Annotated in this window: 78 protein-coding genes, 4 tRNA genes and 1 other RNA gene; 57 read left to right on the top strand and 26 right to left on the bottom strand. The window is 69.9% G+C overall.

All coding sequences use genetic code 11. The annotated features are described in order from the left end of the window. Window positions 1–814: 814 nt before the first annotated feature. A partial coding sequence (locus BFN01_RS16020; RefSeq protein WP_371261019.1) for a PucR family transcriptional regulator ligand-binding domain-containing protein occupies window positions 815–1,256 on the bottom strand: 442 nt, incomplete at its 3' end. Window positions 1,257–1,417: 161 nt separating this feature from the next. Here BFN01_RS16020 and gabT point away from each other — a divergent pair. The 8 genes from gabT to poxB all read left to right on the top strand — a co-directional run bounded on the left by gabT (window position 1,418) and on the right by poxB (window position 11,911). Continuing rightward, the gene (gene gabT, locus BFN01_RS09745) at window positions 1,418–2,776 is read left to right on the top strand and encodes a 4-aminobutyrate--2-oxoglutarate transaminase (RefSeq protein ID WP_071643850.1); all 1,359 of its coding nucleotides are present in this window, start codon (window positions 1,418–1,420) and stop codon (window positions 2,774–2,776) included. A gap of 87 nt (window positions 2,777–2,863) precedes the next feature. Beyond that, window positions 2,864–4,243 carry an NAD(P)/FAD-dependent oxidoreductase gene (locus BFN01_RS09740; RefSeq protein WP_071643848.1) on the top strand — a complete coding sequence of 460 codons (1,380 nt, stop codon included), beginning with the start codon at window positions 2,864–2,866 and terminating at the stop codon, window positions 4,241–4,243. Beyond that, window positions 4,240–5,133, top strand: a complete 894-nt coding sequence (locus BFN01_RS09735) for a universal stress protein (RefSeq protein WP_071643846.1) — start codon at window positions 4,240–4,242, stop codon at window positions 5,131–5,133. The genes BFN01_RS09740 and BFN01_RS09735 overlap by 4 nt, the downstream gene beginning before the upstream one ends. Next, window positions 5,133–6,698, top strand: a complete 1,566-nt coding sequence (locus BFN01_RS09730; RefSeq protein ID WP_071643844.1) for an APC family permease — start codon at window positions 5,133–5,135, stop codon at window positions 6,696–6,698. The genes BFN01_RS09735 and BFN01_RS09730 overlap by 1 nt, the downstream gene beginning before the upstream one ends. A 28-nt stretch (window positions 6,699–6,726) precedes the next feature. Then, window positions 6,727–8,196 carry an NAD-dependent succinate-semialdehyde dehydrogenase gene (locus BFN01_RS09725; protein WP_071643874.1) on the top strand — a complete coding sequence of 490 codons (1,470 nt, stop codon included), beginning with the start codon at window positions 6,727–6,729 and terminating at the stop codon, window positions 8,194–8,196. Window positions 8,197–8,264: 68 nt separating this feature from the next. Further along, complete coding sequence (locus BFN01_RS09720; RefSeq protein WP_071643842.1) at window positions 8,265–9,626, top strand: NAD-dependent succinate-semialdehyde dehydrogenase; 1,362 nt, start codon at window positions 8,265–8,267, stop codon at window positions 9,624–9,626. 99 nt (window positions 9,627–9,725) lie between these two features. Continuing rightward, the gene (locus BFN01_RS09715) at window positions 9,726–10,160 is read left to right on the top strand and encodes a pyridoxamine 5'-phosphate oxidase family protein (protein ID WP_071643840.1); all 435 of its coding nucleotides are present in this window, start codon (window positions 9,726–9,728) and stop codon (window positions 10,158–10,160) included. 26 nt (window positions 10,161–10,186) lie between these two features. Continuing rightward, a complete protein-coding gene (poxB, locus tag BFN01_RS09710) occupies window positions 10,187–11,911 on the top strand; it encodes a ubiquinone-dependent pyruvate dehydrogenase (protein WP_071643838.1) in 1,725 nt (574 codons plus the stop codon). 201 nt (window positions 11,912–12,112) lie between these two features. On the opposite strand, the gene BFN01_RS09705 is transcribed toward poxB, so the two are convergent. Both BFN01_RS09705 and BFN01_RS09700 read right to left on the bottom strand, forming a co-directional pair. Next, on the bottom strand, window positions 12,113–14,923 hold the full coding sequence (locus BFN01_RS09705) for a hypothetical protein (protein WP_071643836.1): 2,811 nt from the start codon (window positions 14,921–14,923) through the stop codon (window positions 12,113–12,115). Next, window positions 14,923–16,767: an HSP90 family protein gene (locus BFN01_RS09700; protein WP_071643834.1), complete on the bottom strand. Its 1,845-nt coding sequence runs from the start codon at window positions 16,765–16,767 to the stop codon at window positions 14,923–14,925. Before BFN01_RS09700 ends, BFN01_RS09705 begins: the two co-directional genes overlap by 1 nt. Window positions 16,768–16,965: 198 nt before the next feature. Here BFN01_RS09700 and BFN01_RS09695 point away from each other — a divergent pair. The 8 genes from BFN01_RS09695 to BFN01_RS09660 all read left to right on the top strand — a co-directional run bounded on the left by BFN01_RS09695 (window position 16,966) and on the right by BFN01_RS09660 (window position 22,114). Further along, window positions 16,966–17,038, top strand: a tRNA-Trp gene (locus BFN01_RS09695). 36 nt (window positions 17,039–17,074) lie between these two features. After that, window positions 17,075–17,344, top strand: coding sequence for a preprotein translocase subunit SecE (secE, locus tag BFN01_RS09690; RefSeq protein ID WP_071643832.1), 270 nt, complete (start codon window positions 17,075–17,077; stop codon window positions 17,342–17,344). A 57-nt stretch (window positions 17,345–17,401) separates the two neighbouring features. After that, entirely contained in the window at window positions 17,402–18,400 is a 999-nt protein-coding gene (gene nusG, locus BFN01_RS09685) for a transcription termination/antitermination protein NusG (RefSeq protein ID WP_071643825.1), read from the top strand. Between the two features lie 164 nt (window positions 18,401–18,564). Further along, entirely contained in the window at window positions 18,565–18,996 is a 432-nt protein-coding gene (rplK, locus tag BFN01_RS09680; protein WP_071643823.1) for a 50S ribosomal protein L11, read from the top strand. A gap of 11 nt (window positions 18,997–19,007) precedes the next feature. After that, the gene (gene rplA / locus BFN01_RS09675; RefSeq protein WP_071643821.1) at window positions 19,008–19,697 is read left to right on the top strand and encodes a 50S ribosomal protein L1; all 690 of its coding nucleotides are present in this window, start codon (window positions 19,008–19,010) and stop codon (window positions 19,695–19,697) included. A 158-nt stretch (window positions 19,698–19,855) separates the two neighbouring features. Continuing rightward, entirely contained in the window at window positions 19,856–20,671 is an 816-nt protein-coding gene (locus tag BFN01_RS09670; protein WP_071643819.1) for an amino acid ABC transporter substrate-binding protein, read from the top strand. 11 nt (window positions 20,672–20,682) lie between these two features. Then, window positions 20,683–21,345 (top strand): amino acid ABC transporter permease, encoded by a 663-nt coding sequence (locus tag BFN01_RS09665; protein WP_071643817.1) that lies wholly within the window; start codon window positions 20,683–20,685, stop codon window positions 21,343–21,345. Further along, complete coding sequence (locus BFN01_RS09660) at window positions 21,332–22,114, top strand: amino acid ABC transporter ATP-binding protein (protein ID WP_071643815.1); 783 nt, start codon at window positions 21,332–21,334, stop codon at window positions 22,112–22,114. The genes BFN01_RS09665 and BFN01_RS09660 overlap by 14 nt, the downstream gene beginning before the upstream one ends. 19 nt (window positions 22,115–22,133) lie before the next feature. Here the strand turns inward: BFN01_RS09660 and BFN01_RS09655 are convergent, their stop codons facing one another. After that, on the bottom strand, window positions 22,134–22,796 hold the full coding sequence (locus BFN01_RS09655) for a LysE/ArgO family amino acid transporter (protein WP_071643813.1): 663 nt from the start codon (window positions 22,794–22,796) through the stop codon (window positions 22,134–22,136). Between the two features lie 70 nt (window positions 22,797–22,866). Between BFN01_RS09655 and BFN01_RS09650 the strand changes: the two genes are divergently transcribed. Beyond that, window positions 22,867–23,751, top strand: coding sequence for a LysR family transcriptional regulator ArgP (locus tag BFN01_RS09650; protein WP_071643811.1), 885 nt, complete (start codon window positions 22,867–22,869; stop codon window positions 23,749–23,751). Between the two features lie 13 nt (window positions 23,752–23,764). Here BFN01_RS09650 and BFN01_RS09645 read toward each other — a convergent pair whose 3' ends face one another. The 5 genes from BFN01_RS09645 to BFN01_RS09625 all read right to left on the bottom strand — a co-directional run bounded on the left by BFN01_RS09645 (window position 23,765) and on the right by BFN01_RS09625 (window position 27,171). Next, complete coding sequence (locus BFN01_RS09645; RefSeq protein ID WP_071643809.1) at window positions 23,765–24,415, bottom strand: hypothetical protein; 651 nt, start codon at window positions 24,413–24,415, stop codon at window positions 23,765–23,767. Continuing rightward, a complete protein-coding gene (locus BFN01_RS09640; RefSeq protein WP_071643807.1) occupies window positions 24,412–25,029 on the bottom strand; it encodes a hypothetical protein in 618 nt (205 codons plus the stop codon). The genes BFN01_RS09645 and BFN01_RS09640 overlap by 4 nt, the downstream gene beginning before the upstream one ends. Then, window positions 25,026–26,087 carry a hypothetical protein gene (locus BFN01_RS09635; protein ID WP_071643806.1) on the bottom strand — a complete coding sequence of 354 codons (1,062 nt, stop codon included), beginning with the start codon at window positions 26,085–26,087 and terminating at the stop codon, window positions 25,026–25,028. The genes BFN01_RS09640 and BFN01_RS09635 overlap by 4 nt, the downstream gene beginning before the upstream one ends. Further along, on the bottom strand, window positions 26,087–26,377 hold the full coding sequence (locus BFN01_RS09630) for a hypothetical protein (RefSeq protein ID WP_071643804.1): 291 nt from the start codon (window positions 26,375–26,377) through the stop codon (window positions 26,087–26,089). The genes BFN01_RS09635 and BFN01_RS09630 overlap by 1 nt, the downstream gene beginning before the upstream one ends. 116 nt (window positions 26,378–26,493) lie before the next feature. Further along, entirely contained in the window at window positions 26,494–27,171 is a 678-nt protein-coding gene (locus tag BFN01_RS09625; protein WP_071643801.1) for a YqaJ viral recombinase family protein, read from the bottom strand. Between the two features lie 288 nt (window positions 27,172–27,459). Between BFN01_RS09625 and rplJ the strand changes: the two genes are divergently transcribed. Together rplJ and rplL are read left to right on the top strand one after the other, a co-directional pair. Beyond that, complete coding sequence (gene rplJ / locus BFN01_RS09620) at window positions 27,460–27,948, top strand: 50S ribosomal protein L10 (protein WP_071643799.1); 489 nt, start codon at window positions 27,460–27,462, stop codon at window positions 27,946–27,948. A 52-nt stretch (window positions 27,949–28,000) separates the two neighbouring features. Then, window positions 28,001–28,384: a 50S ribosomal protein L7/L12 gene (rplL, locus tag BFN01_RS09615; RefSeq protein ID WP_071643797.1), complete on the top strand. Its 384-nt coding sequence runs from the start codon at window positions 28,001–28,003 to the stop codon at window positions 28,382–28,384. Window positions 28,385–28,466: 82 nt separating this feature from the next. Here rplL and BFN01_RS09610 read toward each other — a convergent pair whose 3' ends face one another. Then, window positions 28,467–29,474 (bottom strand): LacI family DNA-binding transcriptional regulator, encoded by a 1,008-nt coding sequence (locus tag BFN01_RS09610; RefSeq protein WP_071643795.1) that lies wholly within the window; start codon window positions 29,472–29,474, stop codon window positions 28,467–28,469. Between the two features lie 246 nt (window positions 29,475–29,720). Here BFN01_RS09610 and BFN01_RS09605 point away from each other — a divergent pair, with 246 nt between their 5' ends. The 3 genes from BFN01_RS09605 (at window position 29,721) to BFN01_RS09595 (ending at window position 33,454) form a co-directional block, all read left to right on the top strand. Then, a complete protein-coding gene (locus BFN01_RS09605) occupies window positions 29,721–31,055 on the top strand; it encodes an ABC transporter substrate-binding protein (RefSeq protein WP_071643793.1) in 1,335 nt (444 codons plus the stop codon). A gap of 90 nt (window positions 31,056–31,145) precedes the next feature. Continuing rightward, window positions 31,146–32,486, top strand: a complete 1,341-nt coding sequence (locus BFN01_RS09600) for a carbohydrate ABC transporter permease (RefSeq protein WP_083428757.1) — start codon at window positions 31,146–31,148, stop codon at window positions 32,484–32,486. After that, a complete protein-coding gene (locus BFN01_RS09595) occupies window positions 32,486–33,454 on the top strand; it encodes a carbohydrate ABC transporter permease (protein WP_071643791.1) in 969 nt (322 codons plus the stop codon). The genes BFN01_RS09600 and BFN01_RS09595 overlap by 1 nt, the downstream gene beginning before the upstream one ends. Before the next feature lie 12 nt (window positions 33,455–33,466). Here the strand turns inward: BFN01_RS09595 and BFN01_RS09590 are convergent, their stop codons facing one another. Continuing rightward, window positions 33,467–33,799: a cupin domain-containing protein gene (locus BFN01_RS09590; protein WP_071643789.1), complete on the bottom strand. Its 333-nt coding sequence runs from the start codon at window positions 33,797–33,799 to the stop codon at window positions 33,467–33,469. Window positions 33,800–33,837: 38 nt separating this feature from the next. Here BFN01_RS09590 and BFN01_RS09585 point away from each other — a divergent pair, with 38 nt between their 5' ends. From BFN01_RS09585 to BFN01_RS09570, 4 genes are all read left to right on the top strand, one after another. Beyond that, window positions 33,838–34,500, top strand: a complete 663-nt coding sequence (locus BFN01_RS09585; protein ID WP_071643787.1) for a phosphatase PAP2 family protein — start codon at window positions 33,838–33,840, stop codon at window positions 34,498–34,500. Further along, the gene (locus BFN01_RS09580; RefSeq protein WP_071643785.1) at window positions 34,475–35,077 is read left to right on the top strand and encodes a GNAT family N-acetyltransferase; all 603 of its coding nucleotides are present in this window, start codon (window positions 34,475–34,477) and stop codon (window positions 35,075–35,077) included. The genes BFN01_RS09585 and BFN01_RS09580 overlap by 26 nt, the downstream gene beginning before the upstream one ends. Window positions 35,078–35,137: 60 nt before the next feature. Next, a tRNA-Ser gene (locus BFN01_RS09575) sits at window positions 35,138–35,222 on the top strand. A gap of 61 nt (window positions 35,223–35,283) precedes the next feature. Then, window positions 35,284–36,186, top strand: coding sequence for a rhodanese-related sulfurtransferase (locus BFN01_RS09570; protein ID WP_071643783.1), 903 nt, complete (start codon window positions 35,284–35,286; stop codon window positions 36,184–36,186). A gap of 6 nt (window positions 36,187–36,192) precedes the next feature. Here the strand turns inward: BFN01_RS09570 and BFN01_RS09565 are convergent, their stop codons facing one another. The 3 genes from BFN01_RS09565 to BFN01_RS09555 are packed head-to-tail and all read right to left on the bottom strand — an operon-like array spanning window position 36,193 to window position 40,538. Then, entirely contained in the window at window positions 36,193–38,379 is a 2,187-nt protein-coding gene (locus BFN01_RS09565; protein WP_071643781.1) for a DUF3488 and transglutaminase-like domain-containing protein, read from the bottom strand. Then, complete coding sequence (locus BFN01_RS09560; protein ID WP_071643779.1) at window positions 38,372–39,556, bottom strand: DUF58 domain-containing protein; 1,185 nt, start codon at window positions 39,554–39,556, stop codon at window positions 38,372–38,374. The genes BFN01_RS09565 and BFN01_RS09560 overlap by 8 nt, the downstream gene beginning before the upstream one ends. Window positions 39,557–39,563: 7 nt before the next feature. Further along, complete coding sequence (locus BFN01_RS09555) at window positions 39,564–40,538, bottom strand: MoxR family ATPase (protein ID WP_071643777.1); 975 nt, start codon at window positions 40,536–40,538, stop codon at window positions 39,564–39,566. A gap of 131 nt (window positions 40,539–40,669) precedes the next feature. Here BFN01_RS09555 and ffs point away from each other — a divergent pair. The 16 genes from ffs to BFN01_RS09475 all read left to right on the top strand — a co-directional run bounded on the left by ffs (window position 40,670) and on the right by BFN01_RS09475 (window position 59,877). Next, window positions 40,670–40,765, top strand: an RNA gene (gene ffs, locus BFN01_RS09550) — signal recognition particle sRNA small type. 72 nt (window positions 40,766–40,837) lie between these two features. Next, window positions 40,838–41,455: a rhomboid family intramembrane serine protease gene (locus tag BFN01_RS09545; protein WP_256221103.1), complete on the top strand. Its 618-nt coding sequence runs from the start codon at window positions 40,838–40,840 to the stop codon at window positions 41,453–41,455. 74 nt (window positions 41,456–41,529) lie between these two features. Next, on the top strand, window positions 41,530–42,078 hold the full coding sequence (locus BFN01_RS09540; RefSeq protein ID WP_071643871.1) for a hypothetical protein: 549 nt from the start codon (window positions 41,530–41,532) through the stop codon (window positions 42,076–42,078). A 56-nt stretch (window positions 42,079–42,134) separates the two neighbouring features. Beyond that, on the top strand, window positions 42,135–44,240 hold the full coding sequence (gene pta / locus BFN01_RS09535; RefSeq protein WP_071643775.1) for a phosphate acetyltransferase: 2,106 nt from the start codon (window positions 42,135–42,137) through the stop codon (window positions 44,238–44,240). Then, window positions 44,237–45,460, top strand: a complete 1,224-nt coding sequence (locus BFN01_RS09530) for an acetate/propionate family kinase (protein WP_071643773.1) — start codon at window positions 44,237–44,239, stop codon at window positions 45,458–45,460. Before pta ends, BFN01_RS09530 begins: the two co-directional genes overlap by 4 nt. 65 nt (window positions 45,461–45,525) lie before the next feature. Next, entirely contained in the window at window positions 45,526–46,266 is a 741-nt protein-coding gene (locus BFN01_RS09525) for an HAD family phosphatase (protein WP_071643771.1), read from the top strand. 27 nt (window positions 46,267–46,293) lie between these two features. Further along, window positions 46,294–48,786 (top strand): glycoside hydrolase family 65 protein, encoded by a 2,493-nt coding sequence (locus BFN01_RS09520; protein WP_071643769.1) that lies wholly within the window; start codon window positions 46,294–46,296, stop codon window positions 48,784–48,786. A 53-nt stretch (window positions 48,787–48,839) separates the two neighbouring features. Beyond that, window positions 48,840–51,467 (top strand): DNA polymerase III subunit gamma and tau, encoded by a 2,628-nt coding sequence (locus tag BFN01_RS09515; protein WP_071643767.1) that lies wholly within the window; start codon window positions 48,840–48,842, stop codon window positions 51,465–51,467. Beyond that, window positions 51,467–52,060, top strand: coding sequence for a recombination mediator RecR (gene recR, locus BFN01_RS09510; RefSeq protein WP_071643765.1), 594 nt, complete (start codon window positions 51,467–51,469; stop codon window positions 52,058–52,060). Before BFN01_RS09515 ends, recR begins: the two co-directional genes overlap by 1 nt. Further along, the gene (locus BFN01_RS09505; RefSeq protein WP_071643762.1) at window positions 52,057–53,049 is read left to right on the top strand and encodes a DMT family transporter; all 993 of its coding nucleotides are present in this window, start codon (window positions 52,057–52,059) and stop codon (window positions 53,047–53,049) included. The genes recR and BFN01_RS09505 overlap by 4 nt, the downstream gene beginning before the upstream one ends. A 103-nt stretch (window positions 53,050–53,152) precedes the next feature. Next, the gene (locus BFN01_RS09500; protein WP_071643866.1) at window positions 53,153–54,439 is read left to right on the top strand and encodes an aspartate kinase; all 1,287 of its coding nucleotides are present in this window, start codon (window positions 53,153–53,155) and stop codon (window positions 54,437–54,439) included. Between the two features lie 135 nt (window positions 54,440–54,574). Beyond that, the gene (locus tag BFN01_RS09495; protein ID WP_071643760.1) at window positions 54,575–55,648 is read left to right on the top strand and encodes an aspartate-semialdehyde dehydrogenase; all 1,074 of its coding nucleotides are present in this window, start codon (window positions 54,575–54,577) and stop codon (window positions 55,646–55,648) included. 73 nt (window positions 55,649–55,721) lie between these two features. Continuing rightward, on the top strand, window positions 55,722–57,194 hold the full coding sequence (locus BFN01_RS09490; RefSeq protein ID WP_071643758.1) for a malate:quinone oxidoreductase: 1,473 nt from the start codon (window positions 55,722–55,724) through the stop codon (window positions 57,192–57,194). 10 nt (window positions 57,195–57,204) lie between these two features. Then, complete coding sequence (locus BFN01_RS09485; protein WP_071643756.1) at window positions 57,205–57,825, top strand: thymidine kinase; 621 nt, start codon at window positions 57,205–57,207, stop codon at window positions 57,823–57,825. Between the two features lie 58 nt (window positions 57,826–57,883). After that, entirely contained in the window at window positions 57,884–58,594 is a 711-nt protein-coding gene (locus tag BFN01_RS09480) for a FadR/GntR family transcriptional regulator (protein WP_071643754.1), read from the top strand. A 26-nt stretch (window positions 58,595–58,620) separates the two neighbouring features. Then, the gene (locus tag BFN01_RS09475) at window positions 58,621–59,877 is read left to right on the top strand and encodes an alpha-hydroxy acid oxidase (protein ID WP_071643752.1); all 1,257 of its coding nucleotides are present in this window, start codon (window positions 58,621–58,623) and stop codon (window positions 59,875–59,877) included. Window positions 59,878–59,886: 9 nt separating this feature from the next. Here BFN01_RS09475 and BFN01_RS09470 read toward each other — a convergent pair whose 3' ends face one another. The 4 genes from BFN01_RS09470 to BFN01_RS09455 form a co-directional block, all read right to left on the bottom strand. Further along, window positions 59,887–60,660 (bottom strand): HAD-IIB family hydrolase, encoded by a 774-nt coding sequence (locus BFN01_RS09470; protein WP_071643864.1) that lies wholly within the window; start codon window positions 60,658–60,660, stop codon window positions 59,887–59,889. Between the two features lie 123 nt (window positions 60,661–60,783). Beyond that, a tRNA-Pro gene (locus tag BFN01_RS09465) sits at window positions 60,784–60,857 on the bottom strand. 68 nt (window positions 60,858–60,925) lie between these two features. Continuing rightward, window positions 60,926–61,861: a metallophosphoesterase gene (locus BFN01_RS09460; protein ID WP_071643750.1), complete on the bottom strand. Its 936-nt coding sequence runs from the start codon at window positions 61,859–61,861 to the stop codon at window positions 60,926–60,928. Continuing rightward, window positions 61,858–64,455: a transglycosylase domain-containing protein gene (locus tag BFN01_RS09455; protein WP_071643748.1), complete on the bottom strand. Its 2,598-nt coding sequence runs from the start codon at window positions 64,453–64,455 to the stop codon at window positions 61,858–61,860. The genes BFN01_RS09460 and BFN01_RS09455 overlap by 4 nt, the downstream gene beginning before the upstream one ends. Window positions 64,456–64,539: 84 nt before the next feature. Between BFN01_RS09455 and BFN01_RS09450 the strand changes: the two genes are divergently transcribed. Further along, on the top strand, window positions 64,540–64,764 hold the full coding sequence (locus BFN01_RS09450) for a hypothetical protein (RefSeq protein WP_071643745.1): 225 nt from the start codon (window positions 64,540–64,542) through the stop codon (window positions 64,762–64,764). Next, window positions 64,761–65,219 (top strand): RidA family protein, encoded by a 459-nt coding sequence (locus BFN01_RS09445; protein ID WP_071643743.1) that lies wholly within the window; start codon window positions 64,761–64,763, stop codon window positions 65,217–65,219. Before BFN01_RS09450 ends, BFN01_RS09445 begins: the two co-directional genes overlap by 4 nt. A gap of 74 nt (window positions 65,220–65,293) precedes the next feature. Here BFN01_RS09445 and acs read toward each other — a convergent pair whose 3' ends face one another. Then, complete coding sequence (gene acs / locus BFN01_RS09440) at window positions 65,294–67,264, bottom strand: acetate--CoA ligase (protein WP_071643741.1); 1,971 nt, start codon at window positions 67,262–67,264, stop codon at window positions 65,294–65,296. 379 nt (window positions 67,265–67,643) lie between these two features. Between acs and BFN01_RS09435 the strand changes: the two genes are divergently transcribed. The 10 genes from BFN01_RS09435 (at window position 67,644) to BFN01_RS09390 (ending at window position 77,029) form a co-directional block, all read left to right on the top strand. Further along, window positions 67,644–68,639, top strand: coding sequence for a TadA family conjugal transfer-associated ATPase (locus BFN01_RS09435; protein WP_083428753.1), 996 nt, complete (start codon window positions 67,644–67,646; stop codon window positions 68,637–68,639). Beyond that, window positions 68,633–69,532: a type II secretion system F family protein gene (locus BFN01_RS09430; RefSeq protein ID WP_083428752.1), complete on the top strand. Its 900-nt coding sequence runs from the start codon at window positions 68,633–68,635 to the stop codon at window positions 69,530–69,532. The genes BFN01_RS09435 and BFN01_RS09430 overlap by 7 nt, the downstream gene beginning before the upstream one ends. Window positions 69,533–69,577: 45 nt before the next feature. Further along, window positions 69,578–69,790, top strand: coding sequence for a DUF4244 domain-containing protein (locus BFN01_RS09425; RefSeq protein WP_071643739.1), 213 nt, complete (start codon window positions 69,578–69,580; stop codon window positions 69,788–69,790). Then, window positions 69,790–70,143, top strand: coding sequence for a TadE family type IV pilus minor pilin (locus tag BFN01_RS09420; protein WP_071643737.1), 354 nt, complete (start codon window positions 69,790–69,792; stop codon window positions 70,141–70,143). Before BFN01_RS09425 ends, BFN01_RS09420 begins: the two co-directional genes overlap by 1 nt. A gap of 43 nt (window positions 70,144–70,186) precedes the next feature. Continuing rightward, window positions 70,187–70,513: an Rv3654c family TadE-like protein gene (locus tag BFN01_RS09415; RefSeq protein ID WP_071643736.1), complete on the top strand. Its 327-nt coding sequence runs from the start codon at window positions 70,187–70,189 to the stop codon at window positions 70,511–70,513. A 109-nt stretch (window positions 70,514–70,622) separates the two neighbouring features. Next, complete coding sequence (topA, locus tag BFN01_RS09410) at window positions 70,623–73,484, top strand: type I DNA topoisomerase (RefSeq protein ID WP_071643734.1); 2,862 nt, start codon at window positions 70,623–70,625, stop codon at window positions 73,482–73,484. After that, a complete protein-coding gene (tmk, locus tag BFN01_RS09405; RefSeq protein WP_071643732.1) occupies window positions 73,481–74,110 on the top strand; it encodes a dTMP kinase in 630 nt (209 codons plus the stop codon). Before topA ends, tmk begins: the two co-directional genes overlap by 4 nt. Window positions 74,111–74,158: 48 nt before the next feature. Then, window positions 74,159–75,316, top strand: coding sequence for a DNA polymerase III subunit delta' (locus tag BFN01_RS09400; RefSeq protein ID WP_071643730.1), 1,158 nt, complete (start codon window positions 74,159–74,161; stop codon window positions 75,314–75,316). Then, window positions 75,313–76,875, top strand: a complete 1,563-nt coding sequence (locus BFN01_RS09395; protein WP_083428751.1) for an alpha/beta hydrolase — start codon at window positions 75,313–75,315, stop codon at window positions 76,873–76,875. The genes BFN01_RS09400 and BFN01_RS09395 overlap by 4 nt, the downstream gene beginning before the upstream one ends. Before the next feature lie 82 nt (window positions 76,876–76,957). Then, window positions 76,958–77,029: transfer RNA gene (locus BFN01_RS09390), tRNA-Thr, on the top strand. Window positions 77,030–77,090: 61 nt separating this feature from the next. On the opposite strand, the gene BFN01_RS15490 is transcribed toward BFN01_RS09390, so the two are convergent. Further along, a complete protein-coding gene (locus tag BFN01_RS15490; RefSeq protein ID WP_177243842.1) occupies window positions 77,091–77,228 on the bottom strand; it encodes a putative transporter small subunit in 138 nt (45 codons plus the stop codon). Further along, window positions 77,228–78,895, bottom strand: coding sequence for a sodium:solute symporter family protein (locus BFN01_RS09385; protein ID WP_071643856.1), 1,668 nt, complete (start codon window positions 78,893–78,895; stop codon window positions 77,228–77,230). The genes BFN01_RS15490 and BFN01_RS09385 overlap by 1 nt, the downstream gene beginning before the upstream one ends. A 501-nt stretch (window positions 78,896–79,396) precedes the next feature. Between BFN01_RS09385 and BFN01_RS09380 the strand changes: the two genes are divergently transcribed. Both BFN01_RS09380 and BFN01_RS09375 read left to right on the top strand, forming a co-directional pair. Continuing rightward, on the top strand, window positions 79,397–79,975 hold the full coding sequence (locus BFN01_RS09380; protein ID WP_071643728.1) for an isochorismatase family protein: 579 nt from the start codon (window positions 79,397–79,399) through the stop codon (window positions 79,973–79,975). Continuing rightward, complete coding sequence (locus BFN01_RS09375) at window positions 79,972–80,526, top strand: DUF1697 domain-containing protein (protein ID WP_071643726.1); 555 nt, start codon at window positions 79,972–79,974, stop codon at window positions 80,524–80,526. The genes BFN01_RS09380 and BFN01_RS09375 overlap by 4 nt, the downstream gene beginning before the upstream one ends. A 48-nt stretch (window positions 80,527–80,574) precedes the next feature. Here BFN01_RS09375 and BFN01_RS09370 read toward each other — a convergent pair whose 3' ends face one another. Genes BFN01_RS09370 through BFN01_RS09355 form a run of 4 tightly spaced genes read right to left on the bottom strand, consistent with a single transcriptional unit; the run spans window position 80,575 to window position 84,082 of the window. Continuing rightward, a complete protein-coding gene (locus BFN01_RS09370; RefSeq protein ID WP_071643723.1) occupies window positions 80,575–81,396 on the bottom strand; it encodes a hypothetical protein in 822 nt (273 codons plus the stop codon). A gap of 56 nt (window positions 81,397–81,452) precedes the next feature. Further along, complete coding sequence (locus BFN01_RS09365; protein ID WP_071643720.1) at window positions 81,453–82,799, bottom strand: cell wall metabolism sensor histidine kinase WalK; 1,347 nt, start codon at window positions 82,797–82,799, stop codon at window positions 81,453–81,455. After that, the gene (locus BFN01_RS09360) at window positions 82,796–83,479 is read right to left on the bottom strand and encodes a response regulator transcription factor (RefSeq protein WP_071643718.1); all 684 of its coding nucleotides are present in this window, start codon (window positions 83,477–83,479) and stop codon (window positions 82,796–82,798) included. Before BFN01_RS09360 ends, BFN01_RS09365 begins: the two co-directional genes overlap by 4 nt. Window positions 83,480–83,533: 54 nt before the next feature. Further along, complete coding sequence (locus tag BFN01_RS09355) at window positions 83,534–84,082, bottom strand: type 1 glutamine amidotransferase domain-containing protein (RefSeq protein ID WP_071643854.1); 549 nt, start codon at window positions 84,080–84,082, stop codon at window positions 83,534–83,536. Window positions 84,083–84,200: 118 nt separating this feature from the next. Here BFN01_RS09355 and BFN01_RS09350 point away from each other — a divergent pair, with 118 nt between their 5' ends. Further along, window positions 84,201–84,860, top strand: coding sequence for a YigZ family protein (locus tag BFN01_RS09350; protein ID WP_071643716.1), 660 nt, complete (start codon window positions 84,201–84,203; stop codon window positions 84,858–84,860). Between the two features lie 15 nt (window positions 84,861–84,875). Here BFN01_RS09350 and BFN01_RS09345 read toward each other — a convergent pair. Continuing rightward, the coding region (locus BFN01_RS09345) for a serine hydrolase domain-containing protein (RefSeq protein WP_143187208.1) at window positions 84,876–85,337 on the bottom strand (462 nt) is incomplete at its 5' end.

The following is an 85,337-nucleotide window of genomic DNA, read 5'->3' as shown; positions in this document are numbered from 1 at the left end:
AGATGTGTATAAGAGACAGCGTCGTGCGCGCGCAGCGGCGCGAGCCTCGTGCGCGCCAGGGTCCGCGTCTCGGCCGAGACGAGCGCGTCGAGCACTCCGCCGGATTCGACGTCGTGATACTCGATCACGCCGTCCCCGCCGGAACGCTGCAGAGCGGTCGTCGCCTGCGCATGCGCATGCGAGAATGCGCTGTACTCGGCCGGCTCGGAGACGCCGATCCGGATGCCGAATCGCCCCGCCACCTGGTCGAGCAGCGCTCTGGAGGATGCCCCCAGGCAGATCGTCAGCCCGTCGGCGTCCTCCGCCACGAACGACACCGTGCCGCCGACCGCGCGCTGCCGCTCGAACCAGCCGACGATCGCCTCGACCGGCGCGTCGGCGGCGGTCGCGACGACCATCGGCGCCGGGGGCAGGGCTCCGAGCGTGCGCCGGGCGAGGGTCGGATCATCCGCCCGCAGCGAGGCGAGCAGCTGAGTGTGCATGCGGCGGCGCCCGCGGGCGAGCTGCTCGCTCTGCTCGAGCGCCAGGCCCGCCATGGCGATCACGGTCGTGATCACGGCGCGCGCCTCGGCGTCGATGGGGCGCAGATCGACCGCGATGACGCCCTTCAGCTGCGAGCTGCGACCGAGGGTGTACAGCGTCACGGTGCGCTCGCCCTCCTCGAGCGAGCGCGTCGCGGTCGTCCCTCGGCCGAGCAGCTCGGCGACGGCATCCGCCACCGCATCCGCGCCGCCGGCGAGAGAGGCCGGATGCTCCTGAGCGATCGTCCCGCTCGAGTCGAACAGCCCCACCCAGCAGCCCAGCCGCCGAGCNNGCTCGGCGAGGGTCGCCTCCAGGCCGCGCGGCCGCAGCGCCGCGACGGCGAGAGCGCGCTGCACCTCGAGCGCCCAGGTGCGCCGAGCGTACGCGTGCGACGCCATCGCCTCCGCGTGCGCTCGGGCGACGGCGAGGAACGGGATGTCGTACGGCACGTCGAACAGCGCGAGCCCCGACGCCGCACACGCGGCGACGAGCTCGTCGGGCGGTCCCACCCGGTGCACACCTGAGCCGAAACCCAGCGCTCGCACACCGCGGTGCACGAGACGGGCGACGTAGTCGCCGACCCCGCGCTCGTCGTGGTCGGCGAACTGGCTGCCGGTGGTCATCAGCACGAGATCATCGGCCAGGAACGGCGTCGGGTCGACCAGATCCGAGCTGTGCACGCCGCGCACGGGGCGGTCGAGTGCCCCGTCGGCGAGGGAGCGCTCGGCGGACACCAGGCTCAGGCGCAGATCCCCGTTTCCCAGCAGCGTGCGCAGCGTCGGCGGGGTGGCGATCTCCACGGGATCTCCTCATGTTGTACAACGCGGCGAATGGATGATCAGAAGTGTACGCTGCGGCGAATGCGTCCCGTCGGGCCGAGTCGTAGCCTCGCCTCATGACCCTCATCGACGAGACCTCCACGATTCCCGCAGGCGGACCCACCCTCGAGCAGGTCCGTCGTGTCGTCACCGACCTGCCCGGCCCGCGCTCCGCCGCGATCCTCGCCCGCAAGGCCGAAGCCGTCGCCGCCGGAGTCGCGCACTCGATGCCCGTCTCGGTCGTCGCCGCCGGCGGCGGTGTCGTCGTCGACGCCGACGGCAACTCGCTCATCGATCTCGGATCCGGCATCGCCGTGACGAGCGTGGGCAACGCCCACCCGAAGGTGGCAGCCGCCGTCGCCGCCCAGGCCGCGCAGTTCACGCACACCTGCTTCATGGTCTCGCCGTACGAGTCGTACGTCGACGTCGCCGAGGCGCTCAACCGCCTCACCCCGGGCGACTTCGCGAAGAAGACGGCGCTGTTCAACTCGGGTGCCGAGGCCGTCGAGAACGCGATCAAGATCGCCCGCAAGCACACCGGACGCCAGGCCGTCGTCGCCTTCGACCACGGCTACCACGGCCGCACCAACCTCACCATGGCGCTGACCGCGAAGTCGATGCCCTACAAGTCCGGATTCGGACCGTTCGCCCCCGAGGTCTACCGCGTTCCGGGCTCGTACCCGTACCGCGACGGGCTGACCGGCGCCGAGGCGGCCGCGCGCGCCATCACCCTCATCGAGAAGCAGATCGGTGCCGACAACCTCGCCGCCGTGATCATCGAGCCGATCCAGGGCGAGGGCGGCTTCATCGTCCCGGCAGACGGATTCCTCGACGCGGTCGTGGCCTGGTGCCGCGCCAACGGGGTCGTCTTCATCGCCGACGAGGTGCAGACCGGCTTCGCTCGCACCGGTACGATGTTCGCCAGCGAGATCTTCGGCATCGAGCCGGACCTGATCACCACGGCCAAGGGCATCGCCGCCGGCCTGCCCCTCGCCGGCGTCACCGGCCGTGCCGAGATCATGGACGCCGCCCACGCCGGTGGCCTGGGCGGCACCTACGGCGGCAACCCGATCGCCTGCGCGGCCGCGCTCGCCGCGATCGACGCCTTCGAGAACGACGGGCTCATCGAACGGGCTCAGCAGATCGGTGCGGTGCTCACCGACCGCCTCGGCGCGATCCGCGAGAACGACCCGCGCCTGGGTGACATCCGCGGCCACGGCGCGATGATCGCCGTCGAATTCGTCGACCCCGAGACCGGCGCTCCGGATGCGGCCCTCACCGCCGCCGTGGCGAAGGCGTGCGTGGCCGAGGGCGTCATCATCCTCACCTGCGGCACCTTCGGCAACGTCATCCGCTTCCTGCCGCCGCTGTCGATCGGCGACGACCTGCTGAACGAGGGCATCGACGTCCTCGCCACCGCGCTCCAGGGCGCCTGAGACGGTCGGCCGCGACCCTGGTCGGGGGATCAGGGGTCGCGGCCGACACACCCCGGCTCGTACATTCCGCATCAAAGGAGATCACCCATGGCAGAGCACGAGATCACGCGCGACGTCGTCATCGTCGGCGCGGGAGCCGCCGGCACCACAGCGGCGAACGAGCTGCGCAGGGCCGGCCTGTCGGTGGCCGTGCTCGAGGCGCGCGACCGCGTCGGCGGCCGGCTCTGGACCGACGAGATCGAGGGCGCGATGCTCGAACTCGGCGGTCAGTGGGTCTCGCCCGATCAGGACGCCCTGAAGGAGACGATCGCCGAGCTGGGCCTCGAGACCTTCGACCGCTACCGCGAGGGCGACAGCGTCTACGTCGGTCCCGATGGTGCGGTGCACCGCTTCACGGGAGAGATGTTCCCCGTATCGGCCGAGACAGAGGCCGTCATCGCCGAGATCACCGAGCGCCTCGACGCGATGGTGGCCGAGATCGACCCCGACCGTCCGTGGGAGCACCCGAACGCCGCCGAGTGGGACTCGATCACCTGGGATGCCTGGCTGCGCCGGCAGACCGACGATGACGAGGCCGTCCGAAACCTCGCCTTCGCCACGGGCTCCGCCATGCTCACCAAGCCGACGCACGCGTTCTCGCTGCTGCAGTCGCTGCTGATGGCGGCATCCGCCGGGTCGTACTCGAACCTCGTCGACGCGGACTTCATCCTCGACAAGCGCGTGGTCGGCGGCCTGCAGCAGGTTCCGCAGCTGCTCGCCGAGCGCCTCGGCGACGACGTCTTCCTGAACCAGCCGGTGCGCACGCTCGAGTGGTCCGACCAGGGAGTGGTCGCGCACGCTGACGGCATGACCGTTCGCGCGACGCACGCGATCCTCGCGCACGCTCCCGTGCTGTACGACCGCATCTCGTTCGTGCCGCCGCTGCCGCGCCGCCAGCACCAGCTGCACCAGCACCTGTCGATGGGCTTCGTGATCAAGGTGCACGCCGTGTACGACCGCCCGTTCTGGCGGGAACAGGGCCTCAGCGGCACCGCGTTCAGCCCCTACGAGCTCTCGCACGAGGCGTACGACAACACCAACCACGGTGACGAGCGCGGCACGCTGGTCGGCTTCGTCAGCGACCAGAACGCCGACGACCTGTTCACGCTGAGCGCCGAGGAGCGCAAGGAGCGCATCCTCGAGTCGCTGTCGCACTACTACGGTCCCGAGGCGAAGAACCCGGTCGTGTACTACGAGAGCGACTGGGGCAGCGAGGAGTGGACCCGCGGAGCCTACGCCGCGAGCTTCGACATGGGCGGCCTGCACCGCTACGGCGCCGACCTGCGCACCGCCGTCGGCCCGATCCACTTCGCGTGCAGCGACATGGCCGGCGCCGGGTACCAGCACGTCGACGGTGCGATCCGGATGGGGCGCCTCGCCGCCTCGCAGATCCTCGAGAAGGCCGGCGCCGAGGTCGCCGAGGCATGACCGGGTCGATCGTCGTCGGATACACGGCGACGGACGAGGGCGCCGACGCCCTCGCCCTCGGGGCCAGGCTCGCGCGCAGCATCGACGCGCATCTCGATCTCGTCATCGTGCTTCCGCCCGAGGGCACCCGCAGCTCGGCCGTGGTGCCCCCGGAGCGCGCTTTCGAGGAGCACGTGCGCGCGCAGGCCGAGGCCTGGCTGCGGACAGCCGTCGCTCAGGTGCCCGCCGACGTCCGCTGCCTCGGACACGTGCGCTTCAACGAATCCTTCGCCGAGGGCATCATCGCCGCCGGCGAGGAGTTCGACGCGCGGCTCCTCGTCGTCGGGGCGGCCAACGGCACCACCCTCGGCCGCCACCGCCTCGGCTCCGTCGCCTCCGAACTCGTGCACTCCTCGCCCATCCCCGTGGCCCTGGCACCCGCCGGCTCCCGCGACAACGCGGACGCCGAGATGCCGATCCCGCGGGTGACGGCGGCCGTCGGCACCCGTGCCGGCGCCGACGCGCTGGTCGAGGAGGCGGCCCGCCTCGCGGCAGCCGCCCACGGCACCCTGCGTCTCGTCTCGCTCGTGCCGTTCGACGTGCCGGCCGGCCTCGACACCGGCGCGATCACCCTCGCGCAGAACGCGCACGGAGAGGACGTCCTGCAGCAGGTGCGGGCAGCCCTCCCCGAGGGCATCGAGGCCGAGGTCGAGCGTGCGGCAGGAGACAGCGTCGAAGACGCCGTGGCGCACCTGCGCTGGCATCCGGGAGAGGTCGTCATGGTCGGCTCCAGCCGACTCGCCCAGCCCCGCCGGCTCTTCCTGGGATCGACTGCGGCGAAGATGCTGCACGAGCTTCCCGTACCCATGATCGTCGTCCCGCGCACCCGCGCTGAAGCAGGAGAACGTTGATGTCCAGCACCGATCGGGCGATGGCGCCCGACTCCGGAGTCACGACCGGTATCTCCCGCAAGGGTCTCAGCGTCGGCACCGTCGGCGTCCTGGGCGCCCTCGTGATGGGCATCTCGTGCATCGCCCCTGCGTACACGTACACCGCCGGGATCGGCGGAGCGGTGGGCGCCGTCGGGTTCCAGGTTCCGGCCATCCTGCTGCTCGGCTTCATCCCGATGCTGCTCGTGGCCTTCGGCTACCGCGAGCTCAACAAGGCCATGCCCGACTCGGGCACCAGCTTCACCTGGGCCACCCGCGCCTTCGGCCCGTACGTGGGGTGGATGGCGGGGTGGGGCCTGATCGTCGCGACGATCCTCGTGCTGTCCAACCTCGCCGGCATCGCCGTCGACTTCCTCTTCCTGCTGATCTCGCAGATCTCCGGCAACGAGGAGATCGCGTCGATCACGCGCAACCCGTTCGTCAACGTCGCCGTGTGCCTGATCTTCGTGGCCCTCGCGACCTGGGTGTCGTACCGCGACGTGTCGACGTCGCAGAAGCTGCAGTACGGCCTGGTCGCCTTCCAGGTCGCGATCCTCGTGCTCTTCTCCGTGATGGCGATCGTCGAGACCGTGCAGGGCGGCGCGTTCGAGGCGAACCTGCCCGAGTTCGCGTGGTTCAACCCGTTCGAGATCCAGGGCGGACTCTCGATGATCGTGATGGGGCTGTCGGCATCCGTCTTCATGTTCTGGGGGTGGGACGTCACCCTCACGATGAATGAGGAGGCGAAGGACCCCGAGCGCACGCCGGGCCGCGCCGCGATGCTCACGGTGGTCTCGATCATCGCCATCTACCTCCTGCTCACCATCAGCAGCCTGATGTACTCCGGCATCGGCGATGAGGGCCTCGGTCTGACCAACGAGGACATCGGCGGCAACGTGTTCTTCGCGCTGTCCGGTCCGGTGATGGGCGGTCTCGCCTTCCTGCTCTCGCTCGCGGTGCTCACCTCGTCTGCCTCGTCGCTGCAGTCGACGTTCATCTCGCCGGCCCGCACCCTGCTCGCCATGGGGCACTACGGCGCGATGCCCCGGAAGTTCGCCCGAGTCAACCCGCGCTTCTTCACCCCTGGCTACGCGACGATCGTGTCCGCGGTCGTCGCGGGCGGGTTCTACGCCGTGATGCGCTTCCTCAGCGAGGACGCGCTGTGGGACACGATCCTCGCGCTGGGCATGATGATCTGCTTCTACTACGGCATCACGGCGCTCTCGTGCGTGTGGTACTTCCGCCGCCAGTGGTTCGACTCGGGCAAGGACTTCTTCTTCAAGTTCGCCAGCCCGCTCGTCGGCGGCATCATCCTGCTCGTGCTGTTCGTGATCACCGCGGTCGACAGCCTCGCGCCCGACTACGGATCGATCGCCATCGGCGTCGACGCCAACGGCGAGGGCGGCATCGGCATCGTGTTCTTCATCGGCGTCGGCCTGCTCGTCTTCGGTGCGGTGCTGATGTTCGTGCAGCGGATCTTCGCCCCCGCCTTCTTCCGCGGCGAGACGCTGAGCGTGGACGCCCCGCCCAGCGCCCGCCGCCGCTGACCATCCTTCCCACAGAATCGAGATGACCATGACACTCGCATCGAACGAGCAGGAACTCCTCTCCCGCGTCCCCGGCGGCCTCTTCATCGGCGGGCAGTGGACGGATGCCGAGGAGGGGCGCACCTTCGACGTGCGCGACCCCGCGACGAACGAGGTGATCGCCTCGATCGCCGACGCGACACCCGCCGACGGCATCCGGGCCCTCGACGCGGCCGTCGCCGCGCAGGACGCCTGGGCGGCCACCGCCCCGCGCACCCGCAGCGACATCCTGCGCCGCGCCTTCGACCTCGTGCAGCAGCACAAGGAGGACCTCGCGCTGTTGATGACCCTCGAGATGGGCAAGCCGCTCGCCGAGGCCCGCGGCGAGGTCGTCTACGGCGGCGAGTTCCTGCGCTGGTTCAGCGAGGAGGCCGTGCGGATCAGCGGCCGCTACGGCAGCAACCCCGAGGGCACCGGTCAGATGATCGTGTCGCAGCGCCCGGTCGGCCCGTCGTTCTTCGTCACCCCGTGGAACTTCCCGTTCGCGATGGCGACCCGGAAGATCGCACCGGCGCTCGCCGCCGGCTGCACCGTCGTGATCAAGCCCCCGGCCCTGACCCCGCTGACCACCATCTTCTTCACGAAGCTGCTGGAGGAGGCGGGCCTGCCCGCCGGCGTCGTCAACGTGGTGCAGACCTCGCGCTCCGGCGCGCTGTCGGGCCCGATCATCGCCGACCCGCGGCTGCGTAAGCTCTCGTTCACGGGGTCGACCGAGGTGGGTCGCAAGCTCATCGCACAGGCGGCCGACGGCATCTTGCGCGTGTCGATGGAGCTGGGCGGCAACGCCCCGTTCGTCGTCTTCGAGGACGCGGATCTCGACAAGGCGGTCGACGGCGCGATGGCCGCGAAGTTCCGCAACATCGGACAGGCCTGCACCGCAGCCAACCGCTTCATCGTGCACCAGGACGTCGCCGAGGAGTTCGGCCGTCGGGTGTCCGAGCGCGTGCAGGCGATGAAGATCGGCCGCGGCACCGAAGACGGCGTGGCCATCGGCCCGCTGATCGACGAGGACGCCGTCGCCAAGGCGGAGGAGCTCGTGGGCGACGCCGTCGACCGCGGCGCCCGCGTGCTCGCCGGCGGCAAGGCCGTCGAGGGCGCCGGCACGTTCTACGAGCCCACCGTGCTCACCGATGTGGTCGCCGGCAGCGCGATCCTCCGCGAGGAGATCTTCGGGCCCGTGCTCGCCATCGCGACCTTCGCCGACGAGGCGGAGGCCGTGCGGCTGGCGAACGACACCGAGTACGGACTCGTCTCGTACGTGTTCACCGAGGACCTCGCCCGGGGCCACCGGATGATCGACGCGCTGGAGACGGGCATGATGGGTCTGAACGTGGGCGTCGTCTCGAATGCCGCGGCTCCCTTCGGCGGTGTGAAGCAGTCCGGCATCGGCCGTGAGGGCGGCGCCGAGGGCATCCACGAGTACCTGTCCACCAAGTACACCCTGATTCCGAACAGCTGACCCGCGAGGTGGGCCCGCGACCTGGTCGCGGGCCCACCTCAGCATCCGCCCCTACGAGAGGAACCGACATGACCGACTACGCCGTCGTCAATCCGGCCACCGGCGAGACCGTCGCCAGCTACGACACCGCCACCGACGAGCAGATCGAGCGGGCCGTCGCGTCGGCCGCGTCGGCCGCGAAGGTGTGGGGCGCGACCGCTCCGGCCGACCGGGCCGGAGTGATCCGCCGCATCGCCGAGCTGCACCGCGAGCGCAAGGACGAGCTGGGCGCGATCATCGTGCGCGAGATGGGCAAGCCGATCGCCGCGGCGGTCGGCGAGGTCGAGTTCGCCGCCGACATCATCGAGTACTACGCCGACAACATCGAGGTGATCACGGCCGACCAGCCGCTGCAGATCGTCGGCGAGGGCAGCGCGCTCGTGCGCCGCGCTCCGCTGGGTGCGCTGCTGGGCATCATGCCGTGGAACTTCCCGGCGTACCAGGTCGCCCGCTTCGCCGCTCCCAACCTCGCGATCGGCAACACGATCATCCTCAAGCACGCCCCGCAGTGCCCCGAGTCGGCTGCGGCGATCGAGGCCATCTACCGCGATGCCGGTCTGCCCGAGGGGGCGTACGTCAACGTCTACGCCACCAACGAGCAGGCGGCGACGATCATCGCCGACCCGCGCGTGCAGGGCGTCTCGGTCACCGGCTCCGAGCGCGCCGGCGCCGCCGTCGCCGAGGTCGCCGGGCGCAACCTGAAGAAGGTCGCGCTCGAGCTGGGCGGGTCCGACCCGTTCATCGTGCTCTCCACCGACGACCTCGACTCGGTCGTGCAGCTCGCCGTCGACGCGCGCCTCGACAACAACGGGCAGTCGTGCAACGGCGCGAAGCGCTTCGTGATCGTCGACGAGCTGTACGAGGAGTTCACCTCGAAGTTCGTCGCCTCGCTGGCTGCCGTCTCGGCAGAGGACCCGACGCAGGAGGACACCGTGCTCGGCCCGCTGTCGTCGCTCGCTGCCGCCGAGCGCCTGCAGGAGCAGGTCGACACGGCTGTCGCTCAGGGCGCGAGGGTGCTCACCGGAGGCACCCGCGAGGGCGCGTTCTTCGCACCCACCGTGCTGGCCGACGTGACGCCGGAGATGGACGTGTACCGCGAGGAGCTCTTCGGCCCGGCCGCGGTCGTCTACCGCGTCGCCGATGAGGACGCCGCGGTCGAGCTGGCCAACGACACCGCCTTCGGCCTCGGCTCGTACGTCTTCACGACCGACGCCGAGCAGGCTGAGCGCGTCGCGAATCGCATCGAGGCGGGCATGGTCTACGTCAACATCGCCCTCGCCGACAGCCCCGAGCTGCCCTTCGGCGGGGTGAAGCGCAGCGGCACCTCGCGCGAGCTGGGTCTGCTGGCCGCCGACGAGTTCGTCAACAAGAAGCTCATCCGCACCGCCTGAGCATCACCGGCACCGTCATCGACGCGGTACGGGCGACATCCGCCCGTACCGCGTCGGCGTCTTCGGGGATAGTCTCGAACCAGGCGGAAGGAGCGCGTCATGACCACCGAGGATCCGGTCGTCCGGCTGAGCGAAGAGGAATGCTGGCAGCGCCTTCGTGGCTTCGAGCTGGGGCGCCTGGTGACCCGGGTGGGCGACGTCATCGACATCTTCCCGATCAACTACGTCACCGACGGCGCCTCGATCGTCTTCCGCACCGCGGAGGGCAGCAAGCTGGTGGAGCTGACCGTCAACGACGAGGTGATCTTCGAGGTCGACGACCACACGGATGCCGACGCCTGGAGCGTCATCGTGCGCGGCAGGGCACGCACGCTCGACACCCTCGACGAGCGGGAGGCCGCCGACCGGCTGGGGCTGACCCCGTGGGTGCCGACACTCAAGTACAACTACGTGCGCATCGAGCCGACCACGGTGAGCGGACGGGCGTTCCGGCGCACCGGTGAGCCGGAGCGCTACGGCGTCGCCGAGTACTGATCCGCGGGCGGGCGTAGGGTCGAGGCATGACGACCGTCGCTGAGAACATGGTCCGCACGCTTCGCGCCAACGGCATCGACCGGGTCTACGGCATCCCGGGCGACTCGCTCAACGGCTTCACCGACGCGCTCCGCAAGGACGGCGCCATCCGCTGGGTGCATGTGCGACATGAGGAGTCTGCGGCGTTCGCCGCGGCTGCCGATGCCGCGCTCACAGGTGACCTCGCCGTGGTCGCCGGATCCTGCGGCCCGGGCAACCTGCACCTCATCAACGGACTCTACGACGCGAACCGGTCTCGGGTGCCCGTGCTCGCGATCGCCGCCCACATCCCCACGGTCGAGATCGGCACCGGGTACTTCCAGGAGACCCACCCGCAGGAGCTGTTCCGCGAGTCGAGCGTGTACGTGGAGTACGTCGCCGACCCGACGCAGATGCCGCGCCTGATGGAGATCGCGATGCGCGCGGCGATCGAGCAGCGCGGCGTGGCGGTGCTGGTGATCCCGGGAGACGTCGCCCTCGCCGAGATCGCCGACGACCGCGCCGTCGTCATCCCGCGCACGAATCCCGTGATCACCCCGAGCCCGGCAGAGCTCGAGCAGGCGGCCACGCTGCTCAATGGCACGCGGAAGGTGACCATCCTCGCCGGGGCCGGAGTCGAGGGTGCGCACGACGAGGTCGTCGCTCTGGCAGACCGGCTCGCCGCGCCGATCGTGCACGCGCTGCGGGGCAAGGAGCACATCGAGTACGACAATCCGTTCGACGTCGGGATGACCGGCCTGCTCGGCTTCGCGTCCGGGTTCCGTGCGATGGAGGCGGCCGACGTCCTCCTCGTGCTCGGGTCGGACTTTCCGTACACGCAGTTCTACCCCGAGCGCGCGACGACGATCCAGGTCGACATCCGGGGCTCGCAGCTCGGGCGCAGGCATCCGCTCGATCTCGGCCTCGTCGGCGATGTGAAGGCCACCGTCGGTGCGCTGCTGCCGCGGCTGGCCGAGAAGAGCGATCGCTCGCACCTCGACGACGCCGTCGCGCACTACCGCAAGACGCGCGCGAAGCTGGATGAGCTGGCCGTGCCGGCTCGCGGCAAGGCGCCGATCCACCCGCAGTACCTCGCCCGGCTGATCGATGAGGCTGCGGCGTCGGATGCCATCTTCACGGCGGATGTCGGCTCGCCGACGGTCTGGGCCGCGCGCTACTTCTCCATGACGGAGCGGCGGCGGCTGATCGGCTCGTTCACCCACGGCTCGATGGCGAACGCGATCATGCACGCGATCGGTGCGCAGACCGCGAGGCCCGATCAGCAGGTGATCGCCCTCGCCGGAGACGGGGGACTCGCGATGATGCTCGGCGAGCTGATCACGATCACCCAGAACCGTCTGCCCGTGAAGGTGGTCGTGGTGAACAACTCGTCACTGAACTTCGTCGAGCTCGAGATGAAGGCAGCCGGTTTCGTCACCTACGGCACCGACCTGGACAACCCCGACTTCGCGGCGGTCGCGTCGGCGCTGGGCATCTTCGCGCGCCGGGTCGAGCGGTCGGAGGATCTGCTGGATGCGGTGGCCGAGGTGCTCGCACACGACGGGCCGGCCCTGCTGGACGTGGTCACCGAGCGGCAGGAGCTTTCGATGCCGCCGTCGGTCAGCGCCGAGCAGGTGAAGGGCTTCGCCCTGTACGCGATCCGGACAGTCATGTCGGGACGAGGCGATGAGCTGCTCGACCTCGCCAAGGCCAACTGGCGTCAGCTCTTCTGACGCGCCGTCCGGCGCGCCCGGTCATGCGTCACGGAGCGTCGGCTGTTCGCCTGCCCGCCTGTTTGCCTGCCCGCCTGTTTGCCTGCCCGCGGCAGCGCAGGTGAACAGGCGGAGGTAGGAGAGAATCCGGGTGTTTCGTCCTGCGCTCGCGTGTTCGCCTACCTCGGATGAGTCGAGATGCCGGATGCCGCGCCGGGGGACCTACTCGTCCAGCAGCGTGCGCACCTGCGCGGCATCGCCCGTGCGGCCGAGCTTGTCGAGGACATCGCCGAGCTCGAGAGCGGCGACCTGACGCAGCGCGGGGAACTCCGCAGCTCTGTCGAGCACGCTGCGATACAGCGGCACGGCGTCGTCGAGCCGTTCGGCCGCCGCGAGCGTGCGGGCGGCGAACAGCTCCGAACCGCCGGCCGACCCGGCATCCCCGATCGCCGCGAAGCCGTCGGCCGCGGTGAGCAGCGCGGCGATCGCCTCGTCGATGCGGTCGAATTCGATCAGCGCGCGGCCGCGCGAGTCGGTGACGTCGGCGACCAGCCAGTCCGCCTCGTGCTCGACCGCGAGGGCGAGCACCTCGTCGAACAGCGCGAACGCGCGCTCATCGCGGTCGCCGCCGTACGACTGGCCGAGGTTGTGCAGCACCTCGACGAGGGCGCCGATCGCGTCGGTGGGCCGCACGAGCGCGGCCGCCTGCTCGAGCAGGTCGCGAGCGTCGGAATGCTCGCCGAATCGCGCCAGGATCTTCGCCTGCTCGGTGAGCACCAGCGCCTGCTCTGCGGGCTCGCCGGCCTCGGCGTGCAGCTCGGCCGCGTACCCGTACGCGCCCATCGCCTGGCCGTACTCCTCGGCGGTGGCGAGAGCGCGGCCCAGTACGGCGGCGGTCATCGCCCGCGACGCCGCAGACGCGCCGCCGTCCTCCTCGCGCTGCAGCACATCGCCGAGCAGCTCGGCAGCCTCGGCCGCGTGGCCGGCGGCGAGCATCGCGCGGCCGAGCCGGAAGTCGGCGCCGCTGACGTCGGCGTCGCGCTCGCGCATCAGGCGGATTCCCGCGCGGTAGCGCGGCACGGCCTGATCGGGGTGTCCGGCGTCATCCCACAGGGCGCCGGCGAGCATCTGCGTCTCTGCGAGCGCCGTGATCGCGCCGAGCGAGGTCAGGATGCCGGCCGCCGCGTCCGCATCGGCGGCGCCCTCCTCCAGCCGACCCGCACCGCCGAGCAGCCGTGCGCGCATCTCGAGCAGGCGCGCCCGGTGGCCGGGGTTCAGGGCGTCATCGGCCAGCAGCGACTCGAGCATCTCGTGAGCCTGATCGATCTCCCCCTGAGCCACCCATGCCATGGCGCGCAGCATCCGGCTCGCCGTCACCAGCCGTTCGTCGTCGGCTTCGGCGAAGCACACGGCGGCGTGCTCGGTGAGCTCGACCGCGCCGATGGGATCGTCACCTCTCAGCCGCAGCGCCGCCAGGGTCAGTGCGATGTCCCCGCGCGACCAGGAGGGCAGGCCGGCGGCATCCGCCCACTCCTGCTCGAGGCTCGCATGGTCGCCCACGTCGCCGCGCCCGTACAGCGCGAGTCCGCGGCGGGCCTCCAGATCTGCCTGCTGCGGGTGCCCGGCCTCCCGAAGCGCCTCCCCGCGCAGCGGCAGCAGCGCCTCGGCCGCGTCCCACTGCGCGAGCGAGGTGAGCGCACCGATGCGCAGACCCAGCAGCCGCGCCCGCTTCTCGGCGTCGGCCAGCCCGCCATCGGCGCGGTCGCCGACGCGGTCCGCCGCGGCCAGCGCGTCCTGCTCGGAGCCGTAGCCGGCCAGGGCGATCGCACGCTCGTACCAGCCCTGCGCATCCTGGGGCTCGGGTGACGGCGCGTCCACCGCGAACGCGTCGGAACGGACCGGCACATCCCAGCGCGTGTCCGCCAGGGCGCGCATGCGGGCCCGGCGCTGCGCATGCCAGTCCGAGCCGTCTCGGGCGTCGAACTCCGCCCCGATCCGGTCGGCGGCGGCGCTCGCGGCATCCGCGACGGCGGATGCCGTCCACCCGCCCTCTCGGTCGCCGAAGAACGGCGCGAGCCCGGCGGCGTCCGCGCCGCGCACCGTCGCGTCCGCGTGGCCGACGGCGACCACGCGATCGAGGGCGAACGCGATCGCGGAGAGCAGCGCGAAGTGCCCGTCGACGTTCAGCGGGTCGTGCGCCAGCCACGGCAGGTGACGTTCGATGAGCGAGAGCGCCCGCGCCTCGTTGCCCGTGACCGCGGCGAACACGATGTGGTTCGCGACGATGCCGAGGTTGTCGGGGTTGTCCTTCGCGAGCCGGTAGCTGCGCAGGTGCGCCGACCTGGCGTCGTCCAGCCGGCCGGCGCGCAGATACGGCAGCAGCACGCGCGACAGGGCGTGCTCGGGCTCCTCGCCGCACGAGAAGCCGCCCTCGATCATCTCCTCGACCAGGCGGATCGCCTGCTCGTCGCGATCGGTCGCGGCGAAGAAGCCGGCGTTCTGGCTGCGCCCGCACGCATCGCAGTGGCTGTAGTCGTCACGGGGTGTCGTCTCGAGCAGACCCCGCAGCCGCTCGGCCTCGTCGATGCGACCCGAGGCCCAGGCGTCTTCGAAGCGGGCGGTCAGCACGCCGCTCATGCCGATCCCGGCGCGGCAGTAGTGCGCCTCCATGTCGTCGAGCACAGCCGCGATCTGCTCGCTCGAGAACGCCGGCGACGCGCGCAGCGTCGCAGCCATCCACTTGAACTGCCACATGAGGTCGGCGGCCCCGTTGTCGATGTCGAGCGGGAAGCGCAGCGGGTCGGCGTCGTGGTGGGCGAGGCACCATGCGAACGAGGTCAGCATCACGTCGGTGAGCCCGCCCATGTTCGCCGACGCCGTCTGCCGCATGCGCGCCTGGTACTCGAGCTGCTCGTCGCCGAGCTCCTGCGCGAGGGCGACGGCCTCCGCCGTGAGGGACTGCTCGTGCGGGCCCCAGGGGGTGCTGTCGATCTCGTCGAGCAGCTGCCGGAAGCGCGTCGTGCGGTCGGTCATCAGGGCTCCTCGGTGAAAGCGTCCGGCAGGTCGAGCCCGTCGAAGGGGAAATCGTCTCGCACGCCGGCGGACAGTGCGACGAGGTCGGTCAGAGCGGTGGTCATCAGCGCCCGGTCGGCATCGGTCAGCGGGTGGTGGCCGGCGAGCAGCGCCTGGATGTACAGCAGCTGCACCGTGCGCGCGAACACGGCGTCGTCGTCGACCGCGGAGAGGGTGCGCACGACGCGATTCGACCAGTTCAGGCACAGCCGGGCGCGCACGTCGTCATCGCCCGCATCGCCGACCGTGTCGTCGATCCGCGCGAGCACGCCGCCCCACAGCCCGCCCGCGATTCCCCTGGTGCGGCCGCGATCGATCGCGCGCAGCACCCGCGGGTCGGCGACGTACAGGCCGCTGAGGTCCGCGCGGTCGATCGCGCGCACGATCACCGCGCATCCGGATGCGGCGAGCACCGCGCCCGCCCGCGCCTCCAGCGCGATCGCCGCCTCCCGGTCATCGAGCGGGGGCGGGTCGAGCCGGTCGAGCTCGCCGGTCACGTCGATCTGCTCGACCGTCACCTCCGGGAACAGCGCGGGAAGCTCGGCGATGAGATCCGCGTCGTACAGATACCCGCCGTTGACGAGCACCTCGGAGGAGGGGATGATCCCCGCGACCTGCCGGAACTCGTCGACGGTGCGCGCGTAGCGGATATGGCGGTGGCGCTCGACGAGGTCGCCGATCCGGACGCTGCCGTGGGTGGTCTCGACGCTCAGCCAGCGCGTGATGAAGCGGGCGAGCTCGTCGTCGTGGCGCACGAGCGATTTCAGGCCGAGCTCGTGCACCGCGACGAACTGGGTGAGCAGGTGCGGGGCGGTGAGTCCGAGCTCGAGCACCCACCGGCGGATGCCGGCGCCGAGCTGCTCGCGCACGTGCTCGAGTGCGCCGTCCTCCACGAGCGACTCTCGGCTGGCGGTGGGGGAGAGGCCGGTCGTGTCGACGACCGCGCGCACGAAGAACGCCCAGTCGGGCAGCACCTCCGTCGAGCGCTCGGCGAGCAGCATCCGACCGAGATAGGTGCGCGTCGCCTGCCGCAGGTTGGGCGGCGGCGCGAACGGCAGCACGTAGGCGAGCCCGCGGGTTCCGGTGGCCGGCTCCGAGATCTCGATGATGTCCATCGGGGTCGCGCCGATCAGATCGCGACCGTACGCGAGTGCGGCCTGCGTGTCTCCTTCGCCGAGGAACGGCGCGGGGCGGGTGACCTCGAGGTCGCCGCCGGGCATCGCGATCGTGATCCGCACGGGCAGGAACTCCCCGAAGTCCTGCGCGAGCTGCCGGACCGCTGCCGGGCGGAGCAGGTCGGCGTGCTCGGAGCGGGGCGTGAGGTGCACACTCGTGCCCACGGGCACCTCCTCGTCGAGATCGACGACCTGGAACGTGCCGTCGGAGCTGCCGGTCCACTCCACCCCCGCACCCCCACGCGCGCTGCGCGAGCGGATGACGATGCGGTCGGAGACCATGAAGCAGCTCAGCAGCCCGATGCCGAACTGTCCGAGATAGTCGCTGCGGGGCATGTCGAAGATGTCGCGCTTCGAGGTGCGACCCACCGTCGCGAGCAGGTCGGCGACCTCGCTCGCCGTCAGCCCGACGCCGTCGTCGCGCAGCACGAACTCGCCGCCGTCGTCGGCGAGCGGGGTGATCCGGATGCCCGTGCCGCCGCCGTCCACCTCGGAGCGGGCGGCGATGGCATCCCGAGCGTTCTGCAGCAGCTCGCGCAGGTACACGCGAGGGCCGGAGTAGATGTGCCTGCTCAGCAGATCGACGACTCCGCGGAGATCCACCTGGAACTGCTGCACATCCGCGCCCACTGCGCCCCTCTCGTCGGCTTCCTGAGCCGGTAGCGACCCACGGATCCCAGTCTGCCCGACACTCGCGACTCACGCGGGTGTCGGCGCCGGTTCGGCCGACGGTTCCGGATGCCGTACACTTGAGGGGCAGTCGTCTGCATCCTTCACCGTGCCCCAGGGTCGCGGCGAGGAGGCGGACTCCGAGGCCCACCGGCCTCTAGGGCGGTAGCTCAATTGGCAGAGCAGCGGTCTCCAAAACCGCAGGTTGCAGGTTCGATTCCTGTCCGCCCTGCGCGTCAGCGCATGCTGGCTCACGAAAGGTACGTGCATGGACCAGGACGACGTTCGCGGCGACATCGCCGCCTCGGGCACCTACGCCCTGCGCGACAGCAAGCTCGGCTTCTTCGGACGTATCGCCCTGTTCTTCCGCCAGGTGATCAGCGAACTGCGCAAGGTCGTCACGCCGACCCGCAAGGAACTCGTCAAGTTCACCACCGTCGTGTTCGTCTTCGTGCTGATCGTCATGGGTCTGGTCTACGGACTCGACTGGATCTTCGGAACCGGAGCGCACTACGTCTTCGGAGTCCCGCTGAGCTGATGAACCCACGTCGACGCTCCGCGCCCCGGACCGTCGCAGCGATTGGAAAGAAGCAAAGTGTCTGACAAGTATTCCGACGACGCCGACTGGGCGACCGCCGCTGAGCAGTCCAGCGAAGAGGACGAGGCCCAGGAGGGCAATGTGCTCGCCGAGCAGGAGCAGTCGTCCTCCGCTGCCGAGCACAACGCTCTGCACATCGAGGGCGAGAGCGACGTGGAGTACGACGACACCGACGACATCGAAATCGAAGACCCGGAGGCGGACGCGATCGTGAACGACGCTCTGAACCTGGACGAAGCGGCTGAGTCTGAAGCAGCCGCCGAGGTCCTCAACGACGCTGTGGCGGAGGAGTCCGCCGAGGCCGAGGCGGCTGCGGCCGACGAGGTCACCCCGTACGACGGCCCGGAGGTCGACGACGACGCCGCCGCCGAGGAGGACCCGTACGAGGCGTTCCGCGCCGACCTGCGCATGCTCCCCGGCAAGTGGTACGTCATCCACTCGTACGCCGGCTTCGAGCGCAAGGTGAAGGCCAACATCGAGCAGCGCAAGTCGACGCTCGAGGTCGAGGACGAGATCTACCAGATCGAGGTCCCGATGGAGGACGTCGTCGAGATCAAGAACGGCCAGCGCAAGATGGTCAACCGCGTGCGCATCCCCGGCTATGTGCTGGTGCGCATGGAGCTCACCGAGGACACCTGGTCGGTCGTGCGCCACACGCCCGGCGTGACCGGCTTCGTGGGCAACGCCCACAACCCGACCCCGCTGCGCTTCGAAGAGGCGTTCAACATGCTGAAGTCCCTCGTCGAGGTCAAGGACGTCCCCACCGCGAAGTCCATCGCGGCCAAGGGCGGCGTCGCCGTGGCTCGTCCGATGGCGGCCGAGGTCGACTTCGAGGTCGGCGAGACCATCACGATCAAGGAGGGCTCGTTCGCGGGTCTGCCCGGAACGATCAGCGAGATCAACGCCGCCAGCGGCAAGCTCACCGTCCTCGTCTCGCTGTTCGAGCGCGAGACGCCGGTGGAGCTGTCGTTCGAGCAGGTCACCAAGATGCTCTGACGCTCCGTCGTCTGCAGTGCGCCCCGTCGGCTTCGGCCGGCGGGGCGCTCTGCGTGCGGTAGACTGTTGTGGTTTGTGCGCGAGCACAGACGGCACCGCACCCCGGAGACGCCGGGGACGCGGGAGAGGGATGCCCTGGGCATCCGCTCGATGAAAGGAAAATCATGGCACCCAAGAAGAAGGTGACCGGCCTGATCAAGCTCCAGATCAACGCCGGTGCAGCCAACCCGGCGCCGCCCATCGGCCCCGCGCTCGGTCAGCACGGCGTGAACATCATGGAGTTCTGCAAGGCGTACAACGCCGCGACCGAGTCGCAGCGCGGCAACGTCATCCCGGTGGAGATCACCGTCTACGAGGACCGCAGCTTCACGTTCGTCCTGAAGACCCCGCCGGCGGCAGAGCTGATCAAGAAGGCCGCGGGTGTGGCGAAGGCTTCGGCCACGCCGCACACCGTCAAGGTCGGCAAGATCACCAAGGACCAGGTCCGTCAGATCGCCGAGCAGAAGCAGGCTGACCTGAACGCGAACGACATCGACGCCGCATCGAAGATCATCGAGGGCACTGCGCGCTCGATGGGCATCACGGTCGAGGGCTGAGGGAGATAACAATGGCTACCAAGTCCAAGGCATACCAGGCGGCCCTCGCGAAGATCGAGGAAGACCGCTTCTACACCCCGACCGAGGCTGTCGCCCTCGCGAAGGAGACCGGCTCGGCGAAGTTCGACTCGACCGTCGAGGTCGCGCTGAAGCTCGCGGTCGACCCCCGCAAGGCCGACCAGATGGTGCGCGGCACCGTCATGCTCCCGCACGGCACCGGCAAGACCGCCCGCGTCATCGTGTTCGCGAACGGTGCAGCCGCTGAGGCCGCCATCGCCGCAGGCGCAGACGAGGTCGGCGGCACCGAGCTCATCGAGAAGGTCGCCGCCGGCTGGACCGACTTCGACGCCGCCGTCTCGACCCCTGAGCTCATGGGCCAGGTCGGTCGTCTCGGCAAGGTGCTCGGCCCGCGCGGTCTGATGCCCAACCCCAAGACCGGCACCGTGACCCCCAACCCGGCCAAGGCCGTCGAGGAGATCAAGGGCGGAAAGATCGAGTTCCGTGTCGACAAGCACGCCAACGTGCACTTCATCGTCGGCAAGGCCTCGTTCACCGCTGAGCAGCTGAACGAGAACATCGGCGCCGCCCTCGAGGAGATCGTCCGCCTCAAGCCGTCGAGCTCGAAGGGTCGCTACATCCAGAAGGGTGCCGTGTCGACCACGTTCGGCCCCGGCATCCCGCTGGACGTCAACGCCATCTGACGCTGATCGAAGCGGCCGCTGAGCCCGTCGATGCAAGGCCCCCGCCGGTTCGCCGGCGGGGGCCTTCTGCGTGTCACGCAACGACACGCACGATCCTCCGTGCAGGTTCGCCGCATAGTGTGAGAGCACCGCACCACCGCATTCCAGGAGGACCCCGCATGTCCCGTCGTCTCATCGCCGCCACCGCACTGATCGTCGTCGCCGCAGCGCTCACCGCGTGCAGCGGTTCGACCGCGCCCGCCTCGAGCGGATCGGCCACGTCGGGCGGGTCCGACTTCGGCCTGGTGTCCGACGGCACGCTGACCGTCGCGACCGAGGGCACGTACCGCCCGTTCAGCTTCCACGCCGACGGCGGCACGGGAGAGCTCACCGGCTACGACGTGGAGATCATCCAGGCGGTCGCCGACAAGCTCGGCCTGAAGGTCGAGTTCCAGGAGACGCAGTGGGATGCGATCTTCGCCGGACTGGATGCCGGACGCTTCGACGTCATCGCCAACCAGGTGACGATCAACGACGACCGCGAGGCGAACTACCTCTTCAGCGCGCCGTACACCGTCTCGCCAGGGGTGATCGTCGTGAAGGACGACGACGACTCGATCAGCTCGTTCGCCGACCTCGACGGCAAGACCGCTGCCCAGTCGCTGACCAGCAACTGGAACGATCTCGCGAAGGAGTCGGGCGCCACGGTCGAAGCCGTCGAAGGCTGGGCTCAGGCGGTCGCACTGCTGCGGCAGGGACGGGTGGACGCGACGATCAACGACAAGCTCACCTTCCTCGACTACGAGACCACCGACGGGCCCACCGGGCTCAAGATCGCGGCCGAGACCGATGAGGCGGGCGAGCAGGCGTTCGTGTTCACCAAGGACAAGTCGGCTCTCGTGAAGGCGGTCGACGGCGCGCTCGACGAACTGCGGGCAGACGGGACGCTCGCCGAGATCAGCGACAAGTACTTCGGCGAGGACGTCACCGAGTAAGCTCGCCGTCGATGGACGCCTGGCAGCTCTTCCTGAACTCACTGGGGCCGATCGCGCTCGCCGGCGTCACGGTGACCGTGCCGCTCGCCCTGGTCTCCTTCGCGCTCGGCCTGCTCATCGCCATCGGCGTCGCGCTGATGCGCATCTCGACGAACGCGGTGCTCTCCAACGCGGCGCGGTTCTACATCTCGGTGATCAGGGGAACCCCGCTGCTGGTGCAGCTGTTCGTGATCTTCTACGGGATGCCGTCGATCGGCGTCACGATCGATCCGTGGCCCAGCGCGATCATCGCGCTCTCTCTGAACGTCGGCGGGTACGGGGCCGAGGTCGTGCGCGCGGCGATCCTGTCGGTGCCGAGAGGGCAGTGGGAGGCCGCCTACACGGTGGGCATGAACCGCGCCCGCACGCTGACCCGCATCATCCTGCCGCAGGCCGCCCGTGTCTCTGTGCCGCCGCTGTCGAACACCTTCATCTCCCTGGTGAAGGACACCTCGCTCACGTCGCTGATCCTCGTCACCGAGCTGTTCAAGGTCAGCCAGCAGATCGCGTCGACCACGTACGAGTTCATGGTTCTCTATCTCGCCGCTGCCCTGGTGTACTGGGTGCTCTGCCTCGTGCTGTCGTTCGGGCAGAACGCCCTCGAGAGGAGGCTCGACAGCCGTGTCGCCCACTGACGGATCCACGCCGCTGCTCACCGCCACGGGCCTGCACAAGAGCTTCGGCGACAACCACGTGCTGCGCGGGATCGATCTGACCCTGCACCGGGGCGAGGTCGTCGTGCTCATCGGGCCCAGCGGCTCGGGCAAGACGACGGTGCTGCGCTCGCTGAACGGTCTCGAGACGCCGGACGCCGGTGCGATCATCGCCTCCGGAGGCCTGCGGATCGACTTCTCCGCGGGGGTCACGCAGAAGCAGCGTCTCGCGCTGCGCGATCGCTCGGCGATGGTGTTCCAGCATCACAACCTCTTCCCGCACCTCACCGTGCTCGAGAACGTGATCGAGGGGCCGTGGCGCGTGCAGGGCCGCCCGAAGGCCGAGGTCATCGCCGAGGCCCGCGGGCTGCTCGAGCGCGTGGGCCTGGGGGAGCGGGCGGATGCTCGTCCGCACGAGCTCTCCGGCGGACAGCAGCAGCGCGTGGGCATCGTCCGCGCCCTCGCCCTCCGGCCCGACCTGCTGCTGTTCGACGAGCCGACCAGCTCGCTCGACCCCGAGCTGGTCGGCGAGGTGCTCCTCGTGATCAAGGAACTGGCGGACGAGGGGTGGACGATGGTCGTCGTGACGCACGAGCTGAGCTTCGCGCGGGAGGCCGCCGATCACGTGCTGTTCATGGACGCCGGTGTCGTGGTCGAGCAGGGCGCGCCCGCTGAGATCTTCGGCGCGCCGCGCGAGGAGCGCACCCGGCGCTTCCTCACCCGCATCCTCCGACCCCTCGACGGCGGCTGATCCGCTCGCGCCCGGGAGGTCAGCCGGCGAACACGGGCAGCACCAGCAGGACGCCCATGAGCACGAGCAGCGCGGCGATGACCGTGTCGAGGATGCGCCAGGCACGCGGGGTGCGCAGCCACCGTCCCAGGTGCCTCGCCCCGAAGCCGAGCGCGAAGAACCACGTGATGCTGCCGAGAATGGCACCCGCGGCGAAGACCCAGCGCGCCTGACCGTGCGTCGCGGCGATCGAGCCGATCAGCAGCACCGTGTCGAGATACACGTTCGGGTTGAGGAAGGTGAACGCGAGGGTGGCGGCGAGCACCGGCGCGAGCCGGGTGCGGGTCGCGGTCGCGGTGCCGCTGCCGGTCGACGAGTCCGATTCTGATGCCGGAGCCGGGTCCGCGACGAGCGTCTCGCCCTCCGCTCGCCACGCCCGCCGGGCGGCGAGGACACCGTACCCGACGAGCGACAGGCCTCCGAGCCAGCGGGCGGCGACGATGAGCCACGGCAGCTCGGCGATCAGGAAACCCAGACCTGCGGTGCCGACCAGGACGAGCGCCGCGTCGGACGTCGCGCAGATCAGCACCACGGGAAGGACGTGCTCTCGACGCAGGCCCTGCCGCAGGACGAAGACGTTCTGTGCTCCGACGGCGACGATCAGCGAGTACATGAGTCCGAGGCCGGCGAGGAAGGTGAGCACGGATCAACGCTAAGAGGCTGTGTCCATCAGCGCCAGCGAAGAGAACTGCACGCCCATTAGCATTGCTTATGTGAAGATCGACGCCCAGCTGGCGGCCACCGTCGCGATGGTCATCGACGAGGGCAGCTTCGACGCCGCCGCCCGCCGGCTGCACGTGACGCAGTCGGCCGTCAGTCAGCGGATCAAGTCGATCGAGCAGCAGATCGGACGGGCGGTCGTGGTGCGCTCGCGTCCGGTTCGCGCGACGGAGGCCGGCGAGGCGCTCGTGCGGCTGGCCAGACAGGTCGCCCTGCTCGAGCACGATGCCGTCACCGCGTTCGGCCTCGGCGACGCCGCACCGGACTCGCCGCGGGTGCGGATCCCGCTGGCGGTGAACGCCGACTCGATGGCCACGTGGTTCCTGCCTCCGCTCGCGCGCGTCGCACGGCGGCATCCGATCGACGTCGACCTGCACCGCGACGACCAGGACTACACCGCGCGGATGCTGGAGTCGGGCGAGGTGATGGCGGCGGTGACCAGCGAGGCCGAGCCCGTCGGGGGCAGCGCGGTCACGCCGCTCGGCGTGCTCGAGTACCGGGCGATGGCGACCGCCGCGTACATGCACGACTGGTTCCCGAGCGGTGTCACGGCCGACGCGCTGGCCCGAGCGCCGTTCGTCGACTTCGACCGGCGCGACACGCTGCAGCAGGGCTGGCTGCGGGCGAAGGACGTCGACCCGTGGCAGGTGCCGAGGCACTACGTGCCGGCATCGCATGACTTCTCCGAGGCCGTGCGCCTCGGGCTCGGGTGGGGGCTGATCCCCGCACCGCACGTGTCTGAGGGCCTGGTCGAGCTGGGCGAGCCGCGCATCAGGGTGCCGCTGTACTGGCAGCAGTGGAACCTGCGCTCGCCGCTGCTCGACGCGATCGCCGAGGAGGTGGCCGCGGAGGCCGCCCTGGTGCTCGCGCCGATGTGAGCGGACTCGAACGTCAGTCGCGGCGGAAGGCGCTGCGGATGCGAGCCCACACCGGATCAGCCACCGCGAGACCCGACACGAGGCGCATGACTCCGCCCATCTGGCCGCAGGCGGTCAGCAGCAGCAGGATGCCGAGGCCGATGCCCGCAGGTGCGGGATTCAGCGCGCCGGGCGGCGTCGGGTAGGCGACGGTCGCCATCGCGAGGATTCCGAACAGCCCGAGGACCGACGACGACACGATGCGGGCCAGTATCGGGGGCTCGACGTTCACCGTGCGTGCGCTCACCCAGCCGGACGCACGCGGGTGCGCGGCCCCGCGGCGATACGGCTCGGCCGTCCACCAGGCCAGGGCGCTCAGCAGTGCCCGGCCGGAGCGATGCAGCCGCACGAGGATCCAGACCCCGATCGCGCCGAGCACGGCCCCGACGACCGCCATCGTGATGTCCACGGCGGTGAGGCGAGCGCCGGAGAGCGGGATGCCGACGACGGCCACCACCCCGAATGACGCGAGCACGAGACCGGCGAACCCGACCAGAAGACGCGTCCAGCGGCGATAGTCGGCGTCGAGCTGTCGCCGCGCGTCGCCGGACGCAAGCGATCGTCCCGCTGCCGGGGGAGTCTCGAGGAGAGGACGCGACTCGGGCTGGATGAAGCGGAACGTCATGCTGTCGATTCTGCCGTGATGAGGCCAGCGGCGGGTTCCGGGCGCACCCCGGCAGGCAGCAGCCGGGTCGTCGAGAGCGCGAATGCGGTGTGCAGCGCCAGGAAGTCCCGTCGCTCCGGATCCGTGCAGACACCCAGCACGACGACGTTGCCGCCGTCTCCTGGCAGAGTGATCTCGCCGATCGAGACGACGACATCCGCACCCTGCTCGGCGACGATGGCGGTTGTCACGCTGCCGGTGCGGCCGTCATCCGCCTGGAACGGCTCGGCGACGGCATCCTCCCCGAACCGCAGCGCGGGAAGGAGCGCATGGATCCCGTATGTGTGCGCGCCGACGTCGGCGGTCGTCCCGCGCATCACCCTCGTGCACATGATCGAGACGAACGGGGTCTCGGTCGCGGCGATGGCGATGCCCGCGAAGTCGAACTCCGTGTCGCGGAAGACGTCGCACCCGGCCCGGTAGCCCGCGGTCAGCGCATCCCGCGCCTCGTCGGGCAGCCAGCCCTCGCCGCTGCGGAGATAGTCCTCCCACCACGCGTCGCGCGTCGACTCAGCATGCGCCACGAACTCGATCCAGCCCTGCGGCATGGCCTGCCACACCAGCGCATCGCTCATGAGTGGCGCTCCACCTCGTCGTAGTACCCGTGGACGTTGTCGTTGATGTCCTTCGCGCTGGTCACCAGCCAGTACGCGTTCGACATCATGGTCTTGAAGTTCAGGCTCAGCGATCCGGCAAGACTGCCCGCGGCCGCCCCTCCGCCTGCTACCGCCGGCATCATCCGGTTGACGTTGATCGCGAAGGGGATCTGCCCGGACGGGCCGAAGGCGCGAGTGACCGCGGCGCCGCCGGCAGCCCCGACGGCGAGCCCCACCACGCCCACCGCGAAGTCGCCCCAGGAGCCGCGATCGGTCAGCGCCTGCAGCCCGTCGATGGCGACCAGCGCGATCGCGATGCCGAGCGCGAGCGGGGCGAGCGCGGGGAAGAAGATCGCGGCGATCGAGATGATCGGGGCGACCAGGCGCAGCAGGTCCTCGATCATCGGCACGACGTTGTCCATCAGCCACTCGCCGACGTCGCCCACCGAGCCCCAGAAGCTCGACCAGCCGCTCTCCTGGTAGCCGTCGAGGCTGGTCTGAGCCGAGATCAGCGATGAGGCGGTGACGGAGGCGTCCTGATCGACACGCTCCTTGAGCTCTCTCGCACGAGTCAGCACGTCCTGCAGGGCGCCCTGGGCGCTCAGCAGCGCGGCGCTCGCGCTCGCAGCGTCGGCGGCCGCGTCGGGGGCGGCGTCGTCGGCGCCGGCGGCGTCGCTCTTCTGATCCGCGCTCGCGGCACGCGTGGCGACCAGAGAGCGGGCATCCGCAGCCTCCTCCTCGAGGCGCAGCGCCGCGAGCTGATGGGCGGCCAGCTGCACCGCCCACGTGCGCAGCGCATCCCGCGAATCGCGGAGGGCGGCTCCCGAAGCTCGCAGCTGCGGCTGGAAGTCCTCGGCGAGCGTGGCCCGGAACGCGTCGCCGGACTTCCCGATCCACGCCGCGTCGTCACCGCCGCTGATGCCGGTCAGCGAGTCGTCGACATCCTGCACCGTTGCGGAGAGGCGGTCGACCAGGCTCTCGATGACGCCGAGGTCTCCCGGTGCGGGATCGAAGCCCAGCGCGGTGAAGCCCGCCATCAACCCTCCTCCTTCAAGGAATCGGCGATCTGCTCATCGAGGCTGCGGAAGGCGTCGACGACGCCCTCCAGGCCCGCCCCGGCCTCGGTCGCGAACGTCGAGAGCTTGCGAAGACTGCTGCCCCAGAAATCGCCCATCTCGTGCAGCCGGTCGCGCAGATCGCTCTGCGCGACGGCCGCGGAGGGGATGTCGCTGACGGCGTCCGTCGCCGAGGTCAGCACATCCCCGATGTCCGCCAGCGTCCGACGCGTCGTCTCCAGGACGTCGAAGTCGATTCGCACATCAGGCATCTGAGTCCTCCGGTCCGTGTTCTCCGATGCTCCTCACGCTAACGATCGCGGACCGCGATGCGCCATGGTGAGAAATCACCATCCGTCGATCACCGCACGCACCGCGGTGTCGTGCCTCACTCCGATAAGGCCAGAGCGCGGAACATGTCGCGCTCGCGCAGCGCGGAGCGACGGCTCGGTGCGAGCGGCGTGCGCGTCGGCGGCGCCTGTCCGGTGGTGCGTCGGTAGAGCTCGTCGATCAGCCGCGTCGCCAGAGCGACGAGCTGCCCGATCTCCTTGTCGTCGCGCTCGATCCACACGGAGCGCGGCTCGTCGTGGATCGGGTTGAAGTCGTCGTGCTCCTCCCACACGAACAGGGTGCGCTCGGCACCGAGCACGTGCTGCTGCCACCACACCTGACGCAGATAGGTGCGTGGGATCGTGCGCCAGGACTTGTTCGTCGTCTTGATCTCGGCGAGCAGCACGCGTCCGTCGCCGTCCACGCAGATGCCGTCCGGGGTGGCCAGGTGCCGCTTCTCGACCTCCGCGTGGAACAGTGCAGAGGAGGGCAGGATGCCGTGGGTCGCGGCCACCCAGGCGGCGATCTCCGGTTCGCGGCGGCGCCCGTGGTCGGTGTACGCGTTGCCGCCGAACCGGGGGCCCGCGCCGAGCTTCGCATCCGCCGCGCGCGTGATCGAGGCCTCTCCGGAGAGTCCGGCCACGTCGGTCGCGGTGATGCCCCGTGCGCGTGCCCTGAGCCAGGCGACCCGGTCGCGGGAGTCCGCGAGGATGCGCGCTTGGAGTTCGGGAGTCACCGTACGAGCCTAACGCCGAGCCTCTCGCATCCCTCCCCTCCCACGCCATCGCGGTGCGCGGAATTTGGGGGAGGCGGGCGCATGCCGTACAGTGGGTGGTAACCGAAGACCGCCGGTCATCATCGCGTGCGAACGTGACGATCGAAGCACTGCTCAGCAGGGGCCCGCGCAGGTGTGCGAATACTTCTCGAAGCTCCGTGCGCTTGCGCCGGAGCTTTTGTCATGTCGTGGGGTGGTCGAGGTCGACGTCCCGCATCCGCGTGACGTCCGTACACGTAAGGAGTGACCATGGCGCAGAAGGATGCAACGGTTGCCGAGCTCACGAAGTCTTTCGAGAACTCGAACGCCGTCCTGCTGACCGAGTACCGCGGTCTGACGGTTGCCCAGCTCAAGGAGCTGCGCGGCAACATCCGTCAGGACGCGGAGTACGCCGTGGTGAAGAACACGCTGACCAAGATCGCCGCGAACAACGCGGGGATCACGTCGCTCGACGAGGACCTCAAGGGTCCCTCGGCCGTGGCGTTCGTGCACGGTGACTTCGTCGCCACTGCCAAGGCTCTGCGTGACTTCGCCAAGGCCAACCCGCTTCTCGTGATCAAGGGCGGCGTTTTCGAGGGCAAGGCCCTCGACGCCGACGAGGTCGACAAGTACGCCTCGCTCGAGAGCCGTGAGGTTCTGCTGGCGAAGGCAGCGGGCATGATGAAGGCGACGATGGGCAAGGCCGCGGCCACCATCGACGCGCTTCGCGAAAAGCTGGAGACCGCCGAGGCCGCGTGAGCGACCGGCGATCCCCTCACACCAACCACACCCTTTATCTAGGAGATACATCATGGCGAAGCTTTCCACTGAGGAGCTGCTGGAGCAGTTCGCAGGCCTCACCCTCGTCGAGCTCAGCGATTTCGTGAAGGCGTTCGAGGAGAAGTTCGACGTCACCGCGGCCGCCCCGGTCGCCGTTGCCGGCGCTGCCGGTGGCGCTGGCGCTGCCGAGGCCGAGGAGGAGAAGGACTCGTTCGACGTCATCCTCGAGGCTGCCGGCGACAAGAAGATCCAGGTCATCAAGACCGTCCGCGAGCTCACCTCGCTGGGCCTCGGCGAGGCCAAGGCCGTCGTCGACGGTGCTCCGAAGGCCGTCCTCGAGGGCGCCAACAAGGAGGCCGCCGAGAAGGCGAAGGAGGCCCTGGAGGCCGCCGGCGCCACGGTCACCCTCAAGTAATCACGCCTCACCGCGTGCAGAAGGCCCCCGGCTCGTGCCGGGGGCCTTCTCGCGTGCCCGGGCGCAGGCGGCGGTGCGTCCGCTAGGTGCGCGGGACCGCCGTCGACGACCGGACGACCAGCTCGGACGGCACCGCGATCTGCTCGGCGGGCGCATCAGGGTCAGCCATCCTGCGCAGCAGCAGCTCGACCGCGGCGAGCCCCTGCATCCGCGGCCTCTGCCGCACCGTGGTCAGCGAGAACATCTCCGCGTGGGCGTGGTCGTCGATGCCCACGACGCTCACCTCAGCCGGAACCGACAGCCCGAGGCGTCTGGCCGCGATGGTGCCGCCGATCGCCGCCTCGTCGCACACCGCGACGAACGCCGTCGGCCTGCTCTGGCGGTCGCCGAGCATGCGCACCCCGGCCTCGTAGCCGCCCGGCGTCGTCGAATCACCGGGGACATGCCGAACCCACGCCTGCAGCGACGCGGCTGCCATGGCCGCCCGATAGCCGCGCAGCCGCTGCTCGTCGCCGTACGCGTGGGTCGCGGCATCCTCGCGACCGCCGAGGAACGCGATGTCACGGTGGCCGAGATCGATGAGGTGCTCGGTCGCGATGCGGGCCGCGGCCTCATCGTCGATCGACACGGAGCTGTTCTGCTCGCGGTACGCGCCGACGCTCACCAGCGGCGACCCGACCCGGATCAGGCGTGACAGCTCATGCGTGCTGGGCTGGATGCCGACGGCGATGATCCCGTCGAGGCGGCGGCTGGGGAGCGCGTCGGAGAACAGCCGTTCCCGCTCGTCCGAGCCCTCCTGCGTCCCGTACAGGACGAGATCCTGTCCGGAGCGCACCAGCCCCTCCTGGATCCCCGCGAGCAGCTCGGCGAAGAACCACCGGTCCAGCGCGGGCATGATGACGCCGACCGACAGCGAGCGTCCGGTGGCGAGGGTGGTCGCGGAGGAATGCGCGACGTAGTGCAGGTCACGCGCGGCCTCGCGCACCCTCTCCCTGGTCTCGGCGGAGACGTAGCCGCCTCCGCTCAGCGCGCGGCTCGCCGTGGCCTTGGACACGCCGGCTCTCGCGGCGACGTCGGCGATCGTGCTCATGGGGCTCCTCGAGTCGGCTCCGTCAGGCTACCGGGCAACCCGGGTAGAGGGGAACCGGTTCCACGCGCTACACTTTGGGAGCGCTCCCAAGTGGGTGATCACGTCTGCACAACGGTTGTGCGATTGTCCCCGCGTGGCATTGTGCCGGGGCGTCCGGGGCAAGTAGGTTGTCCTGGAATCGGTTCCTCAACGCTGCGGATTCTCCGCCGACCGAGGTCCGGAACACCCTGGAAGAGGAGAAAACACATGGCTCTGTCACAGCGATACCGCCTGCTTGCTCCCCTCGCCCTGGTCGGCGCGACTGCGATCGCCCTGACCGGATGCGCGGAGGCCACCCCCGGTGAGGGAGGTGGCGACGGCGACGTGAAGGGCGCGACGGTCCGCATCTCCGGTGGCATCACCGGCACCGAGGCGGACGACCTCAACGAGAGCTTCGCAGCCTTCGAGAAGGACACCGGCATCAAGGTCGAGTACACCGGAGACAAGAGCTTCGAGGGCAACATCGTCACGAAGGTGACCGGCGGCGACGCACCCGACATCGCCATCGTGCCGCAGCCCGGTCTGCTCAAGACGCTCGTCGAGACCGGCAAGGTCTCCGAGGCTCCGGAGAGCGTCTCGAAGGCGGTCGACGAGAACTGGTCGAAGGACTGGAAGGACTACGGCACGTTCGACGACACCTTCTACGCGGCGCCGATGCTCGCGAACCTGAAGGGCTACATCTGGTACTCGCCGGCGAAGTTCAAGGAGTGGGGTGTCGAGGTCCCCAAGACATGGGACGAGATGATCGCCCTCACCGACACCATCAAGGAGAAGTCGGGCCAGGCGCCCTGGTGCGCCGGTTTCGCCTCGGGTGACGCCTCCGGCTGGCCGGGCACCGACTGGATCGAGGACCTCGTGCTTCGCCAGTCCGGCCCCGAGGTCTACGACGACTGGGTGGCGGGAGACGTGAAGTTCACCGACCCCGAGATCAAGGACGCCTTCGACGCTGTCGGCTCGATCCTGCTGAACCCGGACTACGTGAACGCCGGCTTCGGTGACGTGAAGAGCATCAACTCGACCGCGTTCGCGGATGTCGCGGCGAAGGTCGCCGACGGCAGCTGCGCGCTGACGCACCAGGCCTCGTTCCTCTCCGCCAACTTCCTCGACGTGAAGAACGCCGCGGGCGAGACCCCCGAGGTCGGGCCGGAGGGCGACGTCTACGCCTTCATCACCCCGGGCATCACCGAGGGTGAGCTGCAGGTCGAAGGTGGCGGCGAGTTCGTCGCGGCCTTCAACGACGACGCGGCCACGGTGAAGGTGCTCGAGTTCATGGCGTCGCCGGAGTTCGCGGACGCACGCGTCGAGCTCGGCGGTGTGATCTCGGCGAACAAGAAGGCCGACGCCAGCCTGGCCAGCAGCGAGTTCCTCCAGGAGGCCATGGGCATCCTGCAGGATGACGCGACCGTCTTCCGCTTCGACGCGTCCGACCTCATGCCGTCCACGGTCGGCTCGGGCTCGTTCTGGAAGGGCATGGTCGACTGGATCGACGGCAAGGACACCGAACAGGTGCTCAGCGACATCCAGGCAGGTTACGAGAACTAGTCGGTCGCGCTGGTCTGAGCGCAATCCGCTGGTGAAGGCGGGGTCGGGCAGCGATGCCCGACCCCGCATCCGCACTCAGAAGGGGATCCCATGTCACTGCTGACAGTCGACGAGAAGGACACGGCGGAACTGCCGAAGACGACGCACGGAGTGGACGCCAGAGGGCGCCGGATCACGCAGATCGTGGTCGTCGCCGGCTTCGTCGTCATCGCCGCGATGCTGTTCCTGCTCATCATCTCGGCTCCGGTCGAGGACCCGGCCCGCATCGCGCTGGGCCCGGTCTCGCTGAACAACTTCTTCCTATGGCTGGGCGGGTTGCATCCGCTGCTGCAGATCCCCGCCGTTCTGCTCGTGTTCGGGGTCGTCGTCGGCATCGTCCTGGTGCTCATCGAATTCGCCCCGCGCCCGGGCCGGGGCTATTTCATCATGCGGCTCGTCGCATGCCTGGTCATCCCCGTGCTCGCGCTGCTGCTGCTGCGGCCGTACTCGAACGCCGTGCTCTACGTCGTCGCGATCGCGCTGCTCTCGGGCGCTCTGCTCTTCTTCGCCGACTACCGCTCACGGCAGGGCGCCGGTTACCTGTTCCAGCTGATCCTCTTCATGGCGCCGGCGGCGATCATGCTGCTGCTGGGACTCATCTACCCGGCTGTCGCGACCTTCGCGAAGTCGTTCTTCGACAAGTCGGGTACGGAGTTCGTCGGGCTCGAGAACTACATCTGGGTGTTCACCAACCCCGTCGGCACCTGGTCGGTGGTGAACACGCTGATCTGGGCGCTGCTCGCCCCCACGATCTCGGTCGCCTTCGGCCTCGCCTACGCCGTCTTCATCGACCGCGCGCGCGGCGAGAAGGTTCTGAAGGTGCTCGTCTTCATGCCGGTCGCCATCTCGTTCGTCGGCGCGGGCATCATCTGGAAGTTCATGTACGACTACCGTCAGGGAGACCAGCTGGGTCTGCTGAACGCGGTCGTCACGATGTTCGGCGGCGACCCGGTGAACTGGCTGGCGGTCAAGCCGCTGATCAACACCTTCATGCTGCTGATCGTCTTCATCTGGACGCAGACGGGCTTCGCGATGGTGATCCTCTCCGCGGCGATCAAGGCCGTCCCGGCCGAGCAGCTGGAGGCCGCCGAGCTCGACGGCACGAATGCGTGGCAGCGGTTCTGGAACGTCACGGTCCCCGGCATCCGCTCTTCGCTGATCGTCGTGCTCACGACGATCACGATCATGTCGCTGAAGGTGTACGACATCGTGGCGGTGATGACGGGCGGCCGCGACGACACCACCGTGCTCGGTTTCGAGATGGTCAATCAGCAGCAGCGGTTCCAGAGCTACGGGCACTCGTCGGCGCTCGCCGTCGTGCTGTTCATCTTCGTGCTGCCCCTGATCATCTACAACGCCCGTTCGCTGACCAAGCAGAGGGAGATCCGCTGATGAGCGCCACAGAAGCCATCGTCCGCGACACGCGCACCAAGCGCCAGGTCGCTCGCGACACCCGCCGCAACGAGGCGATCGCCCACAAGAAGCTCACCTCGAAGGGCGCCACGATCGCCGCGGTGATCATCGCGGTGTTCTGGACGATTCCGACCTTCGGTCTCTTCGTCACCTCATTCCGGCCGGGCGCCGACACGCAGTCGACCGGATGGTGGACCGCCTTCACGAACCCCGAGTTCACCCTCGAGAACTACGCTGAGGCGCTCACCGCCGGCGGCACCTCGACCACGCTCGCCACCGCGTTCATCAACTCGCTGGCGATCACCATCCCGGCGACCGTGTTCCCGATCGTGATCGCCGCGCTCGCCGCATACGCGTTCGCGTGGATCGACTTCAAGGGCCGCAACCTGCTGTTCGTCTTCGTGTTCGCCCTGCAGATCGTGCCCCTGCAGATGGCCCTGGTGCCGCTGCTGAGCCTGTTCTCCGAGGGCCTCACGATCAACGACGTGATGGTCTTCCCCGGGCTCACGCTCAACGACGTCGAGTTCAGCTTCGCCCGAGTGTGGATCGCGCACGCGATCTTCGCCCTGCCGCTGGCGACGTTCATGCTGCACAACTTCATCGCCGAGATCCCCGGCGACATCGTCGAGGCCGCGCGGGTCGACGGTGCCGGTCACGGACAGGTGTTCTTCCGCATCATCCTGCCCCTGGCGATGCCCGCCATCGCCTCGTTCGGCATCTTCCAGTTCCTCTGGGTGTGGAACGATCTGCTGGTCGCGACGATCTTCGCCTCGCCCGGCGCGCTGCCGATCACCCAGGCGCTGAACTCGCTGTCGGGCACGTGGGGCAACCGCTGGTTCCTGCAGTCGGCGGGAACGTTCATCTCGATCATCGTTCCGCTGATCGTGTTCTTCGCCCTGCAGCGGTTCTTCGTGCGCGGCCTGCTGGCCGGAGCGACGAAGGGCTGACGCGGGCCCGCCTCAGCCGAGCAGCACGAGAAGGACGTGCGACGGCTGATCGGCCTCGAGCTCGTGCAGCACCCCGGCGGAGACGGTGATCGTCCCGCCGGGGGAGAGCACGTGCTCGGTCCCGTCCACCCGGAAGCGGATGCCGCCTGCGACCACCTGCACGAGGATCTGCGACGGTGCGCGATGCTCGCGCATCGTCGCGCCGGCGTCCATCGCGAGCATCCGGATCTTGAACCCGTCGCCGTCGAGGACGCGATGCGGGCGGACGCGGCCCGGCTCGATGGGGTGGGCCTGGACGAGCTCGGCGGCGGAAGCGCCGAGAAGGACGAAGGGATCAGTGCTCATAGCCGCAGGCTAGCGCGGTCGCGGGGCAGAATGGGACGATGACAAGACGAGCCCTGCTGATCTCCGGAAGTGCGATGCTCACCCTCGCCGCCCTGCTGGGGGTGCTCGTCGTGCTGCTGCCTCGGGGCGCGACGATCGGTCTCGACGTGTTCTGGAACGGCCTCATGTCGCAGGTGAGACAGGACTGGATGCTGTCGGCCGCCTACCTGCTGAACTGGATCGGCGGAGGCTGGGTGGCCATCGTGCTCGTGCCGCTGCTGATCGTGCTGCTGCTGGTTCTGCTGCGACGATGGCGCGGAGCGGTGTTCGCGGCGATCGCGTTCGTGGTCAGCGCGGGACTCACCCAGCTGCTGAAGGAGATCTTCGCCAGGGCGCGACCAGACGACATGCTGGTCACCTCGGATTTCGGCTCGTTCCCGTCGGGGCACACCTCGAACGCCGCCACGATCGCCGTGGTCCTCTGGCTGGTCTTCCCTCGCGTCTGGGTGGCGATCATCGGCGCGGTCTGGGTCGTGGCGATGGCGCTGTCGCGCACGCTGCTCGCCGTGCACTGGTTCACCGACACCGTGGGCGGTGCGCTGGTCGGCGCATCGGCTGCGCTTCTCGTCGGCGCGTTCGTGCTGAGCTGGGCGTCACTGGGCTGGACACCCGCATCATCCGCTTCGAGGAGTTCCCGTGACGACGATCCGCCCGTACCGTGACGCCGATCGAGACGCGCTCTACGACATCTGCGTGAAGACCGCGGATGCCGGTGGCGACGCGACCGGCATCTTCACCGACGATCGGCTGTGGGGCGATGTCTTCGCCGTGCCGTACGCCGTGCGGCATCCCGACCTCGCGTGGATGGTCGAGTCGCCGGACGGCCGGACGGTCGGGTACATCGTCGCCACTGACGACACGGACGCCTTCGAGCGGTGGTTCCGCGACGAGTGGTGGCCGTCGAAGCAGAGCGCGTACCCCCTCTCGGGATCAGCCGTGCCCACCCGTCAGGACGGCATCATCGGCTACGCCGGTCGTCGTGCTCCCGGCGGGGAGAAGCACGCGGCCGAGTATCCCGCGCACCTTCACATCGATCTGCTGCCCGAGACGCAGGGGCAGGGGCTCGGCCGCCGGCTGATCGAGACGCTCTTCGCCGAGCTCGGGCGCCGCGGCGTGCGCGGCCTGCACCTGGGCATGAATCCGACGAACACGGGCGCCGGCGTCTTCTACGAGCGTCTCGGCATGCACCGACTGCACTCGGGTCACGACACGACCATGTACGGCGTGCGCTTCGTCTGAGCGGTCGGCGCTGGTCCGACGCGACGCGCGCGATCGGATAGGATGAACAGGTTGTTTCCTGGTGACGTGTCCGAGCGGCCGAAGGAGCACGCTTGGAAAGCGTGTGTTGTGCAAGCAACCGCGGGTTCGAATCCCGCCGTCACCGCCGAAGTCCCGAGGGCCCGCACGAAGTGCGGGCCCTCGGGACTTTTCCGTAGAATCTCCTGGTGCCCACCCCCAAGATCGTGCTGTTCTACGCGTTCGCGCCGCTCGCGGACCCGCAGGCGATCCGCCTCTGGCAGCGGGACCTGTGCGAGGCGCTCGCGCTTCGCGGGCGCATCATCATCTCCGAGCACGGCATCAACGGCACGCTCGGCGGCGATCTGCCGGCGGTGAAGAGATGGGTGCGGCGCTTCCGCCAGCATCCGGCGTTCGCGGATGCCGACATCAAGTGGAGCGAGGGCACGGCGATCGACGCCGACGGCTACAGCGTCGACTTCCCCAAGCTGAGCGTGAAAGTGCGCGACGAGATCGTCTCGTTCGGCGCGCCCGACGAGCTGCGCGTCGATGAGCACGGTGTCGTGGGCGGCGGAGCCAGGCTCGACCCCGACCAGCTGCACCGCCTGATCGCCGAGCGCGGCGACGAGGTCGTCTTCTTCGACGGCCGCAACGCGCTCGAGGCCGAGATCGGCCGGTTCAGGAACGCGGTGGTGCCCGACACCGACACCACGCGCGACTTCGTCCGCCTGCTCGACGAGGGGGCGTACGACGACCTGAAGGGCAGGCCCGTCGTCACCTACTGCACCGGCGGCATCCGATGCGAGGTGCTGTCGAGTCTGATGCTCTCGCGCGGCTTCGGCGAGGTGTACCAGCTCGACGGAGGCATCGTCCGCTACGGCGAGAAGTACGGTGACGACGGACTGTGGGAGGGATCGCTTTACGTCTTCGACGGGCGCGGATCGGTCGAGTTCAGCGACCACGCCGCGGTCATCGGCACGTGCGCCGGGTGCGGAGCGGCGACCAGTCGCACCGCGAACTGCCCCGACGCATCGTGCCGCCGGCAGTTCGTCGTGTGCGCCGAGTGCGCGGCCGTGCCGTGCGAGGAGCACACGTCGGCCGCGACCGCCTGAGCCCGCTCAGCGGCGCAGCAGCGACGCGGGCAGCAGCCTGGCGAGCAGGCGGCGACGCCCGCTGACGCCCGCCTCCAGGTCGCGGAGCACCCGACGCAGGGACGCGTCGAGCTCTCCTCCCGCAGGGCCGCCCTCGGCATAGCTGCGGCGTTCGACGGCCGTCACGAGCTCGCGCAGCGCGCCGGCGTCCACCCCGTGCGCCGCGGCGAGCGACTGCGCCCGCGTGCGCGCGGTCTCGGAGGCGTGCAGCGGCAGTCTCAGGTCGGCCATGGTGTCGGACACCTCCCGCCAGGCGGCGATGGCGTCGCCCGCCGCGGCGCGGCGGATCCGCAGCATCCGGCGCACTGCGCGCACGAGAGCGGGCAGCAGCAGCACGACCAGCGCGCCGGCGACGATCAGCGCCACCGGGGTGGGGTCGAGCTGGCCCAGGGCCCCGTCGCCACCGGCGCCGGCGTCCTCGTCGCTGCGGTCGGGCCCGCCGGTCGGCGCCGTCGACGGCACCGCGGTCGGCGCGGCGGACGCGGTCGGTGCCGCCTCGCCGCCGTCGCCGCCTGCTCCCGCGTCGGAGGTGAAGTCGGTCGGCGTCCCGAGCGTCGCCGTCGGCTCGAACGGCACCCAGCCGACGCCCCGGAAGTACACCTCGGGCCAGGAGTGCAGCTTGTCGCTCGTGACGGAGTACACGCGCTGCTCGCCGCGCTTCTCGTCGGTCGACGTGCCGGGCAGATAGCCGACCACGATGCGCACGGGCATGTCGAGGGTCTGAGCCATCAGGGCGAAGGCGCCGGCGAAGTGGATGCAGTATCCGCTGCGCACATCGAGGAAGGTGGCCACCGCGTCGGCCCCGGTGCCGTCGAAGCCGTCTTCGACCGGTGCGTCGAGGGAGTACTCGAACTCCGAGCGGAACCAGTCCTGCAGAGCCAGCAGCCGGTCGTAGTCCGTGTCGGCACCGGCGGTGACCTCGCGCGCGAGGTCACCGATGATCTCCGGAAGATCGTTCGCCGGCGCTGCGACGAGGCCGGATCCGCCGGTCGAGCTCGCCCGGATCTGCTCGAGGCTCGGTGCCGGGGTCGCCATCTGCACGGTGTAGTCGGCGCCCGCGGCGTCCTGCGTCGCGCTGACCACGGTGCGGTTCAGCGGCATCGCCTGCCAGCCCCGCGGCAGGCCGCTGATCGCTTCGGCAGCGTATGGCACGGGGAGCCGGGAACTCGAGATCCCCACCACCCGGATCGAGACCTCGTGCTCGACCGTCTCGATGTCGTCGCGCCACGGGCGGTCGCCGAAGCCGTCCTCCACCGGGTTACGGTCGGAGCGGTCAGGCCGCCACACCTCGCCGTCGAACCTCGACAGCGTCGCCAGCCTGAGATACGGAGGGGCGGCGGCCGAGGTGACGAGGGTGAGGGCTCTCGTCTCGTCGGGGCGACGCAGGTCGTCGCCCAGTCGCAGGTCGGCGTTGATCGTCGACAGCCGCCCGTTCCCCCCGCCGGCCTCGCTCAACGGCAGCGCGGGGGAGACGAAGACGGTGGCGGCGATCGCGGTCGCGCCGATGAGGCCCGCGGCGACGAGGGGAGAATGCCGCACGGCGTCTGGGTCGTGCCTGGCGCCGAAGCGCAGGACGATCAGGATCATCACCGCCTGCAGCACGAACCACACCAGGTTCACCGATCCGAAGGTCAGCAGCATCGGCACGGCGCCCACGACCGAGGTGAAGAGCACGGTGAGCACGACCAGCCGGTGAGCCAGCAGATGATCGACGAGCAGGGCGACCATCGCGAAGGCGAGCCCCATCGCCGTGGTCATCGAGACGGTCGAGTCGATCGGGGCGACCCCGTTCGAGATCTCGTCCACCGCACGCTGCAGACGCAGACCGGTCAGCTCCACACTCGCCTCGGTGGGCACGAGACCGAACTCGGCGGTCTCGCTCGCCAGCAGGCTCGTCAGCGCGAGGGTGAGGGCGACCAGCTGCAGCAGCAGAGCGAGCAGAGACCGGATGCCGTCCTGCAGCCCGCCGAGGAGCCGCCTTGCCACCATGCCCGCGGCGGCGACCGTGGCGACGATCACCAAGACCGCGAACGTCCACCCTCCGGGCGCGATGACCGCGGTGTACGGCCACATCGCGACGAGGGTCGCGACCACGGCCAGCATCCCCGGCCCGACGACGCCGGGCCGCGACGTGGCGCTCACGGGCTCAGTCATGCGCCGCCTTCGCTTGGGGGAGCGCCGCTTCCCACACGTCGGCCGGGTTCGCCGTCGGGGGCAGCGCGGCGACGTTCCAGCCGCGATCGGCGGCGACCGCGAGGGCATCGGCGCGAGCGCCGGCTGCGATCAGCATCGGGGCCGAGGCGCCCGCGGTGCTCAGACGCGCGGCAGCGTCGGGGTCGATCGCCCCGGTGACGACCACCAGCGGGCCGGGCGGTGTGCCGCCGACGATCGTGCGCAGGTCGCGCGAGTCCCCGCGGGGTGTCACGGTCGCCAGGGCGACCAGCAGACCGTCCCGGTCGTCCTCGTGCCCGCGCAGCGCCCCGAGCAGCGAACCGGCGCTGTCGAAGACGTCGACGCTGTAGCCGTCCTGCGCGAAGCGCAGCGCGGCCGACGCACACAGCGACACCGCAGCCTCGAAGGCGGGGTCGACGGCGCCGCCCGCGCTCTGCCAGCGCGATGCGGCGCGGTCGAGCACGACGACGGCATCCGGACTCGCCTCTTCCTCCTCCTGCCGGACCATCAGCGACCCGCGATGCGCGGTGGCGCGCCAGTGGATCCGCCGCCGTGAGTCGCCCGACAGGTACGCACGTGGGATCAGGTTGTCGGCTCCCTGCCCGACGCGCGTCGAGCGGGCCTGCGCCGCGCCGCCCGCCGCGCCCAGCTTGGTCGGCAGCGGGGCGAGCGCGACCACCTGAGGCACGACCGTGATCATCCTCGTCTCCCCGAAGGCCTGCACCCGCTGCGCGAGGCCGAACGGGTCGACGGTGCGCAGCAGCAGCGGGCCGAGCGTCGCCGTGCCGCGACGAACCCCCTCCAGGTCGTAGTGCAGCAGTCGGGTCTCGCCGGGATACTCACCGGTGGCATCGCCTCGCACCGCCTCGGGGAGGGTGTCGCTCCAGCGGCCGCGCGGGATGCCGGGAGCGTACAGCTCGAAACGCACGGTGACCCGCGACGTCTCGCCGACGGCGAGGAGGTCGGTGGAGATCTGCCGCCACACCTCGCCACGTCTCCGCGGCGCGCGCACGGCGAGCAGCGCGATGAGCGGGAGCACGATGAGCAGCACGCCGACGTAGAGCAGCGCGCGGGCGGCGAGGATGTTCGCGGCAGCGCACAGCACCACCCCGAGCAGCAGGCACGCTGCTCCTCGAGCGGTCAGCGGACGGGCGCGCATGATGCGCTCAGACGCGCGCCGCGAACGGCACGGGCACGCGCGCGACGATCTGACGCAGAGCCGCCTCGACCGGCTGTGCACCGGCTCGGTGCACACCGCGCGCCGCCAGCAGGCGATGCGCGAAGACCGGGATGACCAGGTCTGCCAGGTCGTCGGGCACCACGTAGTCGCGGCCGTCGAGCGCGGCGACCACCTTCGCCGCGCGCACCAGCTGCAGGGTCGCCCGCGGGCTCGCGCCGAGATGCAGACTCGGATCCTGCCGGGTGGCCTGAGCGAGCGCGACGGCGTACTCCTCGAGCGACGCGGCGACGTGCACGCGACGCGCCCACGAGATCAGCGCGCGCACCGTCGCGGCGTCCGCGACGGGCTCGATGGCCGAGAGCGGGTTGGCGGTGTCGCGCTGACGGAGCATGAGCGCCTCGGCGGCGGCATCCGGATACCCCATCGAGATGCGCATCATGAACCGGTCGCGCTGCGCCTCGGGGAGCGGATACGTGCCCTCCATCTCGAGGGGGTTCTGCGTCGCCACCACCAGGAACGGATCGGGGAGCGGATGCGTGTCGCCGTCGACCGTGACCTGATGCTCCTCCATCGCCTCGAGCAGCGCCGACTGGGTCTTCGGCGAGGCGCGGTTGATCTCGTCGGCGATCACGATGTGCGCGAAGATCGCGCCCCGCTTGAACTCGAACTCCCGCTCCACCGGGTCGTACACCGCGACGCCGGTGACGTCGCCAGGCAGCAGGTCTGGGGTGAACTGGATGCGGCGCACCGTGGCGTCGACGCTCGCCGCCAGGGCGCGGGCGAGCATCGTCTTGCCCACACCGGGAACGTCTTCGATGAGCAGGTGCCCCTCGGCCAGCAGGCAGACGAGGGCGTTGCGCACGGCATCCGCCTTGCCGTCGATCACCGACGCGACCGAGGCGACGATGCCCGATGTGTGCAGGCTGAACTGCTCGGCGGTGAGCGGTGCGTTCTCGTGCATGCGGGCCCTCTCGTGCGCGACGGTGCGTCTGATGATCGTAACGCCGTCCGTCCGACGCGGTCGCGGACCAGGGCACGGCCGTGCCGTCGGCCTGCTGTCCGAGCGTCCGTCATCGTTCGGGTAGACTGGTCGACGGCTCTCCGCGTGACGGCATCCAGGCCAATCCCCCAGGACGGAAACGTAGCAAGGGCAACCGGGCTCTGTCGGGTGCGCGGAGGGTCTTTTCTCTTCTCCGAGTGACGGCGTCGCGACGCCGCGGCCCTCGGCTCTCTCACCGGATGCCCTGCGAGGATCGACCCGTGACCGCCCCCGCCGCCTCCGTCCCGCGCTCCTCATCAGCAGGACGCTTCCTCGCGCCGGTGGCGCTGCTCGCCCTGATGTGGGCGATCCAGCCGCTCGACGCCGTGCTGCCGGGATCGTTCACCGGCTGGGGACTGCGCTCGTGGGACCCCGCCAGCCTTCCCGGCCTCGTGCTCGGCCCGCTGCTGCACGCCGGCTGGGCGCATCTGATCAGCAACTCGCTGCCCCTGCTCGTGCTCGGCTGTCTGGTGGCGGTGGAAGGCGCGAAGCGCTTCTGGGCGGTGACGGGCATCATCGCCGTGGTGGGCGGCGCGGGAACCTGGCTGCTGAACGCCCCCGGAACCCTCACCGTCGGCGCGTCCGTGCTCGTGTTCGGATACTTCGGCTACACCGTGCTGCGCGTGTTCGCGCCCGGTCGTGTGTCGCATCGCATCGCCTACGCGGCGATCGCCGTCATCGTCATCGTGCTGTACGGCACGACCGTGCTCACCGGCATCTTCGGCGCCGGGGCGGGGGTGTCGTGGCAGGCGCATCTGTTCGGGGCGATCGGCGGCGGCATCGCCGCGCTGGCCGCGCGACGTCCCGCTCGGGGCGCCCTCGCACGCGGGGGATCGTGAGCGCTCGCCGCGGATCTCGCACGGGCCGATCTCGGGCGCGCGCACAGCGCCGGCACGGGCTCAGAGTGGCGGCGGTGACCGCGGTGGTAACGCTTCTGGCATCCGGTGCTCTCGCGATTCTCGCCCTCATCACCGCTCCGCGTGCCGAGGGCTACTGCCTCGATGATCCTGCGGCGTACCCGGCATTCGGAGTGAGCGGGTGGCGGGGCGAGCAGCTCGAGAACGCGGCGATCGTCGTGCGCACCGCGCGCGAGCTCGGGTTCGCTCGCGACGGTCAGGTCATCGGCGTCATGGCGGCGATGGGAGAGAGCTCGCTGCGCAACCTCGATCACGGCGACTGGGAGACGTCCGGGGTGGTCAACCCCGACGGCAGCCGCACCTCGAGCATCGGGCTGTTCCAGCAGCAGGACTGGTGGGGGAGCGTCGCGGAGCGGATGGATCCGGCCTCCGCGTCGTCGATGTTCTTCACCCGTCTCAGGCGCGTGCCCGACTGGCAGAGCCTCGAGCCGACGCACGCCATCAACCGGGTGCAGATCAACTCCGACCCCGAGCACTACGCCCGATTCGCGGACGACGCCGCCGCGGTGGTGGATGCCCTGTCCGGGCCGTGCGCGGCGGGCTGAGCCCCGGGATGCTGCCCCTCACCGCCGCGCCTCCCGCCGGTCACTAGGCTGGGCACGTGGCACGGAGCATCTACATCACGTCTGCCGAAGGACACACGGGCAAGTCGACGATCGCGCTCGGCGTGCTCGACGCGGTGATGCGCGTCTCGCCCCGTGTCGGCGTGTTCCGGCCCATCATCCGCTCCGCCGATGAACGCGACACGGTCCTCGAGCTGCTGCTGGCCCACGACGGCGTGCACCTCGAATACGACGACTGCATCGGCGTGACCTACGACGACGTGCGCCACGACCCGGATGCGGCCCTCGGCACGATCGTCGCGCGTTTCAAGGCTGTCGAGGCGCAGTGCGACGCGGTCATCGTGGTCGGCAGCGACTACACCGACGTCGCCGGACCTGCCGAGCTCGGCTACAACGCGAGGATCGCCGCCAACCTCGGTGTGCCCGTGATGCTCGTCCTGTCGGGGCGCGACAGTCAGAACCAGGCAGAGCAGCTGGGCACGACCACCGCACGCACCCCCGAGCAGGTGCAGCAGATCGCCGCGCTCGCGATCGCCGAGCTCGCGGCCGAGCGGGCGGAGCTCTTCGCGCTCGTCGTCAACCGTGCCGAGTCCGACCTGCTCGGTCGGATCATCGAGCTGGTCGAGGACGGTCGCACCCCGGTGTGGGCCATCCCGGAAGAGCGCTCGCTCGTCGCCCCCTCCATGCGCGGGATCATGCGCGCCGTCGACGGTCGACTCGTCCGCGGCGGCGACGAGCTGCTCGAGCGCGAGGCGTACAGCATCGTGATCGCGGGCATGTCCATGGTCAACGTGCTGCCCCGCCTGACCGAGGGCTCGGTCGTGGTGATCGCCGCTGATCGCACCGAGACGCTGCTCGCCACGGTGCTCGCCGCGACATCCGGCACCTTCCCCGACCTGGCGGGCATCGTGCTGAACGGGCCGTTCGAGCTGCCCGAGCCGATCCTGCAGCTGATCGACGGATTCGAGCTGGTCGTGCCGATCATCGCGACCGACCTGGGCACCTTCGACACCGCCGTGCGCATCATGGGCTCCCGCGGCCGGATGAGTCCGGAGTCCGCGCAGCGCTACCAGACCGCGCTGGAGCTGTTCCAGAAGCACATCGACATCTCCGAGCTGACCGAGCAGATGGGCCTCGCCGAATCCACGGTGGTCACTCCGCTGATGTTCCAGTACGGGCTGATCGAGCGGGCGCGCAGCGAGCGCAAGCGGATCGTCCTCCCCGAGGGAACGGACGATCGGATCCTGCGGGCGGCAGCCATCCTGCTCGCCCGCGAGGTGGCGGATCTCACCATCCTCGGCGACGAGGCGGGCATCCGCGCCCGCGCCGCGGCGCTCGGGCTCGACATCTCCGCCGCACAGGTGCTCAGCCCGAACGACCCGGCGCTCGTGCAGCGGTTCGCGCAGGAGTACGCGCGGCTGCGCGCGCACAAGGGCATCACCCTGCAGCAGGCAGCCGACACCGTCACCGACGTGTCGTACTTCGGCACCATGATGGTGCACCTCGGGCTCGCCGACGGGATGGTCTCTGGCGCCGCGCACACCACGGCGCACACCATCCGCCCCTCCTTCGAGATCATCAAGACCAAGCCCGGGGTCGAGGTCGTGTCGAGCGTCTTCCTGATGGCACTCGCCGATCGGGTTCTCGTGTACGGCGACTGCGCCGTGATCCCCGACCCCACGAGCACCCAGCTGGCCGACATCGCCATCTCATCTGCGGCGACCGCCCGACGCTTCGGCATCGACCCGCGCGTCGCGATGCTCTCGTACTCCACGGGCGAGTCCGGCTCCGGAGCCGATGTCGAGAAGGTGCGCGCGGCCACGGCCCTGGTGCGCGAGCGCGACCCCCTGCTGCCCGTCGAAGGGCCGATCCAGTACGACGCAGCGGCCGATGCCGCCGTCGCCAAGGCCAAGCTGCCCGGATCCGAGGTCGCCGGACGAGCCACCGTGTTCGTCTTCCCCGACCTCAACACCGGCAACAACACCTACAAGGCCGTGCAGCGCTCGGCCGGCGCGGTGGCGATCGGGCCGGTGCTGCAGGGGCTGAACAAGCCGATCAACGACCTGTCGCGCGGCGCGCTGGTCGACGACATCGTCAACACCGTCGCGATCACAGCGATCCAGGCACAGGGAGAACCGGCATGAGCGTCGTGCTCGTCATCAACAGCGGCTCCTCGTCGCTGAAGTACAGCCTGATCGATCCGTCCCGTGAGCTCGAGCTGGGCAGCGGCCTCATCGAGCGCATCGGACAGGGCACCGGCGTCGTCAGTCACATCGCGCGAATGACCGCCGAGCCCGGAGAGCCGGCGCCGACGATCCTCGACGTGCGTCATTCGCAAGAGCGGCCGATCGCCGATCATCACGAGGCGTTCGCCGTCATGCTCGCCCAGTTCGCCGAGCACGGACCCGACCTCGGCGAGCATCCGCCCGTCGCCGTGGGGCACCGTGTGGTGCACGGCGGAGCGCGGTTCTTCGAGCCGACCGTGATCACCTCTCTGGTCGAGATCAACATCGGCGACCTCAGCGTTCTGGCCCCGCTGCACAACCCGGCGAACCTGGCCGGCATCCGGGCGGCCCGTGCGGCCTTCCGGGACGTGCCGCATGTGGCCGTGTTCGACACGGCGTTCCACCAGACCCTCCCGCCGGCGGCGTACACGTACGCGCTGGATGCCGCCACCGCAGACGAGCACCGCATCCGCCGCTACGGATTCCACGGCACCAGCCACAAGTACGTCTCCGAGGCCGCCGCATCGTTCCTGGGGCGCGACCTCGCGCAGCTGCGCCAGATCGTGCTGCACCTTGGCAACGGGGCATCCATGACCGCCGTCGACGGTGGTCGCTCGGTCGAGACGTCGATGGGCTTCACCCCGCTCGAAGGTCTGGTGATGGGCACCCGCACCGGCGACATCGACCCGGCGGCGCTGTTCCATCTGTCCCGCCGGGCCGGGCTCAGCACCGACGAGCTGGACGAGCTGCTCAACAAGCGCAGCGGGCTGCTCGGCCTCGCGGGCCGCAGCGACATGCGCGACATCCTCGCCGGGCGCGCCGCGGGGGAGGAGCAGGCGACGCTGGCGTACGACGTGTACGTGCATCGGCTCCGCGCCTACCTCGGCGCCTACGTCGCGCAGCTGGGCGGGGTGGATGTCATCGTCTTCACCGCCGGCGTCGGCGAGAACGCGGTCGACGTGCGGGCGGACGCACTCGCCACCTTCGGCTTCCTCGGTGTGAAGGTCGACGCGGAGCGCAACGGATCGCGCGGGCGCGGCATCCGGCGCATCTCGTCCGACGACTCCGCCGTCGAGGTCCTCGTCGTGCCCACCGACGAGGAGCTCGAGATCGCCCGTCAGACGCTGTCCGCCATCTGACGGTCGCACGCGCCGCATCCGCTGTCTCACTAGGCTGGACGAGCCCGTCCGACCCAGGAGGTTCCATGCCCGACGCTCTCCCCGATCTGCACCGCACCACCGGTGTGCTCTTCGATCTCGACGGCGTGCTGACACCCACGGCCGAGGTGCACATGCGCGCCTGGCAGAAGGTCTTCGACGAGGTCTTCGCGCGCTGGGGCATCGAGCCGCCGTACACCGACGAGGACTACTTCGCGTACGTCGACGGCAAGAAGCGCTACGACGGGGTCGCCAGCCTGCTGCGCAGCCGCAACGTCGAGCTGCCGTGGGGGGAGGTCACCGATCCGCCCGAGGCCGAGACGGTGTGCGGCATCGGAAACCGCAAGAATGACGCGTTCATCGCCGTGCTGCGCAGCGAGGGCATCGCCGCTTACCCCGGCTCCCTGGCCCTGCTGCAGAGCCTGCGCGACGCCGGCGTGCCGATGGGTGTCGTGTCGAGCTCGAAGAACGCCGGTGAGGTGCTCGCGAGCGCGGGCATCCGCGACTTCTTCCGCGTCGTCGTCGACGGGCTCGTCGCCGAGCGCGACGAGCTCGCCTCGAAGCCCGCAGCGGACATGTTCCTCGAGGGCGCGCGGATGCTGGGCGTCGACCCAGCTGAGGCCATCGCGGTGGAGGACGCGGTGTCCGGTGTCGCCTCGGCGTCCGCGGCAGGATACGGCGATGTGGTCGGAGTCGATCGCGGTGCGGGGGCCGCGAGTCTGCGTGAGGCGGGCGCGACCTGTATCGTCGATGATCTTGCCTTCCTGCTCGGCGACGCGCAGAACTGACCCCCCTCACACGCTTTCGGAGAGAGCATGATCGATCGCGACCGCTACCCCGTCGACCCCTGGCGCCTCGTCGAGTCCCGTTACGACGAGGAGGGGGTCTCCGAGACCGTCTTCACCGTCGGCAACGGCTACCTCGGTCTGCGCGGCAACCACATCGAGGGGCGCGGGGCGCACGAGCACGGCACCTTCATCAACGGCCTGCATGAGACCTGGCCGATCCGCCACGCCGAGCAGGCGTACGGGTTCGCGGAGGTCGGGCAGACGATCGTGAACGCGCCCGACGCCAAGATCATGCGCGTGTACATCGACGACGAGCCGCTCTCGTTCGACGAGATGGAGGTGCACGAGTACTCGCGGGCGCTGGACATGCGCACCGGCGTGCTCGAGCGCAGCGTCGTGTGGATGACCCCGTCGGGCAAGCGCGTGCGGATGCGCGACGAGCGGATGGTCAGCTTCGAGGAGCGCCACCTCGCCGTGCTCCGTCTCGAGCTCACGGTCGAGAACGCCGACGCGCCGGTCACGGTCAGCTGCCAGATGGTCAACCGGCAGGACGGCGCGGGCATCTACGCGGGCGACCCGATGGCGGGCAAGGGCGACGGCAAGGCCGGCTTCGACCCGCGCAAGGCCGACCGGATCACGGAGCGCGTGCTGCAGCCGGTGGAGTACTGGCAGGACGGTCTGCGCTCGGCGCTGTCGTACCGCGTCTCGGACTCCGGGATGACGGTCGCCGTCGTCGCCGACCACATCATCGAGACCGAGAACGAGTACAGCGCTCGCACGCTCGTCGAGCCCGACATCGCGAAGAACGTCTTCCGGATCCAGGCGAAGGCCGGGGTGCCGATCAGGATCGACAAGATCGTCAGCTACCACAGCTCGCGCGGCGTGCCGCCCCGCGAGCTCGTGGACCGCTGCCGTCGTTCGCTGGACCGCGTCGGGGTGGAGGGCGTGGATGCCCTGTTCACGGCGCAGCGTGAGTGGCTGGACGCCTTCTGGCGGCGCTCCGACGTGCGGATCGCCGGTCACGACGATCTGCAGCAGGCGACACGCTGGTGCCTGTTCCAGCTCGCGCAGGCGGCGTCCCGCGCCGACGGGAACGGCGTCGCGGCGAAGGGTCTGACGGGCTCGGGGTACAGCGGTCACTACTTCTGGGACACCGAGATCTACGTGCTGCCGTTCCTGACGTACACGTCGCCGCAGTGGGCCAAGAACGCCCTGCGTGCGCGGGTGATGATGCTTCCGGCGGCCCGGCGACGCGCCACCCAGCTCAACGAGGCGGGCGCGCTGTTCCCGTGGCGCACGATCAACGGCGAGGAGGCGTCGGCCTACTACGCCGCCGGCACCGCGCAGTACCACATCAACGCCGACGTCAGCTATGCGCTCGGCAAGTACGTCCGCGCCACCGGCGACGTCGACTTCCTGCGCCGGGAGGGCGCCGACATCGCGGTCGAGACCGCGCGTCTGTGGGCGACGCTCGGCTTCTGGCGCGGCACCAACGGCGACTCGACGTTCCACATCCACGGGGTGACGGGGCCCGACGAGTACACCACCGTCGTCAACGACAATCTCTTCACGAATGTCATGGCGCGGTACAACCTGCGCTTCGCGGCGCGCATCGTCAGCGAGATGGAGGTGAACGATCCGGCGGCGTACTCCGCCCTCGTGGAGCGCACCGGTCTCGACGGCGGGGAGAAGGATGCCTGGACGCGAGCCGCAGAGGCGATCCACATCCCGTACAGCGAGGCGCTGGGCATCCACCCGCAGGACGCGTTCTTCCTGGAGCGCGAGGTGTGGGACCTCGAGGGCACACCGCCCGAGATGCGCCCGCTGCTGCTGAACTACCACCCACTGGTGATCTACCGCTTCCAGGTGCTCAAGCAGGCCGACGTCGTGCTCGCGCTGTTCCTGCAGGGCAACCACTTCACCGACGAGGAGAAGCTGGCCGACTTCGACTACTACGACCCGCTGACGACGGGTGACTCGACGCTGTCGGCCGTCGTGCAGTCGATCATGGCGGCGGAGGTGGGCTACCAGGACCTCGCCAGGGAGTACTTCGAGCAGGCCCTGTACGTCGATCTGGCCGACCTGCACAGCAACTCCTCGGACGGCGTGCACGTGGCGTCAGCGGGCGGTGTGTGGAGCGTGCTGGTCAGCGGATTCGGCGGCATGCGCGACCATGACGGCCAGCTGAGCTTCGATCCTCGGCTGCCCGTCGACTGGCCCGAGCTGTCGTATCCGCTGCAGTGGCGCGGCTCGCAGCTGCAGGTGACCATCACGCGAAGCCAGCTGCGCCTCGAGGTGCGCGAAGGCGACCCCGTCGAGTTCACGGTGCGCGGCACGGCGTATCGTGCAGCGGTGGGGGAGCCTGCCTCGGTGCTGCTCGCGGGTCAGGGACCGGTGCGACCGGGACGGCCCACGCTGCGCGGCATCGAGGATGCCCGTCGCGACGACGGCACGCGCCTGTCGGTCTCGCTTCCGGTGACGACGACGACGATCCCGATCATCGACGTCTACGAGGCCTGACGGCCGCCCACGACGGGCGGGCTGATGTCGGCGGCACGCCGTAGGCTGGACGGGTGACGACAGCCCTGTACCGCCGCTACCGGCCCGAGACCTTCGGCGAGATGATCGGGCAGTCCCAGGTGACCGATCCGCTCATGACCGCCCTGCGCGGCGATCGTGTCGGCCATGCCTACCTCTTCTCCGGCCCGCGCGGCTGCGGCAAGACCACCTCGGCCCGAATCCTCGCGCGCTGTCTGAACTGCACCGAGGGGCCGACCGACACGCCGTGCGGCGTCTGTCCCAGCTGCGTCGAGCTGTCCCGGGCAGGGGGCGGCTCACTCGATGTGGTCGAGATCGACGCCGCCAGCCACAACGGCGTCGACGACGCGCGCGACCTGCGCGAGCGGGCGACCTTCGCGCCCAGCCGTGACCGGTTCAAGATCTTCATCCTCGACGAGGCGCACATGGTCACTCCGCAGGGATTCAACGCCCTGCTGAAGCTGGTCGAGGAGCCGCCGGCGCACGTGAAGTTCATCTTCGCGACCACCGAGCCCGAGAAGGTGCTCGGCACGATCCGCTCGCGCACGCACCACTATCCGTTCCGGCTGGTGCCGCCCGCGGCGATGCTCGAGTACGTCGAGAAGCTCTGCGGTGAGGAGGGCGTGCAGGTCGAGCAGGGAGTGCTCGCGCTCGTCGTGCGCGCCGGCGGGGGATCGCCGCGCGACACGCTGTCGCTGCTCGATCAGCTGATCGCAGGATCGGATGAGGGCAACGTGACCTACGAGCGGGCCGTCGCGCTGCTCGGCTACACGCATGCCGCACTTCTCGACGAGATCGTCGACGCGCTCGCCGCCGGAGACGCCGCGGCGGCCTTCCCCGCCGTGGACCGCGTCGTGCAGACCGGGCAGGACCCGCGGCGCTTCGTCGACGACCTGCTCGAGCGTCTGCGCGACCTCATCGTGATTGAGGCGGTGGGCGACGGTGCGTCGGCGGTGCTGCGCGGCATCCCCGCCGACGAGATGGAGCGCATGCAGGCGCAGGCCGCCGGTTTCGGCGCGGCGCGCCTCTCCCGCACCGCCGACCTGGTGAGCCAGGCGCTCGACGACATGAGCGGGGCGACGTCGCCGCGGCTGCACCTCGAGCTGATGGTCGCGCGTGTGCTCGCGGGATCGCCGAGGGATGCCGCCGCACCTGCCCCGGCTCCCGCTGCGGCGACCCCGGCTCCTGCCGCAACGGCCTCGCCTGCTGCTGCTGCTGCGCACGCGCCAGCCCGTGCCGCGTCGCCCGCGGGATCGAGCTCTGCTGCGGGCGATGCTGCCGCTGCGGCGCCCCCCGCCCCTGCGGACGCGCCCGCGGTCTCCCCGGTGATCGTCGAGAACCTCACCGCGTCGGGCCCCGTCGCGGCGACGATGAAGGGTGCCGTGCCGTCTGCGGACGCGCCCTCCGCCGACGACTCCGCTGCGGTTTCGCCGCTCGCTCGCGCGGTCGAGGCCCCGGCACCCGATACCGCCGCGTCGACCGCGGAGAGCGCATCCGCCGACGCCCAGGAAGCAGCCGCGTCCACCCCGGCCGATGCCGGGGCCGTCGCTCCCGCATCGAGTGGACCCGTCACCTTCGAGCGCATCGCCGCGGCATGGCCCGCGGTGCTCGCCCGCCTGGAGAGCATCAGCCGCACCTCCTGGCTGGTCGTCACCGGCATCCAGCCGCTCGCGTTCGACGCGGCCTCCGGGGTGCTCACCCTCGGTTTCTCGAGTCCGAGCGATGTGCCGCGGTTCAAGGGCACCACGCCAGGCAAGAGCACATCGGATCACCTGCGCACGGCGATCGAGCAGGAACTGGGCGTGACCGTGAAGTACCGCCCGGCGCCCCTGCCGCCCGGCGGTGGTGGAGCCGCGGCGCCCGCGGGCCCCGCTCCCACCGGTTCGGGCCCCGGCGCGGCGTCGACCGACCCCGCTCCCACCGGATCCTCGCCCACCGGATCACGACCCGGTGCGACCGCGGCACATGCCGCGGCGGCAGGGGATGACGCTCCCGCAGCCGGCTGGGCGAACCCGATGAGCGGTCCGCAGGATCTGCGCGATGCGGGTGGCGGTGCCGCGGCGAAGCCGCGAGCGGGCTCCGGGGGAGCAGCATCCGGGGGGACCCGCTCCGCCGCGGCCGCGGTCACCGACTGGGCTGTCGCGCCGATCCCGTCATCGGCCCCGGTCCCGGTCCCGGCACCGGTCCCGTCACCAGCACCGGACCCGTTCTCCGCCCCGGACCACGCGGCCCCGCTCGTCGCGGCGCCCGCCGTCCCCGTGGCGGCATCGCCCGCCGCGCAGCCGCAGTTCCCCGTCGACGACGAGCCGGCCGAGGTCGAGGCCGCAGCCTCGGCCTCCGCGCCACCGCACGATGGAGACATCGACGCGCCTCCGCCGCCGGATGACTATCCGCCGTATGACGACGAGCCGCCGTACGACCCGGAGTACGACGAGCCCCGTCGCCAGGGTGGCGGCCCGGTCGAGGCCGCCCCGGCACGGGACTCCGTGGCCACGCCACCACAGGCGTCCGCGCGCCCGTCGCTCCGAGAGGTGCCGCAGCCGCCGAGTCGACCCCAGGCGCCGGATGGCGTCGAGCGCCGCGGTGAGGCCGTGATCCGGCAGGTGCTCGGTGCGAAGTTCCTGCGTGAAGAGCCCTACCAGCCCCCCTCGAGGTTCAACTGATGTACGACGGAATCGTTCAGGAGCTCATCGACGAATTCGGCCGTCTGCCCGGCATCGGGCCGAAGTCCGCGCAGCGCATCGCCTTCCACATCCTGCAGACGCCGTCGTTCGACGTCGCTCGGCTCTCCGAGCTGCTCACCGAGGTGCGGGCGCGGGTGCGCTTCTGCGAGGTGTGCGGCAACGTGTCCGAGCAGGATCGCTGCGCGATCTGCCGCGACCCCCGCCGCAACCCTGAGCTGATCTGCGTCGTCGAGGATGCCAAGGATGTGGCGGCGATCGAACGCACCCGCGAGTTCCGTGGTCTGTACCACGTGCTCGGTGGCGCGATCAGCCCGATCGCCGGCGTCGGTCCCGACGACCTGCGGATCGCGCAGCTGATGACCCGCCTCGCCGACGGCACGGTGCAGGAGGTCATCCTCGCCACGAACCCCAACCTCGAGGGGGAGGCGACAGCCAGCTACCTCAGCCGCCTGCTGACCAGCATGTCGATCACCGTGTCGCGACTGGCATCCGGGCTGCCTGTCGGAGGAGACCTCGAGTACGCGGACGAGGTGACGCTGGGACGGGCCTTCGAGGGCCGTCGCCGCCTATGAGCGCTCACCACGCGGGATTCACCCGCAGAGGGTGGATCCTGTTCGCGATCATGGCGTTCGTGTGGGGCATCACCTACCTGTTCATCAAGGAGGCGGTGCACTCGTTCTCACCGCCGGCCGTGGTCGCCGGGCGCACTCTGCTCGGTGGTCTGATCCTGCTGCCCTTCGCGCTGCGCGCCGGCGCGCTCGCCGCGGCGTGGAAGCACTGGCCCTGGGTGCTGGCGTTCGGCCTGGTCGAGATGGCAGGGCCGTTCCTGCTGCTCAGCCACGCCGAGACGCAGCTGCCGTCGGGTCTCACCGGGCTGCTCGTGTCGACCGTGCCGCTGTTCGCCGTGATCATCGCGCTGCTGCGCGGAGACCGCTCAGCACTGGCTCCGGTCAGGCTCGGGGGTCTGCTGCTCGGCTTCGCCGGCGTCGCCGTCGTCGTCGCCGGGCCCGGCCTGTTCCCGCACGGTCCGAGCAGCGCGTTCGCGATCGGCGAGGTCCTGCTGACCGCGGTGCTGTATGCGATCGCGCCCTTCATCATCGCCCTCAAGCTGAAGGACGTGCCGTCGCTCGGCACGATCACGCTCGCGCTGTTCGCCATCGGAATCGGGTACCTGCCGGCGGCGCTGCTCACCCAGCACGACGTGCCGACCATCCGCTCAACAGTGTCGCTGCTGCTGCTCGGGATCGTCTGCACCGCCCTCGCGTTCGTCGCGTTCTTCGCGCTGATCCGCGAGGTCGGCCCGGTGCGGGCCCCGCTGTTCACCTACGTCAACCCGATCGTCGCGGTCGTGCTGGGCGCCATCGTGCTGGCCGAGCCGCTCACACCCGGCCTGCTGATCGGGTTCCCCATCGTGCTGATCGGATGCTGGTTCGCCGCGACAGGCGGGCGGCTCCGGCCGCGGGCCTCGGCGCCGGACCTCACCACGGGGCCGATCACCACGGCCGAGACGGCCGAGGCCATCGTGTCCGAGACCCGGCCCGATTCCGACGACCGGCGGTGACGGTGCCGGCCCGGACCGGCCAGGCGTCACATGCGTGAGGCGGCATGGGCGTGATTTGTAGAATGAGCCTGGGCGGATCCGCCCTTCGTCCCCGGGAGTGATCGTGGCCCTGATCGTGCAGAAGTACGGCGGTTCGTCCGTCGCCGACGCGGAGAGCATCAAGCGCGTCGCCAAGCGCATCGTCGACACCCGTCGTGCCGGTCACGACGTCGTCGTCGCCGTCAGCGCGATGGGCGACACGACCGACGAGATGCTCGACCTCGCGCACGAGGTGGCGCCGATCCCCGCCCCGCGCGAACTGGACATGCTGCTGTCGAGCGGTGAGCGCATCTCGATGGCGCTGCTCGCCATGGCGATCCACTCGATGGGCTTCGAGGCACGGTCGTTCACCGGCAGCCAGGCCGGCATGATCACCGACTCGCATCACGGCAAGGCACGCATCGTGGATGTCACCCCGGTGCGCCTGCGGGAGGCGCTCGATGAGGGCGCGATCGTCATCGTGGCCGGCTTCCAGGGGTTCAATCGCGACACCCGCGACATCACGACGCTGGGACGTGGCGGCTCCGACACCACCGCCGTCGCCCTCGCCGCCGCCCTGAACGCCGATGTCTGCGAGATCTACAGCGACGTCGACGGCATCTACACCGCTGACCCGCGCGTGATCCCGCGGGCCCGCAAGCTCGAGCAGGTCTCCAGCGAGGAGATGCTCGAGCTCGCCGCCAACGGCGCCAAGGTGCTCTACATCCGCGCCGTCGAATACGCCCGCCGTCACGGTGTGCTCATCCACGCCCGCTCGACCTTCTCGTCGGCCGAGGGCACGTACGTTCTGGGCGCGGGCATGAAGAACCCGCGCGCCACCGAGGGAGAAGCCATGGAAGAACCGATCGTCGCCGGAGTCGCCACCGACCTCAGCCAGGCAAAGATCACCGTCGCCGGTGTGCCCGATGTGCCGGGCAAGGCCGCCGAGATCTTCAAGATCGTCTCGAAGGCCGGCGCGAACGTCGACATGATCGTGCAGAACGTCTCTGCGGCATCCACCGGCCGCACCGACATCTCCTTCACGCTGCCCAAGGCCGATGCCCCGACGACGCTCAAGGCGCTCGCCGCTGAGCAGAGCGAGGTCGGCTTCGAGAGCCTGCTGCACGACGACCAGATCGGCAAGCTGTCGGTCGTGGGCGCCGGGATGCGCACGCACTCCGGCGTCTCGGAGATCCTCTTCGAGGCGCTCAGCGCCGGCGGCATCAACATCGAGATGATCTCCACCTCCGAGATCCGCATCTCGGTCGTGCTCCGCGGCGACGACCTCGCCGAGGCCGCGCGCACCGTGCACAGCGCCTACGGCCTCGACAGCGAGATCGAGGCGGTCGTGCACGCCGGCACCGGCCGCTGACCGCGCCTCTGAAATGCCGGACCCGCAGCCGTCGGCGACCCGATAGACTCACCGCAACCCTGACATCGGTGCCAGGCGCAGCGTCCGCACCCTGGGGCTGAGCCTGGCGCATCGCCTGCACGCCAAGGATCCCCCATGACCCGTATCTCCGATTCCGGACTCTCGATCGCCATCGTCGGCGCGACCGGCCAGGTCGGCACCGTGATGCGCGACATCCTCATCGAGCGCTCGTTCCCGGTGCGCGAGCTGCGGCTGTTCGCCTCCGCCCGCTCCGCGGGCACCACCATCGACTTCGGCGGTGTCGACGTGATCGTCGAGGACGTCGAGACCGCGGATGCCTCGGGCATCGACATCGCGCTGTTCTCCGCAGGTGCGACGGCCAGCCGCGCCTACGCGGCGACGTTCGCCGCGGCGGGCGCCGTCGTCGTCGACAACTCCAGCGCCTGGCGGATGGACCCGGAGGTTCCGCTGGTGGTGAGCGAGGTGAACCCGGATGCCATCGACGAGCGGCCCAAGGGCATCATCGCCAACCCGAACTGCACCACCATGGCTGCCATGCCCGTGCTGAAGGCGCTGCACGCCGAGGCGGGCCTCGAACGTCTCATCGTCAGCACCTACCAGGCGGTGTCCGGCTCGGGTATCGCCGGTGCGGAGGAGCTGCTCGGCCAGGTCGAGGGCGTGCTCGCCCAGGGCGACACGCTGCGCCTCGTGCACGACGGATCCGCGGTGGACTTCCCGGCCCCGGAGAAGTATGTCGCGCCGATCGCTTTCGATGTCATCCCGCTCGCCGGCTCCATCGTCGACGACGGCGACAACGAGACCGACGAGGAGAAGAAGCTCCGCAACGAGAGCCGCAAGATCCTGGGTCTTCCCGACCTGCGCGTCGCAGGCACCTGCGTTCGGGTTCCCGTCTTCACCGGACATTCGCTGTCGATCCACGCCGAGTTCGCGCGGGACATCACCCCCGATCGTGCGCGCGAGGTGCTGGCATCCGCCCCCGGTGTGGTGCTCGACGAGGTGCCGACCCCGCTGCAGGCGGCGGGCAAGGACCCGAGCTTCGTCGGCCGCATCCGCGCCGACCAGTCCGCCCCCGAGGGCAGGGGACTGGTGCTCTTCATCAGCAACGACAACCTGCGCAAGGGCGCGGCGCTCAACGCCGTGCAGATCGCCGAGGAGCTCGCCGCGCGCCTCGCGCCCGCCGCGCTCTGAGCCGCCCGGCCGGGGTGCTGGGCGCCCCGGTCCGGCGGAAATCCGCGCTGTTCCGGATGACTAGACTGTTCTGGTGACCGAAACCGTCGATGTCGTTCTGATCGGTGGGGGCATCATGTCCGCCACGCTGGGTACCCTGCTGCACGAGCTGCAGCCGGACTGGAAGATCGTCGCCTACGAGCGACTCGGCGACGTCGCCGAAGAGAGCTCCAACCCGTGGAACAACGCCGGCACCGGTCACGCCGCGCTGTGCGAGCTGAACTACATGCCGCAGGGCAAGGACGGCTCGCTCGACCCCGCCAAGGCGATCTCGATCAACGAGCAGTTCCAGCAGAGCCGCGAGTTCTGGTCGACGCTCGTCGGGCGCGGCATCCTCGACGGTCCGTCGACGTTCATCAACTCCGTGCCGCACATGACGTTCGTGCGCGGCGAGAAGGATGTGGCGTTCCTCAAGGCCCGCTACGAGGTGCTCAAGGATCAGCCGCTGTTCGAGGGCATCGAGTACAGCGAGGACTCGCGCGTCATCAACAGGTGGGCACCGCTGCTCATGCAGAAGCGCCGCAAGGGCGAGCCGTTCGCTGCGACCAGGGTGCCGTCCGGCACCGACGTCGACTTCGGCTCCCTGACGCACCAGCTCTTCGACCACCTCGCCGAGTCCGGGGTGCAGGTGCGCACCGACCACGAGGTGCGCAACCTCAAGCGTCAGGACGACGGCAGCTGGCTCGTCAAGTACCGCCACGTCATCGGTCGCACCCCCGGCGAGGTGAAGGCACGGTTCGTCTTCGTCGGCGCGGGGGGCTGGGCCCTCAAACTCCTGCAGAAGAGCGGCATCCCCGAGATCGAGGGTTACGGCGTCTTCCCGATCGGGGGCCAGTGGCTGAAGACGACCGACCCGAAGCTCGTCGCGCAGCACCAGGCCAAGGTGTACTCGCAGGCTGCGATCGGTGCGCCGCCGATGTCTGTGCCGCACCTGGACACCCGCGTCGTCGACGGCGAGAAGTCGTTGATGTTCGGCCCGTTCGCGACGTTCAGCCCCAAGTTCCTCAAGCACGGCTCGATGCTGGACATCATCACTCAGGTGCGCCCGCACAACCTGTGGCCGATGCTGCGCGTCGCGTTCGCGAACCCGGATCTCATCACCTACCTGATCAGCGAGCTGGTGAAGAGCCACGGCAAGAAGGTCGACAACCTGCGCACGTTCGTCCCCACCGCGCGCGATGAGGACTGGGAGCTGATCCAGGCGGGTCAGCGCGCGCAGGTGATGAAGAAGGACCCCGAGAAGGGCGGCATCCTTCAGTTCGGAACCGAGGTCGTCGCGGCCGAGGACGGCACGATCGCCGGGCTGCTCGGCGCCTCGCCGGGTGCCTCGACCGCGGTGCCGATCATGCTCGGCCTCCTCAAGCGCTGCTTCCCCGAGCACTACGCCGGCTGGGAGCCGAAGCTCAAGGGCCTCATCCCGACGATGGGACGTCGACTCAACGACGATGCGGCGGCCGCCGAGAAGTCGATGAGCGAGACCGCGTCCGTCCTGTCGCTCACGGCCTGATCGCGCGACCGTGGCGAAGCTGTACTTCCGCTACGGCGCGATGAACTCCGGCAAGTCGACCGCCCTGCTGCAAGCCGCCTACAACTACGAGGAGCGCGGGCAGCGCGTGCTGCTGGCCAAACCGCAGATCGACACGAAGGGCGCGTCGCAGATCGAGAGCAGGCTCGGCATGACGCGCGAGGTGGACTTCCTCATCGGGCCGCACGACGAAGCCCGTGCGCTGTTCACCGGAGAACGCGAGCGTGTGCGCGGTGCGGGGCTGCAGTCCGCCGAGCCGCACGACGTCGCGTGCCTGCTGGTCGATGAGGCGCAGTTCCTGACGACGGATCAGATCGACGACCTGTTCCGCATCGCTGTGCTCGACGGCATCCCGGTGATGGCGTACGGCATCCGCAACGACTTCCGCACGCATGCGTTCCCCGGCTCAGCGCGTCTGCTGGCGGTCGCCCACTCGCTCGAGGAGCTCAAGACCATCTGCCGGTGCGGCCGGAAGGCGGTCTTCAACGGCCGGATGGTTGACGGCCGTTTCGTCTTCTCGGGTGACCAGGTCGCCATCGACGGTGCCGAGGTCACCTACGAGTCGCTGTGCGGCAACTGCTACCTGGACGAGTCCGGCGGCATGCTCGACTGAGGTCGTTTGCGTGGTCTGACCACACCGGGTAGCCTGTGGTCTGACCACAGGAGGACGGATGCCGGAGCTGAGCGCGACGCAGCGAGCCTGGCGCACGGTGCTCGAGCGCATCGAGGCCAGCCTGCTCGATGGCGAGGTGAAGCCCGGGGAGCGGCTGCCGTCGGAGCGCGACCTCGCGGCCGACCTCGGCGTGAGTCGCTCGAGTGTGCGCGAGGCGCTGCGTGTGCTCGAGGTGATGGGCTTGATCCGCACCGCCACGGGCTCCGGGCCGCAGGCGGGGGCGATCGTCACCGCCGTCCCGTCCGGCGGCATGTCCACCCTGCTGCGGCTGCAGATCGCCGCCCAGGGATTCCCTCTCGGCGACGTGCTGGACACCCGCCTCGCGCTCGAAGACGCGGTGGTCACACGCCTGAGCGCCGCCCCGGAGCGCGATTTGTCGGCCGTGCGCGCCACCCTGCAGGCGATGGATTCCGACCTCACCCCGCGCGAGTTCCTCGCGCTCGACGCCGAACTGCACGTCGCTCTCGCCCACGCATCCGGTAACACCGTGCTCGCCGCCATGATGGCGGGCCTGCGCACCGCCATCGAGTCGTACGTCCTCGCCGGCGCAGAGCGGATCGGCGATTGGGATGCCATGGCGGCGCGTCTGCGCGCCGAACATCACGCCATCGTCGACGCCGTCGCTCGAGGCGACGACGCACGCGCTCTCGTCCACGCCCATATCACCGGCTATTCCGCCGCCGCCGGGCTGCTGCCCGGCGCCCATTGACCCGCCCACCCGAGAGGAACCCGCCGATGGTCACCCGCCAGCTGCCCAAGCCCGCCGAGCTGCTCGAGCTCATGCAGTTCAAGAAGCCCGAATTCGACGGCCGCAAGCGCCGCCTGAACGCGGCGCTCACCATCGACGACCTGCGCACCATCGCCAAGCGCCGGACGCCCAAGGCCGCCTTCGACTACACCGACGGTGGTGCCGAAGGGGAGCTGTCGCTCTCGCGGGCGCGCCAGGCTTTCCAGGACGTCGAGTTCCACCCGGGCATCCTCAAGCCTGCTCCGGATGTCGACACCACGGTGGACATCCTCGGCGCACCGTCCGCGCTGCCCTTCGGTATCGCGCCCACCGGTTTCACCCGCCTGATGCAGACCGAGGGCGAGGTCGCCGGCGCCGGAGCGGCCGCCGCCGCCGGCATCCCCTTCACCCTGTCCACCCTCGGCACCACGTCCATCGAAGGCGTGCGTGACGTCACACGTCGGGAGCCGCAGGGGTCCGTTCCCGGCCGAAACTGGTTCCAGCTGTACGTCATGCGCGATCGCGAGATCTCCTACGAGCTCACGCGCCGCGCCGCCGCCGCCGGATTCGACACCCTGCACTTCACCGTCGACACGCCCGTCGCGGGCGCGCGGCTGCGCGACAAGCGCAACGGGTTCAGCATCCCCCCGCAGCTCACGCTCGGCACGATCATCAATGCCATCCCGCGGCCCTGGTGGTGGTTCGATTTCCTCACCACCCCGAAACTGGAGTTCGCCTCACTGAGCAGCACCGGCGGAACCGTCGGCGAGCTGCTGGACGCGGCCATGGACCCCACCATCAGCTATGACGATCTCGCCGTGATCCGCGACCTGTGGCCGGGCAAGATCGTGATCAAGGGCGTGCAGAACGTCGGGGACTCTCTGCGTCTGCGCGACGCCGGCGTCGACGGCATCGTGCTGTCGAACCACGGGGGCCGTCAGCTCGACCGGGCACCCATCCCGTTCCACCTGCTGCCCGACGTCCGCAAGGCCGTCGGCGACGACTTCACGGTCATGATCGACACCGGGATCATGAACGGCGCGGACATCGTGGCCTCCGTCGCGCTCGGCGCGGATTTCACCCTCATCGGTCGCGCATACCTGTACGGACTGATGGCGGGCGGGCGAGCAGGCGTCGACCGCACCATCGAGATCCTGCGCGGCGAGATCGAGCGCACCATGCGGCTGCTGGGCGTCTCGACCCTGGCCGAACTCGAGGCCAAGCACGTCACCCAGCTGGCGCGGCTCGCGCCGATCCCGCGCTGACGCCTGCGCTCAGCGCGCGGCGGGGGAGGGAAGGGCGGCGATCAGGGCATCCAGCTTGTCGGCGGTGTCCTGCCAGCCGTCGACGGCGATCGAGCGCACGCCGATGGCCTGCACCGGATAGTCGTTGCCGCCCTCGTCGAGCCGGTCGCCGTAGAAGAGCATCTCGTCGAGACGGATGCCGGTGTGCTCGACGAGCTTCTGCATGCCGTACGCCTTGTCGATGCCGGCGCGAGTGATGTCGATCGACGTCGACCCTCCCGACCGCACCTCGAGGCCCGCAAGCCGTGGAGCGACGGCGTCGCGCAACGCGGCTCGACGCTCTCCGGTGGGGTCCCAGGCGTGCTTGGCGTCTCGCGGGGCGCGCTGACCGAGTGCGGAGAAGGTGATCTGCGAGCCGCGGTCCTCGAGGATGTCGCCCCACGGCTCCGCCTCCCACAGGCCCAGCCGCTCGGCCTCTTCCCGCAGCGCCGTGAGCGCGGCCGTCTTCTCGTCCTCGCTCAGGTCGTGCGCGTACACGGTGGCGAACGCGGTGCCGTCGTGGCGGAGGTAGCGGGTGCCGCAGGTGGGCAGCAGGTGCAGCCGAGAGCTCTCGTCGGCAGTCAGGCCGTCGAGGCGGCCGATGACCTGCGTGCGGAACTGCTGCTCGTTGCCGCCGGAGATGATCGCGACCTCCACCCGCCGCAGCAGCTCGCGGAGCAGATCCGCGATGCGGTCGTCGATCTCACCCTTCGACGGGGCGAGCGTGTCATCGAGGTCGAATGCGACCAGGCGGGGGTGCGTCATCATGATCCAGCCTATTGGGGTTGACGGCGGGCGATGCGCGGATTCTGCTGTCCCGCGCATCCACGGACATCGTGGGCAATGCAGAAAGGGACCCGCCTCCGGCGGATCCCTTTCTGCATGCTGTCGGGGTGACAGGATTTGAACCTGCGGCCTCTTCGTCCCGAACGAAGCGCGCTACCAAGCTGCGCCACACCCCGTGATTGCAACCGTTCAAGTCTACATGGCGCGCGGCGCGAGCACGAATCGCGCGCCGCGTCCGGGCGCGTCAGGATCGCGCGGTCAGTGTCAGCAGCGTCGCCTCCGGGCGACAGGCGAACCGGATCGGCGCGTGGATCGAATGACCGCAGCCGGCCGAGACGTTCAGCGGCACCGAGCGGCCACGGTGCGACCAGCTGCTCAGACCCTTCGCCTGCTTCAGTGGGATGTCGCAGTTGGCGACCAGCGCGCCGAAGCCGGGGAGGCACACCTGTCCGCCGTGGGTGTGTCCGGCGAAGAGCGCGTCCGCATCCAGAGCGACGAACGAGTCCAGCACACGCCGGTACGGCGCGTGGGCCACGGCGATGCGAGAACCGCCGGCGGGGGGCGCATCGAGCGATGCGATCGCGGAGGTGAGCGCGTCGAAGTCGTCCCAGCCGCGGTGCGGATCGTCGACGCCGACGAAATCGATGCTGTTGCCGCCGACGTCCATCCGCGCGGCCGTGTTGTTCAGATCGACCCACCCGAGCTCGTCGGTGAAGAACGCGTCCATCGCGGCGGTATCGAGCAGCTCAGGTTCGCCGTGCTCGAGGGAGGGGCCGCGGAAGTAGTTGAGCGGATTGCGTGGCGCGGGCGCGTGCACGTCGTTCGACCCGTGCACGAAGACGCCGGGGATGCCCGCGAACGGGGCGAGTGCCCGACGGATTCCGGCGAGGCCCTCCCGATGCCCGAGGTTGTCGCCCGTGTTCACGATCAGGTCGGGTTCGAGCTCGACGAGCGATGCGAGCCACTGCTGCTTGCGCCGCTGCCACGGCGCCATGTGCGCGTCGGAGATGTGCAGCACGCGCACCGGCGCGCTGCCCGGAACCAGAGCGGCGGCGGTGGTCTCGCGCACCGTGAACAGGTAGCGTTCGATGCCGACTCCCCAGACCGCAGCGCCGACGCCGACGGCCCCCACCGCGCCGAGCGCGATGAGGGCCGGGTGCGCGGCGACCCGACGGGTCACCCGTCGCTCGCACAGGTGAGCGTCACCGCGCTGCCTTCAGCTGCGGTGGCGTCGGCAGCGGGGTCCTGGCCGGTCACGGTCGACCCGTTCTTGCATCCCTCGCCCGAGACGCGGAAACCGGCGTCCTCCAGCGCAGCCTTGGCCTGGTTGTACTTCATCTTGGTGACCTTCGGCACTGTCTCACCCGCGTCGGGTGACGTCCCCGAACTCGGACGCAGCGTGATGGTCGCCCCGCCGGCCACTCGCCCGGCGCCGGGATTCTGCTCCGCCACCGTGCCCTTGGGCAGGGTGCTGTCGACAGCATCGCCGACCTGCACGGAGAACCCGGCCGAATCGAGGATCCGCGTGGCCTCGTCGATCGTCTTGCCGACCACGTCGGGGAGATCCTTCATCACGCGACGCGTGAGGTTGGAATCCGGTTCGGGGAACCGGTCCCCACCGTAGACGGCGTTCGCGGCCCGCTGGATGTCCCTCGCCAGCGGATAGCGAATGTCGTTGAGACGTGTCCCGTTCGCCCAGAAATCTCTCAAGTCCTTGCGACCGTCGACGTTCCCGACCCAGACCGCCGTCGTCACCTTGGTGCTCGACTCCACGAGCATCGTGTGCGACGTCTCAGCTGTGCCTGTCTTGCCGATGACCGGAATGCCGTCGTACGGATTCGCGCCTGTGCCCGTGCCGCCCTCCATGACCCCGCGCAGTGCGTAGGCGGCGGTGGCGGCGACCTCGGGTGTGATCACCTGCGTGCAGCTCGTCTTCGGAACCGGGATCTCATCGCCGTCCTGTCCGATGATCTTGTCGATGACGCGAGGTTCGCAGAAGATGCCCTTGTTGGCGACCGTGGCATAAGCGCCCGCCATCTGGATCGGGGCCACAGACTTCGAGCCGAGCACAGTGCCGAACGGGTCGTTGGGAGCCTCACCGTCCGTGGTGACGTCCCCCATGTTGCCGTAGTGGACACCGAGACGCTTGGCCATCTTGTTGATGTCACACAGATCCAGCTGCTTCGCCATCGCGAGGAAGCCGCTGTTCAGCGACGCGGCGGTGAACCGACGCACGCTGCTGACCGAACCGCTTCCGTTTCCGAAGTTCTTGGACGACTTGTCACGGGTCAGGGTGTACGTGCCGCCGCACTGCGAGAACTGGCCTACGACGGGGTAGCGGCCGTCGAGCACCTCGTTGACCGAATGTCCCTCTTCCAACCACTGCAGGAGCGTGAACAGCTTCCATGTCGACCCGGTCTCGAACCCGTTCGTCGAGCCGTTGTGCTTCTTGTCCGCGGCGAAAACCTGCGACGACTGCCCGTTCGCCAGGCTCGCGTTCGCCGACTCGCTGAAGTCGGTGTTCTGCGCGATCGAGAGGATCCGGCCCGTGGACGCCTCGATCGAGACACCGGCACCGCCGACGAGGATGCCGGGCATCGAGGGCGGCACACGATCGCGCAGCGACTGCACGGCAGGACCCTGCACCCGCATGTCGAGCGAGGTGTAGATCTTCATGCCGCCGCGGCGCATGTTCTCCAGCCGCTTCTCCGGCGTCGCGCCGAACGCTTCGTCCGTCTCGACCACCGACTTCACGTACTGGCAGAAGTAGGCGTTGGTGCCTGCCGCCCCACAGCCCTGCGTGGTCTGCGTCAGATTCGGCTCGATCGGCGCCTCCACGGCGGCGTCGTGCTGCTCCTTGGTGATCTGCCCGTTCTTCAGCATCTGACCGAGAACGTAGTCACGGCGATCCTTCGTGGTGGCATATCCGTCGGCGGCGGTGTTGTGCGCGACGCCGTCCTTGTCGGTCCACGTGCCTTCCTCCGGCCGGTCGATGCGCAGCAGATTGGGTTCCTGAACCATGCCCGCCAGCGTCGCGGCCTGCACGAGCGTCACCTTGGCGGCGCTGGTGCCGAAGTAGCGGTTGGCTGCGGCCTCGATGCCGTAGGTGGTGCCGCCGAAGTTCGACACGTTGAGGTAGCCGAGCAGGATCTCGTTCTTGGAGTAGTCCTTCTCGATCTGCACCGCGTAGCGCATCTCCTGCAGTTTGCGCTCGATGCCCTCCGCGCCCTTCGACTGCGCTGCACCCTCGAAGCACTGCTGGATCTTGACGTCGTAGTCCTCGTCGTTCGGAGAGACTCCCTGCTCGCACTCCTGGATCAGCGCGTTCTTGACATACTGCTGCGTGATCGTGGACGCGCCACGAGAGGACGAGCCCGTGAAGTTCTCGACCGCGGCCTTCATGGTCTGCAGGAGATTGACGCCGCCGTGCTCGTAGAAGTTCTTGTCCTCACTCGAGAGGATCGCGTCGTACAGCAGCGGCGAGACCTGCTCGAACGTCACCGGCACCCGGTTCTGGTCGAAGAACTTCGCCAGCAGGAACGGCTTGCCGTCTTCGCCGGTTCCGTAGAACTCCGTCGGCTCCATGGGCGGGTTGGGGGTGAGGCTGTTCGGCAGGTTGTCGAAGATCGTCAGCGCCTGCGAACCCGTCACTCCGGCGACGGCGATGGCGGGAGTGACGGCTGCGGTGACCAGAACCCCGGCGACCGCGCTCAGGCCCACCAGGCCGAGCAGACCGACGAGCACACCAGACAGCGTGCGTTTCGTTTGAGGCATACGCTGATGTTAAGGGAATTCCCTGAATAAGAGCCTCGACGCTTCGGCATCCCGTGCCGTTCGTCGCCGACGCACAGGAGTGCCATGATCACGTGGGAGTATCTGACCACGCCGCTGCTGATCCACAACACGGCGGCGATCCTCAACAACTGGGGCAAGCAGGGCTGGGAGCTCGTGCAGGTCGTCCAGGGGCCGGAGGGTGGCCTCGTCGCCTACCTGAAGCGTCCCATCACGCAGGACTCGACGGCCAACGCCGGGCTCGCGGCCGCCGCTGAGGCGTCGCGTCAGTTCGACGGAGCTCAGCAGTGAGCGTCGCCGCCCGACTCGACGAGCTCGGCATCGAGCTGCCGGCCGTCGCCGCACCCGTCGCCGCGTACGTCCCCGCCGTCGTGCACGGCGGCCTCGTCTACACGTCCGGTCAGCTGCCGTTCGTCGCCGGCGCGCTGCCCGCGACCGGCAAGGTGGGCGCCGAGATCGATGCGGCGGATGCCCAGGGCTACGCCCGCACCTGCGCGCTGAACGCCCTCGCCGCGGCCGCGCAGGCCGCCGGCGGCATCGATCGGATCGCCGGCGTGCTGCGGGTGGGCGGCTTCGTGGCATCCGACCCGTCCTTCACCGGGCAGCCGGCCGTCGTCAACGGGGCCAGTGAGGTGCTCGGCGAGATCTTCGGCGACGCGGGAAAGCACGCCCGTGCCGCGGTCGGCGTCGCCAGCCTGCCGCTGGACACGCCCGTCGAGGTCGAGGTGACCTTCATCCTCGCGTGAGCCCGCTGACGGCTCCGGCATGAGCGAAGCGGCCCTCCGATCTCGATCGGAGGGCCGCTTCGCTGGTGTGCCCGCTACTTGACCTGGCTGGTGATGGTGCTCATCACCATGGTGTCGGCGAGCGTCGTCGTGTCGCCGACCTCGCGGCCCTCGGCGACGTCGCGCAGCAGACGCCGCATGATCTTGCCCGATCGGGTCTTCGGCAGCTCGTTCACGACGTACACATCGCGCGGACGGGCGATCGGGCCGATCTGCTCGGCGACCCAGCCCCGCAGCAGAGTCGCCAGGCCCTCCGGCGAATGCGCCTCGAGATAGCTCTGCTTGATGATCACGAAGGCGACCACCGCCTGGCCGGTGGTCTCATCCGACGCCCCCACGACGGCGGCCTCGGCGGTGGCCTCATGAGCGACCAGCGACGACTCGATCTCGGTCGTCGACAGGCGATGACCCGACACGTTCATCACATCGTCGACGCGGCCGAGCAGCCACAGATCGCCGTCCTCGTCCAGACGTGCGCCGTCACCGGCGAAGTAGTACCCCTTGTCCTTGAACTTGTCCCAGTAGGTCTCTTTGAATCGCTCCGGGTCGCCCCAGATGCCGCGCAGCATCGACGGCCATGGCTCGGTGATGACGAGCAGTCCGCCGTTGCCGTTGCCCACCTCGTTGCCGTCGTCGTCGGTGACGTCGATGGAGATGCCGGGGATGGGCACCTGGGCGGAACCGGGCTTGGTCGCGGTGATGCCGGGAAGAGGGGAGACCATGATCGCACCCGTCTCGGTCTGCCACCACGTGTCGACGATGGGGGTCCTGTCCGCGCCGATGACCTCGCGGTACCACATCCATGCCTCGGGGTTGATCGGCTCGCCCACCGAGCCGAGCAGGCGCAGGCTCGACAGGTCGAACTTCTGCGGGATCTGACGACCGAGCTTCATGAACGAGCGGATCGCCGTCGGCGCGGTGTAGAAGATCGTCACGCCGTACTTCTCGATCAGCTCCCACCACCGGCCGGGGTGCGGCGAGTCCGGCGTGCCCTCGAAGAGAACCTGGGTGGCGCCGTTGGCCAGCGGGCCGTACGCCACGTAGCTGTGCCCGGTGACCCAGCCGATGTCAGCCGTGCACCAGAAGACGTCGCTCTCAGGGTGCAGGTCGAAGACGTACTTGTGCGTGTAGGCGGCCTGCACCAGATACCCACCGGACGTGTGCAGGATGCCCTTCGGCTTTCCGGTCGTGCCCGACGTGTACAGGATGAACAGCGGGTTCTCGGCGGGGAAGGCCTGAGCCTCGTGCTCACCGGATGCCTGCGGCACGACATCGTGCCACCAGACGTCGCGCTCGTCGTCCCAGTCGACCTCGTTGCCCCCGCGCCTGACGACGAGCACGTGCTCGACGGTCTGCTGCTCGCCTTCGCCATTGCGGTCGCTGAGTGCCTGATCGACGGCGAGCTTGAGGGCCGACACCTTTCCCTTGCGGTAGCCGCCGTCGGCGGTGATCACGAGCTTGGCTCCGGCGTCGTCGATCCGCGATCGCAGGCTGTCGGCGCTGAAGCCGCCGAACACGACCGAGTGGATGGCGCCGAGGCGAGCCACGGCGAGCATCGAGATGACGGCCTCGGGGATCATCGGCAGGTAGATGGCGACGCGGTCGCCCTGACCGACGCCGAGGTCCTGCAGCACGTTGGCGGCACGTTTCACCTCATCGGTGAGCTCGGCGTACGTGATGCGGCGCTCGTCGCCGGGCTCTCCCTCCCAGAGGATGGCCACCCGGTCGCCGTGACCTGCTTCCACGTGCCGGTCGAGGCAGTTGTATGCCACGTTGAGCTCGCCGTCGTCGAACCACTTCGCGAACGGTGGGTTCGACCAGTCGAGCACGCGCGTGAACGGCTTGTGCCAGTGGACACTCTCCCTGGCCTGCTCGCCCCAGAAGCCCTCGCGGTCAGCGGCGGCCCGCTCGTAGAGGGCGGGGTCGTCGATCGACTGAGCGACGAACTCCTCTGACGGCGGGAATCTGCGGGCCTCGTCGAGGAGGTGGTCGATCTGGCTGCTCATGCACTCGCTCCTTTGCGCGGTCGGGTGATCGTGCCGAGACACGACCGTGACACGGCGAATCTAGTCCCGGCGCAGGGCGCGGCCTACTGTCGAAAGTCGGTAGTGGCGGGGGTTTGCCGCATCTCGCGAGCGGTGCGTACACTGACCTCAGCCGATTCGTATACGGCTTCAGCGCGCCCGGGTGCCCCCCTCATCTCCGGGCCGCGCGTGGGCGGCACCTCATTCCCCCCGTGAGGTGCCGCCCGTCCGTCTGCGGACGCTCTGCCGCGCAGTCGTCTGCAGGGCCGGTCCGTCTGCACAGGGCAGGCCACGACGCAGTTGTGCACATCACGTGGGAATCCGGCCGCGCCGGGCGCCGACGCCCGCCTAACGTCGTCGCATGCCCGAACCGTTCGTCCTCCGAGCCCGACAGCCCGACGCGCACGCCGAGCACGCCGTCGTCGACGTGGATCCTGCCCTGGGTGCGCTCGCCGAGCATGTGCGCGACGCCGCCGTGACGGACATCTTCGTCAACGGCGCGGACGGTCTCTACGTCGATCGAGGCCGCGGTGCCGAGCGAGTGCCGACGTGGCGCGCGTCGGAGCGCGAGGTGCGCGACCTCGCGGTCGCCCTCGTCGCCGCCGGTGGGCGCCACCTCGACGATCAGTCGCCCTGCGTCGACGTGCGGCTCGCCTCGGGCATCCGCGTGCATGCCGTCCTCGCTCCGGTCTCGGTCACCGGCACGGCGCTGTCGGTGCGCATCCCCCGCGTGCTCGGCGCCGACCTCGCCGCGCTCGCCGCCACCGGAACATTCGGCGACGCGCAGCGCGACTGGCTGGCGCGGCTGGTGCGCGAGCGGGCCAATGTGCTGATCACCGGCGGAACCGGCACGGGCAAGACCACGCTGCTCGCCGCACTGCTGTCCGAGGTGGGCGAGGGGGAGCGGATCGTCACCATCGAGGACGTCGCGGAGCTGCGCCCCCGGCATCCGCATCACATCTCGCTCGAAGCGCGCCAGGCGAACCTCGAAGGCGCCGGCCGCATTACGCTCGCGATGCTCGTTCGTGAGTCGCTGCGCATGCGGCCCGACCGGCTCGTCGTCGGGGAGTGTCGTGGCGAGGAGGTGCGCGAGCTGCTGACCGCGCTGAACACCGGCCACGACGGCGGCGCGGGAACGCTGCACGCCTCAGGGCTGGCCGACGTGCCGGCACGCATGGAGGCACTCGGCGCGCTCGCGGGGATGGATGCCACGGCACTGGCTCGACAGGTGGTCAGCGCATTCACGGTCGTGCTGCATCTGGAGCGCGGCACGGACGGGCGGCGGCGCATCGCGCACGCGGGCAGATTCGTGCTGCGCGGCGATCGCCTGGCGATGGAGGAGGTGCAGCCGTGGTGAGGTGGCGGCGTCAGCGCCCGCATCAGAACGACCCGCAGCGGGCCGCTGCCGCGGTGCGCACGCTGGCCGTGCTGCTGCAGGCGGGAACCCGCCCGCACACCGCGTGGCGCCATCTCGCAGACACCGGCGACGCCGTCGCGGGTCGGATCGTCGCGCGGGTGGACGCCGGGGCCGAGCTCGTCGGCGCGATCGACGCGGAGAACGGGGTGTGGTCGGACGTCGCCGCAGCCTGGGAGATCGCGACCACCGTCGGTGCTCCGCTGGCCGACGTGCTGCGGGCGCTGTCGGAGTCGCTGCAGGATGCCGCCTCCGCCGCCGACGACGTGCGGGTCGCGCTTGCCGAGCCGACCGGGACCGCGCGACTGCTGCTCTGGCTGCCGTTCGCCGGACTGCTGCTGGGGTTCGCGCTCGGCTTCGACACGGTCGGCGTGCTGGTGAGCAACCCGTTCGGCATTGCCTGCGTCGTGCTCGGCGCCGCTCTGGTTCTCGTTGCGCGCTGGTGGACCGGACGCATGGTCCGGGCCGCGCAGCCCGAGAGCGGCACCCCGGGCATGCACGCCGAACTGGTCGCGGTGGCGCTCGCCGGCGGCGTCGGCATCCCGCGGGCGCTGCGGCTCGTCGAGCACAGCCCGGCCGCGCTGTCGGACGATCGCAGCACCACGGACGCGGTGCTCGAGCTGTCGCGCTCCGCCGGAGTTCCGGCCGGCGAGCTGCTGCGCGCGACCGCCGCGCAGCAGCGCCACGAGTCGCGTGTACGAGGGCGCGTGCGCGCGGCCAGGCTCTCGTCGCAGCTGCTGCTGCCCCTGGGTGCATGCACGCTGCCCGCATTCCTCCTGCTCGGGGTCGCGCCGCTCATGCTCAGCGTGCTCGCCTCCACGCCCCTGCACATCTGACACGTCGAGGGCGAGAGTCGCCCCGCACAAGAGAGAAGGAACACCATGACCGCACCCTGCACCGACCCGCTGCCCCCGCTCACCAGAAGCCGAGCGGCCGAGCTGTTCACCGACGAGACAGGAGCCGCCACCGCCGAATACGCGATCACGACGATGGCCGCCGTGGCCTTCGCCGGTCTGCTCGTGGTGATCATGCGCTCCGACGAGGTGAGGGGCATCCTCACCGACCTCGTCCGACGGGCGCTCACGGTCGCCTGATGCCACGCTCCTCTCGCGAGCTCGGCGGCGACCGAGGGTCGGTCGCCGCCGAGCTCGCGGTCGCGCTGCCGGCGGCGCTCATCGCCATCGCGTTCGGTGTCGGGGCGCTCGCCGCCGCCGCGACGCAGGTCTCGCTGCAGGATGCCGCAGCCGACGCGGCCCGTCTGCTGGGGCGGGGCGAGACGTCTGCTCGAGCAGCCGCGGTGATCCGGGATGCCGTGGACGGCGCGTCATCGGCATCCCGGTCGGCGGGTGACCTCGTCTGCGTGACGGCATCCCTCGACATGCGCATCGGTCGGCTGATCTCGGTGCCGCTGAGCGCATCGAGCTGTGCCCTGGCCGGTGGGCTGTGACCTCCGCGCAGCCCTCCGCCCCGGGGCGGGAACGGTGTGCGGCATGAGCGGGACCGCGCTCGCCGCCGGCGTGGTCACGGTCGCGGCCGCCCTATCGCTCGGACTGGCTGCGATGGGCGGCGCCGCCGTCACCGCGCAGCGCACGGCCGGAGCGGCCGACGCCGCAGCGCTCGCCGCAGCCGACGTCGTCTCCGGGGCCGTCATCACCGGGGAGGACGCCTGTGCTCTCGCGGCGCGGGTTGCGGAAGCATCCGGATCGCGACTCGTCTCGTGCGCGGTCGACGCCCTCACGGCGACGGTGGAGGTCAGTTCCGCGTACTCTGGACTGGTCGCCGTCGCCCGCGCCCGAGCGGGGCCGCCGAAAAGCTGAACGTGCGACGCCCCTCGCACCGCCCGCGCGTCAGCCCACTCGTCTGACGAGCTCTCGGCTCACGCCGGGATCGCGGTGTGTATGGTGTGCTTCGAAGAAAGGACGCCCCTTGGCACAAGGCAAGAAGCTCGTCATCGTCGAGTCCCCGACGAAGATGAGGTCGATCCAGGGATATCTCGGCGACGACTACGAAGTGCTCAGCTCTGTGGGTCACATCCGCGACCTCGCGGACAAGAAGGACATCCCCGCCGAGGACAAGAAGGCGTACGGCAAGTACTCGATCGACGTCGAGAACGGCTTCGACCCCTATTACGTGGTGTCCGATCGGAAGACGAAGACGGTCGCCGAGCTGCGTCGCGCGCTGAAGAGCGCCGACGAGGTGCTGCTCGCCACGGATGAGGACCGCGAAGGCGAGGCCATCGCCTGGCATCTGCTCGAGACGCTCAAGCCGAAGGTGCCGGTCAAGCGCATGGTCTTCCACGAGATCACCAAGGACGCCATCCAGGCCGCCGTGGGCAACACGCGCGAGCTCGACCTGGCGCTCGTCGACGCACAGGAGACCCGTCGCATCCTCGACCGCCTGTACGGGTGGGACGTCTCGCCGGTGCTCTGGTACAAGGTCAAGTCGGGTCTCTCTGCCGGGCGGGTGCAGTCGGCCGCCACGCGCATGGTCGTCGAGCGCGAGCGCGAGCGGATGGCTTTCGTCTCGGCCGAGTACTGGGACGTCGAGGCGCAGGCGTCGTCGACCGGCGCCGCGTTCGGCGTGCGTCTCGTGCGCGTCGACGGCGGGCAGCTGGCCCGCGGAACCGACTTCGACGACACCGGCAAGCTCAAGAAGGCCGTCGTCGTGCTCTCCGAGGCCGACGCCGAGGCGCTCGCCGCCGCCGTCGACGCCGCGGGCGCCGCGACCGTCGCCAAGGTCGAGGCGAAACCCGGCACCCGCAGCCCCTACGCGCCCTTCACCACGTCCACGCTTCAGCAGGAGGCCGGACGAAAGCTCTCAATGAGTGCCAAGCAGGCGATGAGCGTCGCCCAGCGACTCTACGAGAAGGGGTACATCACCTATATGCGCACCGACTCGGTCGCGCTGAGCACGCAGGCGATCCAGGCCGCGCGCAGCCAGGCGGTCGCGCTGTACGGCGACTCGGCGGTGCCGCTGAAGCCTCGCGTGTACAAGTCGAAGAGCAAGAACGCCCAGGAGGCGCACGAGGCGATCCGTCCGTCGGGTGAGACGTTCCGCACCCCGGCGTCGGTGTCCTCGGGTCTCGACCGCGAAGAGCAGCGCCTGTACGACCTGATCTGGAAGCGCACCGTCGCCAGCCAGATGTCGGATGCCAAGTACGAGACGACCACGATCACCCTCGAGACCGAGGCTGCCGGCAAGCAGGTCGAGTTCACCGCATCCGGAACGGTCTACACGTTCAAGGGCTTCCTCGAGGCGTACGAAGAGGGCCGCGACGAGAAGCGCAACGCGCAGGACTCGTCAGCCGACCAGTCGCTGCCGGCGGTCGCCGTCGGCGACGAACTGGCCATCGGCGAATCCGTCGCGAAGGGCCACCGCACCACGCCGAAGCCGCGCTACACCGAGGCGTCGCTCGTGAAGGCCCTCGAAGAGCACGGCATCGGCCGGCCCTCGACCTTCGCCAGCATCATCGGCACCGTCATCGATCGCGGATATGCGACCAAGCGCGGCCAGGCGCTCGTGCCCACGTGGCTGGCGTTCAGCGTGGTCCGGCTGCTGGAGCAGCACTTCGCCGACCTCATCGACTACGACTTCACCGCGGCCCTCGAAGACGACCTCGACGCCATCGCCCGCGGCGAGCAGAACCGCGTCGAATGGCTGAAGTCCTTCTACTACGGCTCCGAGAATCAGGTGGGCCTGCGACAGGTCGTCGACAACCTCGGCGAGATCGACGCGCGAGCGCTGAACTCGACGCGGATCACCGACGATGCGACCCTGCGGTTCGGCAAGTACGGTCCCTACCTGGAGGTCGTGGACCCGGCGAACCCCGAGGCCAAGCCGCGCATCGTCAACGTGCCCGAGGACCTGGCGCCTGACGAGCTCACCGCCGACAAGGCGCGCGAGCTGATCGACGCACCCGTGGCCGGCGACCGCGTGCTCGGCGAGAACCCCGAGAACGGCAAGATCATCGTCGTCAAGGACGGCCGCTTCGGTCCGTACGTGCAGGAGAACGATCCGGTCTCCGACGACGATTCCGTCGACGAGGCGACCGGCGAGGTCGTCGACAAGCCGAAGAAGAAGACCAAGAAGGACGCAGCTCCGAAGCCGCGCACCGCGTCGCTGTTCCGGTCGATGTCGGTCGACACGATCGACCTCGACACCGCGCTGCAGCTGCTCAGCCTGCCCCGTGTGGTCGGTGCCGACCCTGCCACCGGTGAGGAGATCACCGCGCAGAACGGTCGATTCGGGCCCTACCTGAAGAAGGGGACGGACTCGCGCTCGCTGGAGAGCGAGTCGCAGATCTTCGACGTCACGCTCGAGCAGGCGCTCGAGCTGTACGCGCAGCCGAAGTACGGCGGGCGCAAGGCATCCAGCGCGCTGAAGGAGTTCGAGGCCGATCCGGTCAGCGGCAAGCCGATCCGCATCCGTGACGGCCGCTTCGGCGCCTACGTCACCGACGGCGAGACCAACGTCACGATCCCGCGGGGTCAGACGCCCGATGACGTGACGTTCGAGATCGCGGTGCAGATGCTCGCCGACAAGCGCGCGAAGGGACCTGCGGCCAAGCGGGGCGCCAAGAAGGCACCTGCCAAGAAGGCACCTGCCAAGAAGCCGGCCGCGAAGAAGCCGGCCGCGAAGAAGCCGGCGGCCGACAAGGCATCCGCGACGTCGGATGCCGAGAAGGCGGCTGCGCGTTCCGAGGCCGCGAAGAAGGCCGCGGCCACGCGCAAGGCGAACGCGATCGCGAAGGCGGATGCGGCGCGCGCAGCGGCCCGGGCAGGCTCGTGACCTCGGAACGGCCGGGACTGTGGATCACGCTGGAGGGCGGCGACGGCTCGGGCAAGACCACCCAGGCGGGCCTGCTCGCTGAGTGGATGCAGCAGCGCGGCCGCACCGTGCTGCGCACGCGCGAGCCCGGTGGCTCCGAGGTCGGCGTCCTGATCCGCGACATCGTGCTGCACCACCGCGGCGACATCGCGCCCCGGGCAGAGGCTCTGCTGTACGCCGCCGACCGCGCGCACCATGTCGCGACGGTCGTGCGACCTGCGCTGGCGCGCGGAGAGATCGTCATCCAGGATCGCTATCTCGACTCGTCCGTCGCCTATCAGGGTGCCGGACGTGTGCTCGACGCGACCGAGGTGCGCGACCTCTCGCTGTGGGCGACCGAAGGCGCGCTGCCGGATCTGACGGTGCTTCTCGACCTCGATCCGTCGACGGCGCGGCGCCGGCTGGACGCCGAGGACAAGCCGTTCGACCGCCTCGAGGCGGAGAGGGAGGACTTCCACGCCCGCGTGCGATCGGCCTATCTCGCGCTCGCCGCAGCCGAGCCGCAGCGGTTCCTGGTCGTCGACGCCTCGCTCGACCCCGACGACATCGCCGTGCTGATCCGGGCGCGCATGTCGGTGATCGTCTGAGCACGCAGGGCATCGGCCGATGTCGGCCCCGCGGATAGGCTGGAGAGCATGACCGCCCTCGCCACCGCGCCGTTCCCCTGGACGGACGTATGGGGGCAGGATGCCGCCGTGCAGACCCTCCGCCAGGCCGCAGCCGATCCGGCGTCGCTCTCGCACGCCTGGCTGATCACCGGCCCCCCGGGCTCAGGGCGCTCCACGCTGGCGTACGCGTTCGCCGCCGCGCTGATCGCTGAGGATCCGAGCGATGAGGCCACGATGCGTCAGGTGCTCGCGCGAACCCATCCCGATGTCACGGCTCTGCGCACCGACAAGGTGATCATCACCATCGCCGAGGCCCGCGCACTGGTCGAGCGGTCGTACTTCGCGCCGTCCGCCGGACGCTATCGGGTGATCATCGTCGAAGACGCCGACCGCATGGTCGAGCGCACGTCCAACGTGCTGCTGAAAGCCCTCGAAGAACCGCCGGAGAAGACGGTGTGGGTGCTGTGCGCGCCCAGCGAGGCAGACCTGCTGCCCACCATCCGCTCGCGCGTGCGGGCCCTGCGGCTGCGCGAGCCCGACGTCGACGATGTCGCCCGGCTCGTCGCCGCACGCACCGGGGTCGACCCCGCAGTCGCCGAGCAGGCCGCCAGACACGCGCAGCGCCACATCGGAATGGCGCAGCGGCTGGCGACCGACGATGACGCACGCCGACGACGTGACGAGACGCTGCGCGCCGTGCTCGGCGTTCGCGGAGTCAGCACGGCCGTCGAGGTGGCCGGGCGGATCATCCAGGCCGCGACCGACGACGCGAAGGCGCTCACCGCCGAGCGCGACGCCGCCGAGCGGGCCGCACTGCTGCGCACCGTGGGCATCGCCGAAGGGCAGGCCGTTCCGACCGCGCTGCGCGCGCAGATCAGCGCCCTCGAAGACGATCAGCGCAAGCGCGCGACGCGCAGCCTGCGCGACGGGATCGACCGGGTGCTCACCGACCTCCAGTCGCTGTACCGTGACGTCGTCATGCTGCAGTTCGGGCGCGGTGACGAGCTGATCAACCGCGAACTGCGCGATGAGCTCGACCGCATCGCAGACGCGTGGTCGGTCGAGCGCACCATCATCGTGCTGGATGCGGTGGCCGCCACCCGCGAATCCCTCGAGCGCAACGTCGCACCCCTCCTCGCCGTCGAGAGTCTTCTCGTGACGGTCTCCAGCGGAAGGACCCCGTGAACCGAATCGTCAGGTCTCGATCCCTGCGCCCGCTGCGGCGCGCGGCCGCTGTGCTGGCGGGTCTCGCCGCTGCGTCGCTCGTGCTCTCCGGATGCCTCTACGCGCAGATCCCGGACGCACCGACCTCCATCTCCCGAGACCCCGACGCATCCGGCGTACCGGCCGAGCTGGAGCCGTACTACTCGCAGGCACTCGAGTGGGAGGCATGCGGAGCTCGGTTCGACTGCACCGAGGTCACGGCCCCGCGCGACTGGGAGGATCCGACGGCGGGCGACCTCACGCTCGCGCTGATCCGCCACCAGGCGACCGGAGAGTTCCAGGGGTCGCTTCTGATCAACCCGGGCGGCCCGGGCTCGAGCGCCTACGACTTCGTGGCACAGAGTCTGGAGTACGCCGTCGGACCCGACCTGATCGAGCGCTTCGACGTGATCGGCTTCGACCCGCGCGGCGTCGGCCGCTCGAGCGCGGTCGCCTGTCTCGACGCCGAGCAGATGGACGAGTACAACTACGGGGTGCTCGACGCTCCACGAGACACCCCCGAGTGGGAGGCGGAGATCACCGCGCGCAACCAGCAGTACGCCGACGCGTGCGAGGCGAACAGCGACGGGCTGCTGCCCCACATCACGACGGTGAACTCGGCGCGCGACATGGATCTGATCCGAGCGGTGCTCGGCGACAAGACGCTGAACTACCTCGGCTACTCGTACGGCACCTTCCTCGGCGCCACGTACGCGAAGCTGTTCCCCGAACGCGCGCAGCGGCTGGTGCTCGACGGGGCGATCGACCCGTCCGTGCCGGGGCTGGACGTCGGCACGACGCAGGCTGTCGGCTTCGAGTCGGCGCTGCGCGCCTACCTCTCCGACTGCGTCTCGACCGCCGAGTGCCCGTTCAACGGCTCGGTCGATGAGGCCATCGCCGACTTCCAGGCGCTGCTGGCGACGGTGGCTCGGACGCCGATCGAGAACGGCGACGGGCGGATGCTGACCGTCGACACGATGATCACCGGCGTGATCACGGCGATGTACAGCGAGCAGAGCTGGCCGTATCTCACCCAGGGTCTCACCGCCGTGCTGCAGGGTGACCCGTCGGTGCTCTTCGCGCTCGCCGACAGCTACAACGGGCGCGAGCCCGACGGCACCTACGCCGACAACTCCTCCGAGGCGTTCCGGGCCTACAACTGCATGGACTACCCCGTCGAGGACGACCCGGCCGCGGAGGCTGCGGCGATCGCGAAGATCGAGAAGCTCGCGCCGACGTTCGCCCCGTACTGGCAGGGCCCCGATCCGTGCGAGGTGTGGCCGTACCCGCCGGTCGGCGTGCGTGAGCCGATCGCCGCGACAGGCTCGGGGCCGATCGTCGTGGTCGGGACGACCAACGACCCGGCGACGCCCTACGAGTGGTCGGAGTCTCTCGCGCAGCAGCTCGAGAACGGGGTGCTCGTCACCCGAGTGGGGGAGGGACACACCGGCTACAACAAGGGCAGCAGCTGTGTCGACGACGCGGTGGAGAGCTTCCTCATCGACGGGACGGTTCCCGACGACGGCCTGCGCTGCGAGTGAGCATCGTGCGGCGCCTGCCCGGTTTCGCGCGCGCCCGATCGTCGTAGTAGGATCGTTTCCTGTGCCGCAGTCCGCTGCGCACGCCACCTTAGCTCAGTGGTAGAGCATCCCACTCGTAATGGGAAGGCCGTCAGTTCGATCCTGACAGGTGGCTCAGATCGGGCCCGGGATGCACAGCATCCCGGGCCCGCAGTCGTCTCCGTGGGAGCCAGCGATCAGATGATCGAACGGCCCTCGGATTTGGCCTGCTTCGCCTCCTTGACGAAGGCGCGCACGATCACGGTGAGCGTTCCCGTCACGATCACGGGCCACACCAGGAGGTAGGCGGTCAATGCGATGGGGGACATCTCCATCAGTTCCTCTCGTTCTCGGCCGACAGCCGCTTCTCGGTCTCGGTGAGCTGCAGCAGCTCCGTGTTGAGCTCGTCGGTGTCGACGGAGTCGAAATCGCCGGTGCGCTGCTTGATCAGGTCGAAGTCGAAGTCCGCCTTCCTGCTGGGCAGGGTCAGCCCGACGCACACGATCGTCGACACCGCGTAGGCGATCAGCGAGCCCGACAGCACCGGGTAGGTGTGCAGGAAGCCGATGGTGAACGGAGCGGATGCCAGCGTCGCCACCGTCGCGACGATCAGCGCCACGCGCTTGCCGAAGAAGCCGAAGGCCATCAGGCCCAGCACGACGCCGATGCCGATCGTCGAGAGCACGTCGGAGACGACTGCGACGGGCCCGGCCAGCTCGACCCACTCGAAGCGCACGGGCAGGAAGGCGGCGAGGGCCACCACCACCGAGACGGAGAACGCGAGGTTCGTGACGCGGTTCCAGTAGAAGCTGGCGATCACGGGGAACACCAGGGCACCCCAGAGCGCGCCGACGAACACGAGCAGGTCGAGGATGTTGAGCTGGCTTCCGGCGAAGAACAGGCCGGCTACCATCGCGACGATCATCGTGATGCGGCCGATCAGCACCATGGTCCGCGGGTTCGCCCGCTTCTTGCCTGCGACGTTCTGGCCGTAGATGTCGGCCATCACGATCGACGACAGGGCGGTGAGGTCGGCGTCGGCCGTCGAGGAGAGCGAGCCGATGATCATCACGAAGAAGACGCACAGCAGCAGGGGCGACAGGTAGGTGGCGGCCATCTGCGGGATCAGGTTGTTCACGTCGCCGCCCACCGGCGTGATCCCGGCGTAGAGGGCGATGACGCCCAGCATGCCGATGCCGATGATCGTGGCTCCGTAGCCGAAGGTCGCGGTGACGAACGTCTTCTTGATCAGGTCCTCGCGCACGGCGAACAGACGCTGCGCGATGGTCTGGTTGCCGATCGCGTATGCCAGCACGGCGGCGATGTAGGGCGCACCCTGGTTGAAGAACGCGTCGGACGAGAAGAAGTCCGCCTGCTGAGGGGTGAGGTTCGACGCGCCCGTCTCGAACAGACTCGGTCCGCCGGCCGCGAAGAAGATGACCGGGATGATCACGATCACGGCGCCCAGCATCGCGCACACCTGCGCGAAGTCGGTGAGCACCGACGCGCGGAATCCCGACCACAGCGTGTAGAGCAGCACCCCCGCACCGATGGCCAGGATGCCCTGCCCGAACGTGAACGGCGAGAGCATCGAGATCAGCGCGCCGCCGGCGATGAGGTTCGAGGTGAGGCTGATGATGCTGCCGAGCACGTTGGAGCCGGCGAGCATGAGCTGACTGGAGCGGCCGTGGCGGGCGAACATCACCTCGGCGATGGTGTGCGCCTTGGGCGCCACCCGCCGGATGCGCCTGCCGAACGGGTAGATGAGCAAGATCATCAGAGCGCCCCAGAGCCCGTAGTGGATGGGGCCGGAGATGCCGTAGGTGTAGCCGGAGGTGGCTGAGGCGTACATCGACGCCGCCCAGATCCAGGTGGCGGTCATCGATGCGGCTGAGATGCCGAATCCGATCCTCCCGCCGCCGGTCATGTAGCCGTCGGCGTTCTCGGTGCGCTTGCGGATGCGCAGTGACATGTACAGGCTGCCGCCGAAGAACAGCAGCATGAGCAGGACCACGACGGGTCCGGCGAGGGTTTGCAGGTTTTCCACGTTTCTCTCTCTTGTCGAAGGGCCGGCGGCACTGCCGGGGGGCGGGAGAAGAGAGCGCTAACGGGACGGGAGGGTGGCCTTCAGAGGGCCGGTGAGCAGACGGACGGACGGAACGGGGGCGAAACGGATACTGGCCGGCATACGGTTCCTTCTCTCGGGGAGCACGCGCGCGGATGTCGCCCCCGCCGAGGAGCGACGCGCGCGTGCGCGGAAGGCCGAAGCCTCCCGCGAGCCGGAGAGAACGGGCGCTGCTCACGACGCAGGCGGTTCGTCGTGGCGCGCCCGCGAGCGGACCTCGGGTCCTCGGCGGGCGGGCGCTCGTCACCGGGCGGCAGCGCTGCGAGCGTGTCCGGCCCGCTTCTCCACGGTAGCAATCGCCCGGGGCAAGTCAAATGCGGGTCCCAGCGCATCACGGTACGGACGCCGCAGCGCCTGTCCGACGCGTACGCTCGGTGCATGACCAGGGCTCTTCTCATCGTGGATGTGCAGAACGACTTCACCGAGGGCGGTGCGCTCGCCGTCGCAGGTGGCGACGCGGTGGCCTCGGCGGTGTCGGCGCTGCTGGCCGAGCACGCCGCCGACTACGACGTCATCGTCGCGTCACGCGACTGGCACGATCCCGACAGCGACAACGGCGGGCACATCTCGGCGCAGCCCGACTACGTCGGCACCTGGCCGACGCACTGCATCGCCGGAACGCAGGGTGCCCAATACGACCCCCTGCTCGACACTGCGGCCATCACCCACCATGTGCGCAAGGGCCAGGGCCTCCCGGCCTACTCGGTGTTCGAGGGCGTGACCGACGGCGGGGAGCGCACGGCCGAGATCCTCACCGCGCACGGCGTGACCGACGCCGACGTGGTCGGCATCGCCACAGACCACTGCGTCCGAGCCTCCGCGCTGGACGCGATCGCGCACGGCATCCGGGTGCGGGTGCTCACCGATCTCGTCGCGGGCGTCGCGGAGGAGTCGAGCGCGGCCGCCCTGGCCGAGCTCGCGCACGCCGGCGCCGAACTCGCCCCCACCGGACGATGACCGAGCGCTGCGCACTGCTGCTGCGGGCGGTGAACGTCTCGGGGGCGAACCGGGTGCCGATGGCCGAGCTGAGAGCGCTGCTGTCGGGGCGCGGCGGCCTGCGGAACGTGGCGACCTACATCGCGAGCGGCAACATCATCTGCGATGCGCCCGACGACCTGGCCGTCGCATGCGCGAGTGTGCGGGCGCTCGTCGCCGATGAATTCGGCGTCGACACCCCGGTGATCGCCCGCACGCACGATCAGCTCGTACGGGCCGAGCGCGACGATCCGTTCCCCGACGCCGCGCTCGACAGGATGGTCCACGCGATGTTCCTCGAGGGCGATGCCGCTCCCGGAGCCGTCGCGCAGCTCACCGACCGGCTGCAGCAGGGTGAGCGCGTCGCGCTCGTCGGGCATGAGCTGTGGATCGACTACGGTCAGGGCGGCGTCGCCTCGAGCAAGCTCACGCGGGCCGTGCTCGATCGTGCCCTGGGAACCGCGGGCACGGCCCGCAACCGCAACACGGTGCGCACGCTGGTGCAGCTGACCGCACCCACCGTCAGCGCATGACAGAGCCGGGGACGGATGCACCGCCCCCGGCTCTGCGAGCTGCCTGATTCAGCTGTCGACGTCGACCCGCACCACGCCGAGTTCGGCGTCGAGCTCGACCTCGACGTCGGTGCGGTCGCCACCGAGCAGCTCGACCTCGTAGACGGCGCCGGAGGAGCTGGTCGACAGCGCGTGGAAGGTCGTCTCGGTCGCGCCCTCATCGCGGGCGGCCGACTGGGCAGCGGCGAGGATGTCGCCGAGCTGAGCGAGGTCGATCAGCGGATCGTCACCGTCGTCGTCCCTCCCGCGCTCGCGCACGGCGCCCTCGGCGGTGACGAACAGGTCGACGCCGGTGCCGTCGGCCAGGCGGGCGTCGATGTCGTACCCGCCGCGCTCGACCTCGATCGAGGTGATGCCCTCGGCGGACGCGTGCTCGACCGCGGTCTCCGCGGCCGTGCGCAGCGCCGCAGCATCCACGGGGACGGACACCGCGCCGGCGTCACCGGGCTGAACGTCATCGTCTCGGCGGTCATCGTCAGAGCCATTCCCGGGCCGGCCCCCGCGCTCGTCCGCGTCGCGGGAGCCGGGTGCATGGATGCCGGGCCGGTCGTCGTCGTCATCGGCCACGGCGGCGCCGATGGCGAAGGCGCCGCCGCCGAAGGCGAGCAGTGCGAGGGCGGCACCGGCACCGATCAGGATCCGGCGATTGCGGCTGCGTGCGGGGCTCTTCACCTCGGACGGGGCGTCGGCGGCCGGCGAGCCTGCGGGCGCGGGCGCGACGGCGTCGTCGAGGCGCTCGGTGGGAGCCTCGGCAGCCGCGCCGGCCGGGTGGCCCGCGTCGCGGCCTGCTGGGTCGTCGGAGGGGGCAGGGGTCTTCTCGTCGTTGTCCATGTCTCCACTGTGCTCTGCGGGCGGTGAACCGCTCCTGAAGCCGCCTGAAGACGCGTTCAGGCTTCGGCGGACCGGGGGAGGGCCAGAGTCATCAGCGCCCCTCCGGAGGCGCCGTCGGATGCGGTGACCTCGCCGCCGTGCGCCAGAGCGATCTCTCGCACGATGGCGAGTCCGAGGCCGCTGCCGCCGGCATCCCTCGCTCGCGCCTCGTCGAGCCGCACGAAGCGGTCGAAGATGTGCTCGCGCTGCTCGACCGGGATCCCCGTCCCGTCATCCTCGACCTGCAGCAGCACTCTCTCGCCCTGCTCGACCACGCGGATGGACACCCGCTCGCGGGCATGCCGGGCCGCGTTGTCGGCGAGGTTGCGCGCCGCACGAGCCAGCAGCGCTGCGTTCCCGACGACGCGGCCGGGCCCGATCCCGCTGGCGTCGACGGCGATTCCCATGCCACGCAGCCGCTGCACCTCGGCCAGGGCGATGTCGTCGACATCGGTCGGCGCCACGGGGGCGTCGCGGCCCTCGTCGAGCCGGGCCAGCAGCAGCAGTCCTTCGACGAGCTCCTGCATCCGCTCACCTTCGTCGAGCACGACGCGACTCAGGGCAGGCAGAGAACTCGCCTCCGGATGCGCTGCCGCCACCTCCGCGTGCTGGCGGATCGTCGCCAGGGGCGAGCGCAGCTCGTGCGACGCGTCGCTGACGAACCGGCGCTGCGTGATCTGCGAGTGCTCCAGACGGTCCAGCATCCGATTCATCGTCCGGGCCAGCGCACCCAGCTCGTCGTCTCGCGCGGCGTCCACCCGTCGGTCGAGGCCTGCCGCGTCGATGGCATCCACCTGCCGGCGCAGCCGCTCGACGGGAGCGAGCGCGCGGGTCGCCACCACCCACATCACCAGCCCGACGAGGCCCAGCACGAGCGGCACGGCGACCGCCAGCAGCACGGCAGACGCCGACACCGCCTCCTCGACGCCGTCGAGCGGTCGCGCCACGGTGAGCGTGCCGCGATCGGTCTGCTCGCTGACGGCGAGGTAGGGTTCCCCGTCGACCTCGATGCGCTGGGCGCGGTCATCTCGCACGACGGGCAGGGCGCGGGCGTCGTCGTCGTTCGTCTGATCCGGGGCCGGCCCTGCGGTGTCGTCCTCGTCGCGCTCGCCGCCGTGGTCATCGCCGACGTCCTGCAGCCGCACGAGGACATCGTCGTCGATGGCATCCACGCGCCCGGGGCCGCGCTCGAGCTGCGCGGAGATCGTGTCGACGTCCTGGCGGACGGACGCTGCGACGCTGTCCGTCAACGTGGCCCGCAGCACCTGCACGGCCGCGAACGAGCCGGCGATCAGCGCGACGGCGACGACCAGCAGCGCGCCGATGGTGAGGCGAGAGCGGATGGAGCGCAGCGGGGAGGTCATGCCCTGGCATCCCGCCCCGTCAGGCGATAGCCCGCGCCACGGACGGTCTGGATGCTCTCCCGACCGAACGGGCGGTCGACCTTCGCGCGCAGATGCCCGATGTAGACCTCGACGATGTTCGCATCCCCGTCGAAATCGGCACCCCACACGTTCGTGATGATCTCGGCCTTCGTCACCACCTCGTCACGGCGGCGCATCAGGAAGTCGAGCACCGCGAGTTCCCGGGCGGTGAGGGTGACCTCGGTCTCGCCGCGGAAGACCCGGCGAGCGGCAGGGTCGAGACGCAGGTCGCTCGCCTCCAGCACGGCGGGACGCTCGCGCACTCCGCGGCGGACCAGCGCCCGCAGCCGGGCGACGAGCACGGGGTACGAGAAGGGCTTGGTGAGCCAGTCGTCGCCGCCGGTGTCGAGCCCCTCGACCTCATCCCACTCGCCGTCCTTCGCCGTGAGGAAGAGCACCGGCGTCCAATCGCCCTCGGCGCGCAGGGCCTGGCACACCCGGTATCCGCTCATCCCCGGCATCATCACATCGAGCACGATCGCGTCGTAGTCGTCGTCACGTGCCCTGGCGAGGCCGTCGACGCCGTTGTGCGCGACGTCGACGACCATGCCCTCGGCCTCCAGCCCACGACGGACGCCGTCGGCGAGGCGCACTTCGTCATCGACGATCAGGATCCGCATGCTCACAGTCTGGCGGCTGGATCCTGAAGCGCGGCTGAAGCGCGCAGCCGGGAATCAGGCGTGCTGCTCGCGGTGCGTGCCCTCGCCGATCTCCTCGACGACCTTCGCGCAGAACGCGGGCAGGTCATCGGGGGTGCGACTGGAGACCAGACCCGCGTCGACCACGACCTCCTCGTCGACCCACGTCGCCCCGGCGTTGCGCAGGTCGGTCGCGAGACTGGGGTAGCTGGTGAGGGTGCGGCCGTCGACGACGTCAGCCTCGATGAGGATCCACGCGCCGTGGCAGATCACGCCGACCGGCTTGTGCTGCTCGAAGAATGCGCGGGCGAGATCGATGGAGGCGCGATCCATGCGCAGGTGGTCGGCGTTCACGACGCCGCCGGGCAGCACCAGGGCGTCGAAGTCGTCGGCCGATGCGGCGCCCGCGGCGAGGTCGACCGGCTGGGCATGACCGTTCTTGCCGGTGATCTCGCCGGACTCGGGCGACACCATGGTCGCCGTGCCGCCGGCGTCGGTCACCGCCCGCCACGGCTCGGTCAGTTCGCTGTCTTCGAAGCCGTCGGTTGCGAGGAAGGCGACCTTCGCGTCGGAGATGCTCGTCATCATGCGTCCTTTCGATCGGGGATGGTGGTGCCACTCTGCGACGGGGCGGCGCATCCTCGGCAGGGGATGGCGAGGCGCGGCGACGCGTGATACGCCCGCAGGTGCCTACGCTGGACGGATGTCCGTGTCGTCGCATCGGCTGCCCGCGACGATCGCCCATGCCGTCGAGCATGAGCTCGTGATCCGCAAGTCGCGGTTCCTGACCCTGGTGGCTCCGGTGGACGCGCCCGAGGCGGCTGACGCGGTGATCGCCGATGTGAGAAGGCGGTACTGGGATGCCAGGCACAACTGCAGTGCGCAGGTGACCGGGCTGCACGGCGATCGCGCACGGTCGTCCGATGACGGAGAGCCGTCGGGGACGGCGGGGATCCCGATGCTGGAGGTGCTGCGGCGTCGGGAGCTGACCGATGTCGTCGCCGTGGTGACGCGCTATTTCGGCGGCATCAAGCTGGGGGCAGGCGGTCTCGTGCGCGCCTACTCGTCTGCGGTCTCCGAGACGCTCGATCTCGCGGCCCTGGTCGACCGGCGGGTGCTGGATCAGGTGCGCCTGGCTGCTGCGCACGCGGATGCCGGACGTTTCGACAACCTGCTCCGCGACTGGGCGGCACGCAGTGGTGCCGTGCTCGGGGAGACCACCTATGCGGCGTCGGCGGAGTTCGAGGTGTGGGCGCCGGCATCGGCGGTGCCGGCTCTGCAGGCGGAGGTCGCCGCGCTGTCCGCGGGAGCGGTGGCGGCGGTCGGGACCGGCGTGCAGCGGGTGATCGACGTGCCGCGCTGAGCGACGCGGGCCGAATCAGCCGCGGAGGGCGGTGAGCACGGCATCCGACAGCGGCGGCCAGGCCTCGGACGCCCATGGCCCGAAGTCCCGATCGGCGAGCGCGACGCAGGCCGCCTGCGCCCGCGGGTCCACCCACAGGAACGTGCCGCTCTGCCCGAAGTGGCCGAACGTCTCAGCGGAGTTGGCCGTCGACGTCCAATGCGGCGATTTGCCGTCGCGCAGCTCGAACCCGAGCCCCCAGTCGTTCGGCCGCTGCACCCCGTAGCCGGGCAGCACCCCGTCGAGTCCGGGGAACGCGACGGTCGTCGCGAGTGCCAGCGTCTGCGGGGCGAGCAAGGCGGGACGCTGCAGTTCGGCGGCGAAGCGCGCGAGGTCGGCCGCGGTGGATTCGGCACCCGCGCCGGCTGACCCGGTCAGCCTTGTCGACGTCATGCCGAGCGGCGCGAACACCGCTTCGTGGATGTAGGTGGCGAACGG

This window comes from Microbacterium sp. AR7-10 (genome assembly GCF_001878835.1).
GTDB classification, from domain to species: Bacteria; Actinomycetota; Actinomycetes; order Actinomycetales; family Microbacteriaceae; genus Microbacterium; species Microbacterium commune.
Note: the sequence above shows the minus strand (reverse complement) of the source record. Positions and strands in the feature narration are given on the sequence as shown.

Excerpts from the sequence above, each read along its gene's own strand:
- BFN01_RS09600 (WP_083428757.1), top strand. The coding sequence starts at position 31,146 with ATGTCACTGCTGACAGTCGACGAGAAGGACACGGCGGAACTGCCGAAG.
- BFN01_RS09495 (WP_071643760.1), top strand. The coding sequence starts at position 54,575 with ATGACCCGTATCTCCGATTCCGGACTCTCGATCGCCATCGTCGGCGCG.
- BFN01_RS09420 (WP_071643737.1), top strand. The coding sequence starts at position 69,790 with ATGCCACGCTCCTCTCGCGAGCTCGGCGGCGACCGAGGGTCGGTCGCC.
- rplK (WP_071643823.1), top strand. The coding sequence starts at position 18,565 with ATGGCACCCAAGAAGAAGGTGACCGGCCTGATCAAGCTCCAGATCAAC.
- recR (WP_071643765.1), top strand. The coding sequence starts at position 51,467 with ATGTACGACGGAATCGTTCAGGAGCTCATCGACGAATTCGGCCGTCTG.
- rplJ (WP_071643799.1), top strand. The coding sequence starts at position 27,460 with ATGGCGCAGAAGGATGCAACGGTTGCCGAGCTCACGAAGTCTTTCGAG.
- BFN01_RS09735 (WP_071643846.1), top strand. The coding sequence starts at position 4,240 with ATGACCGGGTCGATCGTCGTCGGATACACGGCGACGGACGAGGGCGCC.
- poxB (WP_071643838.1), top strand. The coding sequence starts at position 10,187 with ATGACGACCGTCGCTGAGAACATGGTCCGCACGCTTCGCGCCAACGGC.
- BFN01_RS09530 (WP_071643773.1), top strand. The coding sequence starts at position 44,237 with ATGAGCGTCGTGCTCGTCATCAACAGCGGCTCCTCGTCGCTGAAGTAC.
- BFN01_RS09370 (WP_071643723.1), bottom strand. The coding sequence starts at position 81,396 with ATGGACAACGACGAGAAGACCCCTGCCCCCTCCGACGACCCAGCAGGC.
- BFN01_RS09640 (WP_071643807.1), bottom strand. The coding sequence starts at position 25,029 with ATGAGCGATGCGCTGGTGTGGCAGGCCATGCCGCAGGGCTGGATCGAG.
- BFN01_RS09605 (WP_071643793.1), top strand. The coding sequence starts at position 29,721 with ATGGCTCTGTCACAGCGATACCGCCTGCTTGCTCCCCTCGCCCTGGTC.
- BFN01_RS09560 (WP_071643779.1), bottom strand. The coding sequence starts at position 39,556 with ATGCGCGCCCGTCCGCTGACCGCTCGAGGAGCAGCGTGCCTGCTGCTC.
- BFN01_RS09525 (WP_071643771.1), top strand. The coding sequence starts at position 45,526 with ATGCCCGACGCTCTCCCCGATCTGCACCGCACCACCGGTGTGCTCTTC.
- BFN01_RS09425 (WP_071643739.1), top strand. The coding sequence starts at position 69,578 with ATGACCGCACCCTGCACCGACCCGCTGCCCCCGCTCACCAGAAGCCGA.
- BFN01_RS09725 (WP_071643874.1), top strand. The coding sequence starts at position 6,727 with ATGACACTCGCATCGAACGAGCAGGAACTCCTCTCCCGCGTCCCCGGC.
- BFN01_RS09505 (WP_071643762.1), top strand. The coding sequence starts at position 52,057 with ATGAGCGCTCACCACGCGGGATTCACCCGCAGAGGGTGGATCCTGTTC.
- rplL (WP_071643797.1), top strand. The coding sequence starts at position 28,001 with ATGGCGAAGCTTTCCACTGAGGAGCTGCTGGAGCAGTTCGCAGGCCTC.
- BFN01_RS09480 (WP_071643754.1), top strand. The coding sequence starts at position 57,884 with ATGCCGGAGCTGAGCGCGACGCAGCGAGCCTGGCGCACGGTGCTCGAG.
- BFN01_RS09595 (WP_071643791.1), top strand. The coding sequence starts at position 32,486 with ATGAGCGCCACAGAAGCCATCGTCCGCGACACGCGCACCAAGCGCCAG.
- BFN01_RS09415 (WP_071643736.1), top strand. The coding sequence starts at position 70,187 with ATGAGCGGGACCGCGCTCGCCGCCGGCGTGGTCACGGTCGCGGCCGCC.
- BFN01_RS09610 (WP_071643795.1), bottom strand. The coding sequence starts at position 29,474 with ATGAGCACGATCGCCGACGTCGCCGCGAGAGCCGGCGTGTCCAAGGCC.
- BFN01_RS09400 (WP_071643730.1), top strand. The coding sequence starts at position 74,159 with ATGACCGCCCTCGCCACCGCGCCGTTCCCCTGGACGGACGTATGGGGG.
- BFN01_RS09385 (WP_071643856.1), bottom strand. The coding sequence starts at position 78,895 with ATGCTGCTGTTCTTCGGCGGCAGCCTGTACATGTCACTGCGCATCCGC.
- BFN01_RS09590 (WP_071643789.1), bottom strand. The coding sequence starts at position 33,799 with ATGAGCACTGATCCCTTCGTCCTTCTCGGCGCTTCCGCCGCCGAGCTC.
- BFN01_RS09705 (WP_071643836.1), bottom strand. The coding sequence starts at position 14,923 with ATGACCGACCGCACGACGCGCTTCCGGCAGCTGCTCGACGAGATCGAC.
- BFN01_RS09375 (WP_071643726.1), top strand. The coding sequence starts at position 79,972 with ATGACCGAGCGCTGCGCACTGCTGCTGCGGGCGGTGAACGTCTCGGGG.
- BFN01_RS09360 (WP_071643718.1), bottom strand. The coding sequence starts at position 83,479 with ATGCGGATCCTGATCGTCGATGACGAAGTGCGCCTCGCCGACGGCGTC.
- BFN01_RS09645 (WP_071643809.1), bottom strand. The coding sequence starts at position 24,415 with ATGACGTTCCGCTTCATCCAGCCCGAGTCGCGTCCTCTCCTCGAGACT.
- BFN01_RS09565 (WP_071643781.1), bottom strand. The coding sequence starts at position 38,379 with ATGACTGAGCCCGTGAGCGCCACGTCGCGGCCCGGCGTCGTCGGGCCG.
- BFN01_RS09455 (WP_071643748.1), bottom strand. The coding sequence starts at position 64,455 with ATGCCTCAAACGAAACGCACGCTGTCTGGTGTGCTCGTCGGTCTGCTC.
- BFN01_RS09585 (WP_071643787.1), top strand. The coding sequence starts at position 33,838 with ATGACAAGACGAGCCCTGCTGATCTCCGGAAGTGCGATGCTCACCCTC.
- BFN01_RS09365 (WP_071643720.1), bottom strand. The coding sequence starts at position 82,799 with ATGACCTCCCCGCTGCGCTCCATCCGCTCTCGCCTCACCATCGGCGCG.
- BFN01_RS09635 (WP_071643806.1), bottom strand. The coding sequence starts at position 26,087 with ATGGCGGGCTTCACCGCGCTGGGCTTCGATCCCGCACCGGGAGACCTC.
- BFN01_RS09470 (WP_071643864.1), bottom strand. The coding sequence starts at position 60,660 with ATGACGCACCCCCGCCTGGTCGCATTCGACCTCGATGACACGCTCGCC.
- BFN01_RS09630 (WP_071643804.1), bottom strand. The coding sequence starts at position 26,377 with ATGCCTGATGTGCGAATCGACTTCGACGTCCTGGAGACGACGCGTCGG.
- BFN01_RS09520 (WP_071643769.1), top strand. The coding sequence starts at position 46,294 with ATGATCGATCGCGACCGCTACCCCGTCGACCCCTGGCGCCTCGTCGAG.
- BFN01_RS09450 (WP_071643745.1), top strand. The coding sequence starts at position 64,540 with ATGATCACGTGGGAGTATCTGACCACGCCGCTGCTGATCCACAACACG.
- BFN01_RS09475 (WP_071643752.1), top strand. The coding sequence starts at position 58,621 with ATGGTCACCCGCCAGCTGCCCAAGCCCGCCGAGCTGCTCGAGCTCATG.
- gabT (WP_071643850.1), top strand. The coding sequence starts at position 1,418 with ATGACCCTCATCGACGAGACCTCCACGATTCCCGCAGGCGGACCCACC.
- BFN01_RS09355 (WP_071643854.1), bottom strand. The coding sequence starts at position 84,082 with ATGACGAGCATCTCCGACGCGAAGGTCGCCTTCCTCGCAACCGACGGC.
- secE (WP_071643832.1), top strand. The coding sequence starts at position 17,075 with ATGGACCAGGACGACGTTCGCGGCGACATCGCCGCCTCGGGCACCTAC.
- BFN01_RS09665 (WP_071643817.1), top strand. The coding sequence starts at position 20,683 with ATGGACGCCTGGCAGCTCTTCCTGAACTCACTGGGGCCGATCGCGCTC.
- BFN01_RS09670 (WP_071643819.1), top strand. The coding sequence starts at position 19,856 with ATGTCCCGTCGTCTCATCGCCGCCACCGCACTGATCGTCGTCGCCGCA.
- BFN01_RS09555 (WP_071643777.1), bottom strand. The coding sequence starts at position 40,538 with ATGCACGAGAACGCACCGCTCACCGCCGAGCAGTTCAGCCTGCACACA.
- BFN01_RS09380 (WP_071643728.1), top strand. The coding sequence starts at position 79,397 with ATGACCAGGGCTCTTCTCATCGTGGATGTGCAGAACGACTTCACCGAG.
- BFN01_RS09720 (WP_071643842.1), top strand. The coding sequence starts at position 8,265 with ATGACCGACTACGCCGTCGTCAATCCGGCCACCGGCGAGACCGTCGCC.
- BFN01_RS09350 (WP_071643716.1), top strand. The coding sequence starts at position 84,201 with ATGTCCGTGTCGTCGCATCGGCTGCCCGCGACGATCGCCCATGCCGTC.
- BFN01_RS09740 (WP_071643848.1), top strand. The coding sequence starts at position 2,864 with ATGGCAGAGCACGAGATCACGCGCGACGTCGTCATCGTCGGCGCGGGA.
- BFN01_RS09730 (WP_071643844.1), top strand. The coding sequence starts at position 5,133 with ATGTCCAGCACCGATCGGGCGATGGCGCCCGACTCCGGAGTCACGACC.
- BFN01_RS09715 (WP_071643840.1), top strand. The coding sequence starts at position 9,726 with ATGACCACCGAGGATCCGGTCGTCCGGCTGAGCGAAGAGGAATGCTGG.
- BFN01_RS15490 (WP_177243842.1), bottom strand. The coding sequence starts at position 77,228 with ATGGAGATGTCCCCCATCGCATTGACCGCCTACCTCCTGGTGTGGCCC.
- BFN01_RS09435 (WP_083428753.1), top strand. The coding sequence starts at position 67,644 with ATGCCCGAACCGTTCGTCCTCCGAGCCCGACAGCCCGACGCGCACGCC.
- rplA (WP_071643821.1), top strand. The coding sequence starts at position 19,008 with ATGGCTACCAAGTCCAAGGCATACCAGGCGGCCCTCGCGAAGATCGAG.
- acs (WP_071643741.1), bottom strand. The coding sequence starts at position 67,264 with ATGAGCAGCCAGATCGACCACCTCCTCGACGAGGCCCGCAGATTCCCG.